At 58.1% G+C, this 115,343-nt stretch carries 78 protein-coding genes and 3 pseudogenes (1 of these 81 only partly in view); 37 read left to right on the forward strand and 44 right to left on the reverse strand.

What is annotated here, in order from left to right; genetic code table 11:
- Window positions 1-12: 12 nt before the first annotated feature.
- A pseudogene (locus AAFG16_RS39260) lies at window positions 13-318 on the forward strand (transposase); the annotation flags it as partial.
- Between the two features lie 27 nt (window positions 319-345).
- On the opposite strand, the gene AAFG16_RS39265 reads toward AAFG16_RS39260, so the two are convergent.
- The 3 genes from AAFG16_RS39265 to AAFG16_RS39275 form a co-directional block, all read right to left on the reverse strand.
- Window positions 346-1,533 (reverse strand): IS110 family transposase, encoded by a 1,188-nt coding sequence (locus AAFG16_RS39265; protein ID WP_342741038.1) that lies wholly within the window; start codon window positions 1,531-1,533, stop codon window positions 346-348.
- Between the two features lie 2,358 nt (window positions 1,534-3,891).
- Window positions 3,892-4,725 carry a YopT-type cysteine protease domain-containing protein gene (locus tag AAFG16_RS39270; RefSeq protein WP_333938631.1) on the reverse strand — a complete coding sequence of 278 codons (834 nt, stop codon included), beginning with the start codon at window positions 4,723-4,725 and terminating at the stop codon, window positions 3,892-3,894.
- Between the two features lie 4,826 nt (window positions 4,726-9,551).
- Window positions 9,552-9,776 (reverse strand): hypothetical protein, encoded by a 225-nt coding sequence (locus tag AAFG16_RS39275; RefSeq protein ID WP_271608537.1) that lies wholly within the window; start codon window positions 9,774-9,776, stop codon window positions 9,552-9,554.
- Between the two features lie 522 nt (window positions 9,777-10,298).
- On the opposite strand from AAFG16_RS39275, the gene trpD reads away from it, so the two are divergent.
- The 5 genes from trpD to AAFG16_RS39300 all read left to right on the forward strand — a co-directional run bounded on the left by trpD (window position 10,299) and on the right by AAFG16_RS39300 (window position 17,245).
- Window positions 10,299-11,312, forward strand: a complete 1,014-nt coding sequence (gene trpD / locus AAFG16_RS39280) for an anthranilate phosphoribosyltransferase (protein WP_342734040.1) — start codon at window positions 10,299-10,301, stop codon at window positions 11,310-11,312.
- A gap of 882 nt (window positions 11,313-12,194) precedes the next feature.
- On the forward strand, window positions 12,195-12,719 hold the full coding sequence (locus AAFG16_RS39285) for a flavin reductase family protein (RefSeq protein WP_271608539.1): 525 nt from the start codon (window positions 12,195-12,197) through the stop codon (window positions 12,717-12,719).
- Window positions 12,720-13,144: 425 nt separating this feature from the next.
- Window positions 13,145-14,302, forward strand: a complete 1,158-nt coding sequence (locus tag AAFG16_RS39290) for a M20 family metallopeptidase (protein WP_342734042.1) — start codon at window positions 13,145-13,147, stop codon at window positions 14,300-14,302.
- Window positions 14,303-15,266: 964 nt separating this feature from the next.
- Window positions 15,267-15,530: a hypothetical protein gene (locus AAFG16_RS39295; protein ID WP_271608542.1), complete on the forward strand. Its 264-nt coding sequence runs from the start codon at window positions 15,267-15,269 to the stop codon at window positions 15,528-15,530.
- Window positions 15,531-15,928: 398 nt separating this feature from the next.
- Complete coding sequence (locus AAFG16_RS39300) at window positions 15,929-17,245, forward strand: peptide ligase PGM1-related protein (RefSeq protein WP_342734044.1); 1,317 nt, start codon at window positions 15,929-15,931, stop codon at window positions 17,243-17,245.
- 760 nt (window positions 17,246-18,005) lie between these two features.
- Here the strand turns inward: AAFG16_RS39300 and AAFG16_RS39305 are convergent.
- The 15 genes from AAFG16_RS39305 to AAFG16_RS39375 all read right to left on the reverse strand — a co-directional run bounded on the left by AAFG16_RS39305 (window position 18,006) and on the right by AAFG16_RS39375 (window position 36,730).
- Window positions 18,006-18,683: a 2OG-Fe(II) oxygenase gene (locus AAFG16_RS39305; RefSeq protein WP_342734046.1), complete on the reverse strand. Its 678-nt coding sequence runs from the start codon at window positions 18,681-18,683 to the stop codon at window positions 18,006-18,008.
- Window positions 18,684-18,689: 6 nt separating this feature from the next.
- The gene (locus tag AAFG16_RS39310) at window positions 18,690-19,895 is read right to left on the reverse strand and encodes a GFA family protein (protein ID WP_342734048.1); all 1,206 of its coding nucleotides are present in this window, start codon (window positions 19,893-19,895) and stop codon (window positions 18,690-18,692) included.
- A gap of 1,070 nt (window positions 19,896-20,965) precedes the next feature.
- A complete protein-coding gene (locus tag AAFG16_RS39315; protein WP_092217786.1) occupies window positions 20,966-21,808 on the reverse strand; it encodes an electron transfer flavoprotein subunit beta/FixA family protein in 843 nt (280 codons plus the stop codon).
- A 573-nt stretch (window positions 21,809-22,381) separates the two neighbouring features.
- Complete coding sequence (gene nifA / locus AAFG16_RS39320; RefSeq protein ID WP_342734051.1) at window positions 22,382-24,136, reverse strand: nif-specific transcriptional activator NifA; 1,755 nt, start codon at window positions 24,134-24,136, stop codon at window positions 22,382-22,384.
- A gap of 253 nt (window positions 24,137-24,389) precedes the next feature.
- The gene (locus AAFG16_RS39325; protein ID WP_271608548.1) at window positions 24,390-25,226 is read right to left on the reverse strand and encodes an SDR family oxidoreductase; all 837 of its coding nucleotides are present in this window, start codon (window positions 25,224-25,226) and stop codon (window positions 24,390-24,392) included.
- 731 nt (window positions 25,227-25,957) lie between these two features.
- The gene (locus AAFG16_RS39330) at window positions 25,958-27,064 is read right to left on the reverse strand and encodes a nodulation protein NodZ (RefSeq protein WP_342734054.1); all 1,107 of its coding nucleotides are present in this window, start codon (window positions 27,062-27,064) and stop codon (window positions 25,958-25,960) included.
- A gap of 169 nt (window positions 27,065-27,233) precedes the next feature.
- Window positions 27,234-29,261: a carbamoyltransferase gene (locus AAFG16_RS39335; protein ID WP_342741039.1), complete on the reverse strand. Its 2,028-nt coding sequence runs from the start codon at window positions 29,259-29,261 to the stop codon at window positions 27,234-27,236.
- A 322-nt stretch (window positions 29,262-29,583) separates the two neighbouring features.
- Window positions 29,584-30,372 carry an ABC transporter permease gene (locus tag AAFG16_RS39340; RefSeq protein WP_283081813.1) on the reverse strand — a complete coding sequence of 263 codons (789 nt, stop codon included), beginning with the start codon at window positions 30,370-30,372 and terminating at the stop codon, window positions 29,584-29,586.
- Between the two features lie 3 nt (window positions 30,373-30,375).
- A complete protein-coding gene (gene nodI, locus AAFG16_RS39345; RefSeq protein ID WP_283081812.1) occupies window positions 30,376-31,290 on the reverse strand; it encodes a nodulation factor ABC transporter ATP-binding protein NodI in 915 nt (304 codons plus the stop codon).
- A gap of 2 nt (window positions 31,291-31,292) precedes the next feature.
- The gene (gene nodU, locus AAFG16_RS39350) at window positions 31,293-33,008 is read right to left on the reverse strand and encodes a nodulation protein NodU (protein ID WP_342734058.1); all 1,716 of its coding nucleotides are present in this window, start codon (window positions 33,006-33,008) and stop codon (window positions 31,293-31,295) included.
- 13 nt (window positions 33,009-33,021) lie between these two features.
- A complete protein-coding gene (gene nodS, locus AAFG16_RS39355) occupies window positions 33,022-33,651 on the reverse strand; it encodes a nodulation methyltransferase NodS (RefSeq protein ID WP_342734060.1) in 630 nt (209 codons plus the stop codon).
- A gap of 11 nt (window positions 33,652-33,662) precedes the next feature.
- Window positions 33,663-35,042 carry a chitooligosaccharide synthase NodC gene (nodC, locus tag AAFG16_RS39360; RefSeq protein WP_342734062.1) on the reverse strand — a complete coding sequence of 460 codons (1,380 nt, stop codon included), beginning with the start codon at window positions 35,040-35,042 and terminating at the stop codon, window positions 33,663-33,665.
- Window positions 35,043-35,058: 16 nt separating this feature from the next.
- Window positions 35,059-35,718, reverse strand: coding sequence for a chitooligosaccharide deacetylase NodB (gene nodB / locus AAFG16_RS39365; protein WP_342734064.1), 660 nt, complete (start codon window positions 35,716-35,718; stop codon window positions 35,059-35,061).
- Window positions 35,715-36,347: a NodA family N-acyltransferase gene (locus AAFG16_RS39370; RefSeq protein WP_283081807.1), complete on the reverse strand. Its 633-nt coding sequence runs from the start codon at window positions 36,345-36,347 to the stop codon at window positions 35,715-35,717. Before AAFG16_RS39370 ends, nodB begins: the two co-directional genes overlap by 4 nt.
- Window positions 36,348-36,388: 41 nt before the next feature.
- Window positions 36,389-36,730, reverse strand: a complete 342-nt coding sequence (locus tag AAFG16_RS39375) for a hypothetical protein (RefSeq protein ID WP_342734067.1) — start codon at window positions 36,728-36,730, stop codon at window positions 36,389-36,391.
- 451 nt (window positions 36,731-37,181) lie between these two features.
- On the opposite strand from AAFG16_RS39375, the gene nodD1 reads away from it, so the two are divergent.
- The 9 genes from nodD1 (at window position 37,182) to AAFG16_RS39420 (ending at window position 49,103) form a co-directional block, all read left to right on the forward strand.
- Complete coding sequence (nodD1, locus tag AAFG16_RS39380) at window positions 37,182-38,126, forward strand: transcriptional regulator NodD1 (RefSeq protein WP_271611101.1); 945 nt, start codon at window positions 37,182-37,184, stop codon at window positions 38,124-38,126.
- A gap of 631 nt (window positions 38,127-38,757) precedes the next feature.
- Window positions 38,758-39,750, forward strand: a complete 993-nt coding sequence (nodD2, locus tag AAFG16_RS39385; RefSeq protein WP_271608559.1) for a transcriptional regulator NodD2 — start codon at window positions 38,758-38,760, stop codon at window positions 39,748-39,750.
- A 356-nt stretch (window positions 39,751-40,106) separates the two neighbouring features.
- Complete coding sequence (locus AAFG16_RS39390; protein WP_342734073.1) at window positions 40,107-40,520, forward strand: hypothetical protein; 414 nt, start codon at window positions 40,107-40,109, stop codon at window positions 40,518-40,520.
- 120 nt (window positions 40,521-40,640) lie between these two features.
- Window positions 40,641-41,354, forward strand: coding sequence for a MerR family transcriptional regulator (locus AAFG16_RS39395; RefSeq protein WP_333938638.1), 714 nt, complete (start codon window positions 40,641-40,643; stop codon window positions 41,352-41,354).
- Between the two features lie 303 nt (window positions 41,355-41,657).
- A complete protein-coding gene (locus AAFG16_RS39400; protein WP_342734075.1) occupies window positions 41,658-42,767 on the forward strand; it encodes a branched-chain amino acid ABC transporter substrate-binding protein in 1,110 nt (369 codons plus the stop codon).
- A gap of 475 nt (window positions 42,768-43,242) precedes the next feature.
- Window positions 43,243-44,277: an LLM class flavin-dependent oxidoreductase gene (locus tag AAFG16_RS39405; protein WP_271608563.1), complete on the forward strand. Its 1,035-nt coding sequence runs from the start codon at window positions 43,243-43,245 to the stop codon at window positions 44,275-44,277.
- 1,937 nt (window positions 44,278-46,214) lie between these two features.
- Window positions 46,215-46,592, forward strand: coding sequence for a NolY (locus AAFG16_RS39410; protein ID WP_271608564.1), 378 nt, complete (start codon window positions 46,215-46,217; stop codon window positions 46,590-46,592).
- A gap of 703 nt (window positions 46,593-47,295) precedes the next feature.
- Window positions 47,296-47,523, forward strand: coding sequence for a hypothetical protein (locus AAFG16_RS39415; protein WP_027562761.1), 228 nt, complete (start codon window positions 47,296-47,298; stop codon window positions 47,521-47,523).
- Window positions 47,524-48,377: 854 nt separating this feature from the next.
- Entirely contained in the window at window positions 48,378-49,103 is a 726-nt protein-coding gene (locus AAFG16_RS39420) for an outer membrane beta-barrel protein (protein ID WP_283081801.1), read from the forward strand.
- A gap of 348 nt (window positions 49,104-49,451) precedes the next feature.
- On the opposite strand, the gene AAFG16_RS39425 is transcribed toward AAFG16_RS39420, so the two are convergent.
- Both AAFG16_RS39425 and AAFG16_RS39430 read right to left on the reverse strand, forming a co-directional pair.
- Window positions 49,452-50,177 (reverse strand): LuxR family transcriptional regulator, encoded by a 726-nt coding sequence (locus AAFG16_RS39425; protein ID WP_342741040.1) that lies wholly within the window; start codon window positions 50,175-50,177, stop codon window positions 49,452-49,454.
- Window positions 50,178-50,282: 105 nt separating this feature from the next.
- Entirely contained in the window at window positions 50,283-50,513 is a 231-nt protein-coding gene (locus AAFG16_RS39430) for a hypothetical protein (RefSeq protein WP_342734082.1), read from the reverse strand.
- Between the two features lie 1,009 nt (window positions 50,514-51,522).
- Here AAFG16_RS39430 and AAFG16_RS39435 point away from each other — a divergent pair.
- Together AAFG16_RS39435 and hemN are read left to right on the forward strand one after the other, a co-directional pair.
- Window positions 51,523-52,239, forward strand: a complete 717-nt coding sequence (locus tag AAFG16_RS39435; RefSeq protein ID WP_271608567.1) for a sulfite exporter TauE/SafE family protein — start codon at window positions 51,523-51,525, stop codon at window positions 52,237-52,239.
- A 1,302-nt stretch (window positions 52,240-53,541) separates the two neighbouring features.
- A complete protein-coding gene (hemN, locus tag AAFG16_RS39440; RefSeq protein WP_342734085.1) occupies window positions 53,542-54,879 on the forward strand; it encodes an oxygen-independent coproporphyrinogen III oxidase in 1,338 nt (445 codons plus the stop codon).
- Between the two features lie 375 nt (window positions 54,880-55,254).
- On the opposite strand, the gene AAFG16_RS39445 is transcribed toward hemN, so the two are convergent.
- Both AAFG16_RS39445 and AAFG16_RS39450 read right to left on the reverse strand, forming a co-directional pair.
- Window positions 55,255-55,587: a hypothetical protein gene (locus AAFG16_RS39445; RefSeq protein WP_342734087.1), complete on the reverse strand. Its 333-nt coding sequence runs from the start codon at window positions 55,585-55,587 to the stop codon at window positions 55,255-55,257.
- A gap of 823 nt (window positions 55,588-56,410) precedes the next feature.
- A complete protein-coding gene (locus tag AAFG16_RS39450; RefSeq protein ID WP_342734089.1) occupies window positions 56,411-56,638 on the reverse strand; it encodes a hypothetical protein in 228 nt (75 codons plus the stop codon).
- 432 nt (window positions 56,639-57,070) lie between these two features.
- Between AAFG16_RS39450 and AAFG16_RS39455 the strand changes: the two genes are divergently transcribed.
- Window positions 57,071-58,474, forward strand: a complete 1,404-nt coding sequence (locus tag AAFG16_RS39455; RefSeq protein WP_342734091.1) for a carbohydrate porin — start codon at window positions 57,071-57,073, stop codon at window positions 58,472-58,474.
- A gap of 306 nt (window positions 58,475-58,780) precedes the next feature.
- The gene (locus tag AAFG16_RS39460; RefSeq protein ID WP_342734093.1) at window positions 58,781-60,658 is read left to right on the forward strand and encodes a hypothetical protein; all 1,878 of its coding nucleotides are present in this window, start codon (window positions 58,781-58,783) and stop codon (window positions 60,656-60,658) included.
- Window positions 60,659-60,911: 253 nt separating this feature from the next.
- Here the strand turns inward: AAFG16_RS39460 and AAFG16_RS39465 are convergent, their stop codons facing one another.
- From AAFG16_RS39465 to AAFG16_RS39475, 3 genes are all read right to left on the reverse strand, one after another.
- Window positions 60,912-62,657 (reverse strand): NEL-type E3 ubiquitin ligase domain-containing protein, encoded by a 1,746-nt coding sequence (locus AAFG16_RS39465; protein WP_342734095.1) that lies wholly within the window; start codon window positions 62,655-62,657, stop codon window positions 60,912-60,914.
- A 711-nt stretch (window positions 62,658-63,368) separates the two neighbouring features.
- Window positions 63,369-64,988 carry a HAMP domain-containing methyl-accepting chemotaxis protein gene (locus tag AAFG16_RS39470; RefSeq protein WP_342741041.1) on the reverse strand — a complete coding sequence of 540 codons (1,620 nt, stop codon included), beginning with the start codon at window positions 64,986-64,988 and terminating at the stop codon, window positions 63,369-63,371.
- Between the two features lie 143 nt (window positions 64,989-65,131).
- Window positions 65,132-65,467 carry a hypothetical protein gene (locus AAFG16_RS39475; protein WP_342734097.1) on the reverse strand — a complete coding sequence of 112 codons (336 nt, stop codon included), beginning with the start codon at window positions 65,465-65,467 and terminating at the stop codon, window positions 65,132-65,134.
- A 1,980-nt stretch (window positions 65,468-67,447) separates the two neighbouring features.
- Between AAFG16_RS39475 and AAFG16_RS39480 the strand changes: the two genes are divergently transcribed.
- Window positions 67,448-68,065, forward strand: coding sequence for a DnaJ domain-containing protein (locus AAFG16_RS39480; RefSeq protein WP_271608575.1), 618 nt, complete (start codon window positions 67,448-67,450; stop codon window positions 68,063-68,065).
- A gap of 764 nt (window positions 68,066-68,829) precedes the next feature.
- On the opposite strand, the gene AAFG16_RS39485 is transcribed toward AAFG16_RS39480, so the two are convergent.
- Together AAFG16_RS39485 and AAFG16_RS39490 are read right to left on the reverse strand one after the other, a co-directional pair.
- A complete protein-coding gene (locus tag AAFG16_RS39485) occupies window positions 68,830-69,864 on the reverse strand; it encodes a pectinesterase family protein (protein ID WP_342734099.1) in 1,035 nt (344 codons plus the stop codon).
- Window positions 69,865-70,121: 257 nt separating this feature from the next.
- On the reverse strand, window positions 70,122-71,417 hold the full coding sequence (locus AAFG16_RS39490; RefSeq protein WP_342734101.1) for a glycosyl hydrolase family 28 protein: 1,296 nt from the start codon (window positions 71,415-71,417) through the stop codon (window positions 70,122-70,124).
- A 2,057-nt stretch (window positions 71,418-73,474) separates the two neighbouring features.
- Between AAFG16_RS39490 and AAFG16_RS39495 the strand changes: the two genes are divergently transcribed.
- Both AAFG16_RS39495 and rpoN read left to right on the forward strand, forming a co-directional pair.
- Window positions 73,475-75,367, forward strand: a complete 1,893-nt coding sequence (locus tag AAFG16_RS39495) for a trehalose-6-phosphate synthase (RefSeq protein WP_342734103.1) — start codon at window positions 73,475-73,477, stop codon at window positions 75,365-75,367.
- Between the two features lie 1,691 nt (window positions 75,368-77,058).
- Window positions 77,059-78,510 (forward strand): RNA polymerase factor sigma-54, encoded by a 1,452-nt coding sequence (gene rpoN / locus AAFG16_RS39500; protein ID WP_342734105.1) that lies wholly within the window; start codon window positions 77,059-77,061, stop codon window positions 78,508-78,510.
- 98 nt (window positions 78,511-78,608) lie between these two features.
- Here rpoN and AAFG16_RS39505 read toward each other — a convergent pair whose 3' ends face one another.
- Together AAFG16_RS39505 and AAFG16_RS39510 are read right to left on the reverse strand one after the other, a co-directional pair.
- Window positions 78,609-78,857: a hypothetical protein gene (locus AAFG16_RS39505; protein ID WP_283081783.1), complete on the reverse strand. Its 249-nt coding sequence runs from the start codon at window positions 78,855-78,857 to the stop codon at window positions 78,609-78,611.
- Between the two features lie 657 nt (window positions 78,858-79,514).
- The gene (locus AAFG16_RS39510) at window positions 79,515-79,814 is read right to left on the reverse strand and encodes a hypothetical protein (protein WP_271608582.1); all 300 of its coding nucleotides are present in this window, start codon (window positions 79,812-79,814) and stop codon (window positions 79,515-79,517) included.
- A gap of 858 nt (window positions 79,815-80,672) precedes the next feature.
- Between AAFG16_RS39510 and AAFG16_RS39515 the strand changes: the two genes are divergently transcribed.
- Together AAFG16_RS39515 and AAFG16_RS39520 are read left to right on the forward strand one after the other, a co-directional pair.
- A complete protein-coding gene (locus tag AAFG16_RS39515) occupies window positions 80,673-80,963 on the forward strand; it encodes a hypothetical protein (protein WP_342741042.1) in 291 nt (96 codons plus the stop codon).
- Window positions 80,894-81,127 (forward strand): hypothetical protein, encoded by a 234-nt coding sequence (locus AAFG16_RS39520; RefSeq protein ID WP_271608583.1) that lies wholly within the window; start codon window positions 80,894-80,896, stop codon window positions 81,125-81,127. The genes AAFG16_RS39515 and AAFG16_RS39520 overlap by 70 nt, the downstream gene beginning before the upstream one ends.
- 294 nt (window positions 81,128-81,421) lie before the next feature.
- Here the strand turns inward: AAFG16_RS39520 and AAFG16_RS39525 are convergent, their stop codons facing one another.
- From AAFG16_RS39525 to AAFG16_RS39540, 4 genes are read right to left on the reverse strand one after another with little or no spacing between them, the layout of a single operon-like run.
- Window positions 81,422-82,591, reverse strand: a complete 1,170-nt coding sequence (locus AAFG16_RS39525) for a Wadjet anti-phage system protein JetD domain-containing protein (protein ID WP_342734108.1) — start codon at window positions 82,589-82,591, stop codon at window positions 81,422-81,424.
- 2 nt (window positions 82,592-82,593) lie between these two features.
- Window positions 82,594-86,028 (reverse strand): SbcC/MukB-like Walker B domain-containing protein, encoded by a 3,435-nt coding sequence (locus AAFG16_RS39530; RefSeq protein ID WP_342734110.1) that lies wholly within the window; start codon window positions 86,026-86,028, stop codon window positions 82,594-82,596.
- Entirely contained in the window at window positions 86,025-86,663 is a 639-nt protein-coding gene (locus tag AAFG16_RS39535; RefSeq protein ID WP_342734112.1) for a DUF4194 domain-containing protein, read from the reverse strand. Before AAFG16_RS39535 ends, AAFG16_RS39530 begins: the two co-directional genes overlap by 4 nt.
- Window positions 86,653-88,182, reverse strand: a complete 1,530-nt coding sequence (locus AAFG16_RS39540; RefSeq protein WP_271608587.1) for a Wadjet anti-phage system protein JetA family protein — start codon at window positions 88,180-88,182, stop codon at window positions 86,653-86,655. Before AAFG16_RS39540 ends, AAFG16_RS39535 begins: the two co-directional genes overlap by 11 nt.
- Before the next feature lie 381 nt (window positions 88,183-88,563).
- Here AAFG16_RS39540 and AAFG16_RS39545 point away from each other — a divergent pair, with 381 nt between their 5' ends.
- Entirely contained in the window at window positions 88,564-88,815 is a 252-nt protein-coding gene (locus tag AAFG16_RS39545; RefSeq protein ID WP_342734115.1) for a helix-turn-helix domain-containing protein, read from the forward strand.
- Window positions 88,815-89,357 carry a HipA N-terminal domain-containing protein gene (locus AAFG16_RS39550; RefSeq protein WP_342734117.1) on the forward strand — a complete coding sequence of 181 codons (543 nt, stop codon included), beginning with the start codon at window positions 88,815-88,817 and terminating at the stop codon, window positions 89,355-89,357. The genes AAFG16_RS39545 and AAFG16_RS39550 overlap by 1 nt, the downstream gene beginning before the upstream one ends.
- Window positions 89,358-89,416: 59 nt before the next feature.
- Here AAFG16_RS39550 and AAFG16_RS39555 read toward each other — a convergent pair whose 3' ends face one another.
- Together AAFG16_RS39555 and AAFG16_RS39560 are read right to left on the reverse strand one after the other, a co-directional pair.
- Window positions 89,417-89,623, reverse strand: coding sequence for a cold-shock protein (locus tag AAFG16_RS39555; RefSeq protein ID WP_342734119.1), 207 nt, complete (start codon window positions 89,621-89,623; stop codon window positions 89,417-89,419).
- An 820-nt stretch (window positions 89,624-90,443) separates the two neighbouring features.
- A pseudogene (locus tag AAFG16_RS39560) lies at window positions 90,444-90,638 on the reverse strand (helix-turn-helix transcriptional regulator); the annotation flags it as partial.
- 617 nt (window positions 90,639-91,255) lie between these two features.
- On the opposite strand from AAFG16_RS39560, the gene aepX reads away from it, so the two are divergent.
- On the forward strand, window positions 91,256-92,113 hold the full coding sequence (gene aepX / locus AAFG16_RS39565) for a phosphoenolpyruvate mutase (RefSeq protein ID WP_271608644.1): 858 nt from the start codon (window positions 91,256-91,258) through the stop codon (window positions 92,111-92,113).
- A gap of 209 nt (window positions 92,114-92,322) precedes the next feature.
- Here aepX and AAFG16_RS39570 read toward each other — a convergent pair.
- A pseudogene (locus tag AAFG16_RS39570) lies at window positions 92,323-93,398 on the reverse strand (IS630 family transposase); the annotation flags it as partial.
- Window positions 93,399-95,202: 1,804 nt separating this feature from the next.
- Between AAFG16_RS39570 and AAFG16_RS39575 the strand changes: the two are divergent.
- The 8 genes from AAFG16_RS39575 (at window position 95,203) to AAFG16_RS39610 (ending at window position 102,462) form a co-directional block, all read left to right on the forward strand.
- Entirely contained in the window at window positions 95,203-95,580 is a 378-nt protein-coding gene (locus tag AAFG16_RS39575) for an isocitrate lyase/phosphoenolpyruvate mutase family protein (protein ID WP_342741043.1), read from the forward strand.
- Complete coding sequence (locus AAFG16_RS39580) at window positions 95,490-96,017, forward strand: isocitrate lyase/phosphoenolpyruvate mutase family protein (protein WP_342734121.1); 528 nt, start codon at window positions 95,490-95,492, stop codon at window positions 96,015-96,017. The genes AAFG16_RS39575 and AAFG16_RS39580 overlap by 91 nt, the downstream gene beginning before the upstream one ends.
- A 57-nt stretch (window positions 96,018-96,074) precedes the next feature.
- Window positions 96,075-97,262, forward strand: coding sequence for an aminotransferase class I/II-fold pyridoxal phosphate-dependent enzyme (locus AAFG16_RS39585; protein ID WP_342734123.1), 1,188 nt, complete (start codon window positions 96,075-96,077; stop codon window positions 97,260-97,262).
- 46 nt (window positions 97,263-97,308) lie between these two features.
- Window positions 97,309-98,103, forward strand: coding sequence for a phosphocholine cytidylyltransferase family protein (locus AAFG16_RS39590; protein ID WP_342734125.1), 795 nt, complete (start codon window positions 97,309-97,311; stop codon window positions 98,101-98,103).
- 160 nt (window positions 98,104-98,263) lie between these two features.
- Complete coding sequence (locus tag AAFG16_RS39595; protein ID WP_342734127.1) at window positions 98,264-98,716, forward strand: hypothetical protein; 453 nt, start codon at window positions 98,264-98,266, stop codon at window positions 98,714-98,716.
- A gap of 208 nt (window positions 98,717-98,924) precedes the next feature.
- A complete protein-coding gene (locus AAFG16_RS39600) occupies window positions 98,925-100,505 on the forward strand; it encodes a hypothetical protein (protein ID WP_342734129.1) in 1,581 nt (526 codons plus the stop codon).
- Window positions 100,502-101,302 carry an SDR family oxidoreductase gene (locus AAFG16_RS39605; protein WP_342734131.1) on the forward strand — a complete coding sequence of 267 codons (801 nt, stop codon included), beginning with the start codon at window positions 100,502-100,504 and terminating at the stop codon, window positions 101,300-101,302. Before AAFG16_RS39600 ends, AAFG16_RS39605 begins: the two co-directional genes overlap by 4 nt.
- Before the next feature lie 26 nt (window positions 101,303-101,328).
- Window positions 101,329-102,462 carry an FAD-binding oxidoreductase gene (locus AAFG16_RS39610; RefSeq protein WP_342734133.1) on the forward strand — a complete coding sequence of 378 codons (1,134 nt, stop codon included), beginning with the start codon at window positions 101,329-101,331 and terminating at the stop codon, window positions 102,460-102,462.
- Here the strand turns inward: AAFG16_RS39610 and AAFG16_RS39615 are convergent.
- The gene (locus AAFG16_RS39615) at window positions 102,454-102,912 is read right to left on the reverse strand and encodes a hypothetical protein (protein WP_342734135.1); all 459 of its coding nucleotides are present in this window, start codon (window positions 102,910-102,912) and stop codon (window positions 102,454-102,456) included. The genes AAFG16_RS39610 and AAFG16_RS39615 overlap by 9 nt on opposite strands.
- 1,220 nt (window positions 102,913-104,132) lie before the next feature.
- Between AAFG16_RS39615 and AAFG16_RS39620 the strand changes: the two genes are divergently transcribed.
- The gene (locus tag AAFG16_RS39620; RefSeq protein ID WP_342734137.1) at window positions 104,133-104,393 is read left to right on the forward strand and encodes a DUF3551 domain-containing protein; all 261 of its coding nucleotides are present in this window, start codon (window positions 104,133-104,135) and stop codon (window positions 104,391-104,393) included.
- Between the two features lie 299 nt (window positions 104,394-104,692).
- Here the strand turns inward: AAFG16_RS39620 and AAFG16_RS39625 are convergent, their stop codons facing one another.
- Window positions 104,693-105,814 carry a PLP-dependent aminotransferase family protein gene (locus AAFG16_RS39625; RefSeq protein ID WP_342734139.1) on the reverse strand — a complete coding sequence of 374 codons (1,122 nt, stop codon included), beginning with the start codon at window positions 105,812-105,814 and terminating at the stop codon, window positions 104,693-104,695.
- 809 nt (window positions 105,815-106,623) lie between these two features.
- Between AAFG16_RS39625 and AAFG16_RS39630 the strand changes: the two genes are divergently transcribed.
- Window positions 106,624-107,448: a class I SAM-dependent methyltransferase gene (locus tag AAFG16_RS39630; RefSeq protein WP_342734141.1), complete on the forward strand. Its 825-nt coding sequence runs from the start codon at window positions 106,624-106,626 to the stop codon at window positions 107,446-107,448.
- Window positions 107,449-107,900: 452 nt separating this feature from the next.
- Here AAFG16_RS39630 and AAFG16_RS39635 read toward each other — a convergent pair whose 3' ends face one another.
- The 6 genes from AAFG16_RS39635 to AAFG16_RS39660 all read right to left on the reverse strand — a co-directional run.
- The gene (locus AAFG16_RS39635) at window positions 107,901-108,992 is read right to left on the reverse strand and encodes a hypothetical protein (RefSeq protein ID WP_342734143.1); all 1,092 of its coding nucleotides are present in this window, start codon (window positions 108,990-108,992) and stop codon (window positions 107,901-107,903) included.
- Window positions 108,993-110,273 (reverse strand): extracellular solute-binding protein, encoded by a 1,281-nt coding sequence (locus AAFG16_RS39640; RefSeq protein WP_342734145.1) that lies wholly within the window; start codon window positions 110,271-110,273, stop codon window positions 108,993-108,995.
- A gap of 108 nt (window positions 110,274-110,381) precedes the next feature.
- Entirely contained in the window at window positions 110,382-111,233 is an 852-nt protein-coding gene (locus tag AAFG16_RS39645) for a carbohydrate ABC transporter permease (protein ID WP_283081756.1), read from the reverse strand.
- A complete protein-coding gene (locus AAFG16_RS39650) occupies window positions 111,230-112,072 on the reverse strand; it encodes a sugar ABC transporter permease (RefSeq protein ID WP_342734148.1) in 843 nt (280 codons plus the stop codon). The genes AAFG16_RS39645 and AAFG16_RS39650 overlap by 4 nt, the downstream gene beginning before the upstream one ends.
- Before the next feature lie 128 nt (window positions 112,073-112,200).
- Window positions 112,201-113,379 carry an ABC transporter ATP-binding protein gene (locus AAFG16_RS39655; protein WP_342734150.1) on the reverse strand — a complete coding sequence of 393 codons (1,179 nt, stop codon included), beginning with the start codon at window positions 113,377-113,379 and terminating at the stop codon, window positions 112,201-112,203.
- A gap of 902 nt (window positions 113,380-114,281) precedes the next feature.
- Window positions 114,282-115,343, reverse strand: partial view of an alkaline phosphatase family protein gene (locus AAFG16_RS39660; protein WP_342734152.1) — the 3' portion only. It continues 423 nt past the right edge of the window; only the last 1,062 of its 1,485 coding nucleotides appear in the window; the start codon falls outside the window, past its right edge; the stop codon is at window positions 114,282-114,284.

The raw sequence follows: 115,343 nt of genomic DNA on the forward strand, positions 1-115,343 counted from the left end.
ATGCACGACTTAGAGAATGCCCGGCGCAACGCAGCCGGCAAGAAGGAAATCCCGCTCTCGCCGATCGCGATCGAGGTCGTGCGGAGGATCGATGCACTGTTCGAGATCGAGCGTTCCATCAATGGCAAGAGTGTCGAGAAGCGACTTCAGGTGCGGCAGACGCTGAGCCGTCCCTTGATCGATGATCTTCATGTCTACATGCGGGAACAACTCGCCAAGCTCTCCCGTGGGCATGACCTGGCCAAGGCGTTCAACTACATCCTGAAGCGCTGGACGAGCTTCACCTTGTTCCTCGAGGACGGGCGCGTGTGCCTCTCCACGGATGGTGTTGAGAAGTCCTTACCTTCAGTTCGTGGCAACTTTTTTTGGTTTTTCCTTCCAGGCAGCCACCATGCGTTCGTAGGCCTGCTCGACGCGTGCGACGTAACCAGCTTCCCGTTCGCGGATTTCCTTGATCCAATAGTCCCGGCCCGGGCCAGCCTTGCCGTAGGCACGGGGAGCCCCAGCCTTCAGAGCCACCTTCCGGAGTTTCATCGCCGTGAACGCTGGCCGCGCGTAAGCGTAGTCCTTCCCGGTCGTCAGGACGTGCCAGATCAAGACTGCGAGCTTGCGCCCCGTCGCGACGGCTGCGACCCCGGCCCCGTGCTTTTTCTGCGTTCGGTTGAAGAATGCTCGCAACGGACCCGGCGCCGTCTTGGCTGACCACGCCGCCTCAACCAGCATCTTGCGGGCGTCACGGTTGCCCTGCTTCGAGATCCGGCCATGCCGTGCCGGGTGCTCGCTTGACTGCCGAACCCGCGGAGTCAACCCGAAATAGCTGCTGAGCTTATCCGGCGACGGGAAGCGTGCGATGTCGCCGATGGAGGCCAGTACACTCGATGCGACAAGCGAACTCACGCCGGGGATCGTCATCAGCTTGAGAGCCCGTGGATCGTCCAGAGCCTGCTGGGCCACGACTTTGTCGATCTCCGACAGTTGCTTCGTCACGCGTTCGAGTTCCACGATCAGACGCCTGAGCATTGCACGCTCCTCCGATGGGAGAGGCAGACTGTCCAGCCAATGCTGTCCGCGCTTGCCGAAGAGATAGCCTTTGTAGGGCGGGATGAGGTTGGCATGCAGGATAGCCTTCGTGCGTCCTTTAGTCCGGATGATCTGCGCCAAGACGCCAGCGCGCTCGGCCATCTGGCGCCGGCGGCTGGAGGTGTCCTCGTCAGCAACCCAGACCTCCGGCAAGAAGCCGGCAGCATGCAACTTTGCCAGGGTCCCAGCATCGACCTTGTCCGTTTTGACTCGCGCATAGGCAATCGCCCGAACGAGCCTCGGATTGGCGACCGCGACGCGCTTAACGTGCGGGCGCAGAATACGTTCGACAGCCGCGCTGTTGCCCGTCACCTCGATGACCACCTCATCTTCGAGGCTGAGTGTCTTGGCAAAGGCGACAAGCCGATCGTGGACGAGATCTACGCGGAGCTGTCGGATTATTGTTCCGTCCTCCAGGATCGCCACCTGGGCGAACGATCGGTGGATGTCCATGCCGACGATTTGCATGCTTGGTTCTCCTTGTCTCAGGAGCCAGTGGCTTGCACGACATCTACGGATCCGCGCTCGCAGCGCAGCCGGGCAAGTCGTAGGGGGCGGCCAAGTAACAAAGCGAGCTCACAGCTCATGGTCATGGCGGCCTGCCACCGTTTCGTGCTCCAGCGCCCCTATCCCGGCTTCGACAGACTAATCCGGACGACCAGTCCTCTCCACCGGGTTTGAGCGCTGAAAACATCATGCCCTTTAACAATTGCGCTGAGCGCGCATTGAGAGGCATCGCCTTGGGAGCGCAACTGGACCTTCGCCGGCAGCTAGCGGGGGCCGACCGTGCCGCCATCATGCTGACGATAGTCAGGACCCGTCGCCTGCCAAGTGCTGCTCAAAGCCCTCTTGCCCGGCATGCCCACCCTGGGGCTCTTCCGAGACCGCATGCCTACCTGGGGCCAAGCTGTTACATTGGATGGATCGAAATTGTACGATTCCACGCTAGCCTCACGTCCAAAAACTCAATTGAGCTGCCTCTATTATGGATAGGCTTTCCAGAAGCTGACGAGGCCGTCGCTCGTGAAGCAATGCATCGCCACATCGGCAAAAAGGAAACTGCCCCGCAGCTCTCAATCGTCGCGGTGCTTCCGCTCTGGAGGGCACGCTTCGCGAGCGGCTTGCTCGGACTCGCGGGGCAGCTGTTTCAGGAGAGACTACCGTGCGATTTCGGCCACAATATCGACAAACGATGAGTCGTGAACAGTAAGCGTAGATCGGATCCCGTTTTGATTGGCGCTTCACGGTTATCTTGGCCCGCGTGATGCGCTGACGCGCCTTCCAGCTTCCGGGCAATGCGAAGACACCGGCATCACTGTCCGCTATGAAGCGGCGATAAAATCTATGGGCCGCACGGGCCGCATATGTACGTGCTCGGGAAAAGACGGGTCACCTGTGACATCGAGCTATTCGACATCGTCCGACACACCGCCGACAACCTTCGGAGGACGCGACCGAGGGCATCGGATAACAGTGGAAGGCCGCCCGTTGGACTGGTTTCCGATCCCTTTGCCCGGCTGTCGTCGAAGTCGCGGAGGTAAAGGATCGTCTTTTCGTGAATGATGTCGCAGAGCCGCGTCTTGCAAATATCGATGGGCTTCTGCTGACACCTTCCCGCGGCACATGGCATATGCGAGTTTCACGACCTCTTTGAAGAGATCGGCTTATGTCTATGCTTAACCATACCCTTAGGTCAGACGTCCGCTGGACAGATGGGTGGCTTCCAGCCAGGATGGCATCGCCCCACACCGGCCGCTTTCGTTTTGTGAATCGCGTCGGGTTCGTCAGCTTTCGGAAAGCTAGTCCTTGTACAGTGACATGGAAGTTAGCGGCGCGTGGTAGGGACAGCGCTTGCCCCGTGTATGCGTGGGGCTTTCGGGCGCCGAGTCACGTTTCTGCTAACTTCAACCAGTGCGGGCGTGGCAGCGACAGCGTCTGATTCACCGTCCTGACCAGCGCCGAGTCGCGCCCGCGCTGCTTCCGGTGCAACACTGGGATCATATGTAAGTCATCGGATCTTCCAGATCAAACCAACAGCCAGCTCAGCAGAGAGGGGGTCCAGGCCGTAAATTCGAAAATTGTTGAATGAGCTTGTAGTCGGCTCGCCCCAAAAGTTTGCCGTTAGGCTTGGAACGAACATAGTGCATAGTTTTCACTTTCTGTTCTGATGTTGAGATCTTCAAGCAGATCCGGACCACAGCAAAAGCGGAATGACGAGGACAAGCACGGATTGTTGCCGAGCTCATGGCGAGCGTCGACTCGGTCGTGCGCTGGTGCGACGGCACGCATTGTCGTTGACAGCAGCTGCTTGCCTGGCGAGGTCAGTGGAGAAGCGGCCGGCGACGATTCCAAAGCAGACGAAAAAATACAACTTGTGCCGATTGTGTTGGATGCGTGATGCCCGCCCTTAGCCCTGAGCGCAAGGGCTAAAGGCGTGGAAACCCACACGAGGAGCTTAGCCAACTTAAAGGAAAGTCTAACGGGCCACCGTTCCTGCTTGAGTGCAAGCGCAGCCCATCCAGGCTTTGACACGCCAGGGCACGAGCTCATCAATCTGAGTGACCGGCCAGCCTCTCTCTGGGCATTTTCTTCTCGCTGCATTACTTCCAGAGAGCTTCCGCCGAGCATGGCGCTCCAATGTCGGAAGGGGGCGCCCTGAGCTCTGCTTCACGTCGGGCGCGCGTTGAGGGCGCCACAATCCGTGTTCCCTGCCGTGGTTGCAATGCCGGATGCGTTGCGGGTGTCCGGCATCGATCGCGAAAGGGTTTACTCGCGGGCCTCGGCCAAGTATCTTTGCAACGTCCCAAACACTCACGTCATCCTTAGTGGGACGACGGTCGATATATCATGTCGGTTCGGGTTCCTGTAGCGGTCGGCGAGACTTTTGAACAACTCACCCATCTGATCTGAGCGAACAGTAAATTCCCCATAATTGGGATCAAAGAGTGTCGTCATTCCATTCGATGTCGACGTTACGATTGTGTGGGCGCCACCTGCCGCGAAACGCAAGCTGACCAAGAAGATCGACCCATCGTCGGCGACCTCATTCACGATCTGCTCAATGCGCGAAGATGTACCAAACCTATATCGCGTCTCTTGGGCGAACGGCTCTAGGCCGGCTTCGCATAACATCGTACTTTTTGCCTGAAGGTCGTGGGAACCTTCCGCCCTATTGCTTCGCAACAGACTCTTGAGGTCTTCATACCGCTGTTGCCGCATTGCCGCTGATCTGTGATTTTGAGTCCCCGGGCGCAGCGCCGTCATCCGGGATGATGGGCTACTCGGGAGATTGAGGAGCCACTCCGCTGCCAAGCCAACGCAGATTCCGTTGACATTGGCGCCGGACAATTCCGCAGTCCTGTATTCGAACAGAGGACGAATAGGCCTCGCTGGAGACGATGGATTTGAGCTGGAGGACAGAGAGGATGTGCTGGGCTCCGAGGTGCGTGGACTGTAAATGATTGCATTTGAGGTCTGTGGCTTGCTGCAGCAGAGGCCCATTTTGTCGGACAATTCCCCGCATGGCGGGCTCTCCCGTTGAGCGAGATCCGTCATTGCTTGAGCAAATTGGTAACTGTCCGCCGACCCACTCGGTTCGTCAGCTTGATTAGGGCGCGTGGATCGGTCACTAACTCGATTATACATGCCGGTTCGCCTGCTTCTTCAGCGTACGTTTCCTCAGAGCGAGCGCGGGCTGCTTACGCTCTGCCTGCGAATGATCTTGTGGCAAGCTGACGACGAGCTGACAACCAGATAAATTAGCGAAACTACCGCCCCGCGCCTAATTAGTATCTCGACCGACGCTGCTCACGAGCCCCGCTCCAGATGCGGGATTGTGGCCGGCGAGCTGATGACTGTCGCACAGCGACGGCAGGCCCGACCTTCTGCAATTCCGGATGCAGTCAGGTGATGGGGCGAGAGCGCCTTCGTCACTGAATGAGACCGTCGCCCTGGCCTCGATCTCACAACCATCGCGTTACGCCGCCGGTCGGCACACACTTCTCGCTCCAAAGAGTGCGCAATTCGCGCCGTCGGATCGCCCAGTGATGCCTTGTGAGGATGATCGTCGGCCTGGCGAGATGCTGTTGTTGCCGCCGAACCGCGCTCAGCACGGCTCCGCATTCTTTACCGGGGTCAGTGCACTGTTAGCTTCTCCCGGTCGATAGTAGCTAATTCGGCTGCCCCCCCCGCGCACGGCTACGGTCAATTGATCCTAACATATACACGCTCTTGGCGCCTCGGTCCGGCGGCGCCGAATCGGTCTTCTGCAGCCGCTCGGCGTCACCTTGCGCTTGGATATTCCTAATCAGCTCATCATGGTGCCGCGCTCATCCGCGCGAACAACATTGCTGCCTCTGAGGGCCCTAGTCCAACGATGCCTACAAAGCTCGGCGGCGGCATCGGGATGTCCCGATGAGTGGGTCTCCACAGGTGAAGGCAATATCGGCTGTTATTCACATACTGCGAATATGGCGGATGCAGTTGCATGACGCATTCCTCTTCATCCCAGAACAGGTCTTTTACAAAGCACATCTCTTCCCAATTCGGACAGCGCCGCGGCGTCGAGACCGCAACATGCTCCCAGCCAGGACGAACAAATCCACTTATCTTTAGTTCACACCCGCAAGGCCCCTGCACAAGGAACACGCCGCAAGGACCTGATCCCGGAACCGTAGCGAACCGGCCGTGTTGCACGCGGCCGGCCTCCAGCTTGTCTATCAACTGCGCTCGCACGCCCGCTCCTTTGCTTTTCGGAGGGCCTTAAGACCGACGCGGATTACGTTGTCTCGCAAACCGTTACTGTACCGCTCTTCAGAGCACCATCTGAGAAAGCCGCAGATGTCCATCATCACTCGTTCTCCTGCTATAGTCTTCTAACGATCGCATCGTGGGCGGAACGCCCTCAGGGGCCAACGATTACGTGAGTACGAGCGGTAGCACGATCTGGGCGATGGCGAATCGGTCCGCCGACCGCACCTTCCCGGCTCATAGTTACAACTCGTCATCGAGCCCCTTTCGTGCAAAGCATCTTACTCATCGATGCCGGCCAGTATTGGTCGCACATCGCCGAATACAGCGCGCATCAGCAACACTTATGTCTGCCATCGCTCTCCCGCGCTTCAAGCAAGCGTTAGTACGCATTCATGTCATCGCGCTTGAACGCAAGAAACTGGCGGCACCCTCTCTTCAATGAATTGGTCGTCATCATGGCATTCTCTCTATAGTGGGCCTTGACATCTAGATTCCATGGTGTCTCGCAAAGCCAGTGATGGCTCCAGCTGATCCGACGATATTACTGCTTGGCGAGATCGTGCCTGATCATTCACGGCTTTCTCGTCGATTCTGAACAGTGGCAATGCGCCCGACACGATAGAAACAGGGTGCGCGAATCGGCCTGCGCCCAGAGCCGCGGACGCCTGGCATGAACTGACGTCGAACCGACGACATCGAGCGGATCGCCTGCCATCTCGGCCTCTCCTCGTAAGCTAACGGTCAGGAACAATGATTAGTCGATCTCAATCATCGTCGGCCGATCTCCACGCGACGCTACGATGCGAATTCGAACTCATTGCTCAGGGTATGGCGCTCGCGATACGCTCAGCCGTTTGCAGCTAATGCGGGTGTTGTCTTTCAGACATGGACGTCGAGAATCCGACCTCTGGCAGCGGCTCTATGTCGCCAACGCCCGACCTACGCGCTTTTGGTGGCATCAAAGCGGTGCGGATACTTCTGCCTTGTGGCATGTAGATTGCTGCGGTGACGGAAAGCGACGCTAACTGTACCGATGATACGCGAGCATACCATCGGACGGAGGCTCGCCGCGCAACAGACAAACATTCCGATACTCTCCTTGCAAGAGGACCGCGAGATTATGAGTGGTACGAGGCATGCGAAGTCCGGCATTTCTCAGCGGACCAGCGCGACGTCTGATGAAATGACGCATTGGCGCGCACCAAAGCACCCACCGATCAGGCATTACGGCGCCGATTGTCGCTCCCGGTCGGCGCAAAGGAGGTGGAACCCTTGGCCGCTGGCCGCACTCCTCATAAATGTGCTGCTTTGGGCCGGGCTCTACTGGATCATTGCAGCGTTCTTCTGAATAAGCTGGCGGATGGCAGAGGCGCTAGGCGCTTTGCGACGCCTCTCGCATCCGCGGCCGCACCGTATAGGCACGCACCATCAATGACGCAGATATCTCGAATTGGCGAAACTGATATGCCATTGCAGCCGCAACGAAGTTCCACATACTGACCTGTAACAGCTGAACGTTCTGGCGCGGATTGGCTCCGGGCTTCCGCGTTACTGCGACGCATAGACTGCAAATTGAGGTCTAGGCTGCGCATTTTCTTATGAGTATTTGCTTTCGAGAAGCTGACTAAGGAAGTAGGGCTGAAGGAGCGTTGGGCAGGCGGATTGCTCCGCCTTATGTCGCTATCTGGACCGCGGGACAGGACCGTCAGGATGCCCCGCCCTACGGTGCCCCCTCAACGTCCCTTCCACGCACTGACTTCCTTGCTGCGCGACATCTGCGTGGCCATTGGGTCGGATAGCGATCAACACTTTACAGCTCTTCCTCGCGTCACGTATCGTCCTCGTCTTTGTGCATCTGCCACACGTGGGCGCGCCGAGCTAGCTTGTCGTATTCCACGGCGATTTTGAGCAGCCTGTCTTTGGCTCTCCCGTCAGCGAGCGCTTCCGCTTTCTTTCGCGTTGCTTCCGCACGGCCTCGCCAGTGCTCGGGTTGGTAGAGTTTACTTTTCGTATTCATGCCGAGAGCATGCAATTCGCAGATCAAAGAAATGCGACACCGGCGCTCCGTATAATCACGTAACAGCGACGCTCGAAGCCTCGGGTGCTGAAGGGGCAGTCGCCACGCACAGCCGCTATTCTGACGCGCCACAGTGCGCGTTGCAGCCGAGGCTCGCACGAAGAATGCACAGCCTCGACATCCTCAGACGATTAGACGCACGAAGGGACTTGAATCGCACGTAGCGTTAGATTGTACGATCCTAGACAAGCGGGAACCACCTCCGACAATCCAGGCCGTTCCAGACACGTCAAGAGAATCGCGAATGTTTCAGATATCCAAACTCACCTGGCGCGACTCGATCGGGACGCTAAGATCCTCAAGGTGCATCCTTGTCCGCGCTGCGTCGGAGCTGCTCCTATCGCGACTGGACGAAATCGCGCGTTTCGAGCTCTACACGACGGGCGCTCCCATCACCGCAACCTCAGCGCAACGCCAGACGGAGACTCCATCCCAGATACCTCACCCAACGTCTTCACATAACGCGGAACACAGGCGCGACTACAGCAAACATAGTCTCGGCGCGCGCCATCATGGTTCACTCTGAACCGTCGAATGTATCATGAACAGTGGCTTGGCGCACCTGCGGGTTTTGCCTGCTCTCCCTGCCTCGCGATAGGGCCATGCCCTTCATCCCGGCGTCGCGCCGGCTACGGCGTCATTGGTCAGTCGGTGGTAGCTTGCGCCAGAGCACCTGAGCACATGTCAGGCCCAAACAGTGCCTCGCGACATCCAGGCATGCACCGAACCACTGGATGCTGCGGAATGATTACTTGCTGGGCCAGCTCAGCCGCCAGTACTTCCACTCTTCGTGGTGCTCCGCCACTACAGCAGGTGTTGTTTCTGTCGTGCCGGACGGATGACCAGCACCGCACGAACGCAAAAGCGGAAGAACGAGCATGCCGGCACCTTCCTTAAGCAGTTCCGGCCTGTTTCCTGGCTGACAGGTCACGTTGCGCTTCGCGCGGGAAGATCAGTAACGCAGCCAACCGGACTTGAATGGATATCATGACTCAAAATCAACGAAGTCAGTTGGCTTCGCGCCTCACAATCTCCCGCTGCGCCATTGCTCTTGTCGCCGCAATGACAGCTGTAATCCCAGGGCCGGTCAACGCGCGCGATGAAACGCCGACCGCAGAAGAGAAAGAGGCTTGCATGGAGGACGTGTTCCGCCTTTGTAGCAGCCACATACCAGATCGCACCGCTATCACTGCCTGCCTCAGATCCAAGCAAGCGAGCCTCAGTCAGCGATGTCGCTACGTGATCTCCGTGCGAGACACTGGCAAGAAAAGCAGCGACTCGAAGTGAATGTGGCGGCCTGTTCATGTGCCTATCCGGGGTAGTGATCCCAGCGTGACCTGCAGGATGGTCACCCGCGGTCAGGTGACGAGCATGGCCGCGCACAATTGACCAACGCTATGGTTCAGTCGCGCTTGTCGAGATAGGCGAGTGCAGAAGTTACCCTTCGATTGATTGCCAATAGGGGGTGGCGTACGTTATCGAAACGCTGCACAAGCTTGAAATTCGCTCTGCAATCCTACCATGAGGTTGATGCGGACCCCCTCTTCGAGCGCGAATGTTCGGTGCAGCCCGTTTGCAAAAGTTCATCCAGGACCTGCACTTTCGCAGTCCGACATTGTTTCAACTGGGCATGCAATCGAGCTCAGGCCCTGCGCGGCGGCTCCGATACGCGTATACGTCCCGCCCAAGCAAAGTACTTCGTCTCGATCCGCATGGCGTATGGATCGACAGCGGCATCATGCAAGGCAGGCACATCACGCCGTTCCATGATCTCCAAAATCATCTTGCCACCGCAGAGGCTGCCCTGAACACCGATCGCATCGACGCGCCAGCAGGGCGCATTCTGCTGTAAGGCAGAACCGAACATGACCGGCCCTCACGCCGGCGGATCAACGGGACGCGTCCATCGCACTATGAACGGGCCACCTTCATTTACAACCAGGTGGGGTTATTGTGTAGAGCCAGCTGAGATCGGGCTCGACCTCCCCATCACGGATAGCCTGGAAGCAGGTAGATGAAGCCGCTTCAACGGTTCGCCACCGCGCGACGGCAGGCTACAAGAAGGATGAGGTGATCCGGCCGGAACACCGCGACAAAAGGCCATTGCCGCCAAAAAACAGCGTCATCAGTCCTGCGACAAGCAACTGCAGTGTTCTAGCTGACCGACGATCTCCTCTCGACGGCACCACCGAAATGGAGAGCTTGACCCTCACGTAGCGTCAGGTTGTAGCCTCACCAAGCATGCCCACACTCAACCGCCTGCCGCCTCAAGCGTCAATGAGGCCATGCCACGTGGGACGGGCCACTGCATCAAGGCAATCGGTGCCGGGTCTCTTCAACGATGTCTTGCGGAAGAGCTCGAGGTTTGGACAGGAACGTGTAAAGTTCGATGGAAGTGCTTAGATCGATCATGGGCAAAGTTGCCACAGGCGCCACTCTGACGCGTGAGGAAACTGCATCAGCCTTCGACAGCATGATGTCGGGTTACGCGACTCCCTCGCAAATCGGCGCCTTGTTGATGGGGATGCGGGTCCGGGGCGAAACGGTCGAAGAAGTCACTGGCGCCGCCTTGGCGATGCGGAATAGAATGCCGCGGGTCGAGCCGACATGCGCCCCCGTCGGCCTCGCTGGCACGAGCAAGACCCCTATGCATTCGGTCAACGTGTCGACGTGTGCTTCCTTCATCGTCGCGGGGGCCGGCATTCCTGTGGTCAAGCATGCCAACCGCGCTGCGTCTTCGGGTTCAAGCGCCCCAGTCGTGTTGGCGCGCCTCGGTGTAAAGGTTGATCTCAAGCCTGACGCGATCGCACGTTGCGTGCAGGAAGCCAACATCGGCTTCGTGTTTGCGTCAGCCCATTATCCGGCGATACAGCGCATCGGGCAGATCCGGGCCGCAGTTGGAACCCATACGACCTTTGATCTGATCGAGGCTCTGTGCAATCCGGCCGGGGTCAAGCGACAGATCGTTGGGGTATTTTCTGCCCAATGGGTGCAGCCTCTGGCGTACGTCTTGAAGAACCTTGGTGCCGAGTCGGTATGGGTTGTTCATGGCTCGGACGGGCTCGACGAAATAACCCTCACCGGCCCAACGTTTGTAGCTGCGCTTGAGGCGGGTATAGTCCGCACCTTCGAAGTGACGCCGGAACAAGCCGGGCTCCCCCGCCGCCGCAACGACGCGCTGGAAAGCAGCGATGCGGGGACTAATGCCGTTGCGCTGCAAAATGTGCTTGATGGCGTACCAGGTCCATTTCGCGACGCCGCACTTTTGAACGCGGCAGCGGCGTTGGTCGTGGCTGGGCGGGCCTCGACCCTGCAGGAAGGCGTAGCACTTGGACAAGAATCACTCGATCGCGGCGCCGCAGCCGCTCGACTGAAGCGCCTGATCGCGGTTTCGAACGCCTGACAGCCGAGCTGGCCGATGTTCCAGTATTGCGACCAGGTGCTGCTGTTCACGAACGCGACAATATTGGAGCCACGAATGCACGTCACGTCTGCGAGATTTCAAGGAGCCTGCGCCGCCAGCGCTCGTCCTGACGAAAGCAATTCGCGCCGAGCCCGGGCGCGAGAGCTAGCCTTCTTAGCGATGAGAGCCTGTTGCAGCCCACATTGCCAAGGTGAGGACCCGCAATGAAACGCGCTGCGCGCCTAAGGAGATGATGATGGCCCGGCAGAGGATTGAAACGCTCGGATCTATTGCTGCGATAGAACACATCATACGGAAGTTTCGGGAATTGATCGATACGGATAGCTCAATCCCACCGGAGTTGCGGGGTGTGCTGCACGCGACGCTCGATGAGCATCTTCTCGCGGCAAAAACACGTGTTCTCCTAAAAGTACATTAGGCGCGCGTCGATGCCATCTACATGCGGAGAAACTCTGGCAGGCGCGCTGTTACCGCAATCGGCATCATTCCCTCCCCACGGGGCCGAGCCAGATTCCAGCCCAGCTGTTTGGATCGCGACCACGATTCCCTGTGCACCGCCGCGTCGCCGGGCTGCTCAGCGCGGTTTGCTGTTTAATGGACGCCCTGTCGAAACAGAGGCGACGGCAATTCTTAGTTCTGCCGCTGCGATCGCCATCCGGCGTAACCCGCCGAGATATTGCACGTCCGTCCGGCTGTGACTGTCAGCTAATCCAGAGGACATCGAAGTCATACCCGGTCTCAATCTGAGCCTACTCGTCACGCAATTTCGACACCGGCTCCCCCATTACAGGCCCCATGGGGATCAAAGTCGTCTCTGGGTGTGGAGACACTAGAAGTGGGGTTCAACTGCAGAGGCTAATCATGAGCCACCAGTTCCCTCCCGCGATCCGGGATATGCCATCTATCCAATTGGCAGAGTTCCGCCATGCTATGCAAAGCCTGGCGAGCGGTGTCGCCATCGTGACGACCGGGACGGCAGCCGGACGATGTGGACTGACGGTGAGCTCTGTGACGTCCATCTGCATGGAGCCGCCGTGCCTGGTCGTTGGCATCAATGCCCGCTCCGAGGCACATGATGAGATCCTTGCCAACGGCAGCTTTGGAGTCAGTGTTCTCCGCAGTGACCAGGAGGACCTTGCGCTGCGTTTTGGCGGTGGGGAGGGGGCGAAAGGCGTTCACCGCTTCGATACCGGGGCCTGGGATCAGGGCGCCCTCGATGTACCGCTATTGCCCAACGCATTTTGCGCGCTCGAATGCGTTTTGTATGACCACAAGTTGCTTGGCACACACACTGTCTTTATCGGACGAATTATCGCCACCCGACAAAGCGATGGAAATCCATTGATCAACTTCCGGGGCGCACTTCGTACTTTACTGCTAGACTGAGTGCGGTTTTTGCGCAGACCCCGTCGGGACAGCAGGATGGTCGACGGCCTCACTCCCTAGTCGCTTTCCACGACAGCGATCGAACAATTGCCTGGGCTGCGACTGGTTCCACAGATTAGGCTCGTATTGAAAGGTCTCATCAGCTCCGGCGATTTCGGGCGCTTCGCCTGTCGAGCTATGCTTGTCCCGGTCTGCGACCTCCCGCGCCACGACGCGTGCGGGTACCTGGTCAGGACAACTGCATAATCCTCTCGAAAACTACCAGCTTTGGTAGATCAGTTGTGAGCGACAGGCGAGTAAGCATCGTTGCCGCAGCAGGATCGGGTTCATAGGCACGCCCCGGGTCACAATGGTTGGCGCTTCTCTAGATCTTTCGGCTCGATTCTGACGTGAGGACATAGGGACATTATGATCTTGCAGATGCGATGACAAATCGAATTCAAAGGCGTCAGACAACTCTGTCCAGCAACGGGTTCGAAATCGCCCAGATTCTCGAGGGCATTCGCCGCTGGGTCCTGATCGAATCTCCGACGGAGCGGCCGGATCAGATCAACAAACTCGCTGATGTCGTCGCAGCAGGTTATCGCGACCTGCCGGCCAGTGTCGAGCGCTTTGCGGGGCGTGACGGCTGCGGCGATCATTTGGTCAGCCGCTCTTCTTGGGGGCAGGGCGTACCGGGCATTCTGGTGTTAAGCCATCTCGACACAGTTCATCCGGTGGGGTCCATCGAACGGCTACCATTCAAGATCGAGGGCGATCGTGCGTTCGGCCCTGGCATCTACGACATGAAAGGCGGTGCCTACCTCGCCTATCACGCCTTCCGGCAAATCTGCGCCGATGATGCACGCCCGCCGCTCGGCATCACGCACCTCTACGTTTCGGACGAAGAGATCGGCAGCCCAACCTCGCGCGCGCTGATCGAGGCCGAGGGCCGCAAGGCCAAATACGTACTGGTGACCGAGCCCGCTCGCGACGGGGGCAAGGTCATCACGGGACGCAAGGGCGTTGCGCGCTTTGACGTATTCATCAAGGGCGCTCCGGCGCATGCAGGTACGCGGCCCGAGGACGGCCGCAGCGCGATCCGGGAACTCGCCCATGTGATCCAGACGCTGGAGGCGATGAACGATCTCACGCGCGGTATCACCGTCAATGTAGGCGTCGTCCGCGGCGGCACCAGGCCCAACGTCGTCGCGGAACTGGCCTATGCGCAAGTCGACGTGCGCGTCCCCACCATGGAACATGCCGACGAGCTGGTGCCGAAGATTCTCCGCATCACCTCGCGCTCCGACGGCGTCAGCGTGAAGGTATCAGGCGAATTGAACCGTCCGCCATATGAGAAGACCAGCGCCGGCGCCGCACTTTACGCACACGCCAAAACGCTTGCCGCCGAACTTGGCTTCGAGCTGCTCGACGCGTTCAGCGGCGGCGGCTCCGACAGCAATTTCACCGCGCCGCATACCGCGACCCTTGATGGCCTTGGCGTTGACGGCACGGGCGCGCATACGCATCATGAGCAACTCTACATCTCGTCGATTGAGCCTCGCGCGCGTTTGCTGTACCGCCTGTATCAGACGCTGCGATAATCCTGATGCCCAGCGAAATCAGTGACCGCGACGTGCATTTGATGACGGCCGTCGGCACATTCGCAGGACCGTTCCTCGCCCACCCCACGGCCTACAGCCCCTCTCGCCGACTCATCGAAAACTATCGGTCGGATGCCGGATTTGGCATTGCAAAATCATAGAAGTGACTGAGCTATCCAATGACGGCAGCGGAGGTCAGGCGGGCAATCGGCTGCAAAGGGCGCGAGCCCTTGGTCGCGAAAGGGCGAACGTTTCCGAGAATGGGCTTATCGGCAGCGGCCCTGAGCTCAAAGGCAGACGAACTTTCTCGACGCAAAACGCATCGCTGAATACGTGCGACACCAGACCGGCCGGCGAGCCGATTTAAGAGCTTGGCCACGTTCACACAGTGCATAAAAGGGCTTGAATCGGACGTAACGTTAAGTCGTACGGTTTTGAGGTGGGCACCTGTCTCGGTCTGCTGCCGAAATCGTGAAGGATTGCGAATGTCTCAGCTGGTCAGATCCTCGTCCCCATGGTCAAGCATGATCCTCATCCCGGTGGCGGGGGCGGTCGGAAGGATTCTGCAGCCAGTCCTATTTGCGGCGCTATGGCTCGAGCGTAGCTTGGAAAGGCTCGCCATTCCGAAAGCGAGACTACGTGGCTGTTCTGGCCCGGGGCGCCAGAGAGCCGACGAGATCAGAGTTGAGCGACGTAGACCTCCATCCGCCCCCCTAAGTTGGGGACGCTGCTTGCCGAAGCTGAACAAAGCCCCTCCTCTGGCGCGACACCGCGCCAAAATCAGTTCGCCGAACTGGCTTTCCGCTCTGTCACTGCTTTCTCGTGGTGGCAAGGCATGGCGATCGCGCAAAGGTGCGACAGATGGCTGGCCTGCGCAGGTTTTCAAGGAGCCTGAGCTGCAATTGTCGCTCCGCTTGGCCCGCGCGGCACCGCAAAATATTGCTTGGCATTATGGAGCAGCAAGTTGAAAGAGCCCGACGGCCTCAAGAAGGTCCTGTTGATTGACCATATTGAAGGCCAATGCCGTTGCATCATGGGCTTCAAAGATGGAGATGCCAGAGAGGCCTATATGTGCGGCGAGCCTGTATATCAAAGACGCGGCAAGAAACTATCTTCGTGGTGTTTTTATCACTACGGACAGATGCACACGACCGTCGCCCAGCAGAACAGAGAGAGTGATCAATCGGCCGAGATCCCTCAAGCAATATCCATTGTTCGCAACCCATGAGAACCATAATCCCTCCAAGGCCGTCTGATCATAGCCTGTATAAAGGCCAACCGAATCATGTCATCGGAGACTCGCCAAGCAATTCCGGGTTGCGGCGGAAGCCACTCGCTGCAAGCGTACTATGCGGGCGTGAGGCGCTTGAATATCGAGTTGAATCTCCGCAGCCTGACCGACCAAAAAGCTGGCGAAACTGCGATCCATTTCGAAGGGCAGCCTCTCAGCTACGTCGGCCTCGGCCGACAGACTGACCATATCGCTCGCGCTCACCGACCTAGCCTCTCTCGGAGCAGGACGGCGCCAAATGAAGCTTCGCTCAGGGCTCAACACGGCGCAGCAGGTTCACCATTGTTGGCATCACGATTCCTGTCTGATCGCGCCCAAATGCCCGGAGGTCGCGGATGCCGCGGATCCTGATCATGAATGCCGGTACGGCTCAAATGTCGGGCTCCGATCTGACACGAGCTCAACTTTCGCTGGCCGCCAATTCGGCATACCGTTCAGCGTGGTTTGCTCATGAGGGTGACCTGATAGTCTCCCCGGTAGTCATCCCCGCAGATCTGCTATCCTTCATTGGCGCGACGCTTAATTTCGACGCATCGAGTCTCTGTCTGCTTGTACCTCAAGGCGGCAACCAATCGCCGGTGCTTGATGATTGCACACTCCTGTCCAAGACTGTTGTTGAGCGAATCAACAGACATATTCGTCAGAAATCAACCTGGCGATTGTATCCCTGCTACTCTACTGAAGGCGTCGCACGCCTGGCGGCCATGCTGGGCATACCGCAGACAGGCGACGACTTCGCTCTGCAGCGGGGGCCTGATCTGTTGAACCGCAAGAGCCACTTCCGTCAATTGGCGACAAGCGTCGCACTTCCACTGCCGAATGGATCTGTCACGACAGACTCAAACGAGCTATTCAGAGCGGTCACTTCACTTAGAACCGAGACCGGCAGCGTCATTGTAAAGCTGGACAATGGAGCCGGCGGAGTCGGAAATGTCATCCTGACCGGCAATGAAAGCGATCCACTACCTGGGGCAAGAGATACCCGGCGAATTCCATGGCCCTCGTTTGATCCTGACGCGCTTTGGTCCGAGATGACAACGGCATCATGTAAGACGCTGGTCGTGGAGTCGTACCACCTGGCTGCGTCTTTGTTCTATCTCGAGTATGAAATCGAGGATGATGGTTCAATCGTTTTCATGAGCAGTGGAAACATACGTCTGCGTAAAAGCGCCGACCGATCCGATAGAGCTCTGATCTGGACAGGACTTGAGCTTCCAAGCGACCTGAGGAACGAGCAATGGTTGACTGCCCAGGCGCATGCCTACCGATTTGTGGCGCTTGCGCGAAACCTGGGATATCGCGGAATGATCAACATTGACGCCATTTTCGCGGATGACGGACGGCTGCTGTTTAACGAAGCGAACGGCCGTTGGGGTGGCGGCTCGGTGTTACACACCATTGCCGTCCGGCTGCTGGGCTTCGACTATTCCGGTTGCAACGTTCTTTTATCCGTAAGGGATGTTCGATCAGGATCCCTACAAATAGCGCATGATCGTTTGGTCAAGGAAGGCTTTCTGTTCGACCGCACACGCAAGGAGGGCGTGATCCCGCTTGCTGCCGACCCAGAGGCTGGCACCGTGGAGTGCCTTGTGATTGCGCGCGATAGGGCAGCGGCCCGCGATCTGCAGTACCACCTACTGCGAATGGTTTGATTGAGATCCCAGCGACCATATCTTCAACCGCTCATCATCTGCACTTGTCCCTGCTTTCGATCGCGCGAGATACCTGACGACGGGACGTGAATGTTTGCCTCGTCTAACTCGAGCTCTGTCAGCCCTAATCGGGATCACCCTTAAGTCGCTACTGAAGTGCCGATCGGTGATGAGGTCCTCGAGGTGCAGCGGCTCATGGACTGGCCTCTCGCCTTGCGCCAATCGTCCAATCAGCGCTGGCGTCGCGTCTACCACCTAGGTACCCTATCCAGGCCGTTCTGCTGCCGGGCCAGCGGGCCGGTTGCAGGCGGAAGCCGAGACGTGCTGCGAGCTGTTCTGCAAACGGTACTGTTGGCAGACTGGGCGGAGTCATAGTGATAGGCAACCGGGGCGGTAGGCACGCGCCTCAACCAACAGAAGCGACCAGTGGGCGCCGGCACCAGTAACGCCCGCATCGTTCACAGGTACGAACAGGAAATCGGCGGTATCGTTACCATCCTGATCATTGACGATCTGCTGGAGGCTTGTACGCGGTCGCGGTGGCTCGGGATCAAGCGCAGCAGCTGGGCTTGCGCAGGTTGAACGAATCGGATCCGGGCGGCGAGATCCGGTTCATTTCGAAGCAACTCTTGTTCCACATGCTCATCGCCCCGGCAGCTTTTGCCAGAGCCAGTCTGAGCACAAGATGCCAAGCTACTACCCTCTCCTGAGAGCTCCCCCCTTACCAAATTCATTCGAAAGCGATCTCAGCCACCCCACCTCATGTGCCAGCGGTAGAACTTTCGACGATCCGGCGGTTCGCGCCGCTGCGTTTTGAACAGAAGTAGACGAGCGATCGGCGCTCGCCGGACAGCACAGGCTTCACCTCGTGCCGGAGCTTACATGTGGTGACAAGCACAGCGCCAAATGGCGGTCGGAATACCTGGTGTTCGTACCCGCTTGGATATACCACGAACTCCCCGCCCTCGAAGTCCCTCGCCAGCTGCACGATGACCGCGTACTCGAAATCCGGATCGCTCGCAGAATCCAGATGAATGCCAACAAACGAACCAGGAGGCATCCGATGCATTTGGCATCTGCGAATCACGTGATCCGACGTGGCCCCCAAGATCTTTCTTACCGCGAAGCTGCGGTCTTTCCTTTCAAGTAGTTCCATGATCTGCCGTGGAGCTGCACCGCTCACGTCGCTAGGAGCGCGGCCGGGCGGGTCTACCCTCACGCGTTTGACGAAAACATTGTGCGAGTCGCCGGCATCTCCCTGCCTCACTTCTTCTTCGGAAATCTCAGCCTGCAGCTGATCGATTTTGGACAAGTCATCTTCGGTGAACAATATCTGGGGGCCGATCACGACCGTCCCCTTTACCAGCAGTTCTATGCGGTATTTTGTCAAAGCTTCTTCTGAAAGAAGACGAGATTTATGATTCATTGCGCGCGCCATTCGAGTTCACTCCAGGGTTTTATCTTCGACGCAGGACTGAAGGTCCTGGTGCATCGAGCGGAAGGCTTGGTCCCAATGCTCGCCATCGAACTCGCTTACTGTTATGCGTTCGATCGTCCCTTTATCGAGGCATCGAATATTTACGCTGAATCCGGCGGGGTTCGAGCGCGGCCTATAGAATGGCTTTACGCCACAAACCCGGCAAAACGTGTGCCGAGCGATGTTCTTATTGAACTGATACGTCGTGAGGAATTCTTCGCCGCACTCAATGCGAAGCTTATTGCCGGGTACGAGCAAGTGCAGAAATCCAGACATTTCGCAGATTGAACAGTTGCATCGAACTGCAGAGAGCTCTCGCGGTGCTTTGACGTAGAACTTGACAGAACCACAATGACAACGGCCATGATGCTCGACCTCCGAGTGATCATCTCCCTTCAGTGAGGCAATTCGGCGCAGATCGCGGCACCACTGTAGGCTGAGCCGATAGGCTCGATCGAATTCATCCAAAAAGTGGTTATTCCTATCAGCCGGGATAAGTTCGCCGATCAGCCGGCCTGTCATTTCTCCGTGGTACTTCTCCGCAGGATCTTCTCCGCCGACGTGGCTACGGAAGTACTCAAGATCGTCAGGCCGCGCCTTAAAGGTTTTGACCAGAGTGGTCCATAGCGACTCGATCATGTCCGCAGCATGTAGCTCAAAAGCGACCATGTAGGCGCAACGCACTAAGGGATCGTTCGATGACAATCCGGCATAGAGAGAATGCAGGTACCGCTTGGTCGTGGCGCTGTAGTTGGGCCGTATTGCTCTGCCGAGTAGTTGCGACGCATCCCTTCTAAGCAGGTTGGAGTGGAAGTTCTCAGTCACCAGAATGTCGGGTAGCGCCGCCTTGCCTCCCTGGAGAATTTGGCCATAACCGCCCGTCTCATCCCAACAGATGAAATTTCCAACCACGCTGGTCAGTTCAATGTCCCTCGCAATATCTCGATTGTGATTCATTGCATCGAAAATGAGTTCCCGTTGCGACCCCGCCTGCAGGTGCGGGAACGCCTGTGACATCGCCAGATAGTCAGGCAGCAGGCGAGCGACCTGGTCCTTGGACATCTCCGCAGCGAACGGGTGCGGGCCGAACAGGGCTCGTGCTTGCTCAGTCAAATACTTGCAGCATATCTGCGGAGACTGATCGGGTGTCAATCGAGACGCTTGAGATGTCATGTGACTCCTGGTGATGAGGAGAGAACGGTCTTTGACGGAGCACCGCGCCAGCTATGGGCCACCGCGAGTTCGTTGGTTTCGATGGGCTTGTCTCGCGTTCACCATCTAGGCAACATTTTTGGTTGCGCCTTCGCGGTAGCAGACAGCGGCATTCAGTGCTGCTAACCCGCATCGAACGGAGCACGTAGATCAACTGAGCGGCGGCGATCAAGACGGATTCCGGTCCACGAAACGTTCGATGCCGCGAATTTCCGGGCCGGCCATCATACGCTTTCAGCGTCATGGTGAGATATTACGCCGCGCGGGCCCTCGCTGTTGCTGCTCCTGCCAGTCGATCGAACCGCTGTGAGCTTCGCACAGCTTTGCAAGGATTATCCGCATCTACCTGGCTCGCTGCTGGCTGCCACGAGATTCTCAAAGAGACCGACGCTATGTTTCACGTTAGCGAGTGCCACCACGATGTCTTCTTGCACGCTTACAGCAATCACCGTGCCAAATCGTGCACTCGCTCCAAAGATTTTGAGTACATTGACAAAATCGCGGCCGACTCCTCGTCGCAAGTGTATTGAACCTGACAGCGCTTGCACCGCTGTCGGACACCAGACGGCGAAGAGCCACCCGCCACTCACAACGGGCCAATGAGTATAGGGATACTGAATCGCGGAGATTGGTTCAAAGTGCCACAAAAGTCGGCTTCGCGCCTTGAACAGCGCGACAAGCGCTTTGGGGAGCGGGCGCTGGCATGGTGATCCCGTTCGCTGACGTAATCCATCTTCGCTCGCGACAACTACGCGCTAAGCAGTTGCCTCAACGCCATCGAACACGACCATATAGTGGGATCTGGACGCATTCGCAGCCCTTTGTCGATGCACCTGACAATCGCGGCCAACTCCGGGCATTGATCGAGGCCATAACGCGGTCTAGGGAACACGCGGTCCCCGATGCCCTTGGAAATCGAGGAACGCCATGGACCATAACGCGCAGGTCGCGAGCTGAAATACCTAGCTAGATCTTGTGCGTCCACACGAGTGCCTCTGGTGTTGGTACATCTTTGACCGTTTCGCTCCAGATCAAGCGGCACGGGCAAGTGCAGCAAGATCGGCTTCGAGCTTCGGCTGACGCTTGAAAATCGCGTCTATCAACGCCTGCGCCGGTTGCTCGCCGGCCTCGACCAGCGCGGCCTTCTCAGCCCGCGCAGAGGGAGCGAACACTCGCTTGACGACAGTCGGCGATCCCTTGAGGCCGCATTTGGAGACGTCCTCGATACCCGCATCGTTTGCGCTCCATTTCACGATTTTGGCGCGCGCGGCGCGCAAGGCATCCGCCATCGCGCCTCGCCGAATCTGATTCGTTGCCTCCAGCATGGTGATGAGACAGGGCAGCCTCGTGTGCAGCACCTGGACACCACCTTCGGCGCGTCGTTCTGCTTCAATTGTATGGGCGGCGAGATCTAAGGATCTGACTTTCGCAACGTAGGTTAGCTGCAATACGCCCAGCCGCTTTGCGATGCCGGGCCCAACCTGCGCCGTATCGCCGTCGATGGTCTGCTTCCCCGTGAAGATGAGGTTTGTCGGGCCATATTCCTTACCAATTTTTCGGATGGCAGTTGCAAGTGCATACGTCGTGGCCAGGGTGTCGGAGCCCGCAAAGCAGCGATCGGTGAGCAGGACGGCGCGATCGGCGCCGTAAGTCAGCGCCTTTCGCAAAGAGTCTTCCGCCGATGGCGGTCCCATTGTAAGCACCGTAATTTCGCCGCCGAACCGATCGCGCAGCTCCAGCGCGGCCTCGAGGGCGAAGAGGTCATATGGGTTAATGATGGTCGGCACTCCCTGACGCATGATTGTATTGGTCACGGGGTGCACGCGGATCTGCGCCGAGTCCGGAACCTGTTTGATGCAGACGACGTTGTGCACGGTGTTGCTCCCAAAAGCTGCGCCAGCTGCGGAGAGCACAGCAAGTGTCGTACCATCGCCCGCCCTTTGGGATCGGCTTGCCATCACAGAGGCTTAGTCCCGGTAATGCGCGCCTCTAGGCCGCTCCCCGACGAACGAATCCTAACACTGTCAGAACTGCGACAGCGCTTTTCAGCAGGCCGCGCCAGCTGAGTGATGCTAGGACGGCTTGCGACAGATTACCCCGCCAATCACCGGCGACCGGCTGACCGGGTGACGTTCAATGAGCATTGGGCGCTCACTAGTCCGGAGCTTGATCGACGGATAGGCATGACGCTCGTTACATGATCCGCAACCGACTGTTCGCGATTGCATGGCCCGCAATGACGCTAAGTATGTCATTGTGAGCAAGTCCCTTTGTCATCGAACCAGGTGAACCCGCCCTTCGACAGCAGTCCCGCAAGCGCGCGGGATGCTCGGGGCCAAGTTGCCCCCGTGGGCAGACCCATTTCCTTCAGATTGTGATGAGAATGCCTATCGGAGATCGTTCTCGTGTAGCTATTTCGCAGTAGCAGTTCCGACCGATGTCGTCGTTCAGAACCGCTTTATCTCTATTCCATATTTCCTCAGCGCGTAGCCAATTTGACGCGGCGTTAGCCCGAGCAGGCGCGCTGCTTTTGCCTGCACCCATCCAGATCTTTCCATGGCCGCAATGACCCGTTCGCGATCGGCCATCTTGGCGCCACTAACGAGAACTGTGCCGGGAGGCCCCAGTGAGGCCAGTTCGCCGCCGACAGACTGGACCGGCTGGGTCGCTTCAGCTAGCGGAATGGTGGATTTTGCAGGCACCGACGGCGTGGGTGCGAGCTGGTCCAGTCTCTCGTCGGAGGTGCCTTTCCACAGCATCGCAGAAAGACACTGGCCGTGGCAGCATGCAAAGTCACTTCTCACAATCGATGATCCGGCGCACAGCGTCGCTGTCCGCTCGATGCAATTTTCGAGTTCGCGGACATTTCCCGGAAAGCCGCAGTTCATCAGTACATCCATCCCGCTCGCCTCCAAGGTCAGAGTACGACCGTTCTCGTTATTGAAATTTCTGAGGAACTCCCTGGCTAGAAGCGGAATATCACTGCGTCTTTCGCGCAAGGGCGGCAACAGCAAGGGCACTACACTTATGCGATAGTAAAGGTCCGCGCGGAACTCGCTCCTTGCGACAGCCTCTTCAAGGTTCTTGTTGGTCGCAGCTATCACTCGAACATCGACCTTAACAGTCTGGTTGCTGCCGACGCGCTCGAACTCCTGCTCTTGGAGAACGCGCAGCAACTTCGCCTGGAACGGAGCTGAGATCTCGCCAATCTCGTCAAGAAACAGCGTTCCTTTGTCAGCAAGTTCGAAGCGTCCCTTGCGCGAGCTGAACGCACCCGTAAAGGCGCCTTTCTCATGTCCAAACAATTCTGATTCCAGGACGGTCTCAGGAAGCGCCGCGCAATTCAGCTTAACAAACGGGCGCCTGGCGCGGGACGATGATTCGTGAATGGCCTTGGCTACGAGTTCCTTTCCCGTACCGGATTCGCCACGCAGCAGAACCGTGCTATTAGATCTGGCTACAATCGCGATCTTCTCCAGCAGCCCGCGCAGGGCCGGACTATCGCCAATGATTCCATGGGCGAGTAGCTTCTTGCGCTCCCGAGGGGGTTGCCTGAGGTCGAGTACTTGCTTTTGTAGCCGGTCTTTCTCCGCCATCAATCGTTCGCGATCGCAGGCGAACAAGCGATGTAACTTCACTGTTTGTCCCACCAGGTTGGCGATCATGGCGAGCAGTCGCGCATCGTACTCGATCCCGAGACTCGACCTATCGTCCCGGATACGATCAACCGTCAGCGTACCCACGACCTTCGGCTCAATGCGAATCGGAACCCCGATGAACGAAACTGGCGTATCATCAGAGGCGCCGAGCACTTCCCGGTCGGCAGCGCTGAATACCGGCTCGGCGGCCGCGTTCTCGACGACAACAGGCCTGTCCGTCGCGATGATCTGGTCGATTACTTTCCGCGGCAGCCGCATCCGGTAACGTTCGTCGCTGCCTTCGCTCCAGCCCGCCCCCACTGTAATGTCCGGCATGCCGTCGTCATCGAACAGTGAAATGATGCCGTGGCGCATCTGCACAAACGACTGCAGAAGATCAAGAACGTTGGCTAACGTGACCTCGAGCCGACAAGGAGCGGTGAGTATTTTCGATATCTCGAAGATGCCGGTCAGCGCGCTCTCACGCAACGGCTCGCTCGAGAGCTTACGTTCCGGCTCCGGTTGCGGTGCGGGTCGTTCGCATGAGGAAGGTATATCCAGCATGAGGCGGTCTCCGTTCTCTCGATCATCCTCCCTGGTACTTTGTCCGGGTTGGCGAGCTTCGTTTTGCATGTCGCTCTCGATCTGACGCCAAGTGTTCACGAGATGACATAGAACCGTAACACCTTTTCATGGCACGACGGTAAACTTACGGTGTGCTTTCATTCCATTTTGCAGATTGCGCACGCGTCGTCAGCGGAGAACATAACTACCGCTGCTGCAGCTCAAGTCAGCGGTGTCCCCAAGGCCGGCTCATTCACAGATGCTGCCCACCATTGACCGGCACCTCGGCCCCCGCGACATAGCTCGCCGCATCCGAGCACAGGAAGAAGATGACCTTGGCCACTTCGTCCGGGGTTCCCACTCTGCGAAGCGGGATACTTGGCACGAGACGCGCTTCTGTGTCGGGCGATAACATGTCCGTCCTGATCTCGCCGGGCGCGATCGCATTCACGCGAATTCCATGCGGTGCATAATCGTGGGCCATTTCGCGTGTCAGGCTCGCGAGCGCAGCTTTCGACGTCGCATAGGCACTGCCCGCAAACGGGTGCACCTGCGAGCCCGCAATCGAAGTCACATTCACGATCGATCCTGACGCGGCTCTTAGCTCGTCAAACAGCCCCTGCGCCAGCAGGATCGGGGCCACCAGGTTGAGATGGAACACCCTCATCCAGGTCTCGATCGACGTCGTCAACGACGTCATCCGATCGCCAGCGGGCGTTTTCGGCGAGACGCCGGCATTGTTCACCAGTGCGTGCAAAGGTGCACCGGCCAAGCGCTCTTTGACCTCAGTGATCGCGCGCGGCAGCATTCGATGATTGCTGAGATCGATCTGCACGTGATCTTCGTTCCCTGCCTCCCAGGGGCATCGCTGGCCGTCGAACGGCTGACGCGCGCAAGAAATGATGCGCCAGCCCGCCTCAGAGAACAGCTTGGCAGTGGCGTGACCAATTCCGCGCGATGCTCCGGTGAGCAACATCACTTTCTGTTCTCCGCCATGAACACGGGCTTTATCGGTCTGAAAAGGGCAAGCTAAATTTGTGTCGGGCACCTGGCCTTCGATCAGATCGTTCTTTGGCAGATCGAGATCCACGCCCGCCTCCTCTCCTGCTGCGTGCGGCATGCGTAGCAGGATTTGGGCCACTGCGATGCATGTAAATCCGCTTCCGTTTTGCGTCCTAGTGTCGCGCACGCGGAATGCTCGGTTCGTTCAAGACATAGTGCGTGTGCTTTGCGACAGCGATGGTGCATCAGCTACGTAAACTAGCGAGCACACTCGCCGTCGTAAGGACAAGGCTGCGAGCAGCGCCCCAACTCGAAAGCTGACGTTACCAGAGTCGCACGTTAGATTCGTCGGCAAATGATGCCGACTTCATCGCGGCCTGCTCGGACGTATCCAGCACTGGCACATCGCCGGGCGGATTGATTCCGGACCGCGACCTGGCGTACTGAATGTTTCTTCAAAATAGTGGATTTCGAGAGCGCCCGTTCACACCAGCGAGTACCGACCGCCAAGACGGAGCTCACGGGATGAACGGAGAGCCTTTCGATATATTCATCCGCGATCGACGACCGATTAGCGTCGACTTGCGCCCCCGAAGCGAGGACGTGTTACACCTGTTTACCGTGGCGGCAGCCACGCTAAGGTCATTGTTGTCGACGTCGAGCTTCAGCGGAAGACATTCGGCCCCCGCGTCGCTCTGTTCTCCGGTGGAAGTTCGCGACAGAGCATCACTTCGGCCAGACAATTCCCGCCCCGAAAGATCTGCCAATACTGCTGGATGCAAAAAGCGGCAATCAGATCAATCACGCGGGCAACGGCTCTCATGAAGCCACGAGCGCTTGCGAGGATTCTTCAATCAGGATCAATCGGCTCGGATCGTTCAAATCGAATTCTATAACGCGTGGGGCAAAGAGACGCGCATAGCGCGTAAAGGCGCTCGTCGGGGGAAAACGAATCACAGTGTCGCAGCGCGCAAGGAGGTACATATCGATGAGGGCGGAAAAGCCGCCCTCGGCTCCGAGCGTGGCGTTGTGCAATGGGCCGGCCTGAGGGGCCTGGAACTGTTTTGGAATCGTGAAAACATCAGGAAATATAGTCGAAACCTTCTCAAGGACGATCGCGCTGTCCGTGCACAGGAAAGCCTTCACGGGTTTTGAGTGGGGTAACTCCCTAGCCTTATCAATGGCATTACAGACCTGTCGCAAGGCGCGCTCAGCGTCAGCCCAGTAGGGAGCATGCCCCATAATGTCCTCGCCGTTGCCATGCCGGACATGAATGCCGATTACGCTGTACGATTCAAAGTGCTCGCGGTAGATCGCATTAATTCGAGACTGAATTTCAGGTCGTGGCTTGATGCTCCGGAAGACTTCTCGTTCGGCCTCCTGATCGCAGCGCCACATCAGGCAGGCGTCACACACAACCGTCTTAGCGTCACTATCTTTCCGACTTTGGAACAGTTGATCGAGTTCGTCGCGTTCTCGGAAAATCTGTTCGTCCGGACGGTAGATGCAATCGATGGATGGCTTGTTCCACCATGCCGGGAAGAATGGTCCCGGAAATGAATAATGATTGATCTCGTTGTCGCAAATCACCCGCACGCCAGCAATGCCTTGAACCGGTTCGAAGAAGACTGGAAAGGCGTTCGTGGATGGCTCATCGAGATAACAAGATCCCCGCCAATCAATGGCTAGCGTCCGTCCTGTCTGCTTTGCAAAACGCCAAGCTGCCGCCAGTGACCACAGGCAGTCGCCGAACCCCGTGCGTCGCCGGGAAACTACGAACCTATCATTCTTCGAACCGCTCTGCATTGCCTCTTCCCGGGCTCCTGGTTGGACAAGAGACGTCATTGCAGACGTCTCACGTATCATCTTGTCCGACGTCACGGTCTGAAACCGCGGTGCCGGCGAGCTGCGTCGGTAGAACTTCATAGCAGCGCTATCCGTGATGGGCCGCGTTCTCGCAACACTTTCCGTCTTTTCTTGATCGGTGTTGCGTCGACGTGCCCGATTTCAGTCGGATTCCCGATGCCCCCCGTGCGTCGGATGGTCTGGCCTCCTCACATGCAGGCATAGGCATGGCCATGCTCATGAGTTCCGGCTATGTTTCGCTTTGCACTTTATTGCAGCCGCAAGCCGCGCGCGGCGGATGCAGCCGAACGCCACGCAGCTCCCACACGAGCCGCAGCTCCTTCACGAGATCTTCACGCTTGGCCTGGTCCTGCATGGTTGCGTCGAGAAGCCAGCCGAGCGACGCCTCGCCCTCGATCCGCATCAAGATCTCGAAAAGCTCATGTGAGATACGCATACTATCGTGGGCGGAATGTCCTGTGCGGATCTCGCAGAACGTTTCCTGACGTTCTGGCGCTGTGTGGGAGCGAACACGATGCAGGGATGCATACGGCGGCAATGAAACGCCCAGCGCACTCCAATCCTGCAGTGATGCTGGCCGCTTTCTGACGAGGAACGGCCCAACAACAAGTCCGTCCAGGTCAGTCGTCAAGAACGTGGTGATCGCATCTGACACGGACTCCACGATCGGCTCGACATTGTTGTTAAATGAGGTATTCAGAAGAACTGGGATGCCCGTTCGCCTCTTGAACGCATTAATTACATCCCAGTAGGTGGGGTTTGCCTTGCGCGATACTGTCTGCAGCCGAGCGGTCCCATCAACGTGTGTGATCGCACCGAGCACGGTACGCTTGGTTTCACGCACACGAACCACGAAGTTCATGAAGGGGAGCTGCCGCGTGCCGTCCGGGAGCTCAAAGAACTCGCTCGCATCCTCCTCCAGTACAGATGGCGCAAAGGGGCGATAGCCCTCGCGCTTCTTGACCATCGCGTTGATGCGGTCCTTGTTTTCTGCAGGCCGCGGGTCCGCAAGAATGCTGCGGTTACCAAGCGCACGTGGGCCGAACTCAGAGCGGCCCTGAACCCAGCCGATTACATCGCCATTCGCCATCCAGTCTGCCACACTAGATGCTATGTCTTCACTTCGTTGAATGTCGAGGTGGCCTGACCATGCGTTGAGCTCCTGCTCAACGGCTTGCTCGTTGCCGAGATCGGGCCCCCAATAAACGTCCGGCAGTCGCTCCCGCGGCGCCGGCCTGCCCAGCTCGTTTGACAGCATCAACGCAGCGCCGAGCGCGCAGCCGGCGTCGTGCGCCGCGGGTTGAACAAAGATGTCGTCAAATAGCCCGGAATAGAGCAGCTTACCATTCAGTGTGCAATTATGGGCTACTCCCCCAGCCAAGCACAAGCGTGTAATGCCCGTCGCTTCACGATGGTGCCGTAGGATGTGAAACACGATCCGCTCCAGCGCCTCCTGCAGCGAAGCGCTGACATCTCGATGCTGTTGGGTGAATGGCATTCCTTTTCGCCGAACCTCGATGTTGCGGACCAGGGCCGGACCGATCCGGTCCACGTGAACGCGATAGCCACCGTTCTCCAACAATTCGTAGAACTGCGCGAAGAGCTCGCGATAGGGAGCGGGATCACCATACGGGGCAAGCCCCATCACTTTGTACTCGTCGAACAACCCGTAGCCGAGATATCGGATCGTCTCGAGATAGAACAGCCCCAGGGAGTTATATTCCGGGAAGCTTGCAAGTTGCGCAATTTCGGTGCCAGATCCCACCGCCAATAAGCCGGAGAGAAAATCGCCACCGCCGTCGACGGCAAAAACGAGACTTTGCTCGAAGCCGGACATGGCAAACGCGCTCACGGCATGCGCTTCGTGGTGATTCACGAAGGAAAGCCGCGACGGATCGATCTCAGCGCCGAACTCCCGTGCTAGCAGCTGGCGCAGCAACAGTTTGGCGTCCAACGGAACGGGCTGAGAAACAGAAAGGCGCTCGAGCATGGTGTTGCAGTAGGCTTCAGTCGCGTAGAACGCGATACGGTCAATCTCGCCGAGCTCAACTCCTGCGGTAGAAAGGCAGTATCGGATCGAATTGCTCGGGAACTTGTTAGAGTGCTTGACGCGGTTGAGGCGCTCCTCTTCGACAGCAGCGATCACGCGGCCATCCTGCACAAGAACCGCAGCGCCATCGTGAAGAAATGTATTCGGCAGCTCCGGCGTGCTTTCATAGATTCTGTCAAGTCCGCCACTCACTCCCAGGCACAACATCTCGTTCTCCATATGATCCTGCCGGGAACGCTTACTGCGTCCCACCTATCTAATCTGGACAGTCACGCTCCGTCGGGTGCGCGGGCCAGACAGCACAACACAATTTTGCAAAGTCCCTCTAGGCGCCTAGCGACAGGCGCTCAGAAAGTACAGGTGCTGGCGTCCGCACGATCGACCGAACAGACGGCCGTAGACCTTGCTCGATCGGGGCCTCTTAAGGCCATTGAAGCAGCTGCTGTGACAGACCAGGTCATCCCGAGCTACCGCAGAACGCATGTGACATTGTATCGATGTGACTTTCGCCATTTTCGCTGAACTCACATCAACGCAGCAGGCGGCGCCGAAATAGTGCTGTCGACGCGAAAAAGGGCAGGACCGCGTAGACGCAGAGCGCACCTACGTGCAGGGCAGCGGTGTCACCGCCGCGCTCAAGCATCGCTGGGCGAATAAGGTCGACCGAATGTGCGAGAGGCAACAAGCCAGCGAAATGCTGAAATGAGCCGGGCAGTTGGCTCGTCGGAAAGACCGCGCCACACAAAAACACCATAGGAGTGAGGACAAGTGTCTGGTAAAACACGAAGTAATCGTAACTTGGCGCAAGAGATATGACGACCATCGCCAGGCTGGCGAAGACAAGGCCAGTAAGGGCGATTGCTGGCATCGCATACAGAATGGATGGCCATGACGCATAACCCAGCGTGGCAGCGACGATCCAGATCGCTGTTCCGGCCAGAACGGACTTACTCGCCGCCCACACCAGTTCACCCAGAACGATGTCGCCAAGCGTGAGCTGAGTGGAGAGGATTGCTTCCCAGGTGCGCTTGGCGTCCATGCGTGCAAAGGCTGCATACATGGTTTCAAAGGTCGCGGACGTCATGGCGCTGGTCGCGACCATGCCTGCCGCCAGAAACGCGATGTACGATGTCCCCTCAACGCGCCCCACGATCAGTCCGAGGCCAAAGCCGAGGCCAAACAGATTGGTTATAGGATCTGCGAGGTTGCCGAGAATCGATGCAAGTGCGACTTTCTTCCATGCTAGGAAGTTCCGACGCCATACCGCAATCCAATTGTACGCGTTAGCGGGCATCACCGCCGTAAAACTTTCACCCATCGCTCACTTCTCCATCTCGCGCCCGGTCAGCCGCAAAAACACGTCCTCGAGATTCGGGGGACGCTGCAGAATACGAAGGCCCGCTCGCCCGCGCAGTTTCACGCGTACCTGGTCCGGATATGGCGCATAACAAAAGAGCGTCTCTCCACTCACTTCAAGGTGCCGTGCATGCGGCCTGATCAGCTCGCAGAGCTGATGTGGATCACCGCCATAGATTTCGACCACGTTGCAGCCAATATGCTCATCTATGAGGTCGTCCGGCTTGCCTTCGGCGATCTTGCGTCCACCCTCGAGGACACACAGCCGATCGCACAGGCGTTCGGCCTCTTCCATGAAGTGAGTGGTCAAGAGAATCGTCTTGCCCCGCGCAAGCAGAACTCGCAGACGTTCCCAAATCAGGTGGCGGGCGTGCGGATCCAAGCCAGTCGTCGGCTCGTCCATCACGAGCAGATGCGGGTCATTGATTAGCGCACGCGCCAACGTCAGCCGCCGTTTCATACCACCGGACAACTCGGACACGCGCACGTCCGCCTTGCTTTCGAGGCGCGCAAACTCGAGCAGCGATGGCGCGACCGCCTCGATCTTGCGAGCGCTCATGCCGAAATATCGACCAAACACAAGCAGGTTCTCTCGAACGGTGAACTCGAGTTCAAGGTTATCGAACTGCGGCACCACGCCGATGCGCACACGCGCCACACGAGCGCGGGAAGGCACAGGCTCATCGAGGACCGTAATCTTGCCTGCGTCCGGCGAAATCATGCCGAGGAGCATACGCGCAATCGTGCTCTTGCCAGCTCCATTTGGACCAAGCAGGCCGAAGCATTCTCCGCGCGCAACCGAGAACGATAGTTCATTGACGATGACCTTGTCGCCAAATGACTTTTTCACGTCGGCAAGCTCGATTGCTACGGTGGACATGGTCACCCTTGGGCTGACAAAAGTCGCTCGGCCGACAATGGCTTCCTTACCACCGTTTTGGTCCAGAGCTGGCCGTCGCACCACACATGCTCGACACGCTCCCATTGGCAGGCCGCGGCAGCATCCGGGAAGAATCCCCGCCCGTGGAGGTTGGCGCTCGTGTTGCAGAGCAGCGGTATCCCCGTGAGTTGCTCAAATTCGACGAGAAGCGCGGCGATTTTGTGCGGAGAGTTGCGGGAGATGGTCTGCAGCCGAGCGGAGCCGTCAAGATGGACCACAGCGGGGATCTTGTCGCGCCATTCCGCCCGGGTCTGGTGATCGAACAGCATGTAAGGATCTGGCGTACCCGGGCTGAAAATTTCTGGCGCCCGGTCCTCCAGACAGATCGGCGCCACCGGCCGGAAGTGCTCGCGACGCTTAATGTCGTTGAGATGATCCTTCATTGCCGGGGAGGTCGGCGCTGCAAGAATGCTTCTGCCGCCCAACGCCCGCGGCCCAAGCTCGGCGCGCCCCGAAAGGAAGATGACCGGCTTGTTGTCGGCCAGAATCACCGCAAGTTCACGCAGACTGCATGGCGCCGCCTCCCAATCCGGCGGAAGCTCGCTGTCCTGCAGGGCCGGACCACTGTAGACTGACCATTCCAATGGCCCGAAGCCATTTTGCGCTGCCATCGCGCCGCAAGCAGCGCCGATTGCCGAGCCGCTGTCATTCGGAAACGGCGGCACCCAAACATCATCGAACAATCCCGCCGCACGAAGCGCGCTGTTCCATTTGATATTGAGACCGCAACCTCCGGCGATACATAGATTTCGCGCTCCCGGAAGCGACGAGTATCGCAGCAAAACCACCGCCATTTCCTTGACAAGAAGACGTTCCACGAACACATGAAACGACGCAAGGACGTCCTCCGCTCGCTTGGCCGTCAGGCGCAATGCGCTTGCCTCGAAGAAGTCGTGCACAGCTGCAAGCGACGATTCTGCATTGTTGATGTCAGCGCGGTAGCGACGAGCCTGCTCCGTGTCAGCGGCGAAGCGCTTTTCATAGAGTTCCTGAAACACTGCCACAATGCTTTCGTCGATAGAACCAAGCGCGATGTAAGCCATCAGCTTGCCGGCGATGCCTAAATCCCAACTGGAGCGGTTCGGCTGCCTGTACGGGCCGAAGTGAAGGCCCGCGGCAGCATAGGCATGGCCGATCATCGGAAACAGGGATGCGATGAACCGTGCCCCCCCGGGTTCCACATAGTAAAGGCGCGGAAAGATGCAGCCATCCCATACCAGACAGAACGCGGGTTTTCCCGCGCTGGAAAAGGGACTGGTGCTATATGCTGACGCGACGTGGCCCGTAACGTGCGGGTAGCTCTTATATGGAAATACCTTGCCTCCGAGGATCAGGCCAAAGCCGTCGACGGAATCAAGAAGGCCCTCAGCATGGCGCTCGACATACGGCGCCCCTTTCAGCGCGATTGGCACAGCGCCACTTAGGACCTGGAACTGCGACTCAATCTCCCCATCCCAGCCGTCGATGACGAACTGATCGATATCCCGCGGATCCAGGCCATGCTCCGCCAAGGCGAGCACGACTGCATCGAGATTCTCGACGGATTGATAGCGTGGACTGTTGCCGCGCTTCTCTTGCTCGGTGCAAAAGATAAGCCGCCCGTCCTCGACGACAGCAATTGCCCCGTCATGTGTTAACTTGATGCCGCAGATGCGCATACGATCCCCTGGTCTAGTGGCCGACGTTTGATTGTTCTGACGAATGACCCGGCTTCCAGAACCGGACGATCAAGCAGTCTTCGTTGACCGACTCAGTGTGGCAATGCAGACGCTCGACCTCCGATAGGCTCTCGTTGAAGAGAGCGATCACCGTTTCGGCACCAGCAGCATGGCCCCATCGTTGACATGTGGCATCACGTGCGGACCCGAAAATCAGAGCTCCATTTGGCGCAAGCATACTCACTAGGTTGCGGATAGCCGCATGCATCTCGACAATGTCCTTGAGGTAGTAAAGAACTTCGGCCACGACAATCAAATCAAACCGCTCCGAGGTCGAAAACCGCTGGATGTCGGAGGTCACCCACGTGATATGCGACCACTTCCTGGTCCGTCGTCGCGCTCGCTCGATGGCCTGCGGCATGACATCGACCACAGTGAGCCGTTCGCATAGCGGCGCCAGCATGCCGGTGAATGCACCGGCTGCACATCCCACTTCGAGGGCACACGCAACGTCTCCATTGCAACGCGACATCCGGAGCATATGCGCGTATCGCTCCTGCTCGAAGGAACTACTGTCGAGGCGCCATGGATCGTCGGCAGACAACTCTCGCTCTAATAGCTGATGGTTTGCGTCCGGGATCATGAGCCTATCACCTACTTGCAGGCGGTCGAACGATCGCAACCGCAAACACTCTTCGTTGCCGTCAGGCTCGATTCAGGGCTCGAAAGCCCCGCCTTATGAATTATTCCAGACATTCCCCATTGACTTGCAGCACTTGGTCCAGCGTTCGTGTGCAGGATGACAGACTGCTTTTTCCCTTCGGCCGGCACATTGGCGACCTTGCGCGATAGCCAATCGCTGTTGCTCAAGGTACAAAGCGCATAGGCCTTCAAAGGAAGTAAGAGAAAGATATTGATCGGTGTGTGGAGCGCGAAGCCGAGAAACCGCAGTTCGCGAGCACGAAGGGCTGCCACACTGCAGCGGACCATTGTCATTGCTGCAAGCGTCAATCCCGTCCACCAGGGTACAGAGCCGGCGATTAGGAGCTGTGCGAGCGCAGCCAGTGATGACAGGGCGAGAAGCAACGGGCCGAGATTTTGCCCGACAACGTCTAGCGTCAGATAGCCATCGAGTTCTGGCAGCAGGCGTAATGCAAGGAACGTGTCCCGGAAGGTACTGCGCGCCCAGCGGAGTTGCTGGCGTAGATATGGCCCAAGGCTGTCCGGGACGACTGTTGCTGCGATCGCGTCCGAGACGTATTCCGTTCGAAATCCCGCCTTGAGCATGAGGATCGTGAGATGGCGATCCTCGCCGAAATCGCTCGGCTTCCCACGAAAGAATTGGGCTTCGTATTGATCGAGAAGCAAGGCGAGTGCGGAGCGACGATACATGGCACATGGGCCGCAGCAGCACATGACGGCACCGAAACGCGCCTGCGCCGCGCGCTCCTCGTTGCATGCCAACCAGTATTCCATATCGATCAACCTGGTCAGCCAGGTTTGGCTGCGGTTGCTCGCTATCAACTGACCCATGGCCGCACCGACTTCCGGGTCGTGCATCTTCAATACAAGCTTCGTGACAACGTCAGCGGCAAGTATCGTATCCGAGTCGACATTGAGGACCAAGTCACCGGATGAGTTGCGTATTGCGGCGATCTGCGCCTTGCGCTTTCCAACGTTGTTTGCCAGCAAGATGACGCTGAACCTCGGATCGTTCGCATAGATTTTGTGTACAGGCGCGACAACGTCGCGATTTGCAGATCCGTCATCGACCACATACACCTGTAGCTTTCCGGTGTAGTCTTGACTCGCAAGTGACTCCAGACATTGGGCGAGCGTGATTGGATCCTCGTTGAAGCACGGTACGATGACGTCTACACTGGGAAGGACCGGCTCCGATCGTCTCAGGTTGTCCTGCAGCGATGGGAGGTTCGTCGTCGGTTGGGCATAAAGCGCTTGCGCGCTCTTGTAGATCGTCGAGAGCAGCGCATAAGACGAAACAGCGACAGCGCTTGTTGTAGCGAGCAGGTCCATAGGGTGTCTGTTTTTTTCAGTGAATTTGAGGGAGTGGACGGATTACAAACCCGCGCCGTTGTAGCGCCGGGATCAGATGTGACAGCGCGATGGTGGTCTGATCTCGCAGCGCGGCATCAGTGCACGGTCGCTCCTCATCAGGAGGATATCCGTCGTGCAGGAGCACAATTGCACCCGGGCGAACGCTCGCCAGTACTGAATTTACAATTCTATCAACCCCAGGGCGGGACCAATCTCTCGGATCGACCGACCAGTGCACAGCTGTGAGACCAGCGCTCGCTGATACAGCGAGCACCTCTTGTGTCCACATGCCGTAAGGTGCTCGCATGTGCCTGAGTGAGGCCTGCGGGCACGCCGAACGGATCGCCTCGCTCGCCGCCAGAACTTCATCGCGTACCTCCGCTGGTCCGCATCTGGATAGATCCGGATGCGTCATCGTGTGGTTTGCAACCTCGTGCCCTTCCGCGATCATTCGTCGAACGAGTTCAGGTTGTTCGGCCACGTACGTGCCGATCACGAAGAACGTCGCCGGAGTCCGATGTTGCGCCAGCACATCGAGCACATCTGGCGTGCAAAATGGATTTGGCCCATCATCAAAGGTCAAATACACGGGGCGACTTCCACTCACGTCAGCGTAGTCACAACGGACAGCAGATAGGGGGAAAAGCTCTTTCATAACTCGGGCCCGTTCCGATCGATGATCGTCCCGGCCGGCCACTCGCTTATCGAGCGTCCAACCGGAAAAACCACCACGATCACGTCTTCGATGCGGATCGGCGACAAATTGGGATAGACATCCGGATGCGTGGAGCGGACGCGAATGCCAGATATGAGGGTGGCGAGCCCCTGCCTTTCGACCAGTCGGGTCATATGTTTCTCAAGCGCAGGCCGAACCGTGCCAAAGCCGAATGGAATCCCAAGCTGCTGCAGCATGGGATACATCACGCGCATTGCCTGGCTAATTCCCAGGCCTTCAAGATCCGGGCGCACCGCATATAACCCCAGTTCGCCAACGAGAAGATCGACCCCACCAACATTAATGAAACGGCGTAGTAGCCCGATGTGAGCAGCTATCCCGCGCGCGTCGTAACCGATTACGCGGACCTCAGGTCTTGCACCGGCCCAACTTCGGTTGCCCTCAAATGGCTGCGCATTGAACGCACCGGTCGGCCCGTAACTTTTGCGGAAGAACTCGGCGAGCTCCGCATGATCAGCGAGCCGCAGTTCGCTTTCCCAGCGGAGGCTCCACTGCACTTGAGCGCGCGCAGTAGGGGCTCCCGCAGTCCGGGATGCGGCAATGTTCATGGCGGGCTTCCTTGCGCCAGTGGAATTATGAGCGGAGATGGTCACGCGAATTCGCTAGTCGCCGAACCGCTGATCAATACTGAAATGCGCTGCCATGGCCCTCGGAGCGCGGCACTCCTCGCCTGCACCGCGCCAGGCGCCTTCGCTCGCGACGAAGCGATCTCATGGCTCGCGCTCGTCATCCGGCCAATGCACTGCGCGAGATAGGCCGGAAGATGCCGGTGAGGCGATTGGACTAGCCAGATCCTGTCTGCACCACGGAGCTTTTCGGCCTCGTCTAACATCTCTGTCGACGTTTTGACGTCTGCGGGCAGGCCTTCGATGCGCGGCGCCTCATCGATGGCGCAGCCGAGTGGCATCAGATCACACTGGTTCTTATACATCTTCGACGCGCCCTGAATGCGGTGGACAGGCGAGCCATTTGGAGAGCTGCCTGAATGACTGGGCATCCGCAATCTGCGCCTGCCGCTATTTCCCGACACTAGAACGCGGCTGAACGCGCTCTCAAGTGTACGTGGGTAAACCTGCAATATGGAAACGGATGAAACACGCATACCAAGGTTTACGGAGATCTGCCTGGCGTCTCTATCGGGCGACTTTCGCATCGAGACGAAGCGACGCGGCTCGCACTGCGCGCCCATGGCCGCCCTCGAAGCGGATGCGCCGGCTGCTCGCACATCCAGGAGCTTTTCTCTAAGCCAGCGTGAGCGAGCAGCAGCCATCGTGGTATGCCTGATTACTTTTGCAAACTGATGTTTGCTATCCAACGTCCAGCAATTTGGTAAAATCGATTGTTCCGATGGAACACATCCACACGATGGATAGACTTACAACATGCGGTTCAAGGGACTTGATCTAAACCTTCTCGTTGCGCTCGACGCTCTGATGACGGAGCGCAACCTCACAGCGGCGGCGCGCAAAATTCACCTGAGCCAGCCCGCTATGAGCGCTGCGATCGCGCGGCTGCGCACCTATTTCCGCGATGAACTGTTCACCATGCGAGGTCGCGAGCTCGTCCTGACACCAGGCGCGGAGGCGCTTGCAGGTCCGGTGCGCGAAGCCCTGCTGCATATCCAACTCTCGATCATATCGCGGGACGCGTTCGACCCTACTCAGTCGAGCCGACGCTTCAGGTTCATCCTCTCCGATTTCATGACGATCGTCTTTCTTCGCAAAATTGTGGACCGTATTGCACAGGAAGCTCCCGCGGTGCGCTTCGAATTGCTGCCATTTTCCGACGAACCCGATGAGCTGCTCCGCCGGGGCGAGGTGGATTTTCTCATTCTGCCGGAGCTGTTCATGTCGAGCGCGCATCCTAAGGCGATGCTGTTTGACGAGACCCTCGTATGCGTCGGATGCCGCGAGAACAAGCAGCTATCGCGGCAGCTGACATTCGAGAAATACATTTCGATGGGGCACGTTACGGCGAAGTTCGGACGGGCGCTCAGACCAAACATCGAAGAGTGGTTCTTGCTTGAGCACGGCGTCAAGAGACGCATTGAGATCGTTGTGCAGGGCTTTAGCCTGATTCCGCCGATATTGTTAGACACAGGCCGTATCGGCACAATGCCCTTGCGACTCGCCAAACACTTCGAAAAGCGGATGCCACTGCGGATCGTCGAACCGCCGCTCGCCCTGCCCACGTTCACCGAGGCTGTGCAGTGGCCTGCGTTCCACAATACCGATCCGGCGAGCATTTGGATGCGGCGGATATTGTTGGAGGAAGCATCCAACATGGCATCTGGGCATCAGGAGCCTCCAACTCGCAGGCGCTGCTAGGCTCACCGTAAGCCACTCTCGGCACGTTCCAAATACGCTAACAATCCTTCGACCTACTCGGCCGCTTTCGTCACTTCAACGTCTCTGAGGCCAAGCTGCCAGCGACGGGCGATCGGCTGCGAAGACTTGCCGAGTCGAGCGTGGTGACCTCGCAGATGAGGCGCTTGCACCGCAAACAGGCGATGCCCGGCACTATCGCGGCACAACACGCCTCCTCCAGTACAACAATGTTTGGCCTGTCGCATAAAATCGCTTGAACCACACACTGCGTCAGGTTGTAGGTTGGCCGCTGTGATGAAAGCTGCGCTAGGCGGCTCTCGACTGGACGCTTTGGCGAACTCACGGCACTGGCCGGACATTGGGTTGATCTGCCATTAACCAACCGGCCGGGTCCTGTCGCGTGGGTCGCCGGAACCGGCGACACCGATCACCTTTGGGACTCCTGACGGCTTCCGGCCGCTGCTGGCCGGCCTACCGCCTTGCTCTCCATTGTTGCGATCATTGCACGAGCGTCTTTTTCGCGGTCGTAGGATGGAAACGATGTCCGTTCGTGCGAGCCAAGGACCTCTCCAGACGCAGCCGTCATCGCTTGGTGTATGCGCCCAATTACGTTCGTGCCGGATAAGAAGACATGCGTTTCAAAGGTCTGGATCTAAATCTTCTCGTCGCGCTGGATGCTCTAATGACTGAGCGCAACCTCAGCGCAGCGGCCCGCAAGATTAATCTTAGTCAGCCGGCCATGAGCGCAGCCGTTGCCCGGCTGCGATCCTACTTCCGTGACGAGCTGTTTGGGATGAGGGGGCGGGAACTTGTCCCGACCTCACGCGCGGAAGGACTCGCAGCCCCTGTACGCGAGGCTCTAACGCACATCGATCTTTCAATTATCGCCCGCGACGTGTTCGATCCAGCTCGATCGAACCGGCGTTTCAGGATCGGCCTTTCTGATTTTATAACAGTCGTATTCTTCCGAAATGTCGTGGAGCGCGTCGCGCGAGAAGCACCGGCCGTCAGCTTCGAACTGGTCGCGCTCACCGATGAGCACGATGAGCTTCTCCGCCGCGGCGAAGTCGATTTTGTTATCTTGCCGGAATTATTCATGTCCGGCGCGCACCCCAGGGCGCCCCTATTCGAGGAGAGACTCGTCTGCGTAGGCTGCTCCACGAACAGCCAACTACTACGGGGGCTTACATTTGATCGGTATATGTCGATGGGCCACGTTGCGGTTAAGGTCAAAGGCGCGCGCCAGACGCCGGTCGAAGAATCCCTTTTACTCGATCTAGGTCTCAATCGGCGCATCGACATTCTCGTGCAGAGCTTCAGCATGATCCCGCCCCTGCTGGTGGGCACCAACCGCATAGGGACGATGCCATTAGGGCTCGTAAAGCATTTCCAAAGAACAATGCCCCTTCGCATTGCGGAGCTCCCGCAGCCATTTCCCGCCTTCACTGAGGCGGTTCAATGGCCCGTCCTTCACAATAGCGACCCGGAAAGCCTGTGGATGCGAGAGATATTGTTGCAGGAAGCTACCCGCATGGCAACTGGGCAAGAAGCCTCCATGATCTGCACTTCGGAACGAGCTGATTCTGCCGGGGATTTCGCACGATCTGCCTCGCCGTTGTCGTAAGGACGTTCGCAGGATCTGCGAGCCTCATATCCCAACGAATGTCTCAACGCATACAGTTTTGGCTCGCCGCGCTCGAATTCATGGTCGCTCTATAAAGATCATCGCAACAGACGGCTATGACGACGTTGCGTACGTCTTCCGCACGTTGGCAATAGGCTCGACGTGCGAGCGGCGGGTCAGACTGTTGGCCTGGTATTAGAGACAGGGACGTACGTTGCACCCGGCCGCACCTGCTGTCGATACAGCAGAAGCAGCGCTGGGCTGCCCTCGTCAACTCTCCGAATCAGCAGTGGATCTCGAAGAGCGGAGACGCTTGTGCTTCTTCGGAAGCCGTACCATCGCGCACCGTGCGCGTGATGGTCATCGATCATGCACATGACCACGGTCTCTTGCGCCGTCGAGGCAAGCATCGCGCACGCATGTTGCCCTGTCGCATCACATGGGAGCACATCGCATCTTCGTCGCTCCGCGCCGCGGGTCTGACTTCTTTTGGCCCTATCGCAGCCAAACGTCTTGACGACGTGCCCTGCCATGACGCAATGACAAACAAGGAGCTGAACTTGGAGCAATGCAGCGGCGTATTCGATCCGGAAGAGCTTTCGGCCCTGGGACGCCTTTATGATAGTGCGATCGCCGCGCTACCCCCATCGATGCGAAGTCCGGAAAATCGCACAGCAATCGCCAAACTCGTCCTGGAGCGTACAGCGGCTGGCGAGGCTCAACTGGCATGCCTGACGAACTTGTTGATCACCATTTCCCCTCAGGGTTGATCCCACGCCATTCTGAGGATAGTCACCAGTCTCGCGCTGGAATGGAAGACGATCCAGCTAGAGCGTTGAAATAGCTTGAATCACACGTGACGTCAGGTTGTAGGCTTTGAAATGAACAACATGAGCAAAGCTACACCACGAAGGCGTCGATGGCGCATTGGCGAACTTGCAGAGGCGACCGGAGTAACGGTACGCACGCTGCATCATTATGAACACACCGGGCTCCTAGCAGCTTCAGAGCGTACTGACGGCGGCCACCGGATGTACGACCGCGAAAGTGTGCAACGGGTTCACCAAATTCGAGCGCTACGTGAGCTTGGCTTCTCCCTTGTCGAGATCCGTAAAGCTATGGATGGCACGACCTCACTTACCGATCTTCTGCGCAAACATTTAGAACGGATAGAACTTCAAGTCGCTCGAGCAACTCTGCTGCGAGATCGCTTGCGCAACATGACCATCGACGGTGATATCCAGGTAAGTGTGGATGAGCTGCCTGCCACCCTCAATGCCATGTCGCGGGTCGAGACGCATAATCAGACGTCCCGATGCACCTGCAAGTTAGCTGCAGATCGCGAGGAGCGGTGGCGGCGGATCCGCGACGACCTGCGTGATTGTATGGATCGAGGCGAGCATCCTTGCGGCGAGCGGGCAAAGGCTGTCGCAGTTGCAGCACGCTTGCTGATCGGCGAAATCGCTGGCGCCGATTCACGCGTTTCGATGATCCTGAAGGTACTTGCACGATTAAGCGCCCCCCGTAGTCTGGCTGGTTGGGATCCCTGCCTCATGCAATATCTCGATCTGGCCCTTGGCGGGTTGGAGGATCAGCCGTACTGACGTCCTCCTGGCCGGCTCCGCACGGCATTGCCGATAGGCGCTCGTCGGCTCTGATGCGGGCCAACAGTTTTATGGACTAAACCGGACAGTCGTCGTGACCCCGTCAATCCGCGCTCCCTGATGCACCGTCGAGGCTCCAAAAAAACGGCCTTGAAACGCACCTAACGTCAAATTGTAAGTTCTACCGTGGTCGCAATCTGGCGACCAACGCAAGCTTCGCTTTGACAGACAATCTCAACGTGTAGACACGTCTGATCACAGCTGCCGGCGGTTAGACTTCAAGTGAACATTGGGAGCTCTACAATGTTAAACCGTTGTGCGCCTGCTGCGAGTGTCGCGCTTCTCTTCTGCGCCCTCGCTTCTGTTGCGCGCGGCTCCGACGTCAATATTGCCGTGGCTGGCCCAATGAGCGGAAGCAGCGCTGCGTTCGGCGCACAAATGCGCGATGGTGCAGCTGCGGCAGTCGAGGCGTTGAACGCTTCTGGTCTACTTCTCGATACCAAGGTGATATTGACTGTCGCCGACGACGCGTGCGACCCGAAGCAAGCTGTCGCAGTCGCGAATAAGCTCACAACAGAGCGGGTCCGGTTGGTCGTTGGCCATTTTTGTTCTTCTGCGTCGATCCCGGCCTCCGAGATCTACGCCGAAGCAGGCATCATTCAGGTGTCACCAGGCTCGTCAAATCCTCAGCTAACAGAACGGGGCCTTGACACCGTCTTTCGGATCTGCGGCCGCGACGACCAACAGGGCATCGTTGCCGCAGAGTATATTCACCGGACCTTCCCTAACCACAAGATCGCAGTGCTCGACGACAAGAGCACCGCAGGCAAGGGTATCGCCGACGTCGTTGAAGCACAGCTTCGGAGATTCGGTGAACAAGTCATTCGGCAAAGCTATGTAGCCGGTGAAAAGGATTACAGAGCGCTGGTCTCAAGGATGAAGAAGGAACGGGTGCGTGTCGCCTATATCGGCGGTTATCATACTGAAATTGGATTGTTTGTACGCCAGGCGTCAGAAGCAAGAGCGGAACTTATGGTCATGGCGAACGATCCTTTGATGACCTCTGAATTCTGGGCCATTACAGGCAGCGCCGGAAATGGCACGTTGTTTACCTTCATGCCGGACCCCGCCAGGAATGCCAATGCGGCCGGCGTGGTGGCCGCACTCAAAGCTTCCAACCTGTCCGCTGAAGGCTACACGCTTTACGCCTATGCGGCCGTGCAAGCATGGGCAGAGGCGGTGAACCGGACCGGTTCTTTCAATGCTGTGCGCGTAGCTAGCGCACTTCGTTCACGGCCGACCGATACCGTGATTGGCCCAGTCCGGTTCGATAGAAAGGGAGACAATGCGGCTCCTGGCTTTCTGGTTTACCGTTGGCGAGAGGGCCGTGTTGAAACTGTCGAGCAGAACTGATTGGCGTCATCGCCATCTCCCCGAAGCCAAAGCGACACGGACAATGAGACGCGCTCAGGTCGGAGAAGCGATACTCGCAAGCTCTCTCATACTTGCAGCCTTTGGAGCGTTTCTCGCGTTCGTTGCAGCGCTTGCAGAGCTACCCGACGTCGCCCTGACGGAGACGCTACGTCCAATGATAGATAAATAGTAGCCGTTCCGGGCTGATCTGACTCGCGAGGCACAGGACCTCTGAAGCGAGTAACGATGCTTCTGGTCGAGCATAACTCGCCTTTGGAGGCGGTTCGCGGACGTCTATCAACGGCGCGGCGACAGCATTTCGCATTCTCGTCACCCGCTCACATGGTGCAAGCCCAGATCCACGCACTCAAAGAAAAAACGGCCTGACCGGTCAAACGACGAACGAGACCCCTTTGAGCGCAAAGGCACGAAGCAACCAGGACCCGCCATCTGACCGTAATCGGAGATTGATCGAGTGAAGAGTGGCCTTTCTTCTTCAAGACTAAGGTGCGGCATTTTCGACCATTTGGATGACGACGGCCAAGATGCCGCACGACAATATGAAGATCGTCTCAAGCTGATCGAGGTCTGCGACTCGCTCGGATTCTACGCTTATCACCTGGCCGAACATCACTGCACACCTCATGGCAGAGGGCCCTCGCCGCACCTGTTCCTATCAAGTGTCGCGCAGCGCACCCGGCGATTACGGCTCGGTCCGCTCGTACTGTTGCTCAACCTTTATCATCCATTGCGCGCATTCGAAGAGATCTGCATGCTTGACCAATTGAGCGGCGGCAGGCTCGAGGTCGGGATAGGCCGCGGTTCCCAGCCGATTGAATGGGGCTATTTCGGCATCAGTGCAGACGCTGCACCAAGTCGTTATGCGGAAGCCAGTGAAATCTTGAATATTGCGCTGAAGGGACACACGCTATCTTATCAGGGAGACCACTTCGAGTTGAGCGACGTACCCTTAGCGTTGAGGCCCCATCAACGTCCATCTCCGCCCATCTGGATCGCAAGCAATCGGGCAGAGTCGGCGCAGTGGGCCGCGGCAAATGGCGCCAATCTGGCGTGCATAGGCCCCGCCTGCGCTGTCCGGAACGTTACGGACGCCTACCGTTCCCATCGACCCCACAACACAGCCGCACACGGCCGCGAGCCACTTCTCGGGCTGGCCCGCATGGTCGTGATTGCGAAGTCTGATCAGGACGCTCATGCGGCGGCCGAAACTGCGTATCGCCGATGGCTGGAGAGCTTTAAGTTTCTTTACGAGCTTAACGCCATTCCGACACCGCCCGCCCTTCCGCTGACCTTCGATGCAGCACTTGAGAACGAATTGTGCGTCGTTGGAACGCCGGCTTCCGTCCGACAGGTCCTTCTCCAGCAGATGGAAGTGGCGGGTGCCAACTACTTGCTTTGCCAGCTTGCATTTGGAAACCTACCGCTGGAGATTTCCCTGTACACCGCAACTGCAATTAAAACTGAAATTCTCGGTAGCTTCGGCGGATAATGACTGCGTCGGGGGATCATATGCGTGGTAAGTATACCGACGCACTGAAGTTATCCGAGGCTGGTTGCCATATTGGTTGTCGTTGCCCGGGGCAAGGCGACCGTCAGCCTCAATGGCAGCGATATCTGACCGCCTCGCGTTCCTATTTTGGGGACAGCTTTGGCTAAGTTGTCCGAGCCGCTTTATCAACTTATCCGCGGCCGAACGCTCTTCGTCCGCTTTGATCACGCGGACCTTTTCAATGGAGACCCGCGATTGCTCAGGGCTCATCCTGCATCTGCGGGAGGCCGGAGCTGGTCGGACAGTCCGGACGAGACTCTATGACCCTCCCTTCCTTATGGGGATCGAGGAGTTTCTCTCACCTTCGTGAGATCTGGAGTCCAATTTAGAGGTATTCGCCTGCGCTCGCTGCTGTGACCCTTCTAGGCCGCCGGTCATCAACGAATCAGCAAGCTCGTCTAAGAGGCCCATAAGCTCACTGCACCAAGCCGGCAGGAAACAACTAACTGACCCGCTTTCGATGTAAGAGGTGAGATTACGCCCGTCCGCGATCCACGAACTGGATGCATCCCATCGACACTTTCGATTTTACCAATTTCAGCCAAATACCCATAAGTCGATCGCCGGTTTCCGGAAAGCACATTCCACGGATGTCGTTTGAGAAATGAACCCATTTTACTTTCAGCATAGTCGCAGGGCGCTTCAAGGTTCTCGTGGCTGCTTCGCCAACGACAGCCATCAATCTTTGGCATCGAAGCACGAGCGGCGTAAATGCGGTCAGATCGCTAATCGCAACGTCTGGCGCGTAATCTGTCGCGCTGGCGCCTCCTCCTTTGCAATCATACTGAGGCCCTCCAGGAAGATCGACTCTCACGCACACTGCTTGGCCAAGGCAAATGCGTGCGCTGCATAGAATTGGGGCAGGCGAACCGTCCGCTAAACCGGTGCAGGCTGCACTTTTTTCCCTGACCAGGCGGGCAGCGCCGACGATCCGACGCCGTTGCGGCCTCCAAACAAAGCAGTGCAGTTGGCTATCTGACCACGCTATTCTCCGGCCAGGACGAGGCACTGATGTCGATCGGTGTGATGCGACCAGCCTCGCGATCTTACTGCCCACCCCTACAAGTTGTGTGATCGTGGATTCTCACTCTGCGCGCATCCTCTTTCTTCGTCGACGGGCGGCTCCCGCACCCATTTCCTACAGACTGACGCTACCCTATCTCATTCTATGCGCCGGCCCTCTTCGACCATATCCCGGCGCGGTTATCCCTTCTCTGCAATCCTTACGTCGCCACCGCAACGAGGGGTGGACGCGATCTGCCGGTCTTGTCTCTTATCGCGCCCCCCTTCCAGGAGCCGATCCGCCCCCTCGCCGGGCCAGGCATCGCCTGTCAACGAATGCAGAGAGAAACCGCAGACATGTGAAGCGGGTTAATTCTGGGTTGCCTGCATGAGCTGGGCCATAAACGTCTGGCATGATGACGAGACCGGTCTGGAGCAGCTGACGGCGCGCCTTCAGCAACAGCTTCGTCCAGCGCCGAACGTACTTTGTGGCACTCTGCCTGGCAAGGCCTCCGGTTACGTCTGGATTGCTATGTCAGGCGACAAGCAATCGTGCAGCAGTTCGAGCCGCAATTCTCGACTTGCCGTCATCGCGGCGTCCCCGCCGGCTGGAGGTACTGCGACCGTCGAGGCGCTGGATCGGCTCAATGGTCGGATCACAGGACAGTTCACGGCGTTCTCTGGTCGATTCCGCCTTTGCGCTCTCTTCGCGGCACATGCCTGCAACCCTCTCCCTTCGGCGACCGCGCGTGCGCACCTTGGCTTGTGCAGCAGCCATTCGTTCATTCGCCGCGTCTGCGGTCTCGCGGCCGGGAAAGCACGACACAACCCTTACTCAGCCTACTTCCTGCATTTAACTAACCGGAGCAAACACCGTGGAACTTGACCCTTCCAATTCACGCTCAGAGGACCTCGAGGATCGCATCGACCTGCAACTCGACCTCGTGGCCGCCCTCGTACGCGAAGAAGGCAACGAGCTCGAAGCGGTTCGACTGCTAAATGCCCTGACAAACCAAATGATCATGGCGGAACTGGAGCTCGGGCAGCTCGGGGATGCCAAAACCGGGGACCCCGCCCGCGACCAGCAAACGACGCGACTCTCGCGAGACCGTGGCGTTTACTACCCAGAAGACCTTCAAATTTTGGGACGCCTTTTCGATCAGGCCGTGGCGGCATTACCCGAAGTGCTCCGAACTCCCGCTAATCAAATGAAGATCGCGAAACTAATTCTGTCACGTGCAACAGTAGACTGAGATTTCATTTGGGTTTCTCTGAGGTTGATGCCGCTTTTATTGAACGTTTATCGCTGGGCTGACTGCGACGGTCGTGCGCACCAGGGATCGGCGACTCCGTGTTTATGGGCTACCGTCCCGTAAGCGAGCCGGTTCGGCTGGCTTTTCCGAATCACAACTGTTCCCCACCACGCTCAAAAGCGAGAGCCCGCACCCAGAGCAGGAGGCCGCGAAGGGTCGAGCAAAGAACGACGCCCCGCGGACGACGCCCCGCGGACACATGTCAGAAAGCAAACAAGCAGTGGCCGGAAAACGCCACACGCTTCGATGAACGCGTCTTAGCTAGAGACTGGGAAAGGAGGGGAACGATCCATTTTCATCGATGTTCGGCTGTACTCGTGATTGGCATGGCCCGATCTTCCGATTGCAGGAAGAAGAGCCTCATGTCACCGATACCGAGCAACAAGAGCACTTCGGTAACGAAGCCGCGCGAACAGCGCGAGCTCGTTTCAGCCGCTTCAGAATTATTCGAATGCGCCTGGCAATCCGACACGCCGGGTCATCGGAACTTCAACAAACATCTGTAAATTCATTGAACATCGAGAGCAGCTCGATGTCCGAGCGTGCTGCGGCTCTGATGTCTTACTAGCTGGGACAAGCCACAGACGCTCGGTTTGCTTTTGCGAAGGTACTTCCTTGTATCAGGACGGCGTGGAGTGTTGAGATGGATCAGCAGATGCAAGATGCTATCGTGAGCGTCGCATTTGATAAAGCCTGGCGCTTTGTTGAGAAGGATCCGTTGCTTGCGCATAATCGCAAGACGGTCCTCCATAGCCGGTTGTGCACTTTCCTTGAGTCTTCGATAAAGAAGGGCGAACGGAATACGTTGAATCTGGCTAACGAGGCGATACGCAACTTGCGGGCTGAGCTGGCGCGGTCGACCGAGCAATAGGCGCCTGAACCCGTACTGCCACATAAGCTTGGCTTGTTGAGGGTCTTGGGGACCTTATGCGGCGGAAAACACCGGGGCAGAGCGTGGTGGAGCTTCCCCTCCAGTCATGTTCAGCCCGTTGAAGAGGAGCACGTTCGCGACGACTATTATGGTGACCCCAGACCAGCCACCTAGAATCCAGTGCATGTCGGCGACGAGGCGGGACAGCCGCCCTAATATTCGCTGGCGCCAGGAAGAGCCATACCGTTTCCTCTCCTGAGTTTTGGCTCGGCACGAGGTCCCGCAAGTTCAAGCAAGAGCCTCGTCAAGCAGCCGCATCGGCTCCTTGACACCCGTCGATCGAGGTCGAGGTTGAGGAACATCGTGCTAAACTTGCGATAGGTCCTGAGCCAGAGCGGTCCAAGCCTGCGATCGATCATCGCCGTATCACTCACGATTGCAAGCGGCAGCACGATCCTCCTGCCGGGAAGTGAGCCTGATCGCAAGAGACGCGTTCTGGATCAGCAGTCTTCATTTGCCGAACTCTCTGAACGAGCATGCCCGGGACGTGTTGGCGCAGCCTGGCTTTGTCGCAAGTCAGCGAAAGAGAGAGCCAAACAGCTCGTAGCACTGCGTCCCGTCACAGCCATCATGAACGGATCGTATTCAAAGAATCATCTGCGCCAAGCGACCAGTGTCCCGGCCCCAGCATTTCGGTCGAGGCAGTGCATGGCAAGTTGCGCGCTCCACAATCTGACGCGGCGTACGATTGGACCCGTTTCTTTCGAAGACATGTTGTGCGGAAGTTACAGCAATTCGCGTTCATATTGTTAAACGCACGGCGCCGGGGGGCACCGAAAGGAAACGACACTCGAATGAAAAAGATTCTCATTCTGACTGCAAGCATCGGCGCACTCGGTGCCGCCGCTCCCTCATTCGGCACCGACTTGGCGGGGCAACCTGCCAAGGTTAAGGCGGTACCACTGCCAGCCGCAGCCCCGATCATCGATTGGTCTGGTTACTATATCGGCGTCAATGGTGGCTGGGGAACGAGCCGCAACTGCTGGGATTTCAATGGTGTTACCCCCGAGGGCTGCCATAATTCGACTGGTGGGACCATTGGCGGCCAGATTGGGTATCGTTGGCAAATCTTCAACATGGTCTACGGCATCGAAGGTCAGGGCAACTGGGCCGACTTCAACGGTTCCAATGTCAGCACCGCGTTCCCGGCAGACACCGTTGGCACCACGACAGATGCATTCGGTCTACTCACGGGCCATATCGGATACGCGTTCAATGCCGTGCTCCTTTATGGCAAGGGCGGCGCTGCGGTAACGAGCAACATCTATCACGTCAACTCGGTGGCTACTGGCGCCGAGATTGGCAAAAACAATGATGTGCGTTGGGGTGGCGTGCTGGGCGCCGGTGCCGAAGTCAGCTTCACGCCAAACTGGTCAGCTGGCGTCGAGTATAACCACTTGTTCATGCAACGCAGTAACATAAGCTTCCCAGCGGCTCTTGGCGCGGATCGCGTGCACCAGGATGTCGATCTCATCACGGCGCGCCTCAATTATAAGTTTGGCTCGCCCTTTGCCAAATAGAGACCTCCACGCGGTCGCGTGAATCGGAACCCCGGCCCCCAAGTCGGGGTTCTTTCCTCAGCTGCTCCTCACCCTGCCGGCCCCAATCAGTTCCGAAGCACCAGGTGCGCGCTCGTCTGAGTAATGGAATCCAGAGGCCAGTTGGAGTGTGGCCGAGAAGCCGCCAACACACTGGAGGAACAGGTCAGTCGATCCGAGAATTCATCGATCTCGTGAAAGTCCCACAACCTCACGCAGCGTGAGATAACGGACTTGCTCCAAGGAGTGTTGCGAGCTCGCCGAAGGTGCCATGCACTATGTTAGAAGCTGGAAGCCCACGATTTGGCTGCTAGTGTCCCGTTCTCAAATTCAAAGAACATTTAGGCGAACCGCCACAACCACCGCTTGAATCCGGCTGGCTGCCCCCAGCTTTCGCATCGCATTCTTGACATGAAAGTTGACTGTATTGTCACTGATTCCCAGGATCTTCCCGATTTCCCATGACGACTTCCCCTCTGCCACCCACCGCATGCAACTAGTCTCCCGCGGCGATAGTGCAACTTTTCTTTCGCAACCATTATCGCAGGGACGAGCGATGTCGCCATAGGCGGTGTGAAACTGCCAGGCCAGCGCGTTGAGATGCCCGATGCGATCCTGAGGATCAGCATCATCGAACGCAGATGCAAACGACACCACAGATATCCGACCCAACGGGCCAAACAACGGGACGCTCATGCCATGCTTCAGCCCCGCCTCTCTCGCCTCGTCAAGTACGCGTCTTTCGTCCGGTTGAAGCTGATAGTCGTCGGCGAGTTGATCCCACAAGAACGGCCGCGAAAGCATCGGCGTACGCCGGACCACCGGATCGATAGTATGGTACTTGCGCTTAAAGTATCGGTCGCACCAGTCTGGCGGCCACTTCACAGCCACAGTCGGGGGCGGATACTCCGCCAGCCGAAGTGGCTCAACGAAGTTGAGAGCGCCGTATGCAACTTCACTGAAGCCTTCCCTCGTGGCACAGCCTACAAGAAGCTCGAATAGTGCTCTGAGTGAATGAGTCTGGTTAGCGCATTCGGTGAAGCTAAAGAGGTCCATGCTGGACGCTTCAGTACGACGATCAACCTCCCCTTCATCGTGTTCGATTGCGCTTGCTTCAGGCCGAGCCAAATTCCAGTCCATGAGCTGAACTCGAGGGTTAGTTTATTCGTCCAGTCTGAGCGCTCGCGCTATGCTGGACGCCATTGGACGAATTCGTTGCGCCCCCGCCGAATGCGCCGGCAGGATCGCATCAAAAACCACCAGATATAGCGCCATCATCCCTGTCTCCGAGGCTGAGCTGAAGTGATCGGTCCAGCTTGCCGATAACGCACTGGCCAGGTCGGAAATCATCGCCCGCGATCCGTGTTGAAGGATGATGCCATCGATACCCACCAACAGTGTCCCGTTTGATCATGGCGGCCCCGATGGTCCGCGGGTCCCGGACTGAGCTTCCAAACAGCTCCGCCGGCCAGAGGTTCGGCTCTGTTGAGCGTGCATGGCGAGTGAACGCAGCCGAACGACGCTTTGGTTTGTCTCGAGGCCGAGCACGACGAGATCCTGGGCTCTGATCTGCGCGATACGGCTAAGCTCGAGGGGCTTGGCGGCGCGGGACGCGAGGAGCGTCCTGTGAGCATCCATTCTTTGCTTGGGGACGAACAATACGAGGTTCATGTCTTTTCCCAATCTTGTGAATTGCCATCGCTAACCGTTCGCCGATTCTTCTCCGTGCGACGGCGCCGGGCACGGGATCGATGAGCAACACGGAACAGTCGAGGCAGAAGCCATACTCCCCGCATCATTGTGCGCCGTCTCATCGAATCCGTCCGGCAGGCCTGGCGCAAACGTACCAAACGTGCAGAAAGGGACCACCTTAACGGCGCAACGATAGATACTCGTAACCGCGAGATCTGCTTGATGCGGAAGACATTTTGCATGCGCTTCTCCAGCAGGGAGACGACCCGCGCCAGACCAGCAAGTGTCATACCAACTGCTGATTTCACAAAAACAGACCAGAAAGAGCTTCGAACGCGCATGGTTGGCGCGACGTAGGTCCGTCGAAGCATTCATGACATGCGGAAAGCCGACAGCACGTCGCGAGACGCGACACGAGGTGAGTTACAGCAAGAAATGCAGCTCACCTCGGCGGCCCGTCGAGTGCTGCTTCCTCAGGGCGCAACACAGTCCTATTCCCGCCAGTCAAGTACCAAGTACGGCAATTGATTGGACGGTCCAAACATGGCACTCGCTAAAGGAACTCGAACTGACTGGACCTTTGCCAGCTATTCCGGCGAAGCGGGGGTCGATCCGTCCCCAAGCAAAAACAGTCAGACCGCACCTGATTGCGCGACTCATGATGGGCTCGGTGGAAAAAGGCGAAGATCGTCGCCAAGATCGGTGAAGCATGGCTTGTCTGCTCATCGCGATCATCTCGCTGCTCTATGCGAGCGTTGGCCAGGCTGGTGGCACTGCATTCCTCTCGCTAATGGCATTTTTTGGTATGTCATCGACAGAGATGCGCCCGACGGCACTTGGTCTCAACATTGTCGTCGCGGCTTATTCTACGTGGCTCTTCAACCGCAACAAGATCGTTGACTGGGCCATCCTGCGCCCGCTCCTCTTTTCGTCCGTGCCAGCGTCGCTTGCCGGCGGCTTGATTGCGCTCGATGACCACATGTATAAGACGCTGACCGGGCTCGTTCTTCTTCTGGCGAGCGCCGTGATGATCATGCAGCGGGGACGCGCGGCTGATCGTGTTTGTGAAACTCCGCTCACGGCAATCGTGAGCATTGGCGCGGCCCTTGGCCTGGTTTCCGGTCTGACCGGCGTGGGTGGTGGAGTGTTCCTCGCGCCGACGCTCATCACACTGAATTGGGCATCACCGAAGCAGACCGTCGCGTTATCACCCCCTTTTATTCTGGCGAATTCCACAGTCGGATTCGTCGGAGCTCTTTTCAGCGGCCAATTTCCCTCTCCGGATTTGGTTCTTTACGCTATCTTCGCGCTGGCGGGTGCGGTCGCTGGAACGATAGTCAGCCTGAACTGCCTGAACCCCGCGGGCATCAGATTTATCCTCGTTGCCGTTATGCTCGTTGCCGGCATCCAATTGGTTCTCGCTTGAAAGTCTCAACTCCCATCTTTCGTGGATCGGCAGGAGATCCAGCACGGTGAGATCGGGGTGCAACATGATGAAGGCGGCAGCTCATGTCTGTCCGCGTGCCTTGACTAACTCTGAAAGCCGCCAACGCGAAGACGAAAAGCTGTCGGATCGAGCGGCGATGGGGCGGATCACCTCGTGCATCCCAGCTGATCGTCATGAGCCGAGCGGTCCGTACCTAGTCACATCCCGTTCGCGCTTTCCAGTTGCCGGGAGGGTCAATGTCGGCGCGGCGCGCGAGCGGTATGAAGCGTAGTCGGCTCCTGCATGGCAGCACCAGCTCGCAGCATCAGAACATAGTGAGGGTCGGTCGAAACCTGACCAGGCGGTCTTGTGAAGCTGAGAGCTGCAGGTGCATCGCATCGATACGACGCCAATGGAGGCTAACGGAATATATATGCGCAATCTGGCAGGGATCGATAGCTCCAAAGCCGATGTAAAAAGAAAACAACCCAGTTTGAAGCAGAATAGAAACTATTGCAGATAGTGTCTCGTCCGATTGCATCTGGCCGGGATTCGCTTGCCATCAGCAGGCGTCCAAAGTCGTTGTGAGTTGGTGAGCTGCATTAGACAGCGACGACGCCGCCGAACCAAGGCGCCCCGACGCACTTCGCCGGGGGGCTGAAAGTGCGCTGGGGTCGCCCCAACACCATCAGTACATCCGTGATGATGCTTGTGGCAATGAGACAACCAGCGTGGCGGAATTGAGGCTTATGCGTTCGATACTAGAGATTAAGAATGGCTATCGTCGGCCGCGCTAAAGGACTTTGAATCGCACGTTGCGTCAGGTTTTGTGCTATTGCGCTCCTCGCGCTCTCATCTAGCAAGCAACTTATCTTTTGTGTCACGCCGGCCTTTGACGGAGGCATCCGTCGAACTCTGTGAGCAACCAATCGGCTTTGCTTTAAAACCGGTTTGAAGATCGAGAAGCCGAGCTGCTCTTGGTGAGACCTACAAGTCCCTGTGTTAGTCGCAAAAATGATGGGCCGTCAGCGGAGGCGCACCGGCGTGCCCTCGGATGAGCGATTGATCGCTCGCGCCGGCTCTCTAGCCGCTTCAACCGTGCTCGGACGAGAGAATTCATACCTAAACGTCCAAATAATCGCCAACGAGCGGCTCTCACTCCTTGCTCTGCCCCCTAAGCCGCGTTGGCAGTACCATCGAAAACGGGACCAGATCTCAGAAACCACTACGTTTGACATAACGCAAAGACACAATTGAGGGCATCGGTCAGCTTCATGCTGTTGAGCATGGGAAAGTTAAATCTTGCAGACCTCCCTTCTAAACAAGTATTGCGATGCTCGCCTGCCTTGGTACACCATCTATCCAACCGTACCGGATTTCTCCGCGATGGTCGGTGCCAAGACTTCTGAGACATGGCTGAGGCGGCTGCCTCCCGACGAGCCCGTATCGCTCTACATCCACGTTCCGTTCTGTCGCTCTATCTGTTGGTATTGCGGTTTTCCTACAAGCCTCACGCGCGGTGAGCGACCGGTCCGCAATTACTTGGCAGCAGTGCGGGACGAGATACGCTTGGTCGCAGAGCAAGTGCCTCGCGCTCTGCCGGTGCACGACGTGCATTTCGGCGGCGGGACGCCGACCACCATTGCACCGAGCGATTTTCTCGCCTTGATGGAACTCCTGCGCCGCTGCTTTGCGTTCAGTAAATCAGCTACCATCGCCATAGAAATCGATCCGCGTGGGGTCACGGCCGAGATGGTCGAAATGTTACAAGCGGCGGGGATCAACCGCGCGAGCATAGGCGTGCAAAGCTTCGACCCCGTAGTTCAAAGAGCGGTCAACCGAGTCCAGAGCGAGGTACAGACGGCTTCTGTCGTCGAAAGGCTTCGCCAGCATGGGATAAGGCGCATCAATTTCGACCTTCTCTTCGGACTGCCGCATCAGACGGTGCGGTCCTGCGTTGACTCCGCGCGGACGGCTCTAGCCATGCGGCCAGACCGGCTTGCGGTTTTCGGCTATGCTCACGTCCCCTCCTATATGAAACGTCAGCGCCAGATCGATGAGACGGCGCTGCCGGATAATGTCGCCCGCGCTGAGCAAGCCGCGGCTATTGCAGATACGCTGGTCTCGGCCGGCTACCGCCAGATCGGGCTCGACCATTTCGCCCTGCCCAATGACGAGCTCGCGCTGGCCCAGAAAGCTGGTCGGCTGCGCCGCAACTCTCTGGGCTATTCGGCTGATACCTGCAAAACCGTAATCGGCTTGGGTCCGTCAGCCATCGGCCGTCTGCGCGACGGTTACGTGCAGAACGAGATCGCAACCGCTTCCTATCACCAACACATTCAGACCGGCCGCCTGGCAACCTCAAAAGGCTACTTTCTCACCACCGAAGATCGCATCCGCGCCGCAATCATCGAGCGTCTGATGTGCGATTTGCAGGCCGACGTGCCAGCGATCTGTGCTGCTCACCGATTTGATCCGATTCCTCTTCTCGGTTCGGCCGACCGCCTGGGAATGCTTGCAGAAGATGGGGTAGTAGACATTGAAAAGGGATTTATTCGGGTCAAGCAGGAGCACCGGTTTGTCGTTCGCGCTGTTGCTGCCGCGTTCGACACTTATCTCGACCGCATCCCTATTAACTAAGCCACGCATGTGAGCAGATCCCAGACCTCTAAGCTCTTCGCGGGGGCGATCCGAAGAAGCCATCGGGCAGGCACGCCAGATTGGTGTGATGACACGACCTTTCAGATATGATCTCAAAACTGGCGAGGCTGATTGGAAGAGAGCCGATTTAAAGGAAATGCGCTTCAGGGCCACGGCTCGATCATGCGGAAAGTGCTCTGCACCACCCGCCCTGGAGTGCTCTCGATGACAGTGACGGCCTCACTACATGCCGCTGGAGACGACGGCGCCCGCACAAGCTCCGTGTATTTTACGGCCGGAGACAGCTTTGCGAACCTACGGGCCACCTCATCGAGCACAGTTGGAGACTCGACCGCGCCTGCAGCGTCTCAGACCTCAAGGCTCGGCTGTCTTTGGTGCGGCGATCACTGGCGCGCCTCCGACGGAAACAGGTCCTTCTGATTTGGATCGCCCGAAGCGTTTCCTGGCGACGCTCGAAGCAGCCCGGGCTGGCGACAAAGGAGGCTCGGAAGCAGCAGAAGGAACAGGTGTTAAACTCTGCAGCGAATCGATCCGCGAAGCCAGAATGGTGATCTGATCCAGGATCCCTTTGAGGTCATCCCGCTGAGCGTCGATCCGGCTGTTGAGTACTGCGATCTCATCTCCGGTTTTCTGCTGTGCCCACTTTATCTCAAACAAGGATGCCCTGTCCTCCAGTGACAGGCTCATCGTTGAAGCTTCCGGCGTCTCGACAAAGGCTTCAAGGTTAGCCCAAAGCCAGACGCCAGCGGCACACGAGCCAACGAGGACAAGCGGGAGCACCAAAACCGGGAGGATCCGTCTTGACGGCCCGCGCAAAAGCGGCCTCAAGTCTGAAGCGGCCGCTTGATCCATCAAGTCCATTGTCCCTCGCTCAAGATCCTATTCCAGCAGGCTTGTTTCGTCGACGCGATAGGCTGCGATGCTCACGCGCTCCAGGAGCTGCGAGCGTCGACAATAAATCCATCTTGCCGAGCTTCCCGATCGGCCACCCTGCTCCTATGAAACGCTGCTTCTTGAGGAACGCAACGCGACAATTTGCGCGCGTCCTCCATGATAGCGTCGCCACGAGCAACGGTGCTCATCTTCGCCGGCGATGGCGCAGCCGTTTCTCGCCATTCAGGAGAACCTTGGCGATTTTCTACTCGCGGCAGGAATGCAAACCGTCCACTCATTCCTGCAGAGTGTTCGATGGAGCCCCTCTTGCCGGAGCAGCAACCTCATCCAGGGCGGCCACGGCTGATCGGCCAAGCGGCAATGGCCGATTGGAACGGCAAGCACTGTACCTGGTCAACTACCAATTTCGGCAGATTGTTCGAGATGACGGGCTCGTGGCAAGGGTGACCAACGAACGCCGCGTACGTCAAGGATTCGGATGCAGGACGGGTTGTGCCGCGCTCATGGCAGCCAGCAACTGTTTGCCGATACTCGCCAAAGCTGCTCGATAGATGATTCCTCCGGTCTCCTGGGCCATCACCATGGATGTTGTGGTGAGGTTGGCGCGCGAGCAAGTTCAAGCCTGGCTATTGTCTTGTGTTTCGCTGAGAACGATACCGCTAAAGCCCTTCGTGAATCCAAGCTTCTTGCACGGAGAGCCTTGCTTGCCGGTCGCTGCCGCTTCGTCCCGAAAGTCGCCTTCGATGCAGACGCGCGACACCGCCAGACTCACAGTGAGCAGGGCGGACATTCGCAATGTTTTATTGGCCAGGACAGCAAGCCGCCGCGCGCTCGTCGTGAGCATTTGCCGAGCCAGCGCCCTGCTCTGGCCCTCGGCGCACCGGCGTTATGCACCAGCAAAGTTTCGGACCAGATCATCGTCGTGCCACGGGGTGAGAAGTTCAGGAAACCTGAGTGGTCCTCTTCGGATAGATCGTGTTCTGGCTCGTCCCCCTCGCCCTCGGACGCGCAAACGCCGGGAGCCCACTCTGACCAATCAGGCCCCAGTTCAATCTATTCATCGCCCGCAGACATTGACCCGAAGTACGCCATGCGTGCTTGCCTACTTGCGACGAGCTCACCTCGGAAAAACTCGGCTACGGCAGCACTTTCGTTCAATTTGAGATCCGGGAGAAAGGAATTTTGGCATGTTATCGCGCTTTCGCTAGCAGCTTGTCTCGTCGGCAATTCCGTACTGGCACAAACCGCTAACGGACTTGATCCGACTAACCACTCCGTGGATCAGGCCAGCAAAAGAGGAAAGACCCCCAATCGGGCCGCAAGGCTCCCGATCGACCTGATCCGTCAGGAAATCCGCGCTTCTGCCTCGGCTCCAGCAGCAGGTCTCGGAATGCCTTTTGAGAAGCGCGGCAATGCGGGCAGGGGTGCTCAGACGAGACCGCAACAGACGATCGATCCCTTCGAAAGGTACGACAAGCTGCGTGAAAAAGGGGTGTGGTTCAACATACCTGGCCCTGCGGACACGATTGATCAGGACAAGGACGGCGTTAGATCGGCGCTGGCAGATGTCGGCATCGGCTACATCGGCTGGACACACAACAGCATTGTAAACAACCAGCTGCCGAATGCGGCCAGAAGCACTATCGCAAACCAGCTCTATATGGGACAGAATCCGACCTTCGCGTCGGTAAACCTCATGATCGTCACCTACGATCTCAGCCGGTTTGGCATTGCCGACGGACAGATTGTCGTAGGAGCCGAGCAGCAATACTGGACGTGGGATCGCCCGGGACCAGATCGAGCGGGAATCAATACGCTCGCCTACTACCAGACTTTCTTCGATAGGACGCTAGAACTCAAGCTTGGCTACCTCAGAAACCAAAATGAGTTCACCGGCACATTGTTCGGAGGGATTACAGGATCGAACATGTCTGCCTTGTTCCAGGCAGGGATGAGCACCAATGCTGCGCCGACACCGGCGGTCAACTTGAAGTACAATTTTGACGATCGCTTGTACAACAAGGTTTCCGTCCAGCGCTCAATCAGTCCAGATGGTGCCTATTCCCACATAATCGAGAATCCCACCGGCCTGAACTGGAGCACGGCCAATGCAGGCATCCTTCTCGTTGACGAAGCCGGCTACAAGAGCAAGTCGGCTCCCGGCGTACCCGACACGTGGCTGCGGGCGGGCGTTGGTTTGAACAGTAGCCGCTACACGAATTTGGCGGACCCCAAGCAACAAAGGGAGACTGGGAATCATTTTCACTACATCGCTGCAGACAGGCAGCTCTGGCAGAGCGACGCCCTTGGGTTGCCGTCTCGCGGCATCTATGGCGGCTTCTCCATCATGGGAGCTCCGCCTGACCTCAACAGGATTAGCCAATATTGCGAGCTTCGTCTTTATGCAAAAGGCCCCTTTGATAGCCGGCCCAGTGATCTGATTGCACTCGTTGCTAGCAAGACGAGCTGGAGCAAATTTGCGGTGGACGCTGCCCTGGCTAAAGGCCAGCTTGCGCATCGTGATACCACGGCAATCACCGGAACATATACCGCCCGTCTTGCTCCGGGAATATATGCAGGCGTTGGATTATCATACATTCATAACCCCACAAGCATCACGCACACGCCCCAAACGGAACACGCGCTCAATCTGTTGGTATCTACGTTGATATTCTTCTGACCATCGCAAGTGCCATTTTGCCGCCTTCTCGAGCCGCATGGGACTTGAGCTTCGCGATCTTGTTGGAGGGACCGGCGCCAGACGAGCCCGCTGGGATCTAAGGGTGCCCCACTGTAAGAGCGTATCGACAAAAGATGTCGTGGGATCCCAGGGAGAGTGAGGCGGATTGTTCAGGAGAGCCGGTCCGTCATTTCCGAGGTTGGCCACCCCGAATAACTCTTCGCCGCGGAACCATAGCCAAGTCAGGTTCTCGAAAGCTTGCCGAACTAGGTAGACCTGTTCAGGTGATCCTGGAGTGAGCCTAGCGTGGACTCCCAAACTTTTGACCCTTCTAACGTGCCAGCTTGGTCGCAGGTGCAGCACGACGTCTCGCAAGAGCCGAAGACGAGCCAGGCCGGACAAGATGGCTTTGAGCAGCACTTGGCTGAGGCAAGGCTGACCGAACCCGCTTCCGTCGGCGGTCGAGGCTCCTATCCCCATCTATCTACAGAAGACCGGGACCTTATCGACAAGGCGATTGCTCAATATGTGGATCAGAAGAACCCACGACCGAACACGGTCAAGCTTTATACTCAGGCACTTCGCCGACTGGCGAATGATCTCCGCGCCCGTGGCCAAACGATTGATCTAAGGGACCACCAGTCCCTGGTTAATCACCTAGATACTTACTTTCCGAATGATGCCCTCATGAAGACAGGTGCAAGCGTCCTTCGTGCGTCTCATGATTCCGATCATTTGGTTTCTCGCGGGCGACCGCGCACGCTCCCCTCCGCGAAAGACGCCTCCAACCATGGCCCGCGATCCCAGGACGATGCGATGGATCCACGTGCCCGGAGCAATCTCCTGGCAAGCGAGGAGGTCCCCATCAATCATGAACATGACACGGCTCAATCGAGACCAGCGAAGAGACAGAGGACGCTGAACGATCTGGAAGAGGTTCTGGTATATCGGAAACCGAGCGCAAGCGCCGCTTCAGGAGGAAGTGGCGGAGCAATGCCGGTCGCCTCAACGGGCGTCATAGTCCGGGGGCAGTGGGACAAGCGGCCTCTTTATCCCGAGGATGCTGCCGATATCTTCCGGCTTGAGGAGGCGCTTATTGAGGGCGGGACGGCCGCCGTTACGGCGAAGCAGCATGCAGGTTCTCTTATTGGCTATAGCCGTTGGCTCTTCGCAAAAAACAAACCAAGCATTGTTGCTCGGCTAGACGGCAAATCGCTGAGCGATGGCAGTGACGTGCGCGAGTTCAGCGGTGCCTCTAAAAGCAACAGACTCGTTAAAGCATTGGAGCATCTGCGGACCTTTCGGTCGACGGGGGGTGTCGTGCCCATCGTGCGTCCAGGGCGCACTCGCGCTAAACTCAATCCCGCCCCTCAGAACGCGGCGCTCATCAATCCCGAAACCGTTTTACTGACAGAATCGACACGCATCGACAGCGCCGCTCCGCAGTACGGAGCTAGTCGGCAAGAGGAGCATCAGGAAGGACACAACAATCAACCTGTCCCATCGGCTCTCCTCGAAGGACAGGTTGCGGTCGATCCAGAGCAGCTTCCTCAGGAGCAGCTTCGGCGCCTGCGCGACCATCTTGATGACCAAGCTATCCCCTCGCCAGTTTCCCTGCCTTCAGAGGAGCTTCAGCAGCTGGAAAATGAGTGGCGTAACGAGCTTCACCGGCAATCGGAAGATCCCCCTGCCCCCTCGTTTTCCTTTGATCCAGAAGAACTTATCATTGATCTAGACCAGTTCTCTCCAGCGGAGGTTTGGCGACTGCTCGAGGATGAAGACGCACAGGAGCTTACCGGGGGGCGAGATGATCAACCCGCCACCTCGGCTTTCATCCAGGAGCAAGTCGCATCCGATTCGGAGCAGCTCCCTCAGGCAGATCTTCGGCGAGTACTCGATCATCTCGATGATCAACCCAGCGACTCGCCCGTCTCCGTCCCTCCAGAGGAGCTGCGGGAATGTAAAAGGACTTGCACGACGCGCTTCACGGACTCCGGGATGATCACTTCGCTCCTCCTCTTTCCATGGATCCAGAAGAATTTTCTTTCGAGCCAGAGCAGTTTTCTCCAGGGGAGCTTCGGCGACTGCTTGATGATGAATAACCAGAGGAGCTTTAGGAAGGGCGAGACGTCGGCTTTCGTGCAAGGGCACATCGCCTTTCGGCGCGAAGCAGAGTTCTCATGAGCGACCGTCGGGAATACCGCGATGTTATTGCCCTCCCTCGCCATCGTGAGGCGAACCGTTTGCTTGGACGTAGATACGCCCTCGCCTGGCACGCGGGAATTTTCGTCACTCGGCAAGACCGAAAGACCCTCATCGACGGGAGCGCATTGCCAAAGCGCAAAAGCACCTTGGCAGCGATGGCCGAGCCTTCACGATCGATGTTTAGGTACCGCCGCGGAGCAATAATAGATATCGCTGCGGCGGTTTGGGAGCCTCATAGTTCGAGGCCACGCTCTGCGAGCACACGTTGCATGACCTCGCCTTTGATCTCGCCAGCAATCTCGTTTCGGACTTGGGCTCCGAGCACCCGCTCGGCATCCGGATCGCCTCGAAGACCATACTCGGCGAGGCGCTGATCCAATCGGGTTTGAAACTCTTCGCCCATGGCGTCGCGCACCCGGTCTCCCATCGCGGCATGTTCGTCTGGAGCGATGCGCCTCAGCACCGTTTCCCAGGGTTGCCAGCGGCTTGCCACGTAGTCGTTGAACTGGTTTGCTTCCCGCTCCCGGACCAGGTCGAGCGCTTCCGTCGCATCATCCTCGCTAACGTGAGAGACCTCTAGGAAGCGCATGTCAGGGGCGAGATGATTGAGCTCCAACGGCTCGCGCAGCCGATGTTGATAGGCCAGATAGACTTCGATGTCGTCTACGTTCGAGTTGCCGCTCGCGAGCGAGTTGATCCTGTCGCGCGCGATCTCGTTCAACGCCTCCAAGCGGAAGGCGGCACGTCCGCGCTGAATCAGATCGCCAAGCCGATCGTCATATACCCCGTCCTTGACGTCAGCGTTGATGCGCGCGGTCTGCATACCATTCCAGTGCAAGGTGACGCGATCCTCGCAGCTCGTGTTGGCCTCGGAAGCCTGCGCAAAGAACTGTTCGCGCAATGTCGGATTGGCGGCCGCGTGCCGTAGATCATCAGCTACTGCCTGCCGAAACTCGTTATTGCCGTAGTTGACCGTGCCTCGTAGCTTCTCCAGGAACTGTGCGTAGTCTTGGGCGCCGGGCTCATCCGCAAAGTGCTGCCATTCGGCCAGCGTGGCCGGCTCGTCTGCGAGCCAGTGTGCAGCAGCTTCATGCGGGGATTGCTGCGCAAGCTGCGGTAGCGCTTCAGCCGCCGCCTGATGAGCGAGGATGTCGTCCGGCAGCGCGTTATCCTCCAATTCGAGGCTCTCCAGATGCGGGTAGTAGAGGCTATTATTCGGCACAAGAGCATCTAAAAGACCTTCAGGCAGGCTGGTCAGCCGGTTACCGCTGACATTGAGTGATTGCAGCGTGCTCGGAAGAGGGGCGGGGAGGTTGGCCAATTGATTACCGCTAACATTGAGATGAATGAGCCACGAGGGGAGGGACTCGGGTAGTTCGGTCAGCTGATTGCCACTGACCGCAAGCGCGGTGAGCCCGGTCGGGAGAGCGTCCGGCAGGCTGATGAGCCGGTTGTCGTTTGCGTTCAGGATCTCGAGCCCGGCCGGAAGGTTTGCCGGCAGACTGGTCAAGCTGTTATCAGCGACCTCCAGCTCAGTGAGGGTCGCCGGAAGATCGTCCGGCAAACTGGTCAAGCGATTATGGCTAATGAGAAGATGCTGGAGACCCGGTGGGAACATGGCGGACAGGCTGCTTAACTCGTTATGCCTGGCGCGCAGTTCCCGCAACCTTGGCGGCAGGGCGGCGGGCAGAGCGGTCAGGGAGAGCGAGGACAAATCCAGCGAGCGCGAGCCAGTGTTATCCGAATTCCTGATTCGTCGGCGCCCCTGTCGCCTATTCTCGGCTTCGCCCTGCCCCTCTTCGGCAACCCAATCGTCCAGGATCTGCGCGCGCGCGGAGCCTGGGGTCCGATACCCTGTTAACGTTTCGACCAAATTCGCGACGGCACGATTGAATCCGCCGAGATAGCTTTCCTGCTCCACCTCTTCAAATGCGGCCGGGGAGGAAGCCGCGCTCCGCTGTGCGTGTCCTGTGTCCATCAATCCATCGTCAGAACTAACGAGTACCCCTCCGCTTCCCAATGCCGCGAAGCAGCTAGGTTCGCAGAGCAAATGATCATTCGAAGGCCTGTGCGCCTGGTCCGCGACTGTCGTCCAGCACCTCTTCGACACAGGCCGATACGAGCCCAACCTGGACAATAGATCGATACTGCTGCCCGCAGTTTGCCATCTCGTTGGCCAGATGCGTCCGAAGAAGCGTCAACGGTGGCAGCCCTCCGCCCTTAGCAGGCCCACCTCTCGATCAGCTGACGAGTGTCGCTGCAAAAACACCCAGATCGTTGGGTTCGCCACCAACGGAAATTACCAGCACGGCAGCGATTGTCTTGGCACGAGAGAGGACTGACGCGGACGTTGAACGTTGGAGAGCGTGCGCTCTTGCTTCGCTGGCAGTTGGAGAAAGGCGCCGCCGCAACGCGCGGGCTTTATACTCGAGCCGCTGCTGAGTGGTTAGCTTTGACTTCGACCTGACGAAAAGCGGCGATCATCCCGTTCCCAGGTGCACTCATTCCACGCAAAGTCGCGCTTTGCACGAGATGGAGTACCTATTGTCGGCGGCTACTGCACTCAAGCCCTATTGAGCTGCCGTCCGTCGGTCGCGCCCCGAAGAGGTCGGTGTGGAAAATACATCCGGCTAAGATAAAGGGACATTGCACACTCGAGCAGCGCCTCTTCAGGAGCGTCCAAGCTTTGCTAAGCTTCCGCTACCCTGGCCAGGAATCTCTGCACTTCCAGCTTCAGACGATTGCTATCCTCAGCTAGGGACCTGGCAGCGGAAAGCACCTGCGTTGACGCGGTACCCGTCTCATCCGCACCTCGATTGACTTCGGCGATATTTGTGGCGACCTGGGTCGTACCAATTGCCGCCTGCTGCACATTCCGGGCAATCTCTTGGTTTGCAGCGCCTTGTTGTTCCACAGCAGACGCAATGGCCGAGCAACTTTCCGAGATTCGGCCAATAACGCTAGTGACTTCTTTGATGCTTGCCACCGATTCCTTGGTGGATGACTGAATTCCACAAATCTGATCACTTATCTCCTTGGTCGCCTTCGCGGTCTGGTCCGCTAACATTTTGACTTCTGATGCAACAACCGCGAACCCTCGCCCAGCGTCTCCGGCGCGGGCTGCCTCGATTGTCGCGTTCAAGGCCAGAAGATTTGTTTGAGATGCAATTGTGTTGATGAATTGGATGACGTCACCGACCTTGGCGGCGGCCTCGGAGAGAGACAGAACGCGCTTGTCAGCGCTCGCGGCTGTTCGAACGGCTTCACTGGCAATACGAGCTGACTCCTGGACTTGCCGACTAATCTCATATACGGAACTCGACACTTCTTCTGTGGCCGATGCAACGGACTGAACGTTCGCGGACGCCTGTTCGGAGACCGACGCTACAGCGGTCGAGAGTCGCTGTGTCGATTCGGCAGTCTTTGCCAGTGAGCGAGCCGACGCTTCCAGTTCTGTGGACGCCGAGGAAACGGTTTCGACAATTTCCCCGATGGCCGCGTCGAACGCATCTGCAAGCCCGCGCATGTCGGACTTTCGTTGCTCAGCAGCGATACGATCATGAGCAAGTTTGGCTTGGGTTTCCGCCTCCGCCTTCTCGGCCGACCTCACCTTGAACCTTTCGACCGCACTCGCGATTTCTCCAATTTCGTCCTTGCGACCAAGTCCTTGGAGTACAACATCGAAATTGCCCTCGGCCAGCTCGAGCATCGATGCTGTCAGATTCCGGATCGGGCCGCTAATGCTGCGCGAGGTAAACACCGCGAGGAGGACACCCAGCAGCAAACTGAGAGCGCCAAGGATCAAGGCTATCATCACACCCAATCCAAGGTCATCCTCCGCCTTTAACGCAGTGGCTCTCGAAGCCTTCTCGTAATCAATCGCGAGCGGCTCTGAGAGTTCGTCAACCCGATCACCGGCGGCGAGTGCGGAACTCACGGCCGATCTCGCCGCGGGCCTATCTAGCGCGCTATTTCTTCCTCTAAATTCCTTCAGTCCGAGCGCCTTTGTTTCATCATCCTCGATAGCTCTTTTGAGATCCAGCACTCGCACCCGACGTCCTAAGTCCTTGGTGTCGGCAGCGAGATCCTCAAGCCGCGCAAATGTTCGCCTATAGGTGTCTGCGGCCTTCTCCCAATGCGACGGATCATCGGTTGCCGAGGCCATCCATACATGCATCCGAGCTTCAAATACTTGCTTTTCGATGCGCTCATCTTCGGCTACGTGGTCTTTTTGGCGAACCACAGTCGCCAACAATCCGTTCGCGCTCCGGGAGGTATGGATCGAGAAACCGACAATTGCAACGGACATCAGAAGAAGCGATCCAAACCCAGCTATCAATCGCCCGGTGATTTTGATGTTTGCGAACACTTGTTGTGGCTCTCTGCTAAAGGGTGGTCGTCTTACCTCGAATGTACTTCAGCGATCCCATCGTAAAACGAGGAACGTCAGCTCTAAAGGCTGGCAGATTTCCGTTTGGCGAGAGCAAGCTCTCGCTCGATTAGATCGAGATCCGCTTCCAGCCTCGCCCCAGCTGACGAATCGGCGATCTTATGTATGAGCGCTCGTATCTGACGGTGGTTCTCCTCCAGCGTGGCAATCGCATGCGCGATCGTGAGCTTGGCGTTGGCGCGGGCGGCTTTGAGCCGCTGATTTGCACCTCGACCGGAATCACATGCTATTGCGAACGGAGCTAATGGCCCGTCACGCTTAGCAATCGCCATCGTTTGCATTGACTCAGTGCGCAGCATGGGCGCACCAGGTCGACGAAACTTCACGACATTGAGCATTTTGAACCTCGACCAAAGTGACTCAAAAATATGAGCGTCGCAGTCATGCGAATGGTTCTGCGGATAACTCGACTACATGCGCAGCGGCTGCGTGTTCGCTCCGGTTGTAAGTCGGCCGAAGTTAACAAATTTCTTTAAATGCAAGTCGTCCGCTTTGCGCGCATCAACGACTGACCGCATACTTCGTTTTTAAATTGCAGGGTTCACTGGCAACACGAATGTTGAATTACCGCGCCCGCCACCTGAGCTGCGCAGAAAATCCTCGTGGCTGACGACAAAACGCACTCGAAACGCATTGGAGTGTCTCCGAGCATGTACCACGTGGGTTCGAGCGGTTACTCCAACCACCGACGGCCCCGCAAAAAAATTATTGCGTTCCGACAGGCAGTCGACGAAAGCAGTGAGTTGACCGAGATCCAACGGCCCGGCTGCCCCTCATGGTCGGCGCCCGCGCCGCATACCGCGCGGCATCCAACCCTATGTCTCTCGATATGACTTCTTACTGCGGGGAAGCTGGGCGTTTCGGCATCCGATGATGAGACGGTGCAAGAGGCACTTGCACATGACGGACGGAAAGATCCCCGGGGATCGCTGCGCACCGGTCTTTCCGGATGCAAAGCAGTTGTTTTGACGGGTTGCTGGCCGAAAGCGCCTCGCAGGCCGATAGCTGCGCCATCTTCTATTGGGTTCCTACTCTGGACCGCCGGATCACCGCACATACTTGATCTGCAAATAGAATGCCGCGACAGGCGAACGCGACGCCCTCGGATCAAGGTGACCTTCTATTGGGCAGGGCTAGCGGCGGCAACGATGATTGTCGCCGTAAAGCGGCGGAGGAGGTGCGCAGGGTGGAGGAGAGTTTGGAACCGATCATGGGCTTTGAGCTAATGACGGACCCGCCCGATTGCAATTTCACGTCTTGAGCCCGGTCGCTCTCTAGATTGGTAGAGCTGTTTCTTACAAGAGCGTGAGGTCCAGGCTCTGCAAATTTTCGTGCAAATACAGTTGCGTTGCCGAAAACCATCGCCGCCACTGCGGGCCGGCAGCGCCGAATGCGCATAGGGCTGCAACTCCGACAACAGGCGGGTTCTACTCATGCACGATGTCTGCAATGCTCTTCAGCCCGATCATTCAGGACGGATATTCGCTGACTGATCGGCACGTGATCGAGATCCAATTTCTTATTCACGGTTCATGTCCCGTCGTCGCCAAGCCGCCACAAGCGCCAGGGCTCGAAAACGGTCGTCCAAAGGCGACATCGCCGCGCTGGGTGACGCTTCGGCACACGGTGCTTTGAGACAATTGGCGATAAACTGGTGGTTTATAGGATCCGGCTGCACCGACCCACCCCGCAAACGAATTGCCTCGACATAGCCATTTAGAGCTGCATCCGGGACGTGGACCAGCGCTTTGCCACGCACCTCCTACAATCCCGGCTGCCGTGCCAGTGCCAGCATCCACCTGCCCTAACAGTGCGAATCGTTCGAGACTTTGCTGGGTCGGCTGGTGAGCAGGGGGGCTTTGTCAGCGGCGGGCGGGTACTGTGACTTGCATTGATCGGTGAACGAGCGGGGCCGAATTCCCTTCAGATCGCGACATTGTGCTTTCTGTTTCGCTACGAAGACGGAAGACTTTCCGAGCTTCTAAACAAAATGAAAAGACGCCGCTCGCGTTCCTCGCTGCGCAGATTACAGCCGAGCATTGCCCTTCTGGATCTTTGAGAATATTGGCACCGGTTCCATTAAAGACGTCCGTGTGCAGAACCCGACAGCAAATTGCGATTGAGCTGATCTGAAGTCGCAAAGAGATGATGGTCTGAACCAAGCTCGCGCGTCCTGGCATGTCCATTGCTAGTGAGTGCCTGTTACATCATGCGACTGACGGGACGCAAAGGCCGAGTCAGACCCGAAGTGCCGTCCAAACCAAGTCTCTAGCATAGAAGCGGCGCTGTAACTGCCGCTGCGCCAACGGAGCCAGGTCATGTTGATCGACACGTCCGAAATCTTCGACTCCATTCGCATCAATAAGCAGGAAGCGCAGGAGCGACAGCCCGCGGCGCTATGCGAATGGCCTGGCTGCCAGAACAAGGCTACCCATCCCGCGCCCAAGGGCCGCGACAAGGCGCGCGCCTATTGGCACTTCTGCATCGAGCATGTTCGCAAATACAATCAGTCCTACAATTTCTTCTCGGGGATGGACGCCGAAGCGGTCGCGCGCTACCAGAAGGATGCGCTGACCGGCCATCGTCCGACCTGGAAGATGGGCGAGAACATCAGCGCACACAAAATGACCGGCAGCACTGTTAATTTCGAGGACGACTGGCATACACTCTGCACGCTCGCCGAGCTGAACGAACGCGGCGGTGCCCGCCACCGCCCGAAGGCCAAGCCTGAGGCGCGTAAGATTTTCAATGGCGAGGGCAAAGCATTGCAGGTGATGGGCCTGAATGCCAATGCGACGCTCGGCGAGATCAAGGCGAAGTACAAGACGTTGGTCAAGCAGCACCATCCCGACGCCAATGGCGGCGACCGCTCCACGGAGGATCGCCTGGTCGAGATCATCAAGGCCTACCAGTACCTGAAGACCGTGGTGCGCTAGAGCTAGCCCGTGCATCTCAGCGGGCCTCAACGGCGCATCGGAAGTGGAGGACGGAACCATCCAGAGCTTTGCTCTGGCTACGCGGGCAGTTTGACTTCCCTTGGCTAACGCTTTCCGGCGACCATGGCGGACAATCGACACCATGACCTGTTCGTTTTGTTCTGCGCAGCGGGCAGGAAGAAGGACCGGAAAAAGGGATGCGGCAAGATCCTGCGCACGTGGCGGCTGCATCGGCCCAGCGGTGAGCTCGTGGAAATGCCAAACGGCACCTTCCACTCCTGACGGCTAGGTCGCTATTACCGCCCGTTCCACCTTCGAAGCTCAACAGGAGTTGCGCACGATCGATCCCTCCGGTGTTCGAGAGAACAGACCTTTCCGGGATACTCGGCGGCTTCATGGAAAGGGTTTCGGCGCAGAAGCGAGCCGTCCAGGCCTATTCGCTCGCTGCCGCCGGATTAATGATCGATCAAGAGGCCGATGGATCGCGGTGTTCACGGCCATTTCTGACATAGCCAGGGGCTGTAGCGCCCCTCGCCACCGACCTATCTCAAGGGCTCTGCCGATCGCCGCGAGGCAAGGCAGGCATCGTGAACTTGATCGCGCTCCACACGTGCATCGCGTTCGTCAAGCACTGGGCTATCGCACGCAGTTGCGCGTTTTCCTGTTCGTGAGTAACCGTCTGGTGAGGTTTCGATTGTCCACAAATATGGTACCCAGCGCGATGTCGGTGACAGCTTACGCCGCCGTCATATCCGCACTCCCCGTCATTCATCCGACGATCGCCGTCGTCTCGTCACCGTTGCTTTGTCTTCCATCGATATGGTTCCCTTTGGCAGCCAATCTGTGGCGCCTCCGAAGAACACGCTCAGCGACCATCTCGCAGCTTCGCCATCTGTCAGTTGATGGGAGTGAGGCTCGCGGGCTGAGGGGTTGGCCCCGACGCCGACGGATCTGTATTCAGCATAGTAGCTTGTCCTCAAGGTATTGGTCTTGCCGGGCGTCCATTCGCGCCACCCTTCCGCGATCACGGGGGCATCTATCTTCGCTGACAAGAAGACCACTGTGGCGTAGGGACGCCAAGGGCGGCCAAGTGCGATATAGCCCGCAGCACGGGCGGCAGTTAACCTGCAATGATCAAAAACATAGCCACTGTCCTCATCCGGCGCTGCCTTGCTCTGAGCGGTATAGATGACCGCTTGATTAGCGATGCCGTGCAACTCACATTGCCGGAACCAGGCCTTGGCGTTACCAAAGATGAAATCGACATGCCCTTCGATGTAGCAGTTCGAGAAGTATTGACGTGACATTCTGCCGTTTGGTCCCTTGCCAGCAAATAGCGTGTCCTGGGCACCGAGCAGGCGGACGCGCGTAACGAGGTCCCTGTCTCCGGTAACGGACAATGCTACGGCCTGCGAGGGGGGATTGGCCGGATTGAGGGCGTAGTCGTTCTGGATGGTCAGATTCTCGAGCCGCAAGTCATCGCCAGCGGCATCCAGCGTCGCCGAACGGCCGGTTCCTCCTACATTGATCGCGCCGTCGCCATACACAATGATCGTATCCTCCGGCTTCCTGCCAGTCCCTTCGATATGAATGCCGGATTTGGAGATTTTGACCTTCTCGCGATAGACGCCCGGCGCGATCCGGACATTTCCGCCTTCCGCCGGCAACGCGTCGATGGCTTGCTGCACGGAGTGATAGTCTGCATTTTCGGCATGCGACACGAATAGTGGCTCAGCGCACGCTGCCTGGATGCAGAAACATCCGGCCAGAAGCGCAGCGGAAGGCACGAAAATTCGCATGTGATCTCACTCTTCGTTGAGTTCGCGACCCGTTCGACGCAGTCGATATGAGATACCGCCGGGGATAGCCGCCATGCATCGTCAAACACATTTTCCTCGCCAGCCCAGATGTCCCACGCAACTCTCGCAATTGCGGTCCTGCAAACCCGGCGGCGGCCAGCAACGAAGTACCCGACCTGAGGCTGAGGTCTGCAAGACCAGCGATTTAGGCGGCCGACGCCGAACTCACCAGCCGGGTTCGGCGCCGGGTGTCGTACTTAGCGATAGGCGTCGCGGAATGCTCTGGCACATGCCTCCAATCCGCGCAGCGGTTCTGTGGCTCGTCCCGGCAGCGGCGGCGATACGTCAGAGGGACTTGCGGTCACCTTGGCGTGTTCGAGTTGCCAAGTCGCGGAACTGGCAAATCGGACATCCTCCAATGCAACGTCGAGGGCATGGCGCTCGTCTACGCCGCGCATCAGCAGCACACCATTGTCACCACGCACATGGCGCAGAACGATCTGCCGATAGACCGGGATCCTCGTGCCTTGTGCGCGCGGATCATATTTTGCATCGAACGCCACCGGCCACCGGTTGCCCCTCAGGCACACGTTCTCATAAGTCACGCGCTCGACCAGACCGCCTCGACTGACATCGCTCTTGATGCGCAGGCCAGACGTCGTACCGTCCAGCGTCAGATTACGCACCAGTATGTCGCTAACTCCGGAATTCACCTCGCTGCCGATTGACATGCCGTGCCCCCAGCCGAAATAATTATCAAGGATGGAGATATGGCTGCTTGAGCCATTGTCGCCAGCCTTGATTGCAACGTTGTCGTCTCCCGTGCGGATGTAGCTGTGGGTGATGGTCACATCCTGGCTCGCGCCGGGGTCGATGCCGTCGGTATTGCGCGCATCCGCCGGTGAATCGATGGTGAGGCCCCAGAAAGTGGCACCTTCCACCCGGTTCATCGCGACATGGAAATTGGGGGCATTGCGCAAGGTGATACCAGAGAACGTGATGTCTTGCGCATGATCGATCTGGATCAAGCGCGGGGCGTTCTGGTTGCCGCCCTCAGCTTGCGCGCGGCGGGCCAGCTGCCACCAGGTTTCGGCCCCGCCACCCATCATTGCGCCGCCCTGACCATCGATGATGCCCTCGCCGTAGATGCCGCCGCCGCGCGTTTTGGAAAAGCTGATGAATGGCCGGCATCCGTCGCCCTTACCCATGATGCGACCACATTGTCCCCGGCCTTTGTCGTAAGCAGCTGGTTCGGGGATGGCGATCAACGCCGCACCGCGTCCGATCCATAAGGTCACGCCCGATTTCATCTCGAGTGGACCCGAGTGAAACTCGCCGCGCCCGAGATAGACTGCAGCTCCAGCGGGACAATGTTCAATGGCGTCCTGAAGGTTAACTGTATCGTTCTTGCCGGAAGGCACAGGGCGATCGCAGACCGTATGAGGTGCAACAGGTTCGGCGATAGTCCGGCGGTCTTGCGCTTTTGCGGCGGGGCAGACAATCATGGACACGAGTATGGAGAATAGGGCCCGGTTGCGAAAACGCTTTGTCATCGACCTCCTCGTGCTTTGTCAGGTGCATCTCTGCCGGTGGCGTCTGCTGGAGTGCTGGCTCGATCGAGCCGTCCGCGTGTCAGTGGCCTGTGCAAGATGACATTTGTAAGACGCAGCAGGAGTCCCGACCCTGCGATCGTGCAGAAGCACCTTGCATGTGCGCCTAAAACGATAGGGCATTGTGCGACGGTTCGAGAGCTCGAAGCGCTTCATGAATTATGCGCCCGCATTGATTATAGGCACGACCGGTAAGGAATCCGCGCGCTCCGTCGCCTCCACCTTCGGCCGACGCCTCGAGCCAAAAGACAACGGGACCGCCCCCCAGCCGACATAGTAGCTGCGGTTCGGCCATTAAAGCGAACTGTCTGACACTCGCTCAGCAAATGTGGCGCGGGTTAGATCGCCAAACCGAACGCCCTAAGACATTCGAAGATACTTCTCAGCCGTTGACGTTGACAGTTTTCGCTGAGTACTGACACGTGGCACCATCTCATGAATGTAATCATGATCCGCGCGAGACACATTCCGGGGCGGTTTGCGGCCGGGCGGTCGGCCAAGCCCAAGGGATCGGCCATGCGGTTCATCCAGTCGCCGTTCAAAGGCGTCTTGTTCAGCTAGATTCGGCTGCTGATCATCCAAAGCGGCATGCTGCATCGATGGCGCAGGCGCTGCATTGGATGTCTTGAAATTGTACGAGTCCACAGCAACCTCTCGTCCTAGTCAGTTTTGATCAGTCCGTATTCGGACAAGCTTTCGAGAAGCTGACGAGTTTACGGTCGGCGCCGGACTTACATTCGCCGTGAATACTCTATCTGACGCCACACGGGCCAAGTGACTGCTGTTTGCCGACTTCCCGCCGAGCCACATTGTGTGGGACGTAGCCAGCCAGTTCTCGTCATAATTCATGCGATTCCGGTTCAGGCCATTTATCCGCAACCACGACGGCCACGGCCGTCGCGTGCCCAGCGCCGCGGCTGTAGTGGAGCGTCACGATATGACGCGCGCGCCGTTCGCCCCATATCCCGGCTGGGATGCTGCATGAGCATCATGGTCACAAGTGGTGTCGTCACAGGTTCAAGAAACCGGCATGCCAATGCACTTGAGCTGTAGAGAACACCACCTCGGCGTTCCCGCGCCACCTAGGTGCTGGCGCCCTCTTGTTGCGTTTGAAACAACCGATGCCTTGAGCAACACAGCGACAGTCGCAGCCACGACGTCCATAACAGCGCTCCCTACGACAGCACTCAGTGAAAAAGATGACTTTTGCCGATTTAGGTCAGCATAATCTCACTATTTTGCGCACGGCGTTGCGGTTCGAGATCAGGTGAACGCGATTGCAGCAAGCAGATCGCATCGGACTCGATAGCTGAAGCGCGTGCAATCTGAGCGGCCGGTAAAATGAGATGGATACCTGCCAACGCACGGCATCGCAGCCCCCGGGGAGGGCTAAAATGGGTAGGAGGCCATCAAATCACCGACGAACCAAACGCATTTTCAAAGTTCGCGGCTCCGATCGCACTCACGTAGCTTGGACAGCTCGCCATGAGGGACAGGCTTGGATAAGACGGTCGATGGGTTGTACTTGTTCTGGGGACGCGGATGATCGTTTTTGCCGCTTCTGCGCGGCCGCGTTGTGCTTGCGCTCCGCCAGAGCCACACGCGTGCGTGCGTCTGGCTTAACAATACTTGTCCTGCACTTCTTGCGTGGCGCTCTCATCAGCTTAGCGGGCGGACGCGCGCTTCATCCGAGCTTGCTCTCGTCGTTGAGGAACACGAAACGCGCCGCCTGCGATACTCCTAACGATCATAGGCCGACCGTTTTGCTTCCAGCCAATCGATTTCGGCGTCAGCTCACCAAACCGCGCATCCGCCTCGTCAGCAGGTTCCTTGGCCGCCTGCTGCTCTTGCGTCGCCCATGGAGCGGCGTCTGTGCGGCTATCTGACCCGGCAATTGGTCAGCTTCCAGAAAGCCGGACCTGCCAGTCTCGCATTGTGGAGATCTTCTCGGTCGAGCCGCGAATGCATCAAGCGGAAACATCGTCAAACGGAGTTGCGAGATGGCTCGAATCCATGACACGCTCGAGACCGCAACTTCAGGCGCTACGGAGCGAGATGAAAGTGGAGGCCAGACTGCCTTCGACAGGCACCTGAACGGCGTGCCGTTGGAGCACGGGCAACACGAAGGAGCAGGACCTTCCCCTGCTGTTCTCTTAAGCGATTTGGAGGACGGCCTCCACACCGTAAACCAGCAGCCCAATATGAAGCTGGTCGTCATCTCGAACCGGGTTGCCCCGTTCGACCCTGATAAGCCCCAGACCGGCGGGCTTGCGGCGGGCCTGGAGCCGGTCGTCGAACGTTCCGGTGCACTCTGGGTGGGTTCCTCGGATACCCGCGGAGATGGGATCGACCAGCCCTTGCCGCTGGTGAAGACCGGTGCAGGCGACGTGGCGAGGCTAGACCTGCCAGAGGCAGACTATCACGGCTATTATCGAGGTTTTTCCAATTCGACACTGTGGCCTGCATTGCACTCCCTGCTCCAGCGGATGTCGGGTCCCGAAGGCGATTATGACAGCTATCGAAATGTCAACGCGTTTATAGCGCGAGCCGCCTTCGACGTGCGGGATCGTGACGCATTCTGGGTCCATGATTATCATTTACTTCCGCTCGCGGCTGAACTTCATAGGCTCGGCATTGATCGGCCGACCGGCTTTTTTCTGCACACGCCATGGCCGGCGCCCGATATGATCGAGCGCGTACCCCACCATTGCGAGCTTATGAAGCTGATGCTGGAGTATGATCTGCTCGGCTTTCAGACAAACCGGGATCTCAACAATTTCCTGGCCTGTCTGCAGGTATATTTCGCGCTGCAAAGCAAGGATGGCATCGTGACAACGGAACGTGGCCAGACGCATCTCCAAAAATTCCCGATCGGCATCGATCCCAAGCAGTTCGCGGCGCATCTTGCGGCAGATCTTTCGCCCGCAGAAGAAGAAACACTTTCGTCATTATTGCGGAAATTCGAAGGCGCCAAGTTCGCGATCGGCGTAGACCGGCTCGATTACACGAAGGGTATCGACAAGAGGGTCGAGGCGTTGGGCCACCTTCTAGCCGCGAGTCCTAGCAGCATCTCGTTGCTGCAGATCGCGCCGTCCTCCCGCGCGGACATTGACGAATATCAGAAGTACAAGGAGGACGTGGAGAATGCGATTAGTCACGTCAATGCTAAGCACGGCATGGACGAGCGGAGGCCGATCCACTATACGAATGATTCTTTCAGCCAGGCTGCACTCACGCGCCTCTACCGCGCCGCGCATGTAGGTCTCGTCACGCCGCTGCGCGATGGCATGAATCTCGTGGCAAAGGAGTACGTCGCGGCCCAAGATCCGAAAGATCCCGGGGTTCTCGTACTATCCAAGTTTGCGGGAGCGGCTGAAGATTTCGGCGAAGACGAGGCGCTTCTGATTGACCCAAACAATCCGGAAGAGATTGCAGATGCTATTTCGAAGGCGACCAACATGCCGCTAGAGGAGCGTGTCAAGCGCTGGCGGTCGATGATGGATAAGATTGAATCCTATACCATCCACGACTGGTCGGCCGACTACCTCCGAGAGCTGGATAAAAGCCGCATCAACGTTCCCGCTGATCAGTTCCACCATCTCGGTCTGGGCTGGACCAACGAGGCCCAAATGCCGCTTTATCAAAATTATGCAGCGGCGCTGACCGCCTATAACGAGATCGATCCCGCGGCTGGTGCCCTAAAGGAAGCTGCCTACACAGACGTGAAGTCGGCTTTTGAGGCGTTGGCGGTCCCGCTGAAGCATACACAGGACAGAATCTGGGATTTCGCAGCGCCACCAGCTTCACAAGATGCTGCCTCGACGCCAAACTTGCAGAGCTCGACAAGGTCTACCATGGAAGATACAGCGCGACGAACAGTACCAAGCCCATAAAACCGAACGTCCACACAAGCGGCCCGATCAATGTCGACATTTGCAAAGCCTTTTCGATCTCCTCGGCCACGCGTCGGCAGTCTTTTGCGATGTTCATTAGCCCACTCCGCTCGAGATCCAAGTGGGCACGCGCCGCTTCAGCCCGGCAAATCTGCTCTACCCGCTGCAACTGTCTGAGATTTCGCTTTCTTCGTTTGTGCACCCACATGCGAACAGCCCCATCTCAAGGCGATGCGGCAAGAGTTTGGCGTAACTAGCGCAAACTAACAGATCCGCCAGTTGATCGATCTGCGTCAGGTTTGTAGTCCGACCTTAAGCAGGCTTGAGAGAATGACGCAGCCATGCTCAGCGCTGAATCCAGCGGTGCTGGTAGGGCTGCCACTGATGCTCTCCCTGACAGAGCAATCTCGCGATACCTTGTCCGCGAGGCCGTAATTGTGCCGGGACAGTCTTTCTGACGAAAGCGTAAGATCGTGTCACTGGGCGTGGTGTAACTGGCTGTGGGTCACCGCATTCACCGGCATAGGCCCGTCATCTGGCAGCGGACGGGAAGCTGCCGACAAGATCGCTAAGCGCATCGATCGCCCATTTAAATTGCATTTCCGACGAATGAGGCGCCTTTGTTTCGCCGGCTGGCTCGCTGGTGATCTGCAGCGGATGTCCCCCAGCCTGGATGCGTTCCTGCGCCTATCGAGAAGCACCCTTGCGATTGATGGCTCAAAAGGGCCGCAGGAGACCTTGCCCTGTCGGGCAATGGTCACTGCGCGGGCATCAGGCTCACGCCCGCCGGCCCCTTCCCGTAACAAATCCATCACGAACTCAAAAGGTGTGCTGCCACCGTTGTGAAACACAAGCTGAACAGTCTTGGCCTCCCTGAGAACTTTATTCATTGGAGCCTCGCCGTACTGGGTGAAATGGTTCGGTGTGCTGCCTTATTCCGCAGCTTGAGTTTCTATTCGCGCTGAGCTTGTTGCGTTAGCGGGGCTGTCGTCTTCAACAGAGGCGCCAACGCCTGAACGACTGTGCGCACCAAAGTCTTTCTTCTTTAGCCGACCCAGCCGGGTGACCCCGCCAAGCGACAGACCAAGGATATGGCTCGCAGCAGATCCGCATTGCCGTCATCCGGGTTGCTTGAGCAAGGACTATGCCTGCGCCTCATTCATTCCAGCCGGGCGCGCGCGCAGGCTCTTTTGAAATAGCTTTCCCAAGCAATGTCAGAGACCCGACGCTAATGTTTGATGTAATCTGCGCCGAGGCCCGCGCACTGAATCAGCACCAACTTTCGCTCGTGCGGCATTTCGTCGACTTAAAGGCTATTGGAAACAATATGCTGCGGAACTTGCTGGTGCCGAGCTCATCTTCCAAATCTTAGTCGCTCTGGGGCAATCTACCGACCTCTGCCGTACTGCCAGGATAAAGAGATATTCACCGTCTGCAGGACTATCGTCATCCGAAGTGCCTGGGCCAGCCCATGCGCTCGAGTCACAGTGCCACCAGCTAGTATCTATTTCTCGAGTGGTGGCGCGCACATGGGCCCTCCGGAGGGACGCCTCGATAGGATCTGCCGTCCCTCCAGCCATTTGCACCAGAATCACACCTCGGATCTGCTTTTTGCGCGGCATCAAAGCGCGTGGATCAGCTCCTGAGTAGATGAGCAAAACGCGGTTAGCTTCAGTATTGGTTCTCGCTTCATGTCGCTCACGCAGAGATTAGAGTTACGGCATTCGCAGTCATTGATGATGTCGCCGCAGTTGATGCAGGCGATCAAGCTGCTGCAATTGGCCCATCTCGATCTCAAGGCCTTCGTGGAGGAGGAGCTCGAGCGCAATCCTCTGCTTGAGCGCGCCAGTGCCAATGCAACTGGCATCGAATCCCTGACTGAGGTTGATCAGGTCAGCGCCGAACAGCCGGCCGAGGCGGTCGCGTGCAACGCGCAGGTCCCGGCGCCGACCACCTATGCCGAATGGGGTGGCCGCGCCTCAGGTAATGAAGATTACAATCTTGAAGCTTTTGTCGCAGCCGAGACAACATTGTTGGAGAATCTCGCCGAGCAGCTCTCGGTCGCCTTCTCCGCGCCGGCGCAGCGCATGATCGGCCAGTACCTGATCGACCTCGTCGACGAGGCCGGCTATCTGCCGCCCGATCTCGGCCAGGCCGCCGAGCGTCTTGGCGCATCGCAAAAGGACGTCGAGGACGTTCTTGCCGTGCTGCAAAAATTCGATCCGCCCGGCGTCTGCGCGCGCAATCTGAGCGAATGCCTGGCGATCCAGCTCCGCGAGCTCGACCGTTACGATCCCGCGATGCAGGCGCTCGTCGAGCATCTCGATCTGCTGGCCAAGCGCGACATCGCGAGCTTGCGCAAGCTCTGCGGCGTCGACGACGAGGACATCGCCGACATGATCGGCGAGATCCGCCGGCTCAATCCCAAGCCCGGCATGAAGTTCGGCTCGGCCCGCTTGCAGACCATGGTGCCCGACGTCTATGTCCGCCCGGGTCCCGACGGCGGCTGGCATGTCGAGCTCAACAGCGACACCTTGCCGCGCGTGCTTGTCAACCAGACCTACTATTCCGAGCTATCGAAGAAGATCGGCAAGGACGGCGACAAGTCCTATTTCACCGACGCGCTCCAGAATGCGACCTGGCTGGTGCGCGCGCTGGATCAGCGCGCCCGCACCATCCTGAAAGTTGCGACCGAGATCGTGCGCCAGCAGGACGGCTTCTTCACCCATGGCGTCGCGCATCTGCGGCCGCTGAATCTGAAGGCCGTCGCCGACGCCATCCAGATGCATGAATCCACGGTGTCGCGCGTTACCGCCAACAAGTACATGGCGACAAATCGCGGCACATTCGAATTGAAATATTTCTTCACGGCGTCAATCGCCTCGGCCGACGGCGGCGAGGCGCACTCGGCCGAAGCGGTGCGTCATCACATCAAGCAGCTGATCGATTCGGAAGAACCCTCGGCGATCCTGTCGGATGATACCATCGTGGAACGCTTGCGCGCCTCGGGCATTGATATTGCCCGCCGCACGGTCGCGAAGTACCGCGAAGCCATGCGCATTCCCTCCTCGGTGCAACGCCGCCGAGACAATGAGTGGGTAACAATCAACAGTCGAGCATCGGCCGGAGTTCGCCGTCCGTGAAGAACTTAAGCCGCCGATTCCGAATTGCGAAGCGACGTTTTGTTTTAGCTGGATGGACCGAAAAGCGACGTTGGAACTCGTCGGCATGATTACTCGCCTCAACGGCGACAGCTACTGACACCGCTCATCATCTCGTGAATGTAATCAAAATCGGCGCGCGACACATTCGGCGGAGGTTTGCGGCCGGGGCGCCGGGCAAGACCAGCGGAATCGGCCGCGCGCGCCGCATCCAGTCGTTGCTCAAAGGCATCTTCTCGCGCTTGGTTCGGTTGGTGATCGTCTAGAACGGCGTGCTGGACCGATAGCGGAGGTGCGGCATTGGATATGGCGAAATCGTGCGAGTCCATGCCACCTTCCTCGTCAAGGATCACTGGGCCAGTCCCTATTCGGAGAAGCTTTCGAGAAGCTGACGAGGCCGCGGACAGCACCACATCGCATTCGCCTGGGAAACCTCTTCCTGGCGTTTCAAGAATTTAGGTGACTGCCGTTACCTGCCCTCTTTCGGTGCATTGGGATCGTTTGCGGACATAGTCAGCCAGTTCTCATCATCCTCCATGCGATGCCGGATGAGGCATGGCTTCCGCGGTCAGCACCGCCCGTCATCGCATGCCTTGCTCCACGGTCATAGCGGACCAGCGTGTCAGTGAACGCGCCCTCTCGCGCCCCTCTCGAGACACGTCTACCGGCAATTTGAACGCTTTGAAGACGGACAAAACGACCCAACTGGCTCAAGGTGGCGAGCTTTGACATTCGACTCTGGACATCTCCGTGCACAGCCCCCGGAACAGGAGGCTCTAGCCAAAGACGCGGCGACGTCACGTATGTGGTGCTACTCTGCGCGCATCCCCTGGCCAACGCATCGCGATCAGCCAAAAAGCCTAGCCTATCGACAGGGCCGCACCTGGTTGTCCGGTTCGCCCGCTGGGCTCGCAACCCCATGCGTCTCGAGATCTTCACCAACTCCGCGACAAAACCTTTCGCCGCTATGGGCGCGGCGGCAGTTTTCAGCGGTCCCATGATCGACTCGAAAAGGCCACACCAGCATTCTGATCAACAGAATCATCGACGCTTCGGGATTTGTGCGGTCGGGCGTTACGTATTGAACTGTTGGCCGCAGGGTTGCGCTGGCGCTCATCGATCGATGATGAGACCGCTCGACGCTCAAGCCTCCGCTCCAGATCCGCCAATCCTGCCTTACATTCCTCGACAACCGATTGGGCGCGAAGCAGCTTGACCTTGAGCTCGTCCTGTTGCCTGACTATTTTATCGAGATCCCAATCGTCCTGCATCAGCTCATTGACCATCTGCAAAGCACTGATTGAAGGCCGCCCGCGCAGCTCTACGAACCCAGGCTCGGCATCTCGCAGATGCGCGCGCTTGGGTCACCGGCCAAAAAGTGACGCAAACAATCGTGCTGGTATACGCCTTTACCCTGGTGTACGCCATCTTGTTGAGGACCGCCATTCGTCGCGAGTCCTTTACAAGACGATCGGATTCCGGCCCGGCAAACCGGAGCGCGATCCGAAGATGGCAGAGTTAGCCGCACGGTTTGGAAAGCGCATCAGGAGACCTCTGCCACCGATTAAGCAAGTTTCATCTGAATACCTCGACCGAATGCCGAACGAGTATCATAGTCAAAAGTGGTTCGTCACATGTTCAAGCAACCGGCATGCCAATGCCGCTTGAGCGCTTTTATGAAGAAACGATGTCAGTTGCCCGCAGCATGTAGTTGGCGGCGGTGCTGTTGTCGGTTTTTTAAACAAACGACGTCTTGAATGAGACAGCCAAAGCCGCAACCGCTACGGTGATAGCAGCGCTCACTATTGCAGCAGGCAATATAGAGAAGATTTTGCGGACATCGGCCAGAATGCTCTCACCATTTTTGAGCGGTGCGTTGTTCTATGAGAATTGCTATCGCTGGCCATGGCGCCGATGATGCGAACGCGACCTCAGCGATAAGATCGTGTCAGCGAGGAAAAGGATAGCTGAAGCGCGCAATCCGGGGCAGCGTGTTCATGAGGAAGACAGCAGAAAAAACGCCCGCATCGCGGCCTCGTCGGCTGGCGAAATGGGTAGCTGGCCGTCAACTCACCGACGAACTCTCCGCAACTGCAACACTCGCCACGCCGATCGCGCTCACGCAGCTCGGACAGATCACGATGATGGCGACGGATCTAGCCTGGATCGGCCATATCGGCACTGAGGCAGTGGCGGCAGCCGCGCTTGCCGGCATGATCTTGTCGGTCGGCGTGACCTTCGCAGCCGGTGATCTCGGCGGCAGGTCCGTTCGCGGCCCAAGCATGTGGTGCGGCGGACGGAGCTCTGGTACGGCGCCCAGTGCGCATGGGGCTATGGGTTTGCAATCATTCTGTGGGCTCCGATCATGGTTTTACCGCTGCAGGGCGAGCAAATTGTGCTTGCGCTCGGCCACGAACCAGCCATCGCGCGGCTAGCTCAACAATGTCTGTTCGGGCTGGCCTGGGGCATCTTGCCGGCATTAAAGCGGCGTTGGCACCCGGCTAAGGTCGAGATCGGCATCACCACCGAGGACGACATCAAGTGTCGATCGGCGATGCGATCATCGCCGCTTCGTTTATGGAGACGGCACCAACGTTAGTGGTCTTGTTTCGGTGATTGTCTACAAACCGTTGATCGGCTGGGGCCTTCGTAGGCGAATCAACGGATTAACACCCGGTTATAAGAGATTCCCATTCTTCACTGCTGGAGGCGAGCGGCGGTGCTTCGGGGCCTTGTCGCCGTGGTGCCAATGAGATTGTCGAAGTACGGCAAGGAGCCGCCCTAGTCATGGCGTTCGCGCTGCGGAACGCAGGTGTTGTTCACAAAGACCGACGGAGGTCATCGACCGACGAAGCTCATCGGGATCGACACCGCGTTGATCCGCGCGCATTTTCTAATGAAGCTCTGGCAGGACTGGATCGAGTTCTTCCTGCTCGAGCGTCTTGGCTCCATCTTCCGCCAGGTACGCTGCCAGAGCCGCGATACCGGAGTCCGGTGGACATCGAGCGGGTGCCGATTTTTTGAACGGCACTTGTCCCAAGCGCTCGGCAACTTCGACGCTCATGAGGTGGGGACGGATCGGTCGATCGACGGCGCGCTCGATGGTGTGGAAGATCCAGGTGCCGTCCGGATCGATGTCCGACCAATGAAAGATCGGCGTCTGTTCGGACACCAATCCTGCGATCGTCCGCAGCGCCTGCTGGGTGGCAAGCGAGGGGTACCCGCCGACATACATGGTCGTTCCTAATCGGCCGGGGTCTGCCTCGGCGATGTGCCGGTTGAAGCTTGCGAAGTTTTCGATCGTCAGAACGTAGGCCGGCGGCTCTCGGAAGCGGACGCGATCTGCTTCCTTGGGAGCGATTCCGAGATAATGCGGAGATATCGTGGAAAGATCGGCTCCGTCCAGGTCGATCTTGCCCGCGATCAGCAGCGGCGGCGCGAAGCGCTCCAGTCCGATCGCTCGCAGTGCATCGCGGGGACGGGCGCCAGGCGGAAAGTCCATTAAGCCGTTCAAAAGCCGGACCACGGCACCCTCGATGCGCTCGAGTATCTTGCTGTGCCCCACCGTACGTCGCGAGAAAGTTTTGTAGTCGACGTCCAGATGCTTGTTATCGAGGATCGCGTGGGCGAGAACGAATGCGTGGCGTAGCGTGTCGACATCGGACGAAGCGAATCCATGCCACGTCTTACCCCGCGCCCACACCTCTGCGATTTGAGAGCCGCTGTTCTTCAGGGACTGGTTCAGCGCCAATCCGGCTTCCAGCCGCGCGGCGGCGTCCTCCGCGAGGCGTGACGCCGGCGTGCGGCCCAGATATCGGTATAAGATCTCCGCCGAGGCCAACCGCACATGCGCCACTTGGTCTCGTTTGGCGCCGCGGCCCCAGCCAATGGAGATCGAGCCGGCACTTTCGGCGTTCTTGATCTGCTTCAGGAAAGCGTCCGCCGCGACTACCGACGAGAAAGCGGCATAGTCGGGGTGGGCGATTGGGCTTGCGGCCCCGGCCTCGAAGCGATCGAGCAGGTCGTTCAGCAGGCCGATCGCGTCCGTGAAACGTCGCGCCATAGCTACTCGGCGGCCAGACGGGTGGCGAGCTCATCTTCGGACATCAGGTCCGGATCGATGGCCATCAGCTCGCGCTTGGCCTTCTCTTTCAGTTCCACCACTGTGGCCCTGGACTGTTCGCCGATGCGGTCCACCTCCACGATGGTGTCCATGTGCTCGAGCACGGCGACCCGCTTCTCGAACGGCGCCGCGATCACGAACTGGAGCCCCAGGTTCTTGTAGAAGCTCATCATCTGCCGCTGGTTCTTGCCGTCCATCTTGGAGAAGGCCTCGTCGAACATGGCGAGGGCGAAGCCGGCGGGCTTGCCCGTGCGACGCTCGGCGCTGCCGTAGACGGCGGCCAGCGAAGCGCCGATAGCGACGTAGATGGGCACCTGCTGTTCGGCGCCGGACCCGGTGCCGCGCCGCTGCTCCCAGCGGGTTGAACGACCCGTAGCTACATCCTCCATGTGAATCTCGAAAGTATAGAAGTTGCGGTAGTCCTCGAACTGGGTGAAATCCTTGTCGGGGTCCTCAAGCAGCGCCTCGAGTGCGACGATCGTATCCTTGTGCGGAAAGTCATCGGGCACGTCGCCCCGGAACAGCATATCGAGCGCCTCCGGGGACGTCTTGGCGATCTCGATGATCTTCAGGATCGGCTGGAATTCCACGACCTGGGTGCGGTGGAATGAATAGCGCTCGTTGTGGAAGGGATGTGCGTAGAGACTGCGGTTCAACGACTGCAGCTCCCGCTCCATCTTGCCGATCCGGGCCGTGAGCGCGTTGATGAACTCGCCGCGCAGCAGGGTGGAGGCCTTTTCCGCCGCTTCCCGCGCCTGCCGTTCGTACTGGCGGAGCTCGTTGGATTCGATATCCGCGATGAGCTGCTCCATCCAGGGCTTCACCTCCCGCAGCGGCTCGCTCTCCGCGCCGACTTGCGAGCTCATCCCGAACTGGTCGAAGTAATCGTAAAGGAGCTCGCGGACCCGCCGCTCGATGCGGGCGCGCTCTGCGTCCGAGGCGTCCGCATCCTTCAGCGCCCTGTCCGCGATGGCGCGGTGCTTCTCCGCAAAGCCCTTCTGGGCTGCAGCATCGAGGCGCTGGCGGTAGACGATCCTGCCTTTCGCGGCGGAGTAGAGCGGGAAGGACCTGCGATAGATCGACCGGGCGACCCGCAGGTTGAGCTCGGAGCCGGGCACGTTCTCGCCCTCTCCGAGCCTCCTCTCCGCCGATCTGACCTCGCCGTCATGCTCGCCGAACGCCTTCTGCTGGATCTTTTGCTCATCGAGCCTCTTCTTCTTCAGATTCTGCTGGGCCCTTTTCTTGTCGCGAAGTCCACCGTCGCCCGCGCCGTCGAGTGCTTCGAGCCTCGCTTTGGCTTCGGCGATCTCGGTCTGCGCGGCCGCGAAGGCAGCGGCGCACGCCTTCAGATCGTCACGTCCCTCGCAGATGTTCTTCAGCGCGGCAAAGGCCTGCTCTGCCGCCTGGGTCTCCTTGCTCTTTTCCGTTTGAAGCCGATCCAGTTCCTCGGCCTGATCCTGCAGGGAGCGCAGGGCGTTCGCCTGGGCCGCCTTTCCAATCTTGTGCTGCGCGGCTTCGATCCAGCGATGGGTCCTGACGAGTCCGTCGTCGTAGAGGCCGTCCTTCATGATGGCCCGGCCGGGCCTGTTGAACTGGTCGAGCGTGTCCGCGAGGCGGACATTGCCGTAGCGGCGCATGATGAAGGCCATAGCGTCCGGATCCTGGCTCCGGAAGATCGAGGGGAAAGTGCCGCGCTCCGGCTTGGCCCTGAACTGCTCGAGCTTGTTTAGGCTCACGAGCGATGCATGGCGAAACTCGCGGCGACCTTCCTTGAAGATTGAGGTGGCGCCGCTGATATCCGCCCTGTCCACGAACACGGCCTCCCGGTCGCGGCCGAGGAGCGCCTCGGCGGCTCCTACCCACTCGGGTTCGCCGACTTCGATGATGTCGCAGAGCACGCGCGGGACCATTCCCCTCTGCCGCAGCCTGCGGCAGAGGAGTTCAGTGTCATCGCCGAGATAGGCGCGCGCGCCTCCGGCGGCGTGCTGTCGGATCCGTTCGAGCACCTCGTCGCGGCGGCCTCGGAGCCCGGAAAGCTCCGCGATGATCGTTTGACGCGCTTCGTCGATCTTCGGCAGCCATTTCGCGCCGCTTACCGCGAAGGACTTCTCGGCCGCGGAGAGCTCGTCGGAGACGCGCCCGATGTCGGCCCCGGCGGTGGCGGTCAGAAGACGCTCAAGCGCAGGAACGAAGTCCTCGAAACCGTCCGCGCACATCGCGCGTAGCGGCTCCAGGCGACGGACGTTCTCCATGCGAGCCTTGAACTCCGCCGAGGCGCGGTGCGCCGCCTGCCCGGCCACGTCTGCGGTCTGTTGCAGGGACTTTCTGCCGGTCTTGGCATCGTGCTCGGCGATCGCGGCCGTGAGGCGTTCGATCTCGTTATCGATGGCCTTGACGTCGTCGTCGATGAAATCGAGTTCTTTTGCTGCCGCGTCCCGGCGCGCCATCTCGGTACGCCGCTTGGTCTTGAAGTCCAGGTTTGTCGCGCGCGCCGCGAGCCAAGTCGCGCGTTTTGCGATCCACTCCTCCCTGAACTTGGTCTCGAGCGCTTCTTCAAGTGTGCCGAGGACGCCCCGAAGCGCCCTCAGGGCTTCGAGCCTGAGGCGCATCTTTCGGATGGTTTCGCTGATGTTGCGGTATGTCTGGATCGACTCGCGCAGCTCTTTGATGCCGATCGGACTGTCCTCGAGGATGTAGTTCCGCACGAACTGAGTGGCCGTCTGGTTGTGGTCGAGCGTCATCGCGTTGACGATTGATTTCTGCAGCGCGCTGGCGTTCTGCTCGCCATAGGGCGAATGCGGCAGAAGATGGCGCATGTACTCGCGGACGTAGTCGCTGGCCCGGTCGCGATGATTGACGAAGTTGCCTTCGCCGACCGCAGCGACGATCCGGGCGCGCACGTCATCCCACTGCGCCGGGAATTGCGACTTTCCTCGCTGCTCGATGAAATCCTTGGAGCTCAGAACGGTCCCGACGGCGACGAACAGTGCCAGCACGGTCTCCCTGCTGTCGGACTTGCGCGCCTCAAACGCCATGCCGATCGTGACCGGCGGTCGATCGCCTTCCTTGTCTTCGAAGCCTAGCGCGACGTAGGTGCGCGCCTCGTCGCGACGGCGCTGGTCTTCGCCGAGGGTCCCAAGGCAGTAATCGACGACGCTGCGCTTCGAGCCGCTGCGCGATTTTCCGCTGTCGCCGGCGACCGCGTTCAGGCGCAAGAACCGCCGGCTCCCGCCGGTGAGAACGACCTGTGCCATGTCGAGGATTGTCGATTTGCCGGACCGGTTCTCGCCCAGGACCCCGACGTGTCCTGTCACGTCGATGTCGGCGACGTCGAACAGGTGCCAGTTTACCATGGTCAGGTGGCGTAGCTCCATCATGCCTCGTCTCCTGCGGGCTGCGGAAACCGTGCCTCCTCGCTGCGGACGTAGCGCTCAAGCCGTTGGAGAGCATCGCCGCCACTGATCAGCTTGATCATCGGGCGGATCCTGATCTCGCAGTCCTGCTGCTCGTCGTCAAAATCACCGATCTCGACCAAACTGCGTTGGGCGGCCTCGCGCAGGATGTCGCGGAAGCGGGCGGCCGAGATCGCGCCTCCGCCGCCGTGTTGCGCCATCTCGCGGTAGCGATCGAACAGGTCGTTCAAAGTGGCCACTACGACGGCCCGGTCCTCGACCGCTCCGACGTTTACCTCCTGCTGCCAGTAGGCTGCCAGCACCAGCATGACGATGGTTTCGTCGAGCTTCATTCGGGGCAGCGGCACGTCCTCGTCCATGGCGACGATGCCGGCCCACTGCGCCTCCGGATCGCGGTGGACGCTGTATCCGCAACTGTCGAAGAAGGCGTCGACCACCTCGCGAAAGCGGCCATCCATGATCGTGTTGTAGATGGTCCCAGTCCGGGGATCTCCAGCGAACACGAACTGCCGCCGCAGCAGGAAGTGCAGCGCTTTGCGGAGGTCTGCCGCCTTCTCCGCGCCGTAGGAGCGCTCGATGTTTTCGAACTCACTGAGCACGGGCTGCCTCTGCTTTCCGGAGGGGGCCGGATCGCCTGACCACGAAGTTCGCACACCGAAGCCATTCGCTGTCGTGGGGCGGCGTGTCTGGGCGCGGCTCCAGATCGAACCCGGCCGCGACGTGCGCCGGAATCTCGCCCGTCAACGCATATCGGCGGGCGCAATCGAAGGCGAGAAAGTCGTCCACGGTATCGATTTCCATGAAGCGGGCTTCCCTGGTCGCAAATGGCGGCACCTGGCCCTCCAGGAATCGTCTGACATCCTCGGGGCGGGGCGCGATGCGAGCGATATATTCGAGGCGGAGCTTCTTCCGCAGTTCGTACAGCGGGTCCGACGGCGGCTCGGCGAGCTCCCTTGCCTCGACGGGGCGGCGCGGCTGCCTGGCCGGCGCCTGATGGTGCTCGGACCAGGGGGACCGCAGCGGCTCGATGCTCCATTCGATTGTCGCCTTGTAGTGTCTGCCGTCCCGCAGCAGGGCATCCAGGCGCCGCACCAGGTCGCCGGCCCGGCCGACGAGTCCCTGCCCGCCCCGCTCGGCGTACTTAATGGTGTTGCGAACCCGGGCTTCGAGCTGCCTGCGGAAGGCCTCGATCCTATCGAACATCTCGCCGATCTGATCGAAGATGCTTTCGATGGCCAGCAGGTCGTCGGCCGCGGCCATTCGGCCGTCCTCGACGTCGGCTGCCATGCTGGAGGCTGTGTACTCCTCGGCGAGGACCTGCATGGTTTGCGGGGTGTAGGAGATCCTCCGCGCGAGATCGACGATGGCGTCGCGGAAGCGGTACGGATGGTTGACGGTGAGGATGGACTCGAAATCTTTCAGCAGGAGCTGGTCGACGAACTCCTCGAAAAAGGCTTCCAGCCGGGTAGCGACTGTTTTCGACTCCATGACGGTTCGTCGGACGCGCTTCAGGTCGGCCAGAATGGCACGCAGGCTCTTCGTGAACTGGTCGGCCTGATTGCGCGCCTCGCGGACGGCGAGCGCGGCTTCGCGCTGCTTGCGGTCGGTGATCTCGGGCCTCAGTTTTTCGACCGCCTCCAGGTTGAGGCGGATTTGCACTATCAAGCCGCCGAATCGCTGCGAGAGATCCTTGTTGAGGCTTGCGAGTCGCTGGATCACGAGCAGCGGTCCCATAGCCATGTCCACGGTAACGCGAAGCCCGTATTCCTCCTCTTCAAGCCATCCCCAGGCGAGCAGCCTTGCATACAGTTGTCGGGCAAGACCGAGTGCCTTGTCGCCCTTCTCGGAAGCGAGCGCGACGTCGGCCTTTCGGATCCGGCGGCGTCCCGCGGAGATCATTTCCGGCAGGCTGCCGAAATCATCGCCCTCATTCCAGAGGGCGGGGTTGGCGCGCATGACGTCATAGATGGCATGGACGACCTGCTGGGGGGTCGGAAACGACGGCGCGCCTGAAAAGAAGCGTTCATGGAGGTCGAGCAGACAGGCCGCGTACAGGTGCTTGTGATCGCGCGAGAAGGCCAAAAACGCGTCGTCATGCAAATGGCGGAACAAGGTCAATGACGCGGCTCCTGGGCCCGACTTCCTGAGATGGCGGCGCTAAACGCATGATGTGCCGGACAACCTTATTGAAAGTGGGTTTCGAAAATACAACCGGAAGATCAATTTGTTCTTAGTATGTTCTAATATAACTTTCCAGCTCAGTCTGTCGAGGGCTCCGAAAGTCGGATCGTTTTATGTCCGGTCTTTACATGCGGAACAATCCGGCCTCAAGTCATGCCATTGAATCTATTTGTGTAATTCTTCCCTTTCAAGGAGTTGCTGGCGCGCGAGATACAACCGCATCGTCACCACTTCGCCAAATACGCGGACGCGAATAATCGATAGATATTCGCGAACGCGCATATTGAGGTCATATACGCACTCGCGTGTCGTGATTTGATGGATACGATCGCCCGCACCCCACAACAAGTTGGCGCTGGAATCAGACGCTTCGGGCGGCAGAAGAAGCTTACCCAGCGTGACCTGGGTGAGAAGATACATGCGCGTCAAGCGACAGTCTCGAAGCTCGAGGCCGGCGAACCTGCAACGCAGCTGCGCATTCTGATGGATGCGCTGGCCGGGCTCGACCTCGAGCTCGTCATCCGGCCGCGCACCAAATTAACGGCTGAAGCGATTGAGGATCTCTTTTGATGGCGCGTCGTCCTGCCCGGGCGCCGCTCAATGTTTACCTCAACACGCGGCTGGTCGGCCGGCTGCGACGCGAGAGCAGCGGCGCAATCGATTTCCACTACGATAGGCAGTGGCTCGCGTGGGAAAATGCCATCCCTGTTTCGGTGTCGCTGCCTCTGCGCGAGGATCGTTATATTGGCGATCCAGTCGTCGCTGTCTTTGACAATCTTCTGCCCGACAATGACGACATTCGCCAACGCGTCGCTGAACGTGCGCATGCTGACGGCCCCGACGCTTACAGCCTGCTCTCCGCCATCGGCCGCGACTGCATTGGTGCGCTGCAGTTCCTGCCCGATGGTGCCACGCCCGGAGCCGCCGGCGCTATTGATGGCCGTGCCGCCAGCGATCAGGAGATTGCAGCCATTCTCGGCAATCTTGCCAGCAATCCACTCGGCATCGGCCCCGACCAGGATTTCCGTATTTCTCTGGCCGGTGCGCAGGAAAAGACAGCGCAAGCACCACGTAGCGGACGCACTGCCAAGACGAGTGCAGAAGGATGGTAGGAAGCAGGCAGGATCACCCTCCGGTCGCTTTGTAGAGCAGTGTCCGGAGGCGGGTCAGATCAGCCAACGCGTAGATCCTCAGCTGAGGTCTTACCCGAACGCCCGGTCTTGAGCTCATAACTTAGCCGGGCCCCCTCTTCGAGGGTGGTGTAACCGGCCTTTTCGACGGCGCTGATGTGCACGAAGACATCGGGACTTCCGTCCTCAGGCCTGATGAACCCATAACCTTTGGTCGGGTTGAACCACTTCACAATACCCATTGCCACGGCGGCATCTCCATATTGAACCATTGTGATCTAGCGAAGAGTCTCCCCGCCATCAAGACGGTCGGCAAGAGATGCCCAGAATCGCTGCGCTGGTCACGTGCCCGTTTTCTGTATCGCCTGGTCTAGCTACGGCCGCATCGTGCAAGCGACAAAAAATCCTGACGTCGACGACAATTTCGCCGCAAGGCTTCAGCCCAGATGAGGTTTTGATATTCGCTTTCACTGGTCGCGCACCACCGGTTTGCAGAACAGTTGCGGAGCCGCGAACATGCCGCCCTTATCCAGGGCCGGCGGATGGCCTTCATCGACGTTGAACAACAGGGCGGCCATGAACTCCTTTGCGCAGCCTGGAGGAGGATTATCAATCCGAGCATGCCTGCATGAAAATACCTGACATGCTTTCTCAAGCATGAAGACGCTCGCAGGGCTACGCTTTGGCTGCTCGTCTTCCGATGTCAACCGCACGTCACGCCCTGTCGAAACGAACGGGTCTGCCGAGAAAATCCTCAAGGAAGCGCATTTGGCAAGTTATCCGCTCGTCATGTTGTATTTGGGAAGCCCAAACCCGCTCGGAAACGGCGGAGCTTGGTAGCGGCTTTTGTCCAGCTCCGATTAGGGCCCTTAAGCATCGACCCCATCGTCTGCCCCCAAATCGACAGCGACGCCCTTTGACGATCGGCGGCGAAAATAGAAGCACGTCCTGCTGAGAGTAACAGCGTCTTTAGCTCCACAGCTGCGGCGCGTAATCCGCCTCGCATTCCGCCGGAGCAACCCACGCGTTGCTAGATCTACATGAGCGACAACTGCCGCGGCCGGCACTTTAAATAAGACCCAAGCGCCGCGCCTTAACGACGCACTGCGTCCGGCTGGTCGTTTCCAACTTTCGCATCGCGTTCTTGACATGGAAGTTGACAGTGTTCTCGCTCACGTTCAGGATGACTCCGATTGCCCATGATGACTTCCCCTGCTCGATCCATCGCAAACACTGTTTTTCCCGTTCCGACAGCAAAACCTCTTGCACATCCGCCATGATTTCCTCCTGGACTTTACAGAACAGGAGAGGCATCAGCAAATGCGATGCCACTCAGTGGCGCCAGCAAACACGGCGAGGCGGGATGACTTCTTCGGCAATTGCCGCGACATTCGCGCGAGACCGCCATCGCAGTGCAGCCCTGTCAATAGGCTTGCGACATGTGTCGTAAACACGACATCAGCATTACGACAATCGTGGCTGTCGGAATTCTGTCCAACTCTATGTAAGCCGGATATCACCCTCTCGCTAAGCACTCCTCCCCGCCAAGGAGTGGGGAATTCTCCCTTGGGCCGTAGGACCAGGCTCGCGAACCGAGGTCATTCCTTTGCAACCAAGGCCCTTCTTTCCAGCCTTTAGGGACCCTAATCAGTCCCATAGCGGAAGCTTTGCGTTCGGCGCCACTCCTACGCAATTATAAAAATCCGCGTGTCTCAAAAAACTACCAATGCTGGTCATTGATCGGCGCTCCCCCAAAAAGATATGAACGGTGACGTTGGCGGCAATCGAGGATCGGCTTGCGGGGGTTTGGCATGCAGCATCAACCACAAGCCGTTCGGCTTACGGCGGGTCGTCAATGCGCTCGGCAGTCGTCTGTCGAAATGCTTCGCGCCCAGGTCTGCTCGAATGATGAGCTCGCCTTTCTGATGGAAGCACATGATGGCCTGTCTGCCACGATCGCCCAGCGCTCAGGATTCAAGGGGCTTTGGGCCTCTGGTTTGTCGATTGCCAGTTCGCTCGGCTATCGCGATGCCAATGAAGCTTCATGGACCCAGCTCGTCCAGAGCGTCGAACGCATAGTGGACTCTACAGAGCTCCCTGTGCTCGTTGACGGAGATGGCGGCTTTGGTAATTTCAACAATGCTCGCCTCCTCGCACGAAAGCTTCATCAGGCTGGCGCGGCGGGCGTCTCGCTTGAGGACAGCTGCTTCCCGAAGCTGAACTCGCTCATTGGTGAACGGCATCCGCTCGCCGATATCGATGAATTCTCAGGTCGTCTGCGGGCTGTGAAGGATACGGTTGCTGAACACCTTGTTGTCGTGGCCAGGATCGAAGCGCTGATCGCCGGGCGCGGATTGAACGAAGCTATCTTGCGTGCTCACGCTTATGCCGACGCGGGAGCCGATGCAATCTTGATTCACTCGCGAAAGAGTACCGCGGACGAGATACTTTCGTTCGTCACCGAGTGGCGGTACCGGCTCCCTGTCGTGATTGTTCCGACAACGTACTTTCAAACGCCAGTCTCTGCCTACCGCGATGCGCGCATCTCCACGGTCGTCTGGGCCAATCACTCCATGCGAGCTGCCGCAGCTGCAATGCGGCGGGTCTGTGATAGTATCGCAGCTCACGAGAGCGTTGCGAGCATTGAATCTCATATTGCTCCAGTCAGTGAGATCTTTGAGCTTCTGAGGTATGACGAACTCGGATTGGCTGAAAAGCGATATCTGCAGCCCCGCTGATCTATGATGACGGGTTTTGTCACCTAACATTGTCCTCTCGAAGCCCGCGCCATGCGAACACCCCTCGCCTCCCGTCAGTATCGACGCTCAGGCGACAGCGCTGATCGTATCGGCGGCGCGATCCAAGCGGGCGACGTGCCTTTCTTGAGAACGGACGCTCGAGGAAGGACCTGAGTCCGGCATTTTGCCACGTTCGAGGAAGAGGTCTCTTTGTGGCAGAAGCGTTTGACGGAAGCCAAAATCTGGTCAGCGGACTTGGTCCATTTGAAGGGCTTCGGGTTGTTGTTGTGCAGGTCGATGAAGGTACGGATGTCGGCCTCGAGCTGCCTGATGGAGGTATGAACACCTCGCTGGATCTGCTTTTCTGGTGAGTTCAGCGAACCAATGCTCGACCTGATTGATCCATGACGCAAGTCGGCGTTAAGTGGACATGATAATGCGGCCGACGGGCGAGCCACGCTTTGATCCTGGGTGTCTTGTGAGTGGCGTAGTTGTCCATGACGATATGGACATCGAGGCCTTCAGGAACTTGAGCATCGATCTCTTTCAAATTTCAAGAACTCGACTGCGCGGTGGCGCTTGTAGCATTTGCCGATGACGAATCCCGAGGCGACATCGAGCGCGGCAAACAGCGTGGTCGTACCATGCCGCACATAGCTGTGCGTACGACGTTCCGGCACCCCAGGCATCATCGGCAAGACCGGCTGCTCGCGATCGAGTGCCTGAATCTGGCTTTTCTCATCGATGCTGAGCACAAGGGCTCGGTTCGGCGGGGACAGGTAAAGCCCGACAATATCGCCCACCTTGTCGACGAACAGCGGATCGCTCGACAGCTTGAATGTCTGGCTGCGGTGCGGCTGCAAGCCGAACGCGGTCCACATTCGGCGGATCGTGGTGTGAGAAAAGCCAGTTTCCGCAGCCATCGAGCGGATCGACCAGTGCGTCGCGTCGGGCGGTGTCGTACGCAATGTCCGCTCGATTACCTCAGCAACCTGATCGTCGTCGATGGTTCGAGGGCGGCCAGGGCGGGCTTCGTCAAGCAGGCCATCACAGCGATCCTTCAAGAATCGGCGGCGCCACTTGCCAACGGTGTGTTCGTGAAGACCGAGTTCGGCAGCTACAGACTTGCTTGGCGATCCATCCGCGCATCGCAGGACCGCGCGGCACGCTCAGATAGCGACCGGGCAACACGATGACGACGAACTTGCCTCTCCAAGTACGTCCGCTCCTGCGGACTAAGCACCAACGGCGCGATCGGCCGGCCTCGTACACCTGCATTCGCCACTAGCGCTCTCCTCTCGAGATTCGAGCAATCAACTAATGCGACGAATTTGCGTTCCAGATGACTAGGGCAGACCGGGACAAACCGAAGTTTTTGCAGCGATCGACGTCCGCCCTTGCGACACCCACTCCCTACAGACCAAAAGTAGGCCACGCGCCGCTTTTGACGTCACCGCGCTCTCGCCACGCATTTCCGCGACTCTCCCACTTGCTAAAACTGATAGGAGAACCCGGTCCGCAATTGAAGTACTCTACACCAGCCGTGCTTGGCACGACCTAACCGCAATAGCTTATGCGGGCCGCGACGAAGATGATCCTTAATGTCATTCCATCATGCGCAGTATAAGTCGCCCGTCGAGCCCCGTTCGCCTGGCTCCTCCCCACGGGTTGTTCTCGTTGGCCGAGATCGGGCCGGTAACTGGGTCGCCCGCGAACGACGGGGCGCCTTTGGCGGCTTGTTTATCAGCCGCAGCCAAGCTCTGAGATATGCTCTCTTCGAGAACGGCGGCCATCCAGAAAGCATCATCGAGGTAACGCGTGCAATTGAACTCGATTTTCGGACCGATCCATGAGCACTGCCCGAATACTGGACGCTCCGCCTCGTCATACGCTCCGCTACGGGCGAACTTGCATAGTATTATCAGAAGACGTTTCAGGATGGCCCGATGCTTTTCTCTCGAACCCTTCCGTACATGAGCACGATGTTGAGCTAAAAGCGGATCTCGGCTTCGCCGGTCCAACTTCCGGCCCGGAGTGCACGCTTTTCTATTAGTGTCTCCCACCATTTCGGGCAATTGATCGAGATGACAGAAGCACATCATTTGTCGAGCGATGAACTCGGCAATCTGCACGGGCGCCTGGCCGGCGTGGTCCTGCGTTGCTGCATCAGCACGCATCCGCACCGAACGCAAAACACCCCATCGCCGATCGTTCGGCGATCTACTGCCTCGGCTTTTGACCTTCTTCTAAAGACTGTAGCCGCCGACGGGAGCAGCTACACGACGTGAGCCTTCATGGTACGGCAGGCTGACGCCAACATTGATCATTCAGCTGTCAGGCCATGCTTTACGACCCGACTTACTATCGGTGTCGAGAGCTCGCCTCAACTTTGATTCGATTGAACCCACGTGCACGCGTGATTTGGACTAGCGCTCGGGATTGCGCTGGTCTTTGTTCTTGTAACGGAGCAACTCACGATAGCCGCCCCGCATGAGGCGCAGCCCCATTTAACCAGACGAATGGTCCGTCTGCGCAGTCGTGTCGGTCGGGAATAAAGGTCTGCCCAAAACGGCCTTCCGCGTATAAATGTTGCCTTTCCAGCGCCCATCCAGTGCGCGCAAAGCGAGATTGTGCCGTTGTCGCATTCCGGTTGATCGACTAAGAGGGGACGATCCAATGAGAAGCTGTTCGAGTGCCAACCAGAAACGATGTGCTTGTAAACGGATGGCGAAGTTGCGTTCGCTCTAACGGACCTACCCTTCCACATTGCCAGAGCGCCGGACGTTCGGTAGTGCAGAGGTCCAGGACGCGCGAACGACACCCTTGCGCACACATGCAGCGGCGGAAACATGCACTCTTGGTCTCAGCCAAGTTCCTGCGACTCCGGTCAACTACCAAACCTCGTAATTGATTCACGTGACAGATGGATGTCATCTTCACTGCACGAACGTCGGCCGATTAAGCGAGGAATTGGCATGCAAGATCAGTCCCAGTCTGTTCTCGCCAATCGACCAGATCATTCCGCTGATTCTTCAGCTGCAGAAATGTTGGCGGCCGAAGTCTGCTCCAGCAACCAACTCTCGTTCCTTATGAAAGCACATGACGCACTCTCCGCCGCGATCGCCGATCGCGCAGGCTTTAAAGGGCTCTGGGCATCTGATCTGTCGGTCGCGCGCTCGCTCGGTTACCGTGTCGCGAACGAAGCGTCTTGGAGCCAACTCCCCGACGTAGTCGAGCGAATCGTGGACCCGACCCGACTACCTGTCCTCGTCGACGGTGATGGCGGCTTTGGAAACTTCAATGCTCGTCCATCAACCGAGAGCGCAACCGGTGTCGCGCAGGGAGGACAGCTACTTTCCAAAGTTGAGCTCATTTGTTGGCGATCGACATCCGCTCGCGGAAGTCAACCAATTCTCCGGCCGTCTGCGCGCGGAAGGATGCATTGGCCGAAGACTTCGTTCTTGTAACCCGGATCGAGGCACTGATTGGTGGTAAAGGGATGGACCAGGCAATGATGCGCGCTTACGCGGACGCCGGAGCCGACGCGATCCTCATTCACTCGCGAGGAGTGCCGCAGAGATCATTGCGTTTGGACGCGCTTGGCAAGAACATCCCCTCGCGACCTACGAAATATCATCAAGCGCCAATCTCTGTGTATCGCAAAGCTTGCATCTCCACACTGATCTGGGCGGATCGCTCGATGCGAGCGGCAATGCGGCAAGTCTGTCGTCGTATTATGACCGAGGAGAACACTGCGAGCATTGTGCCTCGTATCGCGACGCTTGATGAGGTCTTTGAATTGCTAAGATGTGACGAGGTGGCACGAGCGGAAGCTCGATATCTGACTGGTCAGCGATGCGGGGCTTTTCATTCAAACGGCGGCATCGATTTTGTCGGCGGCTGATGTGAAGGTTCGCCTCGCAGCGGCAATCGTGACATGCCGAGTTAATGGAGAGCGCACATGCTGGCGGAGCGAACAGCCCTGTTAAAACACTCGGACAGCGCTGCGGTATGGACCGCGGCCAAAGCAGCTATAGTGAGCGGCGAGCAGATCATCGATCTGACCGCTGAAGAGATCCGGAGTGATCTGCCGCTGATGGTGCGCGAGGGCACCATCATCGCGATCAATCGCAGTATCAACCGCGACACTGAGACAGGCGCCCCGACGAAGCTTCGAGAGGCGATCGCTCGCAGACTTTCCTCCGAGACCGGTCAACCCTGGTCGATGGATCAAGTCGCAGTTACGAGCGGCTCCAAGCATGCTCTCTTCAACGCAGCTATGGTGCTTCTGAATCCGAGAGATGAGGTGCTCATCCCCATTCCGCATTGGACTTCTTTCCCCGCGCAGGTTCTCATGGCAGGCGGAGTGCCGATCTTCATCGAGACAAGGGACACCAAGTACGTGCCGAAGCCTTCAGATCTAGCTGCGGCAGTTACGTCGAAGACTAAAGCGATCGTTGTCAGCACCCCGAACAATCCGACAGGCACGATTTACGACCGCGAAATTCTTACTGAAATTGCGCAGCTTGCGGCTGAGCGGGATCTCTGGATTGTGTTCGATGAATCCTATGGGGCTTTCGCCCATGCTCCACACACCCATCATTCGATTGTGTCGGCCGCTGCCGAGGCGCGTCACCGCACTCTAATCGCTAATTCGCTCTCCAAATCTCTCGCCCTGACCGGCTGGCAAATCGGTTATCTCGCCGGTCCAAAATCCGTTATAGACGCCGCGCTGGCGCTACAACGCGATACGGGCTGCACCCCAGATGTCACTTCCCAACATGCACTGCTTCATCATCTGGAGTCCAGTGATGACGTCTTCGAACAAAAACTTCAACGTCAGGTCAGCGAGGCGCGAACGCTTGGGCTCTCGATTCTTTCGACCCTGAAGTCGATCCCGCAACCTTCAGCTCAAGGCGGATTCTACTTCCATTTAGATATCAAAGGACTTCGGCAAAGCACCAAAGGGCCGCGTCCCGAATTCAACGCCGATGATGTCGTTAACGTATTGCTGAACGCGGGTGTCGCGGCAGCTTCGGGCACAATCTTTGGCGATCCAGACGGGGTCCGGCTCTCCTATGGGATTGACCTTGGCTCGCTCGACAAGGGCTTGCGGCGTTTGTCCGTGACTTTAAACACATGGAACTGAAGCCCTAGTGGGTTCGGCATGCTTAGCGTTGCGGAAGGTTAGCACTATGGCTGAAGTACCTCGCCGCGCTATCGTGCTTGCAGCCGGCCTCGGCTCGCGCCTGCGGCCGCTGACGGATCTCCGGCCAAAACCACTGGTCGAGGTAAACGGCAGGCCGATCCTGCACAACGCTCTGCGGAATCTGGAGGCAATCGGCGTCGGTGAGGTGACTGTTGTCGTGGGCTACCGCAAGGACGCCATCCAGTATGCCTGCGGCAGCCGCTTCGGCGGGGTCGAGATCAACTACGTCGAATCGACGATTTTCGATCGCACCGGGAGCGCTTATTCCCTGTGGTTGGCGCGTGAGGTACTGCTTTCGGGAGACTGCCTCCTCCTCGAGGGAGACGTTTTCTTCGAGCAAGATGCATTGCGCCGCCTGACGGGCCCAGCGGGCGATGTGGTCGCAGTCGCTCCCTTCGACAAATCGATGGAAGGGTCTGCAGCTCTTTTGTCCGAGGACGGCTTCATCACAGGTTTCCGCATGAAGCAAACGGCGGCCAACATTATCACAGCCGGCCCGCAGCTTTTCAAAACTATGAACCTGCTGCGATTTTCGGGCTCGACCCTCAAGGCAACGATCGTTCCTGCACTGGACGATGTTATCGGGTCCGGAGCCAGGCAGGCCTACACCGAGGAGCTTCTTGGCTATCTGGTGGAGAGGCGTGGCCTGCAGCTTACAGCCGCGCGATGCGATGATCTCAGATGGTGCGAAATCGATACCGCCGAAGATCTGCATCTCGCAGAGCGCATTTTCTCACGAGCGCATGGCGCTCGCAAATCCTGTGACCAGCGCGATCAGTGAGGTGCCAATGCTAAGATACCTTTGGGATCCCGCAAATGCCATCACTGCAGGGGGACTTGTTTTTTCTTCCGCTAGTCTATTCCTCGCTCTATCCGGAAAGCTTGAGCTATCGGTGGCAGTGGCTCTTTGGGCTGTCCTGGCAGATCACATCGATGGAATCGTGGCCAACTGGACGCCGAACCGTGACCCGGAACTTGCAAAAATGGGCAAGAGCCTGGACGGATTCGGGGACATTATCTATGGAGCCGTCTTGCCCACGGCAATTGTGATTCAGCTCAGCCACGCCTCCATTCTTTCCCTCGCGACGGCCACTGCTCTGCTCCTGGCGGGAGCCATCAGGCTTAGCTATTTTGCAAATTTCGGCAGATCGTCCGACGGGCACTTCTTGGGTGTGCCTCTGTCGTACGACGTGCCGCTAATGGCTCTCTTGTTCCTTTTAGAGCCGTTCATTGGAGCCGCACTATTTGAGTGGCTCGTCAACGTCTGTTTCCTGCTGCTTGCCGCCGCTCACGTGGCGTCTATTCGCGTGCCGTCACCCAGCCCGGCAATGTATGCGGCAATTAGCATATTCGTCGTGGTGTCTTCGGCCACCTTAGCTAGCCGTTCTCTTTGACAGCCATGGGCAGATTGTCGAGCTATGTGCAGGCAGGCATGATCCGAGCAGCTGGTAGGGTTCCTGGCCGGACGACTTATTACATTCGGGTCGATAGCCACTTGCCTGAACGTTGTATCTCTCTGAGCTCCGAAACAGCTCGGCATCACGTCCCTGGTCGTGAGATACCTATTGTCGGGGGGGCATCGTACCTGCGTCGGTGGCTGGCATGACCATCCGGCCTGAACTCTTGCAGCGTCCCCGTCAACGAGAGCACGAGCGAGGCTGGATCTTTCGGGCAATCGGCGTCGAGCCGTTCATTCAATGCGCCGGTGTGCGTACATTATATGGAGCAAGCAATCCGAGTGACGAAGTCATTGTAGCAATGAACGCGGCTGCAGAGGCTTTCGTCGACATGGATGAATTGGCAGAGGCTGCAGGTCGACGGCTCGCTGAACTCACGAGCGCCGAATGGGGTGTGATTACCGCCGGCACTGCGGCGACACTGGCGCTAGCCACAGCGGCGTGCATCGCCGGAAACAATCCGGAATTGATGTTGCGATTGCCGGAAACATCGGGGCTACCCAACAAGGTAGTGATCCCCTCTGACCAACGGTTTTCCTATGAACAGGCAATCCGTATCGCAGGCGGCGAGATTGTGAGTGTTGCCACTGTAGAAGGACTTGCAGAGGCCTTGGACGGAAGCGCCGCGATGATCTGTCTGCTCGGCCGCATGGATTCAGCGTCCGGTGTGCCATTGAGCGCAGCCGTCCCCCTCGCCCGTGCTCACGGCGTGCCCATTCTTGTCGAGGCCGCCGGGCTTTCGCCAGAAAAGCCTGATCGCTGGGTCAAATGCGGCGCCGACCTGGTGGTTTATGCGGGCGGCAAATATCTCCGGGCCCCACAATCGACTGCGATCGTGCTTGGTAGTGAACGGCTATGCAAGGCAATCTGGTGGAACGGAGCGCCTCACCAGGCCTTCGGCCGGGCGATGAAGTTGGGTAAAGAGGAGATTGTGGGTGCTGTCGTGGCACTCGACCGCTGGATGAATTTCGCAACTGCCAAACACGACCGTGACCAATGGCTTCCGCGCTTAAAGCTGATTGCGGCGGAGCTCAATACCCAGCCTGGCGTCAGAACTGAGGTGCTGTCCTGGCCTGGTTCTGTCACAGCAGTCCGGCTCAAGGTGAGCTGGGACGAGGAAGTGGTTCCATTCAGCGCGGAAGATCTACGGCTTGCGCTCTTAGGGCAGCGACCACGGATTCTCATCCACGATTTTTGGTCGACACCGACCTCAATAGTGCTCGACCCCGTCAATCTCGGCGATGACGAGGCGGAAATCGTCGGACGTGCGTTGGCCCGCGCGTTTCGTGAGCCCCGGTGCATTGCTGAACGACCGTCAACGCTTCAGGCCGAAGCTGACGTCTCAGGAGGTTGGCGTATCGAAATTCAATTCCTTCATGGCTCGGCGACACATCATCTCGACCTTGAGCAGAATAAGACGCACATATCAGGCGTCCATCACACCGGATCATCTTCCGGCAAGCTGTCCGGTGAAATTCACGGCGACCACATCCGGTTCGAGGCTGCGCACGAGCAGATACCGATGTCCCTATTCTATGGCTTCGAGGGCAAAGTCGCCGAAGATGGCACTATCAGTGGAATGGTCCAGCTCGGTGGCAGCGCAAAAGAGCATCTCGGACCAGTTTTCAAGGGCCAATACGGTTCGGCGGAGTTTCATGCATCGCAAAGTCGCGTAACTCCTGATAGCTCCACCCTATCGCGCCGGATCCAACGGAGATTCAAATGAACGTTCAAACGATCGAAGCAGGATCCGAGCATCCGATGAGTTTGCATGGCAAGGTGGCGTTAATCGTTGGCGGCTACGGAGCGATCGGCACAACAATCTCGGAAGTGTTGACCCTTGCGGGTGCGACCACCATTATTGCGGGACGAAGCGGCGACCAGGCGTTGGCTCTCGCCGCTGAGCTGGCCACGCAAGGTTTCTCTGCCCATGGTATCGAGCTAGACGCGTGCGACGTCAACGTGGCGCACGCGGTCTCTGCGTGTTTGAAACAACAACATGGTTCCATAGATATTTTGGTGAACTGCACTGGCTTCAATAAGGAGCAGATGCTGTTGGAGGTAACGCCGGAAGCCTTCGATGAGGTTTATTCCAGGACCTTGCGTGCCGGAATGTTTCTCTCCCAGGCGGTCGCTGCTCAGCAATTATCCGCCGGAAGGGGCGGGAGTCACATTCATCTTCTTTCCGTGCGTTCATCGCTTGGCTTCCGAAACCGCGGCTATAGCGCCTTTTGCGCCGCCAAAGGCGGGCTCGCGGTATTGTTGAAGCAACTGGCAACGGAATTGGGGCCGTACGGCATCACCGTAAATGGTGTCGCGCCTGGGCTGGTACGGACGCAGAAGAACGAAAAAGCTTTGGATGACCCGGCCGCATTCAAGCGAGCCACCGCGAACATTCCGCTTGCGCGATTGGCTACGCCTGAGGATGTCGCGGGAGCTGTGCACTTCTTCGCGTCTTCGCTATCCCGTTTCGTGACGGGCCAGATTCTTCGCATTGATGGCGGGCTCACCGCCAGTACTTGAGCAGATTTTCCACGAAGGAGGAGCCGATGAAAATCGGAGTCGTCGGGGCTGGTATCATTGGCAGCTCCATTGCCTATCACCTCGGGAAGGCCGGTGCGCGAGTGACGGTTTTCGATATTGGCGAACCTGGAAACGGAGTCTCCTCCACATCATTTGCATGTCTTAATGCGTTTGGCCAAGCCGAAGCCGACCTGCCGTTTAGGCTCGACGCAATCAAGTACCACAGCGTGATCGCGCGCGACGTCGGAAGCGAGCGAAACCTCCACACCACTGGAACGCTGCGGCTCGCATCCTTTGGAAATGCTGCTGAAAAACTCGAACAAAATGCCAAGGCCCTTTCCAAGTACGGAAGTCAGGTGGAATTCATTTCAGCGGCCGCAGCAGGTCGCCTCGAGCCATCTATCAGGACTGGATCGGCCGCCGAAGTAGTGTTTGTCCCGGAAGAAGGATGGGTGAATGCGGGAGCGCTATGCGGGGCTCTGATCGACCTCTCTACCAGACGGTTCGCGGTTCGGTATCGGCGGGAGCGAGTACAGGCTCTTGAGAGGCTGCAGTCAAAGGCACGCTTGCGCCTAACGACAGGAATTGAGGTATTCGACTCTCTCGTACTGGCGGCCGGCAATGACACCAATGCACTGCTCACGTCTGCCGGGTTCATGCCACTTAGGTTGACGGCAGCACCTGGCCCGCTTGTGGACCTTACTTGTTCGCTGGGCTCGCAAGGCGTGCGACGGGCTATCTATGCCGACAAGCTCCATATCAGGCCGGGCGACCACGGAGGATTTCTGGCTGGCGTCGCGGCCGCCGCTGGTGACGGCCCCGAGCATGAGCGAATGGAGGAGGAGCGCCGTTCTCTGATCAGCTCGGCAAGCCAGTGGATCATGAATTTCGCGGAAATGGGACAAAGATGGGCTGTTGGTGTACGCCCGATGCCGGCGGATGGTCGGCCGATGATTGGCCCTATTGACGAAGACCGCACACTATACGTAGCGGTCATGCACGGCGGAATAACCCTGGGCCCGTTAGCAGGACGCCTCGTCGCAGCTGAAATAGTGCAAGAGAATGAGGCCAGCGAGCTAGGCGCCTATCGGCCCAGGCGATCAATTGCGCAAGATGCCGATTGGCGTGAGCCAACGCTGTCGCTGGACCGTTCAATGTAGCTCGCAACGAGCCGGAACCGGATCAAGCGCCTTTTTCTTGGAAGCCTGTTCGCCGACAATGGACGGCGCTGTTTGAGGCGTGATTAAATAGGAGAAGCCGAGGTCGAGCGCTTTTGGAGGTCGGAAGACGCAATCTCGTAGGCATTTACGCCTCCGGTGAACGAGCCGCATCAAACCGTCGGTGGCTTTCTCTTGACTGACAATCGTAATTCCGGCGCGCGTGAGTTCGTTGGCCATCTCGTCAAGCTTGATTCCGCTGCCTTCGGCACAAAGGATAGTACCGTCATATTTGAAGACAACCGCAGTCTTTGATTGTCTTTTCTTGGCTAATAATGTGAGCTCCGAGACTCTCCAGCACGGCTTTGTCTTGATCGAGAGTACGGGCCTTTCTTTCGTTGCATTGCAAACTGCCATCGGGGCGATAAATACGAAGATCGGCGGCCACGGCACAATTAGCCGCTCCAACAATTAGAAGTGCACTACGTGCACCGAATATCTTCGCTGAAATCATCTTGCCTCCTACCAGCGAGAGAATTTCGTGACAACAATCGCAGCTACCTAAGGCACGCAAACCTGAGGGATACTAAGGCGGACACGCCTCCTCGATGAGAGGCCGATCCGCGTCAACAGCTTCCGTCGTTCTTCTTGCCGGCGCGCCTCTTCTGCCGCTCGCCTTGTTGTAAGTTTTTTCCGTCACAACTGCCGACTGGGATCACTGATTTTGCACGCGATTGCGGACAAAGCTTGCCGGCCTTGACGCATACGCCTGAAGACACAGCAAAACCACATTGGCCTGGCGTTGGATCGCACCAAAGTCCGCGGTCACATTTGATCCCGCCGAAGCCGCCGCACGCCTCACCGACCCTTTGCAGCTTGCGAGGAAGCAGGGGCACCAAAAGCGACTGCGAGGAACAACATGAAAGGTACTGCTTTGAGGGACATCTGCGAGGCTCCATGGCAATGAGCAGAAAAAAATCCGTCCACCCGCCTATAAGTGGAGAGCGCTCACCAATTTGGCTGTTATGCGCGAGAAGATCAGAACAAGTATTTGCCTAAAGGCAATGACGACGAGTAACGAACCAGCAACTCACAAGTAGTGGCAGCGTACGACAACTACCTCGTGTTGATCATGTCCGATTCGCAAATTTCGCCCACCCGCAGGGTCGGCGCCAACTGGCGGGCCGCGTTTGCGACGGGGCCATCCTGTCTCCTTTGTAGACTAGACGAAACTCCCATTTGGGCAGAACCAGAAGGCCCCTCACTCAGCTCAACGTAAGCGTAGCGGCCATGACGCGGTATACCTGCGCACCGAACGAGACAAGCGCGGGAAAAATGCGTCATTCCACTCGCGGTCACCTGGAATAATGCATCGTCCCTGCCTTAGGCGCACAATTAACCCCCAACAGCTCACACAACTGATCCTCTCTCTTCTCTCATGCCGTCCAATCATTGATGCTGTTGGCGACCTCGCACCACTGATTGCGGCTTCTCGCTCCGCTCGACCCTGCTCGCCTTTGAGCTTTAGTCGAAGGGAACGCGCGGTCCGAAAGCGATCTGCGGCGGGCGCACGCGGCCGGACATTCGGGCTTGACCAACGTGTGAATGTACAATTCGGACGGTTTGGGCTTCAATAAAGTTGTAGGTAACAAGCTTTTGGGACGGAGGCGTCCATGCGCTACCTTCAGTTCATAATTGCGATCGCAGTTTGCGCCCTGGCCGGCTTATCAACTGCCGATGCCCGAAATCGTGCGGAATACGCGCTGCCTGCCATACAAGACATTTATTGTCTGAAAGGGCGTCCCTGGGGATATCCTGGCATTTGCCAGTTCTCCACCTATGGCCAGTGCATGGCCACTGCATCTGGTGCAGGCGGCTATTGTCATCTCAACCCATTTTACGCTTTCGCGCAACACCGATGGCAACAGCCCTAATGGGCCAAGGTCGCTGATCGTCGACAAATCAAGGACCAGGCTCAGCTCAGGCCAGCCGCTCGGGTTCTCGCGCCAGCGGGCCCCCTGAACCGGACCGTTTCGTCTTCCTGGATGAGCACGGCATGGGCTTTCGTTCGATCGGCAGTCATTCTACATCATCGCCTTCTTCCCGAATCTGTTGAATCAGATCCGAGCCCTGCGCTTTGTGCCTTCAGGTCGAGGCAGAACTTTCCTGCTCATCGATTGCGAGATCGACCTGGATGTGCCGATCTCCGCAACAGTCTCCGCTTTTCGGAAGGCTATATATTCTCGTGCACAAGAGGCCTGAGCGCTGTCAAGGCTTCTCCAAGGCTGGCACGAGTTTCCGGGCTACCTAGGACGATGCGAATGGCCATAGGGGAAGTATCTTCATCGACCGCGAACATGCTTCCGGACTGAACCAAGACACCAGCCTCGGCTGCCGCCGCGACAAAGCTCCGCTGCGTCCATCTGCGCGGAAGCGCCAACCACAGGTGTAGTGATTCCGGCTTGCTCCGGTACGTTGCATGAATGAACGACCTTGCTGCCATTTCCTGTCGCGCGACCGCCTCACTGCGTACTGCGAGCAGCACTTTCTCAGCGGTGCCATCGGCGATCCAGCTTTGAGCGACCAAAGCGGACAGGGGCGTGACATGCCAAGTCGAGGTCATGTGAAAGCGATCAAACGCGCTTGTGCCCGCCTGAGCGGAGGGCATCAACAGATAGGCAATCTTCAAACCAGGGCCAATACACTTGGCGAGGCCTGCGGCGTACCAGGTTACGTCAGGGGCCAACGCACTGATCGGGGGCGGAGCTTCCGGTGGAAGCAGCCCGTAAACATCGTCCTCAATAATCACAACGCCATGTCGCCTCGCGACATCGGCGAGCGCGAGCCGTCGTTCCTGCGACATCGTGATTGTGGTTGGGTTATGGAGTGTCGGCGTAAGGAATAGCGCTTTGGGACTGAGCTTTCTACACGCGTCCTCGAACGCCTCCGGCGCCGCTCCGTCGTCATCCATGGCGATGCCCTTGACGGAAATGTTCAAGAAGCTGGCAATCCGCCGCAACCCGTAATAGCTCAAGCTTTCTGTCAGCAGCACATTGCCGCTTCCAACCACGTTGACCAATGTGATTAGGAGGCCACTCTGAGTACCGTTCGTAACGATGATCCGGTCAATCGACGGCGCAGCCCCGAAGCGCTTCGCTAGCCACGCCGCTCCAGCTTGGCGATCAGAATCAGTTCCTTGAAAACGATGATATCTCAACAGGGTCGCGACATCTCCTCGTTCAGATATCTCAAGCAGCGTTCTCGACAACTCCGCCCCCATCCATTCTGGGGTCGGCGGAGTGGTTCTTATAAGGCTGATTGGCTTTCCATGTCGATGACTACCAGGAATATTCATTTTGCCGGCTCCAGTTGAAGTAAGCAGAGCAATGAGACAACGCTATGCTTGCCAGTTCAGAGACATCCACCTGCGCGCCTGGGTGGCAGAGGCTGGCTGAAGAGCGAGACCATACGATCTCTCGAAGGCGAGTATGGTCGAAGAGGCCTTCATGCCCACCGAAGCGCTCCGTGGCCTCCTCTCGCCCGCTCACGGTGCCCAGCAACGCTGCTCAGCAACACCAAGATCAACTCCTCCTCCTCTCCTCAAGAGCTCCGCGGCCGCCGCCCGCTCTCAGCGGGCGAGAACCACTGCAAGACAGAGTTGATCCACCAGGATGATTGGATCGATAGGGTTGCCGGCCGAATGTGAGCGATACTTCGCTGGCGCGCTTGGTCGACACTCGCCATAAATGAAGCAACTGCCGTTCTAATCAACGACCAACGTGGGTAGTTTATAAAAATGAGAGTATGTGAACGATTGAGACGACGAAAGCTGTGGCTTGGCAAGGGACAAATTTGCCCTTCCGCATTCGACGCAACTCTGCTGTCGCGTGATGCGCTTTTAATAAAGCCAGTACGTTCTTCATGTGTAGCTCCCGGCGAGAACAAACAACTTTCCTTAGAGCGCCGATTCTAGCGGCCGCCCTGCTTCTGCGAGCGATGACTTTGTTGCGGAAACGCCCCCGAGATCCAAGACAACCGGATCGGGCTCGCACATCCAAGTACCGTAGCCGTTCTAAACGGCGCCTAGGACATCCTCGCAGGATCTGCGGCGCGTCCATTCAAGCGGGCTTTTCTCGTTCCACAACAAGCGATCGGAGGTGAACGATGCGCCGTCAAAGGGTCAATGCGCACTCTGCCTACACAGGGCTTGCTGATGCTTATGACAGCTATCGGCCGCGTTATCCGGATGAACTAGTAAGCTTCATTGCCGAGCGCGTGAAGCCTGCAGGACTTTGCGCTCTCTCTGTGCTTGATATCGGCAGTGGCACAGGACTTTTTACAAGGCAACTGGCGAGGCTGTTACCCCCTTCTGCTAGCATTACGGGCGTCGAGCCGAACGCCGATATGCGTCTGAAAGCCATCTGCGGATCTGCGGGCATCTTGAATATCAAGCATATCCCAGGCAGCGCTGAACGGCTTGCAGCTGAGAGCGGAACCATTTCTCTGGTGACAGCAGCGAGCGCAGCAACGTGGTTTGATCGACCCAAATTCTACACGGAGGCGAACCGGGTCCTGACCCCATCAGGTCTTATCGCGGTGCTCATGATTCGACGGGATCTGGATAGAAGCGCGATGCTTCGAGATTACGAGCGTTACCACGAGCAGCACATTCGTGGCTTTGTAATCGGCGGCTTTGAGGGCAGCGACGGACGCTACGCACCCATCAATTTCGTGCATGAGCTCAAATCATCGCCTCTGTTTCGCAACGTCCGCCATTTTGCGCTCTATTGGGACGACTTTTTAACATGGGAGCAGTTCGAGGGCCTGAGTTTATCCCGTAGCGACACCAAGAAGATCATTGAGATCAACGGCCTGGAAGATACGATGAGGTGGCACCGCCTGCTGTTTGAGCGATATGCTGCAATGGATGGAAGGGTCGAATTTTCCTGGTCAGCCGAGGTGACAACCGCCCTACCCGTTGCTCAGTGACATCTTACGCGCATTGCGCATACAGCAGCCTCAGAAATCGGAACAATTTCAGCGGATCGCTTGAAGCCGCGCTTTGCCGACGCGGCCTGCTCCCGCTTTGTCGCTCAATTACCCCCGAGCGCTGCCATCATAGAGGCCACCGCCACCAAGCGAGCGGAGCCCTGCTTTCGATCTTCGTATGACGCGCTCAGCAATAGTCCGTCATTCTGAATGCTAGCAAGCGCCTTAGTTCCATCATTGCCGCAAACGGATGTAGATTGACAAACACGGCTTATAGAGGTCAGCATTAACCCAAATGCGAGTACGCCGAAAGCAAAACCGCCGCTGGCTGCTCGATGGCTTGCATGGACAGCAGCGACTGCGAATCGAGATTGAGAGATTGCTCCCCCGCCGCTTCTGCTCGAACATTGTCGCGAAAGTCGAACGCGGGGTGCTGTGGCTCAAACTGATCCTTACGAGCAGCTTTTCAGTTCCGCCTCGACAGCGAGCGTTTCGGCATGAAGTGCAAGAATTGCCTGCGCGGTGGCGCAGGCCCCCTTCGCGCCAACGAAGAAGAAATGTCCGCCAGTGGTCTCTCGCGACAAGCGCTTCGGCAGCGACTCGACGAGTGACCGGACCTTATTTAGAGCACTGGGAGCGAATGAGGCGGCGCGAGCCGCGATCACGTGGGCATTGAAGAATGACCAGTTGGCCCGATCCGTTAGCAGGTGGTGCCTATCACTCGAGGCAGTCGGAATGATGGCTGCGCACAGCGGAGCACCTTGAAATTCCATCGCCAGCACGTCCTTCGCCGCCTCCCACAGCGAATGTTGGATCCGCCCATTGCGCCAGCGAAGAGCTTCACCATGCAGATTCAACGGTGAGCCACCAACGAACTGTCTAAAGTATATTTCAGAAGGAATAATTGATCTCCCCTCCAGGTGATCCTGCTCCGATAGAGCAGCCAGCCAGGATCGGTTGAGCGGCGTGCCCCCCCCCTCGGATGGAGCAAGGAAGGATCGAAAGCCATGCGCAGACAAGGGTGTTTCCTCGAGATTCACCGGCGAGAGGCCTGGAAGCGGAGGCGTTGCCGCGAGGCTTACGAATGCCTCTATGGCAATGTCTCTGCTGGAAGCCGCCGCGGCAAGACGTGAAATAAATCTACCGGCCATGCTCCAGCCAACGACCAGGACACGCGGCTTTAGCTTCCATGCATGCAGCTTTGCCGCTACCAGATCGATCAAGACTTCTGACCAGGTTGTGACATCCAGTCCACAAACCGGAGAGTTGAACACCGGGTGTTCGATCGGAGGTGATGGCACAACCAAATTGTATCCCATCGAAGTTAGCCAATAGGCGAGAAAATCTCTGGGATCGCCGTCAGGATAGCCATAAGAAATCCGCCCCAGATGACCACCGCCGGTCAAGAAAAGCACCAAGGCGCACTCTTTTCTTCCCGGACGGCTCCATTCGATATATGGGATGGCGCAAGCCATCCCGTATCTTTCGTCCGGATAAAGGCCTGCATTGACCATCGGTACTGTTCGCTTGCTGGCCTCAAACACTCATTTAACGCCGAGAAGCTTTCGCGCCTGCGTCGCCATTGCTTGGAGCCCTGCTTCAGGCGGCTTCTGGAGTGTGATGACAGAGCGCATAGCGTCCACGATGACCTTGGTGACTTTTGGCGCGTTCTCTCCTGGAAAAGCGTACCACCCGCGAAGAATGGGTAGCTGATCGAGGCTCGCTTTATAATTGGTATTCTTTGCAAAGTGGCCGGAGAGCTCTGTTGAATCGCGGGTAGCGAATTCGTTCGCCGGCAGCCATCCGGATTTGAGTGCTACAATTTTCTGTCCGGTTGGACCGCTCGCAAACTTCATGAATTCCCAGGCGAGCTTCTGTTGCTCCGGTTTGGTCGCAAACATCATTGCGATCGATCCGGCCGCGGGAAGCGTCCCGTTCGGTGCCATCAACGGAAACCTGCCGACCGCAAGCCTGAATTTATCCTTACTATCCTCTTCGAAGCGCAGCTGATTTGAATTTGAGTCGAAGATTATGCCGACCTTCCCGGCGGCAAACAAAGACCGAGCCTGGTCTTTCGACATATCAACTGAAGCTTGTCCCGATTCTCCGATCCGTTTGATGATTTCCAACGCCTTCAGGCCTTCCGGTCCATCAAAAGCTATCCTGCTCTCATCAGAATTCATCATCGCCGCATTTTGACTAAAGAGCAGAGCGTCCCAGAAAAAATCCTCACTATTGTATTGAAAAATCAGTCCGACATTTCCTTCGCCCAGCTTGGTGATACTCGAACCAAGTCTTATGATCTCGTCCCATGTCGTCGGGAGGTGAGAAGGATCGCCGCCAACTCTGGCGAGGAGGTCTAGATTGTAGAAGACGACAGGCTCGGCGACGCCGAAGCCTAGCGCATAGCTATCACCCTTGGATGCTCCAATTTTTTCAACCGCTGGAGAAAGCGCTTTTCGGCTGTCACTCGTGTCCGTATTCAGAAATTGGCCGAGCGGAACGGCAAGGTTTCGATCGGTGTAGATTCGCAGACGATTGGCGCCCTGGAATGACACGTCCGGCAACGAACCTGTGAGCGACGCGCGCAGAGTTGCCTGGACGAGATCGTCGTAACCTCTGGTCGAATTATCCAGCTCAACTTTGACGCCGGGATGTTCGTTCTCGAAAGTCCTCGCGAGTTCGACCCACATCGCGTTAAGGTCAGAGGATGCTGCGGTTACCCTTAACGTCCTGCCGTCCTCTGCCTTCGCCGGACTCATGATGCCTCCAACAAGGGCATTAGCGAGGGAGATGACGACAATGATTTTCAAATAGCGCCACATCTGGCTTTCTCCATTTTTGGAAATATTTCGTATTTCTCGCGAGCGGATCCTATGGTCGCTCGCTATGGTTTGAGGCGGCGTTCGGCGACTTCAGCCAGGTTTTTACTGCTACTTGATCGCCCCTTCCGCCAAGCCTTCGATGAACCAACGTTGTGCGGCCAGGAAGGCGACGATAAGAGGCAGAACGACAAGCGTTGCTGCGGCCATGAGCGGGCCGAAGTCGGTGCCCGCCTCCTCGCTCTTGAAGACCATGATTCCGAGCGGCGGCGGCATCAGCGATTGATCGTGCACCGCGATCAGCGGCCAGAACAGATCGTTCCAATGCGAGACGATCGAGAAAATTGCGAAGGCGATCACGGCGGGCAACGCCATTGGCACCATGATTTTCCACACGATTGCAATTTCGGAGAGACCATCGAGTCGCGCGGCGTGAACGACGTCGTCTGGGATGGTCTTAAAGAACTGCCGGAATAGGAATATGCCGAAGGGCGAGACCACATAGGGAAAAACAAGCGCCACATAGGTGTTGAGGATGCCGATCTGATAACCGAGAATGAAGAGCGGCAGCGAAAGTACCTGATGCGGCAGCAGGAGCCCGATCAGCACCAAGCCGAAGAGAGTATCACGGCCGGCAAAGCGGAGTTTGGCGAGTGCGTAGGCGCACGGGGCACAGACGAGGATTTGCAGCGCCAAGATCAATGTGCAGATCATGACGCCGTTGCCGAGATAGCGTGGCAACGGCGCCTGGGTCACTGCCTTTGTATAGTTCTCGACGCCATAGAATTGGACGGGCCAGAACGAAAAGCTGGTCCGGAAGATTTCTCCCGGTGGCTTGATTGATAGCGACACCATCCAGACGAAAGGAAGGAGGATGAGCGCGCCGGTGGCGAGCAGAACGGTATGCCGGAAGACCGCAGCCGGAGACAACAACAGGCAAGCGCGAAGCGCTCTGGTGCTCATTGGTAGTGCACTTTCCGATCCATGAGGTGGGCCTGAACGAGGGTGAGGGTCACCACGATGGCCAGAAAGACGACGGCGATCGCCGCGCCATATCCGGTGCGCAGATACTCGAAACTCTCTCGATAGAGCGTGTAGAGCAGCATTTCCGAGGCGTGGCCGGGGCCGCCTTGGGTAAGCACTTTTACTGTGTCGAACGAAGCGAACGCTCTCAGCGCGACAACGATGACAACGAACATCGAGACCGGGCCGAGCATCGGCAGCGTGACGGTACGCAGGCGGTCCAGCCACAGGTCAGCACCGTCGACATCGGCCGCATCGTAGATGTCCTTAGGGATGCTCTTGAGGCCCGCGAGGAACAGCACCATCGCGAAGCCTAGATTCTGCCATATGCCTATTGCGGCGAGCGCCAGCAGAACGGTGTGCTCGTCGCGCAGCCAGTTGGCGGCCGGCATGCCGATGGCAGACAATGTCTGATTGACAAGGCCGATGGTCGGATGCAGCAGCGCCTCCCAGGCAATCGCCATGGCAGACATCGTCGCCATGAAGGGCAGAAAGTGAATCGCGCGGTAGAAGGAGCGGCAGGACTTGCCGCCTTCGATCAGGAGAGCGATGAAAAGTCCGACGCTGACAGTGCCAGGGACGACGACCAGCAAGTAGATGGCTGTATTGCGAAGTGAGGACCTAAAGTCCTCGTCCGCAATGACCTCGCGGAAGTTGTCGAGGCCGACAAAGGAGAGCGTCGCCATGCCGAACTGCCAGTCGGTGAATGCGATGACGAAAACGCCGATCACGGGCAGGCAGTAGAGCATGAGCAGAAAGAAGACTGACGGCCCGGCCAAGATCCAAGCCGCCAGGGCTTCGCGAAGACCTCGTCCGGGCGGCTTGGACGCGGCGGGACATCGGAATGTCGACGCACCACCCCTCGAGGAGAGTTCGTGGCATGCACTAGTCATCGCACGAGGCCGCCTCATCGAGCGGCCTCGCGAAGCGGCATGACCGATGCCCGGCTAAGTTCGACTTGCCCACGCAAACGCCGTCCATCGGGGCTAAAGAGAAGGACTCGCTCCGGCCTGATACCGATGTGCAACGTCTGGCCGGGGGTGATACGAGGCCCGTATTCGGCCGGAAGTCTTGCGACCAGCGGCTGGTCGGGGCCCGCCAGATCGAGATGGACGAACAGATCGGAGCCCATATGCTCGATCATGCGAACCGAACCAGTCAGCGTGCTTTGCCCGCCCTGGTCGGCGAGATGAAGAGCCTCCGGGCGGATTCCGAGGCTCAGATGCATACCGGGGAGTGCAGCGGCATCGATCTTGAGTGTCGATCCGGCCACGTCGATGAGCCCGCGTTCGCGCATCACGCCCTCGAGCATGTTGATCTTGGGCGAGCCGATGAATTCTGCGACGCGCCGATCGCTAGGATCGCCATAAATGTCCTGCGGCGGAGCGACCTGCAGCAACTCGCCATCGAGCATCACCGCGACGCGGTCCGACAGCGTCATGGCCTCGGCCTGATCATGGGTGACGTAGACGAAGGTTCCCCCAAGACGCTGGTGCAGTTCCTTGATCTCCGCGCGCATCTGCACGCGCAGCTTGCTGTCCAGGTTGGACAGCGGCTCGTCCATCAGAAAGACAGCCGGATGGCGTACCATTGCCCGGCCGACTGCCACGCGCTGGCGTTGGCCGCCGGAGAGCTGTCCCGGTTTGCGGGTCAATAGATGGCCAATATCTAAGGACTTGGCGGTGCGGGTGACTTCCATATCGATTTCGGCAGCAATCCGCGCCCTTCCTGGAAGCAGACGGCCGACAAGGGGAAGCCTCTGGATCGCCGTGAGCCGCCGCATCCGGAGCGGCAGCGCAATATTGGCGGCGACCGTCATATGCGGATAGAGGGCGTAAGACTGGAACACCATTGCCACGTCCCGCCGCTTCGGCCTGAGGCCATCGACCACCCGTCCGCCAATTGAAATCGAGCCGGCATCCTGCATCTCGAGCCCTGCCAGCACACGTAAGAGCGTTGACTTGCCACACCCGGAGGGGCCGAGCAGCGTCAGGAACTCACCATCCGCTATCGAGAGCGAGACATCACGCAAGACAGGCGTCGGGCCATAGTTCTTCACGATCCCGTCAATCGATACCGATGCCATCGCCGTTACTCCCACATCGTGAACGCGTTGCTGAGCACGGCACTGAGATCGCTTAATCCCGTTTGGGCGTGTCCGCTGTTGTGCGCGACGTTAAAAGATCGGACTGCTACAGCCGGATGACGACTATCGAATAATTCGATGTGAGCTTGTCCGAATACGATGACGTCCGATGCTCGGTAAGAGAATGTGTCGAAGCAGCAACGCGTGAAGCGCTGCAGACCTTGCTGCGACCGGAATTGAGCAAGGCGTGACATGCTCGTCAGGCCATAGCTCGCGGTCCTAGAACTTTGTCTCGGCCAAATGCGATCCGAGACCCGGCAACAACAAAGAACTGACTGCATATTGCGCGCGTCCGCGCGACCAAACGCAAGCAGCGCGCTGCTCCTGCGGAGCTCTCAAGGCCCACGTCTAAGCGCACTTCGGACCTTCAGGTATTATGCAACATGGGCAGAATCCATTGATGTCCATACCCTCGATGCCGGCTCAGCGTCGGCATACCCCACCGATCGCCAACTTATATTTTGGCATGCGCTTTTGGTCCTTCGAACATTGATTGTGATCAACCGGTCTGCGTCGGCGACACAACACTGCTGGCCTGGACTGACGGACGGCCGATCCGGCTGTCGACGGCGCATTGCAAACCAGACGTGCTCCCACCGGCCACACAGCACGAAGCTGACGAGACCCGCGACATCCAAGACGTCGCGCGTTGCGACAATGAGGCAGATACGCTGTACTCGATTAAGGTTCCGAGGATCGCGCCTTGGCACCTCAAAGGCCGCCACCATCGCGGTCCCGTTCCTGCTGATAGCCTCGATCTTTTCTTACCGAATGAGCGGCATCTGACAGATGCATTTGATCCGCGATGGACGCTTGGCGTGAAACCTTTGCGGCCTCTCACTTCAATAGGAATTCCAACCGCCGGCAATGTAACAGGCGTGGCCGACATGCTCGCGCCGGAGCAACTGCCTGTAGCCTCCGAGGCGCGTCTCGAAGCTCTCCTCGCGTACAGGACTGTCGAAGGCTTCGGACGGCCGAAGCAATTCATGGAGCACCCGTCCGCTCATCGTCGGGGGTGCTTCAATGCCAAGCAGATTCAGAATTGTCGGTGCGATGTCGCAAATACCTGACGGAACGAAAGATGCGCATCCGGCATTCGGAAACACTGATCCTGCGACGAGGCCGACTGCCGCGAGCTCCTTCGGATGGAGGCCGCCGTGAAGACCGAGACCCGCTCGGCGGTCATTATCATAGAAGGTGCCGCCTAAGAGGCCGAACGGGTCGACGGTATCGTCGGCGCGGAAGGAAAACGCGACGTCCGGGGCGCGGGGATGATCCGCAAAAATCAGGCGATTTGACAGGCTCCCGGCGGCAATGCCGTTGACCTCATCCTTTGCACGCGTGAACAGCGGACCGCACCATGGCTCGGATGTCATGGCCGTAACCAGCCGCGCGACGTTTGCCTCCTCTGGATTGGCAAGATAGAGAGCACCAACCTGGCCCGGCACCACCACCACGTCAACGTCGGCAGACGGTGCCGTACCGGGGTTGAACCCTGCCGCGCGCAGACTATTGGCGACTGAGACTCGTGTATGGCCGGTGATATGGCCGTGGTCCGAGATCGCGAAAAGCTGAACCCCAGCCTGCTTTCCCTCGGCCTGCCGCCAGTCGAGCACGCGCCCGAACTGGCGGTCGCAATGAGCGATGATGGAGCGTGTCGCCTCGGCAGCCGTGCCGTGGAAATGCGAGGTGACGTCCGGCTCACCGTAGGAGAGGATCGTCACGTCGGGTCGATATTTCGGCCAAACGACGTCGAGAAAGGCGGATGTGATCCAGTCCTGTCCGCTGCGATCGGGCTCGGTTTTGGGTGGAGCTGGAGGCAATGGGCCGACACGCCTTTCGATCTCGGTGAACACATCATCTGGCGCACAGGCCTCACGAAAATGACCGGATAGACGGATATG

The sequence above is a fragment of the Bradyrhizobium sp. B117 genome, assembly GCF_038969555.1.
Taxonomy (GTDB): Bacteria; Pseudomonadota; Alphaproteobacteria; order Rhizobiales; family Xanthobacteraceae; genus Bradyrhizobium.

Excerpts from the sequence above, each read along its gene's own strand:
- AAFG16_RS39415 (WP_027562761.1), top strand. The coding sequence starts at position 47,296 with ATGGATCAGCAGATGCAAGATGCTATCGTGAGCGTCGCATTTGATAAA.
- AAFG16_RS39470 (WP_342741041.1), bottom strand. The coding sequence starts at position 64,988 with ATGTCCGTTGCAATTGTCGGTTTCTCGATCCATACCTCCCGGAGCGCG.
- AAFG16_RS39655 (WP_342734150.1), bottom strand. The coding sequence starts at position 113,379 with ATGGCATCGGTATCGATTGACGGGATCGTGAAGAACTATGGCCCGACG.
- AAFG16_RS39530 (WP_342734110.1), bottom strand. The coding sequence starts at position 86,028 with ATGATGGAGCTACGCCACCTGACCATGGTAAACTGGCACCTGTTCGAC.
- AAFG16_RS39475 (WP_342734097.1), bottom strand. The coding sequence starts at position 65,467 with ATGCTCAATGTCGTGAAGTTTCGTCGACCTGGTGCGCCCATGCTGCGC.
- AAFG16_RS39600 (WP_342734129.1), top strand. The coding sequence starts at position 98,925 with ATGACCATCCGGCCTGAACTCTTGCAGCGTCCCCGTCAACGAGAGCAC.
- AAFG16_RS39265 (WP_342741038.1), bottom strand. The coding sequence starts at position 1,533 with ATGGACATCCACCGATCGTTCGCCCAGGTGGCGATCCTGGAGGACGGA.
- AAFG16_RS39445 (WP_342734087.1), bottom strand. The coding sequence starts at position 55,587 with ATGAGCCTGTCACTGGAGGACAGGGCATCCTTGTTTGAGATAAAGTGG.
- AAFG16_RS39395 (WP_333938638.1), top strand. The coding sequence starts at position 40,641 with ATGAGCAAAGCTACACCACGAAGGCGTCGATGGCGCATTGGCGAACTT.
- AAFG16_RS39525 (WP_342734108.1), bottom strand. The coding sequence starts at position 82,591 with ATGGCGCGACGTTTCACGGACGCGATCGGCCTGCTGAACGACCTGCTC.
- nodU (WP_342734058.1), bottom strand. The coding sequence starts at position 33,008 with ATGCGCATCTGCGGCATCAAGTTAACACATGACGGGGCAATTGCTGTC.
- AAFG16_RS39310 (WP_342734048.1), bottom strand. The coding sequence starts at position 19,895 with ATGACATCTCAAGCGTCTCGATTGACACCCGATCAGTCTCCGCAGATA.
- AAFG16_RS39465 (WP_342734095.1), bottom strand. The coding sequence starts at position 62,657 with ATGGACACAGGACACGCACAGCGGAGCGCGGCTTCCTCCCCGGCCGCA.
- nodI (WP_283081812.1), bottom strand. The coding sequence starts at position 31,290 with ATGTCCACCGTAGCAATCGAGCTTGCCGACGTGAAAAAGTCATTTGGC.
- AAFG16_RS39435 (WP_271608567.1), top strand. The coding sequence starts at position 51,523 with ATGGCTTGTCTGCTCATCGCGATCATCTCGCTGCTCTATGCGAGCGTT.
- AAFG16_RS39575 (WP_342741043.1), top strand. The coding sequence starts at position 95,203 with ATGAAAGCACATGACGCACTCTCCGCCGCGATCGCCGATCGCGCAGGC.
- AAFG16_RS39335 (WP_342741039.1), bottom strand. The coding sequence starts at position 29,261 with ATGTTGTGCCTGGGAGTGAGTGGCGGACTTGACAGAATCTATGAAAGC.
- AAFG16_RS39330 (WP_342734054.1), bottom strand. The coding sequence starts at position 27,064 with ATGAAGTTCTACCGACGCAGCTCGCCGGCACCGCGGTTTCAGACCGTG.
- AAFG16_RS39420 (WP_283081801.1), top strand. The coding sequence starts at position 48,378 with ATGAAAAAGATTCTCATTCTGACTGCAAGCATCGGCGCACTCGGTGCC.
- AAFG16_RS39270 (WP_333938631.1), bottom strand. The coding sequence starts at position 4,725 with ATGTATAATCGAGTTAGTGACCGATCCACGCGCCCTAATCAAGCTGAC.
- nodB (WP_342734064.1), bottom strand. The coding sequence starts at position 35,718 with ATGAAAGAGCTTTTCCCCCTATCTGCTGTCCGTTGTGACTACGCTGAC.
- AAFG16_RS39290 (WP_342734042.1), top strand. The coding sequence starts at position 13,145 with ATGACAAATCGAATTCAAAGGCGTCAGACAACTCTGTCCAGCAACGGG.
- AAFG16_RS39510 (WP_271608582.1), bottom strand. The coding sequence starts at position 79,814 with ATGGTCAATGAGCTGATGCAGGACGATTGGGATCTCGATAAAATAGTC.
- AAFG16_RS39485 (WP_342734099.1), bottom strand. The coding sequence starts at position 69,864 with ATGCGAATTTTCGTGCCTTCCGCTGCGCTTCTGGCCGGATGTTTCTGC.
- AAFG16_RS39300 (WP_342734044.1), top strand. The coding sequence starts at position 15,929 with ATGCCGCGGATCCTGATCATGAATGCCGGTACGGCTCAAATGTCGGGC.
- AAFG16_RS39620 (WP_342734137.1), top strand. The coding sequence starts at position 104,133 with ATGCGCTACCTTCAGTTCATAATTGCGATCGCAGTTTGCGCCCTGGCC.
- AAFG16_RS39425 (WP_342741040.1), bottom strand. The coding sequence starts at position 50,177 with ATGGACCTCTTTAGCTTCACCGAATGCGCTAACCAGACTCATTCACTC.
- AAFG16_RS39305 (WP_342734046.1), bottom strand. The coding sequence starts at position 18,683 with ATGGCGCGCGCAATGAATCATAAATCTCGTCTTCTTTCAGAAGAAGCT.
- AAFG16_RS39640 (WP_342734145.1), bottom strand. The coding sequence starts at position 110,273 with ATGTGGCGCTATTTGAAAATCATTGTCGTCATCTCCCTCGCTAATGCC.
- AAFG16_RS39490 (WP_342734101.1), bottom strand. The coding sequence starts at position 71,417 with ATGACAAAGCGTTTTCGCAACCGGGCCCTATTCTCCATACTCGTGTCC.
- AAFG16_RS39515 (WP_342741042.1), top strand. The coding sequence starts at position 80,673 with ATGGCGACGGATCTAGCCTGGATCGGCCATATCGGCACTGAGGCAGTG.
- nodS (WP_342734060.1), bottom strand. The coding sequence starts at position 33,651 with ATGATCCCGGACGCAAACCATCAGCTATTAGAGCGAGAGTTGTCTGCC.
- AAFG16_RS39285 (WP_271608539.1), top strand. The coding sequence starts at position 12,195 with ATGAGCCACCAGTTCCCTCCCGCGATCCGGGATATGCCATCTATCCAA.
- AAFG16_RS39340 (WP_283081813.1), bottom strand. The coding sequence starts at position 30,372 with ATGGGTGAAAGTTTTACGGCGGTGATGCCCGCTAACGCGTACAATTGG.
- AAFG16_RS39520 (WP_271608583.1), top strand. The coding sequence starts at position 80,894 with ATGGTTTTACCGCTGCAGGGCGAGCAAATTGTGCTTGCGCTCGGCCAC.
- AAFG16_RS39375 (WP_342734067.1), bottom strand. The coding sequence starts at position 36,730 with ATGTATAAGAACCAGTGTGATCTGATGCCACTCGGCTGCGCCATCGAT.
- nifA (WP_342734051.1), bottom strand. The coding sequence starts at position 24,136 with ATGCTGGATATACCTTCCTCATGCGAACGACCCGCACCGCAACCGGAG.
- AAFG16_RS39495 (WP_342734103.1), top strand. The coding sequence starts at position 73,475 with ATGGCTCGAATCCATGACACGCTCGAGACCGCAACTTCAGGCGCTACG.
- nodD1 (WP_271611101.1), top strand. The coding sequence starts at position 37,182 with ATGCGGTTCAAGGGACTTGATCTAAACCTTCTCGTTGCGCTCGACGCT.
- trpD (WP_342734040.1), top strand. The coding sequence starts at position 10,299 with ATGGAAGTGCTTAGATCGATCATGGGCAAAGTTGCCACAGGCGCCACT.
- AAFG16_RS39550 (WP_342734117.1), top strand. The coding sequence starts at position 88,815 with ATGGCGCGTCGTCCTGCCCGGGCGCCGCTCAATGTTTACCTCAACACG.
- AAFG16_RS39630 (WP_342734141.1), top strand. The coding sequence starts at position 106,624 with ATGCGCCGTCAAAGGGTCAATGCGCACTCTGCCTACACAGGGCTTGCT.
- AAFG16_RS39585 (WP_342734123.1), top strand. The coding sequence starts at position 96,075 with ATGCTGGCGGAGCGAACAGCCCTGTTAAAACACTCGGACAGCGCTGCG.
- AAFG16_RS39605 (WP_342734131.1), top strand. The coding sequence starts at position 100,502 with ATGAACGTTCAAACGATCGAAGCAGGATCCGAGCATCCGATGAGTTTG.
- AAFG16_RS39390 (WP_342734073.1), top strand. The coding sequence starts at position 40,107 with ATGGTCATCGATCATGCACATGACCACGGTCTCTTGCGCCGTCGAGGC.
- AAFG16_RS39480 (WP_271608575.1), top strand. The coding sequence starts at position 67,448 with ATGTTGATCGACACGTCCGAAATCTTCGACTCCATTCGCATCAATAAG.
- AAFG16_RS39610 (WP_342734133.1), top strand. The coding sequence starts at position 101,329 with ATGAAAATCGGAGTCGTCGGGGCTGGTATCATTGGCAGCTCCATTGCC.
- nodC (WP_342734062.1), bottom strand. The coding sequence starts at position 35,042 with ATGGACCTGCTCGCTACAACAAGCGCTGTCGCTGTTTCGTCTTATGCG.
- AAFG16_RS39505 (WP_283081783.1), bottom strand. The coding sequence starts at position 78,857 with ATGGACTCGCACGATTTCGCCATATCCAATGCCGCACCTCCGCTATCG.
- AAFG16_RS39645 (WP_283081756.1), bottom strand. The coding sequence starts at position 111,233 with ATGAGCACCAGAGCGCTTCGCGCTTGCCTGTTGTTGTCTCCGGCTGCG.
- nodD2 (WP_271608559.1), top strand. The coding sequence starts at position 38,758 with ATGCGTTTCAAAGGTCTGGATCTAAATCTTCTCGTCGCGCTGGATGCT.
- AAFG16_RS39450 (WP_342734089.1), bottom strand. The coding sequence starts at position 56,638 with ATGCTCACGACGAGCGCGCGGCGGCTTGCTGTCCTGGCCAATAAAACA.
- AAFG16_RS39400 (WP_342734075.1), top strand. The coding sequence starts at position 41,658 with ATGTTAAACCGTTGTGCGCCTGCTGCGAGTGTCGCGCTTCTCTTCTGC.
- AAFG16_RS39625 (WP_342734139.1), bottom strand. The coding sequence starts at position 105,814 with ATGAATATTCCTGGTAGTCATCGACATGGAAAGCCAATCAGCCTTATA.
- AAFG16_RS39275 (WP_271608537.1), bottom strand. The coding sequence starts at position 9,776 with ATGTTCGGTTCTGCCTTACAGCAGAATGCGCCCTGCTGGCGCGTCGAT.
- AAFG16_RS39590 (WP_342734125.1), top strand. The coding sequence starts at position 97,309 with ATGGCTGAAGTACCTCGCCGCGCTATCGTGCTTGCAGCCGGCCTCGGC.
- aepX (WP_271608644.1), top strand. The coding sequence starts at position 91,256 with ATGCTTCGCGCCCAGGTCTGCTCGAATGATGAGCTCGCCTTTCTGATG.
- rpoN (WP_342734105.1), top strand. The coding sequence starts at position 77,059 with ATGTCGCTCACGCAGAGATTAGAGTTACGGCATTCGCAGTCATTGATG.
- AAFG16_RS39545 (WP_342734115.1), top strand. The coding sequence starts at position 88,564 with ATGGATACGATCGCCCGCACCCCACAACAAGTTGGCGCTGGAATCAGA.
- AAFG16_RS39370 (WP_283081807.1), bottom strand. The coding sequence starts at position 36,347 with ATGAACATTGCCGCATCCCGGACTGCGGGAGCCCCTACTGCGCGCGCT.